76 protein-coding genes and 1 tRNA gene are annotated in these 86,977 nt (G+C 65.2%); 41 read left to right on the plus strand and 36 right to left on the minus strand.

Annotation, left to right across the window (positions count from 1 at the left end; genetic code table 11):
- From I6F17_RS32490 to I6F17_RS32515, 6 genes are all read left to right on the plus strand, one after another.
- On the plus strand, positions 1-725 hold a 725-nt coding region (locus I6F17_RS32490), incomplete at its 5' end, for a tetratricopeptide repeat protein (RefSeq protein WP_225190462.1).
- 147 nt (positions 726-872) lie between these two features.
- Positions 873-1,544, plus strand: a complete 672-nt coding sequence (locus I6F17_RS32495; RefSeq protein ID WP_225132170.1) for an OmpA family protein — start codon at positions 873-875, stop codon at positions 1,542-1,544.
- A gap of 158 nt (positions 1,545-1,702) precedes the next feature.
- Positions 1,703-2,632 carry an efflux RND transporter periplasmic adaptor subunit gene (locus I6F17_RS32500; RefSeq protein ID WP_036015974.1) on the plus strand — a complete coding sequence of 310 codons (930 nt, stop codon included), beginning with the start codon at positions 1,703-1,705 and terminating at the stop codon, positions 2,630-2,632.
- Complete coding sequence (locus tag I6F17_RS32505; RefSeq protein ID WP_225132171.1) at positions 2,632-5,778, plus strand: efflux RND transporter permease subunit; 3,147 nt, start codon at positions 2,632-2,634, stop codon at positions 5,776-5,778. Before I6F17_RS32500 ends, I6F17_RS32505 begins: the two co-directional genes overlap by 1 nt.
- Positions 5,779-5,839: 61 nt before the next feature.
- A complete protein-coding gene (locus tag I6F17_RS32510; RefSeq protein WP_225132172.1) occupies positions 5,840-6,079 on the plus strand; it encodes a DUF433 domain-containing protein in 240 nt (79 codons plus the stop codon).
- The gene (locus I6F17_RS32515) at positions 6,076-6,441 is read left to right on the plus strand and encodes a DUF5615 family PIN-like protein (RefSeq protein ID WP_225132173.1); all 366 of its coding nucleotides are present in this window, start codon (positions 6,076-6,078) and stop codon (positions 6,439-6,441) included. The genes I6F17_RS32510 and I6F17_RS32515 overlap by 4 nt, the downstream gene beginning before the upstream one ends.
- 2 nt (positions 6,442-6,443) lie before the next feature.
- Here I6F17_RS32515 and I6F17_RS32520 read toward each other — a convergent pair whose 3' ends face one another.
- On the minus strand, positions 6,444-7,118 hold the full coding sequence (locus tag I6F17_RS32520) for a Crp/Fnr family transcriptional regulator (RefSeq protein WP_036044931.1): 675 nt from the start codon (positions 7,116-7,118) through the stop codon (positions 6,444-6,446).
- A 250-nt stretch (positions 7,119-7,368) separates the two neighbouring features.
- On the opposite strand from I6F17_RS32520, the gene I6F17_RS32525 reads away from it, so the two are divergent.
- The 3 genes from I6F17_RS32525 (at position 7,369) to I6F17_RS32535 (ending at position 13,154) form a co-directional block, all read left to right on the plus strand.
- Entirely contained in the window at positions 7,369-9,429 is a 2,061-nt protein-coding gene (locus I6F17_RS32525; protein WP_225132174.1) for an AsmA family protein, read from the plus strand.
- 192 nt (positions 9,430-9,621) lie between these two features.
- Complete coding sequence (locus I6F17_RS32530; protein WP_225132175.1) at positions 9,622-12,069, plus strand: adenylate/guanylate cyclase domain-containing protein; 2,448 nt, start codon at positions 9,622-9,624, stop codon at positions 12,067-12,069.
- 218 nt (positions 12,070-12,287) lie between these two features.
- Positions 12,288-13,154: a hypothetical protein gene (locus I6F17_RS32535; RefSeq protein ID WP_225131133.1), complete on the plus strand. Its 867-nt coding sequence runs from the start codon at positions 12,288-12,290 to the stop codon at positions 13,152-13,154.
- Positions 13,155-13,297: 143 nt separating this feature from the next.
- On the opposite strand, the gene I6F17_RS32540 is transcribed toward I6F17_RS32535, so the two are convergent.
- The 3 genes from I6F17_RS32540 to I6F17_RS32550 form a co-directional block, all read right to left on the minus strand.
- Positions 13,298-13,534: an AbrB/MazE/SpoVT family DNA-binding domain-containing protein gene (locus tag I6F17_RS32540; protein WP_036015962.1), complete on the minus strand. Its 237-nt coding sequence runs from the start codon at positions 13,532-13,534 to the stop codon at positions 13,298-13,300.
- A 74-nt stretch (positions 13,535-13,608) separates the two neighbouring features.
- Positions 13,609-14,937, minus strand: coding sequence for a Spy/CpxP family protein refolding chaperone (locus tag I6F17_RS32545; RefSeq protein WP_225131132.1), 1,329 nt, complete (start codon positions 14,935-14,937; stop codon positions 13,609-13,611).
- Positions 14,938-15,116: 179 nt separating this feature from the next.
- Positions 15,117-16,217 carry a LysM peptidoglycan-binding domain-containing protein gene (locus I6F17_RS32550; protein ID WP_225131131.1) on the minus strand — a complete coding sequence of 367 codons (1,101 nt, stop codon included), beginning with the start codon at positions 16,215-16,217 and terminating at the stop codon, positions 15,117-15,119.
- Positions 16,218-16,397: 180 nt separating this feature from the next.
- Between I6F17_RS32550 and I6F17_RS32555 the strand changes: the two genes are divergently transcribed.
- The 3 genes from I6F17_RS32555 to I6F17_RS32565 all read left to right on the plus strand — a co-directional run bounded on the left by I6F17_RS32555 (position 16,398) and on the right by I6F17_RS32565 (position 23,650).
- On the plus strand, positions 16,398-17,090 hold the full coding sequence (locus tag I6F17_RS32555; protein WP_225131130.1) for a hypothetical protein: 693 nt from the start codon (positions 16,398-16,400) through the stop codon (positions 17,088-17,090).
- Positions 17,091-17,227: 137 nt separating this feature from the next.
- Complete coding sequence (locus tag I6F17_RS32560; protein ID WP_225131129.1) at positions 17,228-19,891, plus strand: EAL domain-containing protein; 2,664 nt, start codon at positions 17,228-17,230, stop codon at positions 19,889-19,891.
- 315 nt (positions 19,892-20,206) lie between these two features.
- Positions 20,207-23,650 (plus strand): AAA family ATPase, encoded by a 3,444-nt coding sequence (locus I6F17_RS32565; protein WP_225131128.1) that lies wholly within the window; start codon positions 20,207-20,209, stop codon positions 23,648-23,650.
- Between the two features lie 289 nt (positions 23,651-23,939).
- Here the strand turns inward: I6F17_RS32565 and I6F17_RS32570 are convergent, their stop codons facing one another.
- A complete protein-coding gene (locus I6F17_RS32570; protein WP_225131127.1) occupies positions 23,940-24,986 on the minus strand; it encodes a class I SAM-dependent methyltransferase in 1,047 nt (348 codons plus the stop codon).
- 136 nt (positions 24,987-25,122) lie between these two features.
- Between I6F17_RS32570 and I6F17_RS32575 the strand changes: the two genes are divergently transcribed.
- Both I6F17_RS32575 and I6F17_RS32580 read left to right on the plus strand, forming a co-directional pair.
- On the plus strand, positions 25,123-26,172 hold the full coding sequence (locus I6F17_RS32575; protein ID WP_225131126.1) for a helix-turn-helix domain-containing protein: 1,050 nt from the start codon (positions 25,123-25,125) through the stop codon (positions 26,170-26,172).
- Positions 26,173-26,369: 197 nt separating this feature from the next.
- Entirely contained in the window at positions 26,370-26,729 is a 360-nt protein-coding gene (locus I6F17_RS32580) for a hypothetical protein (RefSeq protein WP_225131125.1), read from the plus strand.
- Between the two features lie 31 nt (positions 26,730-26,760).
- Here I6F17_RS32580 and I6F17_RS37820 read toward each other — a convergent pair whose 3' ends face one another.
- Both I6F17_RS37820 and I6F17_RS32585 read right to left on the minus strand, forming a co-directional pair.
- Entirely contained in the window at positions 26,761-26,883 is a 123-nt protein-coding gene (locus I6F17_RS37820) for a hypothetical protein (RefSeq protein WP_256375387.1), read from the minus strand.
- A gap of 99 nt (positions 26,884-26,982) precedes the next feature.
- Positions 26,983-27,159 (minus strand): hypothetical protein, encoded by a 177-nt coding sequence (locus tag I6F17_RS32585; protein WP_225131122.1) that lies wholly within the window; start codon positions 27,157-27,159, stop codon positions 26,983-26,985.
- Positions 27,160-27,307: 148 nt separating this feature from the next.
- Here I6F17_RS32585 and I6F17_RS37825 point away from each other — a divergent pair, with 148 nt between their 5' ends.
- The 4 genes from I6F17_RS37825 (at position 27,308) to I6F17_RS32600 (ending at position 30,069) form a co-directional block, all read left to right on the plus strand.
- The gene (locus I6F17_RS37825) at positions 27,308-27,439 is read left to right on the plus strand and encodes a hypothetical protein (RefSeq protein ID WP_276573277.1); all 132 of its coding nucleotides are present in this window, start codon (positions 27,308-27,310) and stop codon (positions 27,437-27,439) included.
- A gap of 141 nt (positions 27,440-27,580) precedes the next feature.
- The gene (locus I6F17_RS32590) at positions 27,581-28,708 is read left to right on the plus strand and encodes a beta-propeller fold lactonase family protein (protein WP_225131137.1); all 1,128 of its coding nucleotides are present in this window, start codon (positions 27,581-27,583) and stop codon (positions 28,706-28,708) included.
- A gap of 68 nt (positions 28,709-28,776) precedes the next feature.
- Positions 28,777-28,947: a hypothetical protein gene (locus I6F17_RS32595; RefSeq protein WP_167361671.1), complete on the plus strand. Its 171-nt coding sequence runs from the start codon at positions 28,777-28,779 to the stop codon at positions 28,945-28,947.
- A gap of 228 nt (positions 28,948-29,175) precedes the next feature.
- The gene (locus tag I6F17_RS32600; protein WP_036015950.1) at positions 29,176-30,069 is read left to right on the plus strand and encodes an HlyD family efflux transporter periplasmic adaptor subunit; all 894 of its coding nucleotides are present in this window, start codon (positions 29,176-29,178) and stop codon (positions 30,067-30,069) included.
- Between the two features lie 200 nt (positions 30,070-30,269).
- On the opposite strand, the gene I6F17_RS32605 is transcribed toward I6F17_RS32600, so the two are convergent.
- A complete protein-coding gene (locus I6F17_RS32605; RefSeq protein WP_036015927.1) occupies positions 30,270-31,118 on the minus strand; it encodes a caspase family protein in 849 nt (282 codons plus the stop codon).
- A 418-nt stretch (positions 31,119-31,536) separates the two neighbouring features.
- Here I6F17_RS32605 and I6F17_RS32610 point away from each other — a divergent pair, with 418 nt between their 5' ends.
- The 3 genes from I6F17_RS32610 (at position 31,537) to I6F17_RS32620 (ending at position 35,496) form a co-directional block, all read left to right on the plus strand.
- A complete protein-coding gene (locus I6F17_RS32610) occupies positions 31,537-33,264 on the plus strand; it encodes a hypothetical protein (protein ID WP_225131120.1) in 1,728 nt (575 codons plus the stop codon).
- 216 nt (positions 33,265-33,480) lie between these two features.
- On the plus strand, positions 33,481-34,206 hold the full coding sequence (locus I6F17_RS32615; RefSeq protein WP_036015924.1) for a thermonuclease family protein: 726 nt from the start codon (positions 33,481-33,483) through the stop codon (positions 34,204-34,206).
- Positions 34,207-34,308: 102 nt separating this feature from the next.
- Positions 34,309-35,496, plus strand: a complete 1,188-nt coding sequence (locus tag I6F17_RS32620) for an aminotransferase class V-fold PLP-dependent enzyme (RefSeq protein WP_036015923.1) — start codon at positions 34,309-34,311, stop codon at positions 35,494-35,496.
- Positions 35,497-35,720: 224 nt separating this feature from the next.
- Here the strand turns inward: I6F17_RS32620 and I6F17_RS32625 are convergent, their stop codons facing one another.
- Entirely contained in the window at positions 35,721-36,827 is a 1,107-nt protein-coding gene (locus I6F17_RS32625; protein WP_225131118.1) for a hypothetical protein, read from the minus strand.
- On the minus strand, positions 36,827-38,263 hold the full coding sequence (locus I6F17_RS32630; protein WP_225131116.1) for an MBOAT family protein: 1,437 nt from the start codon (positions 38,261-38,263) through the stop codon (positions 36,827-36,829). Before I6F17_RS32630 ends, I6F17_RS32625 begins: the two co-directional genes overlap by 1 nt.
- A 312-nt stretch (positions 38,264-38,575) precedes the next feature.
- Between I6F17_RS32630 and I6F17_RS32635 the strand changes: the two genes are divergently transcribed.
- Entirely contained in the window at positions 38,576-40,681 is a 2,106-nt protein-coding gene (locus I6F17_RS32635) for a S9 family peptidase (protein WP_225131114.1), read from the plus strand.
- 303 nt (positions 40,682-40,984) lie between these two features.
- On the opposite strand, the gene I6F17_RS32640 is transcribed toward I6F17_RS32635, so the two are convergent.
- Positions 40,985-41,704 carry a ribonuclease activity regulator RraA gene (locus I6F17_RS32640; RefSeq protein ID WP_225131112.1) on the minus strand — a complete coding sequence of 240 codons (720 nt, stop codon included), beginning with the start codon at positions 41,702-41,704 and terminating at the stop codon, positions 40,985-40,987.
- Between the two features lie 144 nt (positions 41,705-41,848).
- The gene (gene araD, locus I6F17_RS32645) at positions 41,849-43,588 is read right to left on the minus strand and encodes an L-arabinonate dehydratase (protein ID WP_225131110.1); all 1,740 of its coding nucleotides are present in this window, start codon (positions 43,586-43,588) and stop codon (positions 41,849-41,851) included.
- 251 nt (positions 43,589-43,839) lie between these two features.
- Between araD and I6F17_RS32650 the strand changes: the two genes are divergently transcribed.
- A complete protein-coding gene (locus I6F17_RS32650) occupies positions 43,840-44,259 on the plus strand; it encodes a response regulator (protein ID WP_225131107.1) in 420 nt (139 codons plus the stop codon).
- Complete coding sequence (locus I6F17_RS32655; protein ID WP_225131105.1) at positions 44,237-47,842, plus strand: PAS domain S-box protein; 3,606 nt, start codon at positions 44,237-44,239, stop codon at positions 47,840-47,842. Before I6F17_RS32650 ends, I6F17_RS32655 begins: the two co-directional genes overlap by 23 nt.
- Positions 47,843-48,017: 175 nt before the next feature.
- Here the strand turns inward: I6F17_RS32655 and I6F17_RS32660 are convergent, their stop codons facing one another.
- On the minus strand, positions 48,018-48,653 hold the full coding sequence (locus I6F17_RS32660) for a response regulator (protein ID WP_026202588.1): 636 nt from the start codon (positions 48,651-48,653) through the stop codon (positions 48,018-48,020).
- 149 nt (positions 48,654-48,802) lie between these two features.
- Between I6F17_RS32660 and I6F17_RS32665 the strand changes: the two genes are divergently transcribed.
- Positions 48,803-49,105 (plus strand): hypothetical protein, encoded by a 303-nt coding sequence (locus I6F17_RS32665; RefSeq protein WP_225131103.1) that lies wholly within the window; start codon positions 48,803-48,805, stop codon positions 49,103-49,105.
- Between the two features lie 21 nt (positions 49,106-49,126).
- Here the strand turns inward: I6F17_RS32665 and I6F17_RS32670 are convergent, their stop codons facing one another.
- The 8 genes from I6F17_RS32670 to I6F17_RS32705 all read right to left on the minus strand — a co-directional run bounded on the left by I6F17_RS32670 (position 49,127) and on the right by I6F17_RS32705 (position 56,106).
- Entirely contained in the window at positions 49,127-49,630 is a 504-nt protein-coding gene (locus tag I6F17_RS32670) for a response regulator (protein WP_036044884.1), read from the minus strand.
- A 141-nt stretch (positions 49,631-49,771) separates the two neighbouring features.
- On the minus strand, positions 49,772-50,089 hold the full coding sequence (locus I6F17_RS32675) for a hypothetical protein (protein ID WP_036015908.1): 318 nt from the start codon (positions 50,087-50,089) through the stop codon (positions 49,772-49,774).
- A 2-nt stretch (positions 50,090-50,091) separates the two neighbouring features.
- On the minus strand, positions 50,092-50,973 hold the full coding sequence (locus I6F17_RS32680) for a protein-glutamate O-methyltransferase CheR (protein ID WP_225131101.1): 882 nt from the start codon (positions 50,971-50,973) through the stop codon (positions 50,092-50,094).
- Between the two features lie 60 nt (positions 50,974-51,033).
- A complete protein-coding gene (locus I6F17_RS32685; protein WP_018321619.1) occupies positions 51,034-51,420 on the minus strand; it encodes a response regulator in 387 nt (128 codons plus the stop codon).
- A 31-nt stretch (positions 51,421-51,451) separates the two neighbouring features.
- Entirely contained in the window at positions 51,452-51,925 is a 474-nt protein-coding gene (locus I6F17_RS32690; RefSeq protein ID WP_057030291.1) for a chemotaxis protein CheW, read from the minus strand.
- 32 nt (positions 51,926-51,957) lie between these two features.
- A complete protein-coding gene (locus tag I6F17_RS32695) occupies positions 51,958-54,765 on the minus strand; it encodes a hybrid sensor histidine kinase/response regulator (RefSeq protein WP_225131099.1) in 2,808 nt (935 codons plus the stop codon).
- A 404-nt stretch (positions 54,766-55,169) separates the two neighbouring features.
- On the minus strand, positions 55,170-55,637 hold the full coding sequence (locus I6F17_RS32700) for a response regulator (RefSeq protein WP_346657045.1): 468 nt from the start codon (positions 55,635-55,637) through the stop codon (positions 55,170-55,172).
- A 319-nt stretch (positions 55,638-55,956) separates the two neighbouring features.
- Complete coding sequence (locus tag I6F17_RS32705) at positions 55,957-56,106, minus strand: hypothetical protein (RefSeq protein WP_225131139.1); 150 nt, start codon at positions 56,104-56,106, stop codon at positions 55,957-55,959.
- 20 nt (positions 56,107-56,126) lie between these two features.
- Here I6F17_RS32705 and I6F17_RS32710 point away from each other — a divergent pair, with 20 nt between their 5' ends.
- The 4 genes from I6F17_RS32710 (at position 56,127) to I6F17_RS32725 (ending at position 58,477) form a co-directional block, all read left to right on the plus strand.
- Positions 56,127-56,795 (plus strand): Crp/Fnr family transcriptional regulator, encoded by a 669-nt coding sequence (locus tag I6F17_RS32710; protein WP_346657044.1) that lies wholly within the window; start codon positions 56,127-56,129, stop codon positions 56,793-56,795.
- A gap of 55 nt (positions 56,796-56,850) precedes the next feature.
- Positions 56,851-57,549: a Crp/Fnr family transcriptional regulator gene (locus I6F17_RS32715; RefSeq protein ID WP_192893380.1), complete on the plus strand. Its 699-nt coding sequence runs from the start codon at positions 56,851-56,853 to the stop codon at positions 57,547-57,549.
- Between the two features lie 153 nt (positions 57,550-57,702).
- On the plus strand, positions 57,703-58,077 hold the full coding sequence (locus I6F17_RS32720; RefSeq protein WP_225131097.1) for an Hpt domain-containing protein: 375 nt from the start codon (positions 57,703-57,705) through the stop codon (positions 58,075-58,077).
- Between the two features lie 151 nt (positions 58,078-58,228).
- Positions 58,229-58,477: a hypothetical protein gene (locus I6F17_RS32725; protein WP_036040573.1), complete on the plus strand. Its 249-nt coding sequence runs from the start codon at positions 58,229-58,231 to the stop codon at positions 58,475-58,477.
- 69 nt (positions 58,478-58,546) lie between these two features.
- Here I6F17_RS32725 and I6F17_RS32730 read toward each other — a convergent pair whose 3' ends face one another.
- Positions 58,547-59,167 (minus strand): helix-turn-helix transcriptional regulator, encoded by a 621-nt coding sequence (locus tag I6F17_RS32730; protein ID WP_225131096.1) that lies wholly within the window; start codon positions 59,165-59,167, stop codon positions 58,547-58,549.
- Positions 59,168-59,503: 336 nt separating this feature from the next.
- Between I6F17_RS32730 and I6F17_RS32735 the strand changes: the two genes are divergently transcribed.
- Both I6F17_RS32735 and I6F17_RS32740 read left to right on the plus strand, forming a co-directional pair.
- A complete protein-coding gene (locus tag I6F17_RS32735) occupies positions 59,504-60,667 on the plus strand; it encodes a hypothetical protein (protein WP_225131094.1) in 1,164 nt (387 codons plus the stop codon).
- A gap of 658 nt (positions 60,668-61,325) precedes the next feature.
- On the plus strand, positions 61,326-62,540 hold the full coding sequence (locus tag I6F17_RS32740) for an EAL domain-containing response regulator (protein WP_225131092.1): 1,215 nt from the start codon (positions 61,326-61,328) through the stop codon (positions 62,538-62,540).
- Positions 62,541-62,543: 3 nt separating this feature from the next.
- Here the strand turns inward: I6F17_RS32740 and I6F17_RS32745 are convergent, their stop codons facing one another.
- The 8 genes from I6F17_RS32745 to I6F17_RS32780 form a co-directional block, all read right to left on the minus strand.
- Positions 62,544-62,828, minus strand: coding sequence for a hypothetical protein (locus I6F17_RS32745; protein WP_225131091.1), 285 nt, complete (start codon positions 62,826-62,828; stop codon positions 62,544-62,546).
- Positions 62,829-62,914: 86 nt separating this feature from the next.
- Positions 62,915-63,775 carry a DMT family transporter gene (locus tag I6F17_RS32750; RefSeq protein WP_225131090.1) on the minus strand — a complete coding sequence of 287 codons (861 nt, stop codon included), beginning with the start codon at positions 63,773-63,775 and terminating at the stop codon, positions 62,915-62,917.
- Between the two features lie 428 nt (positions 63,776-64,203).
- On the minus strand, positions 64,204-65,343 hold the full coding sequence (locus tag I6F17_RS32755) for an FAD-dependent oxidoreductase (RefSeq protein ID WP_225132176.1): 1,140 nt from the start codon (positions 65,341-65,343) through the stop codon (positions 64,204-64,206).
- 105 nt (positions 65,344-65,448) lie between these two features.
- A complete protein-coding gene (locus tag I6F17_RS32760) occupies positions 65,449-66,438 on the minus strand; it encodes a site-specific DNA-methyltransferase (RefSeq protein WP_225132177.1) in 990 nt (329 codons plus the stop codon).
- Positions 66,439-66,935: 497 nt separating this feature from the next.
- Positions 66,936-67,553 (minus strand): GDYXXLXY domain-containing protein, encoded by a 618-nt coding sequence (locus I6F17_RS32765; RefSeq protein ID WP_225132185.1) that lies wholly within the window; start codon positions 67,551-67,553, stop codon positions 66,936-66,938.
- A 5-nt stretch (positions 67,554-67,558) separates the two neighbouring features.
- Positions 67,559-68,830, minus strand: a complete 1,272-nt coding sequence (locus tag I6F17_RS32770) for a DUF2157 domain-containing protein (protein WP_225132178.1) — start codon at positions 68,828-68,830, stop codon at positions 67,559-67,561.
- Between the two features lie 292 nt (positions 68,831-69,122).
- A complete protein-coding gene (locus I6F17_RS32775) occupies positions 69,123-69,638 on the minus strand; it encodes a nuclear transport factor 2 family protein (RefSeq protein ID WP_225132179.1) in 516 nt (171 codons plus the stop codon).
- 76 nt (positions 69,639-69,714) lie between these two features.
- Positions 69,715-70,776: an aldo/keto reductase gene (locus I6F17_RS32780; RefSeq protein WP_225132180.1), complete on the minus strand. Its 1,062-nt coding sequence runs from the start codon at positions 70,774-70,776 to the stop codon at positions 69,715-69,717.
- A gap of 93 nt (positions 70,777-70,869) precedes the next feature.
- Between I6F17_RS32780 and I6F17_RS32785 the strand changes: the two genes are divergently transcribed.
- Entirely contained in the window at positions 70,870-71,772 is a 903-nt protein-coding gene (locus tag I6F17_RS32785) for a LysR family transcriptional regulator (protein WP_225132181.1), read from the plus strand.
- Between the two features lie 32 nt (positions 71,773-71,804).
- Here the strand turns inward: I6F17_RS32785 and I6F17_RS32790 are convergent, their stop codons facing one another.
- Both I6F17_RS32790 and I6F17_RS32795 read right to left on the minus strand, forming a co-directional pair.
- Positions 71,805-72,785, minus strand: a complete 981-nt coding sequence (locus tag I6F17_RS32790) for a tripartite tricarboxylate transporter substrate binding protein (RefSeq protein WP_225132182.1) — start codon at positions 72,783-72,785, stop codon at positions 71,805-71,807.
- A 75-nt stretch (positions 72,786-72,860) separates the two neighbouring features.
- On the minus strand, positions 72,861-74,501 hold the full coding sequence (locus tag I6F17_RS32795; protein ID WP_225132183.1) for an FAD-dependent oxidoreductase: 1,641 nt from the start codon (positions 74,499-74,501) through the stop codon (positions 72,861-72,863).
- Between the two features lie 111 nt (positions 74,502-74,612).
- On the opposite strand from I6F17_RS32795, the gene I6F17_RS32800 reads away from it, so the two are divergent.
- Positions 74,613-75,593, plus strand: coding sequence for a LysR family transcriptional regulator (locus I6F17_RS32800; protein WP_225190463.1), 981 nt, complete (start codon positions 74,613-74,615; stop codon positions 75,591-75,593).
- Here the strand turns inward: I6F17_RS32800 and I6F17_RS32805 are convergent.
- Positions 75,561-75,650, minus strand: a tRNA-Ser gene (locus I6F17_RS32805). The genes I6F17_RS32800 and I6F17_RS32805 overlap by 33 nt on opposite strands.
- A 160-nt stretch (positions 75,651-75,810) precedes the next feature.
- Here I6F17_RS32805 and I6F17_RS32810 point away from each other — a divergent pair.
- Positions 75,811-76,674 carry an alpha/beta hydrolase gene (locus tag I6F17_RS32810; RefSeq protein ID WP_225132192.1) on the plus strand — a complete coding sequence of 288 codons (864 nt, stop codon included), beginning with the start codon at positions 75,811-75,813 and terminating at the stop codon, positions 76,672-76,674.
- 174 nt (positions 76,675-76,848) lie between these two features.
- Here the strand turns inward: I6F17_RS32810 and I6F17_RS32815 are convergent, their stop codons facing one another.
- Complete coding sequence (locus I6F17_RS32815; protein ID WP_225132191.1) at positions 76,849-77,976, minus strand: ROK family protein; 1,128 nt, start codon at positions 77,974-77,976, stop codon at positions 76,849-76,851.
- A 333-nt stretch (positions 77,977-78,309) separates the two neighbouring features.
- Between I6F17_RS32815 and rplU the strand changes: the two genes are divergently transcribed.
- The 3 genes from rplU (at position 78,310) to I6F17_RS32830 (ending at position 79,825) form a co-directional block, all read left to right on the plus strand.
- Positions 78,310-78,696 carry a 50S ribosomal protein L21 gene (gene rplU / locus I6F17_RS32820; RefSeq protein WP_036008712.1) on the plus strand — a complete coding sequence of 129 codons (387 nt, stop codon included), beginning with the start codon at positions 78,310-78,312 and terminating at the stop codon, positions 78,694-78,696.
- 103 nt (positions 78,697-78,799) lie between these two features.
- Positions 78,800-79,069 carry a 50S ribosomal protein L27 gene (gene rpmA, locus I6F17_RS32825; protein WP_025032812.1) on the plus strand — a complete coding sequence of 90 codons (270 nt, stop codon included), beginning with the start codon at positions 78,800-78,802 and terminating at the stop codon, positions 79,067-79,069.
- A gap of 162 nt (positions 79,070-79,231) precedes the next feature.
- A complete protein-coding gene (locus I6F17_RS32830; protein ID WP_225130783.1) occupies positions 79,232-79,825 on the plus strand; it encodes a GNAT family N-acetyltransferase in 594 nt (197 codons plus the stop codon).
- A 169-nt stretch (positions 79,826-79,994) separates the two neighbouring features.
- On the opposite strand, the gene I6F17_RS32835 is transcribed toward I6F17_RS32830, so the two are convergent.
- Positions 79,995-80,909: a DMT family transporter gene (locus tag I6F17_RS32835; RefSeq protein WP_036040646.1), complete on the minus strand. Its 915-nt coding sequence runs from the start codon at positions 80,907-80,909 to the stop codon at positions 79,995-79,997.
- 265 nt (positions 80,910-81,174) lie between these two features.
- Between I6F17_RS32835 and I6F17_RS32840 the strand changes: the two genes are divergently transcribed.
- From I6F17_RS32840 to I6F17_RS32850, 3 genes are all read left to right on the plus strand, one after another.
- Complete coding sequence (locus tag I6F17_RS32840; protein ID WP_225132190.1) at positions 81,175-81,657, plus strand: MaoC family dehydratase; 483 nt, start codon at positions 81,175-81,177, stop codon at positions 81,655-81,657.
- A gap of 85 nt (positions 81,658-81,742) precedes the next feature.
- Positions 81,743-82,783: a GTPase ObgE gene (obgE, locus tag I6F17_RS32845; RefSeq protein WP_225132189.1), complete on the plus strand. Its 1,041-nt coding sequence runs from the start codon at positions 81,743-81,745 to the stop codon at positions 82,781-82,783.
- A gap of 93 nt (positions 82,784-82,876) precedes the next feature.
- Positions 82,877-84,511, plus strand: coding sequence for an alkaline phosphatase family protein (locus tag I6F17_RS32850; protein WP_225132188.1), 1,635 nt, complete (start codon positions 82,877-82,879; stop codon positions 84,509-84,511).
- A gap of 160 nt (positions 84,512-84,671) precedes the next feature.
- Here I6F17_RS32850 and I6F17_RS32855 read toward each other — a convergent pair whose 3' ends face one another.
- Positions 84,672-85,637, minus strand: a complete 966-nt coding sequence (locus I6F17_RS32855) for a Bug family tripartite tricarboxylate transporter substrate binding protein (RefSeq protein ID WP_225132187.1) — start codon at positions 85,635-85,637, stop codon at positions 84,672-84,674.
- Between the two features lie 191 nt (positions 85,638-85,828).
- Between I6F17_RS32855 and proB the strand changes: the two genes are divergently transcribed.
- Complete coding sequence (proB, locus tag I6F17_RS32860) at positions 85,829-86,950, plus strand: glutamate 5-kinase (protein WP_036008728.1); 1,122 nt, start codon at positions 85,829-85,831, stop codon at positions 86,948-86,950.
- Positions 86,951-86,977: the final 27 nt, after the last annotated feature.

Here is an 86,977-nt window from a genome sequence, read left to right on the forward strand (position 1 = left end):
CTCCCGCACCGCCGACCCCACCACCGCCGCCGAAGCCGGCCGACAGCGCGGCTGCGGCTCCTGCGCCTCCGGCCCCTGCGGCTCCAGTCGCGGCACCGGCGCCGGCGCCTGCTCCCACCCCGAGGCCGCAGATCGAGGCCGCCCTGCCCCCGCCGCCACCGCCGGTGAAGCCGGTTGATCCCGTTCCGGCGCCGAGCACGGACGGTGGGCCGAGCGCTGCCGCCCTGGCTGACGATCCCACGATCAAGAGCCTGACCGCCAAGATTGCCGCCAACCCTGACGACGTGAACGCGCTGTACCGCCGCGGCCAGGTTTATGCCAGCAAGGGCGCCTACAGCCTCGCCATCAAGGATTTCGACGACACCCTCCGGATCAATTCGAAGGACGTCGAGGCCCTCAACAACCGCTGCTGGACCCGCACCGTGGTCGGCGACCTCCAGGCCGCGCTGAAGGATTGCAACGAGGCGCTGCGGCTGCGGCCGAACTTCGTCGATGCACTGGACAGCCGCGGGCTCGTCAATCTCAAGTCGGGCGCGGTGAAGAATGCGATCGCCGATTTCGACGCGGCCCTGAAGATCAACCCGCGCCTGACGTCCTCGCTCTACGGACGCGGCCTTGCCAAGCAACGCAACGGCTCGGCCCAGGAGGGGGCGCTGGACATCGCCAATGCCAAGGCGATGGATCCGAACATCGTTCAGGAATTCGCAAGCTACGGAGTGCGCTAGTATTTTTTTGAGTCGGGCCCCCGTCCAAGGCTCGAACCTTGAACAGCCCTGGGAAGACCAATGGGCGGATGCCGCAACAGGCTTTTTCGGGGGCGTGTTGCTTGAATTTTGAGAGCACGTGAGCTGGCTGCGCAGGAGGGACTGGGAATGAGATCGGCTGCAAATTGGCTTACCGCGATTCTGTCCATCGTCACGGTCGGCGCCGCGCTGTCGCTGCCGACCTCGGCTGCATATGCGGGCGATGACGGCAACAGCAAGAATGTCACCGAGGACGAGATCGTCCGCGCGCTGGCGCCGGCGCCGAAGAAGCCCTTGACGCGCGGCCTCTCGATCGGTCCGCAGACCGCCCCTGCACCGAGCGCGACCGACTCCAAGCTGATCCAGTCGGTGCGCGGCCGCTCGACGCGTTCGCTGTCGTCGACCGAGCGCGAGGAAATCGCCTTGGCCGCCAAGGACAAGCCGAACATCGATCTCGAGATTACGTTCGACTACAACTCCGCCAATATCAGCGCCAAGTCGCTGCCCTCGGTGCAGGCGCTGGGCCGCGCCTTGACCAGCCCGGACCTGAAGGGCTCGACCTTCGTGGTCGCCGGTCATACCGACGCCGCCGGCGGCGAGGCCTACAACCAGGACCTCTCGGAGCGTCGCGCCGATTCGATCAAGCGCTACCTGGTCGAGAAGTACAGCATCTCCGCGACCGATCTCGTCACCGTCGGCTACGGCAAGAGCAAGCTCAAGGACCCGAACCAGCCGCTGGCGGAGGCCAACCGGCGCGTGCAGGTCGTCAACATGGAAAACAAGACCACCGCATCGAAGTGAGCACGACGAATCCATTGCCAGTGACAAGTCGTGATGTCGTGTAAGGTCTCGTTTCCAAAGCGCGTCCCGCAGCCTTGCGGGACGCCGCTTCATGTCAGAAAAGCGCTCCGTTTGGGCCGCGCGCGGATGGCCGTGAGCCAGGTCAGGATGATCCGGCGATGAATTTGACTGAATATCTCAAGCCGGCCGGAACCGTGCTGTTCGTCGCCGCGCTCGGCATCGGCTATTATCTGTTCGAGCATCGCAAGCGTCCCGAGCCGAAGGAGACGCAAAGCGAGGCGCTCGTCATCGTGACGAAGTCGACCAATGCCTGCTTCTCCGATCTGGTGCGGGTGACCGGCTTCTTCGTGCCGCGCCGCGAGGCGGTGGTCGTTGCCGATCAGGAAGGATCCAGGGTCACCGACCTCCTGGTCACCGAGGGCACAATCGTCGCCGACAACCAGGAGCTGGCGCGCCTGACCGCGCCGCCGCAGATTCCGGGCCAGCCGCAGCGGCCCGGCCCGCAGGGCCCGATCTCGCTGAAAGCCCCCGCGCCGGGCCTTGTCACCGAAGTCCGCACCATCGTCGGCGCGCCGGCCTCGCCGCAGGCCGGTCCGATGTTCCGCATTGCCGTCAACAACGAGATCGAGCTCGACGCCCAGGTCCCGGCGGTGCACATGTCCAAGCTCACCTCCGGCGCCACCGTGCGGATCAGCCGCGACGATGCGCCCGACCTGATCGGGCGGGTCCGGCTGGTTGCACCCGAGATCGACCGCGCCACGCAACTCGGGCGGGTCCGCATCAGCGTCGCCAACAACCCCTCGCTCAAGGTCGGCGTGTTCGCTCGCGCCTCGATCGACGCCAAGCGAAGCTGCGGCGTCTCGATCCCGAAGACCGCGATCGATCACCTCACGGTGCAGGTCGTCAAGGGCAATGTCGTCGAGACACGCAAGGTGCGGGTCGGATTGTCGTCCGACAGCGCGACGGAAATCCTGGAAGGGCTGCAGGTCGGCGAAATCGTCGTGGCCGACGCCGGCTCTTCGCTCCATGACGGCGACCAGATCAAGACCATGTTCGCCGATGAACTCGATCGCACGCGGGTACGCTGATGGCTCTCAATATCTCGGCATGGTCGATCCGCAATCCGCTCCCGTCGGTCGTCTTCTCGATCATCCTGCTGGTCCTCGGCTGGGTGTCCTTCACCAAGCTCGCGATCACACGGCTGCCCTCGGCCGACATCCCCGTGATCTCGGTGGCGGTATCGCAGTTCGGCGCAGCGCCGGCCGAGCTCGAATCTCAGGTCACCAAGACGGTTGAAGACGCGGTCTCCGGCGTCGAGGGCGTCAGACACATCACATCGTCGATCACCGACGGCCTGTCGGTCACCACGATCCAGTTCGCGCTCGAGACCAACACGGACCGTGCGCTCAACGACGTCAAGGACGCGGTGACGCGCGTGCGCTCCAACCTGCCGCAGAACGTCACCGAGCCGCTGATCCAGCGCGTCGACGTCATCGGCCTGCCGATCGTGACCTATGCCGCGATCTCGCCCGGCAAGACGCCGGAGCAGCTCTCCTATTTCGTCGACGACGTGGTCAAGCGCGCGCTGCAAGGCGTGCGCGGCGTCGCCCAGGTCGAGCGCATCGGCGGCGTCGAGCGCGAGATCCTGGTCTCGCTGGATCCCGATCGCCTGCAGGCGATGGGCCTGACCGCGGTCAATGTCAGCCAGAGCCTGCGCGGCACCAATGTCGACGTCGCCGGCGGCCGCGCCGAGATCGGCAAGAACGACCAGGCGATCCGCACGCTCGCCGGCGCCAAGACGCTTGGCGATCTCGCCGGCACCATGATCCCGCTGTTCGGCGGCGGCGAGGTCCGGCTCGACGATCTCGGTACCGTCACCGACACCATCGCCGACCGCCGCACCTTCGCCCGCTTCAACGGCGAGCCGGTGGTCGCGCTCGGCATCAAACGCTCCAAGGGCGCCAGCGACGTGAAGGTGGCCGAGGCCGTGCAGAAGCGCATTGATGCGCTGAAAGCGGCCTATCCCGACGTCGACCTGAAGGTGATCGACACCTCGGTCGAATACACCAACGGCAATTACCACGCGGCGATCTCGACCCTGTTCGAAGGCGCGATCCTCGCCGTGATCATCGTGCTCTTGTTCCTGCGCGACCTGCGCGCCACCATCATCGCCGCGATCTCGCTGCCGCTGTCGATCTTCCCGGCATTCTGGGCGATGGACCTGCTCGGCTTCTCGCTGAACCTCGTCAGCTTCCTCGCCATCACGCTCTCGACCGGCATTCTTGTCGACGATGCCATCGTCGAGATCGAGAACATCGTCCGGCACATGAACATGGGCAAGTCGCCCTACCGGGCCGCGCTCGAGGCCGCCGACGAGATCGGCCTCGCCGTCATCGCGATCTCGCTGACCATCATCGCCATCTTCGCGCCTGCGAGCTTCATGTCGGGCATTGCCGGACAGTTCTTCAAGCAGTTCGGCATCACCGTCTCGGTGCAGGTGTTCTTCTCGCTGCTCGCCGCGCGCTTCGTCACGCCGGTGCTGGCCGCCTATTTCCTCAAGCACAGCACGCACGAGGAGCCACCGCCCGGTCCCATCCTGCGCTCCTATCATCGCATCGTTGCCTGGTCGGTGAAGCACTACTTCATCACGGTGCTGATAGGGCTCGGCGTCTTCGCCGCCTCGATCTGGAGCATCACGCTGCTACCGCAGGGCTTCCTGCCGGCCCAGGACAGCGCGCGATCGCTGCTTGCGCTCGAGCTGCCGCCGGGCACCCAGCTCGCCTACACCGAGAAGGTCACCGAGGACATCGTCGCGCGCCTGCGCAAGCGGCCCGAGGTCAAGAGCATCTTCGTCGATGGCGGCCGCGTCCCGCCGGGCACCCAGGAGGTGCGCCGCGCCGCCCTGATCATCAATTACACGCCCAAGGACAGCCGCGACATCACCCAGCGCGAGCTCGAATTCTCGATCAGCCAGGAGCTGGAGAACGTTCCCGATATCCGCTTCTGGTTCCTGGACGAGAACGGCCTGCGCGCGATCTCGCTGGTGGTGACCGGCGTCGATCCCAACATCGTCAACAACGTCGCGAGCGAGCTTGCGACGCAGATGAAGCGCATTCCGACCATCGCCAACGTCATCTCCGAAACTTCGCTGGAGCGCCCCGAACTGCGCATCGAGCCGCGCGCCGATCTCGCCGCGCGGCTCGGCGTCTCCACCGAAAGCCTGTCGCAGACCATCCGTGTCGCCACCATCGGCGACGTCGGACCGGCACTCGCCAAGTTCGACGTGGGCGACCGCCTGGTGCCGATCCGCGTGCAGCTCGAGGACGCCGCCCGCGGCGATCTGAAGACGCTGGAGCAGCTCCGCGTGCCGCTCGGCGAGCGCGGCGAGAAGGGCGGCGTGCCGCTTTCGGTCATCGCCGACGTCAAGCTCGACCAGGGTCCGACCAGCATCGGCCGCTACGATCGCGAACGGCAGGCGACCGTTGCCGCCGACCTCGTCGGCTCCGCCGCGCTCGGCGATGCCACCAGGAAGATCTACGACCTGCCGGTCATGAAGACCCTGCCGAAGGGCGTGAAGGTCTCGCCCTCGGGCGATGCCGAAAGCCTGAACGAATTGTCCGAGGGGTTCGCGACCGCCATCACGGCGGGGCTGATGATGGTCTATGCGGTGCTGGTGCTGCTGTTCGGCACCTTCCTGCAGCCGATCACCATCCTGTTCTCGCTGCCGCTCTCGATCGGCGGCGCCATCGCGGCCCTGCTCGTCACCGGCAAGCAGCTCACCACGCCAGTGTGGATCGGCATCCTGATGCTGATGGGCATCGTCACCAAGAACGCGATCATGCTGGTGGAATTCGCCATCGAGTCTATCAAGGCCGGCACGCCGCGCGAGGAGGCCATGATCGACGCCGGCATGAAGCGCGCCCGTCCGATCGTGATGACCACGATCGCGATGGCCGCGGGCATGATGCCGAGCGCCCTGGCCGTCGGCGCCGGCGGCGAATTCCGCTCGCCGATGGCGCTCGCGGTGATCGGCGGCCTGATCTTCTCGACCCTGCTGTCGCTGGTGTTCGTGCCCGCGATGTTCATGGTGATGGACGATTTCGGCGCCCTGATCTGGCGGTTCGCCAAGCGGCTGATCGTACACAGCGAGGATGCGGAGACGGACCATCATGGGGCTGCGCCGGCGGAAGCCAGGCCGGCGGTGACGAGCGTCGCACGGCCCGCGGCGGAGTAGGGTCAAGCGGCTCGCCGGGCGCGCACTGGCAAAAGGCGCGTGCAGACGCTATGTTGTCCTTATGACGTTTACGCGCATAACGATCGACCCCGCAGTCTGCACCGGCAAGCCCTGTATTCGCGGGCTGCGTTTCCCGGTTGCGCGGCTGCTCGGCCTGTTGGCCGCCGGCGAGACACGCGAAACTGTTTTGAACGATTACCCGTATCTCGAACGTGAAGATATTGATGAAGCGCTGCGATACGCGGCCTTCCTTGCCGAGGATGAGGCTGTCGAGCTGCATCCGACAGTCCCGGCGAAGTGAAATTCATCATCGACATGCCTCTCTCGCCGGTGCTGTCGCATTGGCTGACCGAAGTGGGGCATGACGCCGTTCACGCTTCCTCGATAGGTCTTTTTGCTGCCAGCGATGTTGAAATCATCGATTGCGCTCGCCAGGAGGGACGCACGGTCGTGACGGCAGACCTCGACTATCCTCGCCTCATTGCGACTGCAGGCAGCGACAGCCCAAGCCTCATTCTTTTCCGAGGCGGCGACTGGACCGAGGCGGGTGTCCGAACCAGGCTCGCGGAGGTTCTGTCTGCCCTGACCGAGGACGAGATTCGGGGCAGCATCATTACCATCGACCGCGATCGTGTCCGCCGACGTCGGCTTCCGATAGGTTGACCCTACTCGTTCCGCGCGATCGCGGTCAGCTTGGTCATGTTCCGCAGCAGGATCCGGCCGCGCTGGAGATCGAGGATCGCTTCCTTGCGCCAGGCCTGGAGCTGGCGGTTGACGCTTTCGCGGGCGGCGCCGACGAAGACGCCGAGCTGCTCCTGCGAGATGTGGACCTCGGAACCGAAATCGGCGGCGAGCGCGCAGAGCCGCCGCGCCAACCGCACCGGCAGCGGCTGCAGCATGGATTCTTCCATGCGCTCGCTCTGCCAGCGGATGCGCTGGCACAGCAGCGCGATGATCTTGATCGCGACCTTGGGCTCGCGCTCGAGGAAGCCGAGGAAGTCTTCGCGCCGCAGTACGAACAATTCGCTGGCCTCGCCCGCGGTCGCGTCCGCCGTCCGGTTCTGGCCGTCCAGCACCGCGACCTCGCCGAACAGGTCGCCCGGCCCCATGAAGTTCAGCGTCAGCCGGCTGCCGTCGGCGGCGCCGGTCTCGATGCGGACCTGGCCGCGGCGCACGCCGAACAGCGCATTGCCGGGATCGCCCTTCTGGAACAGCACCTCGCCGCTGGCCAAATGCTGAGTGTGGCAGAGATTGGACAGCCGCTGGAGCTCGTCTGCGCCGAGATCGGCGAACATCGGGTTCATCTTCAGGATGACCGCAAATTCGGCCTGCTTGCTCATGTCAATGTCCTCGTGAACGTCCTGGTCATCGTCTCTCGGCAAATCGTCTTGGCAAATCGCTTGAAACCATCAACTTCAGGATCGCGTAAAACCGCGCTGAAGAAGTGTGTCATAAGTCACATAACTTTGCAGCACCCCCTGACTATTTTTACGCGCTTGGAGCCGCTTCCCGTCCGGGGATAAACTCCGGGCGCAAAGGACGGGTGATCGGCCGGGTTCGGCGCGGATTGTCCGTCGCTGGAAAGTCGACATGAGAGCATTGAAATTCGTCGGCGGGGCTTTGGCCGCCGTCATCGTCGTGATAGCACTTCTGCTCGTGGTCGGGATCCCCTCGGGCTTTCTGACCTCGACGATCGCCTCGCGCCTCGAGAGTGCGACCGGCTATCGGCTGTCGATCGACGGCACCACCAAGATCAGCCTGTGGCCGACGCTGAACGTCACGCTGAACGACCTCACGCTTGCCGACCCCAAGGACCGCAGCGGCATCACGCGCCTGACGATCGACCGTGTGCAGGCCGACATGTCGCTCGCCAGCGTGTGGTCGGGCACGCCCGAGATCAGCGAGCTCGTCGTCACCCATCCCGTGCTCTACCAGCCGCTGCTGCGCGAGCGCCTGCCGAATGCAGCCGCCCCTTCGAAGCCGCTCGCGCTCGACACCAAAGGCGCCACCATCGACCGCATCAAGATCACCGACGGCGAGGTGGCATTCTCGCGCCTGCGCGACCGTGTCGAGGGCCGCATCAGCGCCATCAACGCCGACGCGACCCTGGACCGCGGCCGCAAGGTCAATATCACCGGCACCGCGCGCGTCGGCGATCACCCGACCAAGTTCGACATCAAGGCGGCCTCGCCGGCCGAACGACCGGCGTTTCAGGTGGATTTCGCCGTCGACATGCCCAGCGTGCTGAAATCCCAGCTCACCGGCCAGGCCGAGATGCGGCTGAGCGGCAATGTCGTGATGATCAACGGCGTGAACGGCAGGCTCGGCGACGGCGCCTTCAACGGCTGGGCTTCCGTCGACATCGCGAGCAAGCCGCTGGTCAAGGTCGATCTCGACTTCCAGCGGCTCGCCATGCCGCTGGCGAAATCGCCGGAAAGCGTGTCCGGGCAGCCCTGGAGCAACGTGCCGATCGACGTGGCCGGGCTCAATTACGTCGATGCGCAGGTGCGGATCTCCGCCAATGAGGCCGTGATCGGCGATGCGCGAATTGCGCCGCTGGCGCTCGACGCCAAGCTCGCCGGCGGCGTGCTGAAGGCCGGCACGGCCAATCTCGGCGCCTATGGCGGCCAGGTCTCGGGCGAGGTGATCCTGGACGCGACCACCGGCGCGCCGAGCTTTGCGATGCATTCCGACCTCGTCGGCGTGCGCGCGCTGCCGCTGCTCCAGAGCCTTGCGGAGTTCGATCGCATCGACGGCAAGCTGCAGGCAAAGCTCGCCCTGCGCAGCGCCGGCAACAGCCAGCGTGCGCTGATGGCGAACATGCAGGGCACGGCCTTCGTCAATTTCCAGGACGGCGCGATCCGCGGCATCAATGTCGCGCAGATGATCCGCTCGCTGACGACGAGCACGCTCTCCGGCTGGCAAGGAAGCCAGAACGGAAACCAGGACCCGAGCCAGGAGCAGAGCACGGATCTGTCGCAGCTCTCGGCGTCCTTCCGCATCGACAAGGGCCAGGCCGTGACGACCGATCTCAACCTGATCGGGCCGCTGGTGCGCGTCACCGGCGCCGGCACCATCGCGCTCGACACCAAGATGATGGGCTTTCGCGTCGAGCCCAAGCTCGTGATGACGACCGAAGGCCAGGGCCGCACCTCCGAGCCGGTCGGCTTCGGCATTCCCGTGATGATCCAGGGCTCCTGGTCGCAGCCGCGGATCTATCCCGACATGGCCGGCATGCTGGACAATCCCGACGCCGCCTATGCCAAGCTGCGCGAGATGGGCAAGGGCCTGTTCGGCCCCGAGGGCGCCGGACTCGGCAACATCCTCGGCAGCCTCGGTCTTGGCGGCACCGCCCTGCCGGGCGGCAATGCAACCGGCAATGCCAATCCGCAAGGCCAGCAACCGGGGCAGAACAATCTGCTCGGGGGCCCGCTCGGGGAAGCGATCGGCAATCTGATCCAGCAGGGTCTCTCCAGCGGCGCGGGGAGCGGCACTGGCACCGGTACCGGCCGCAGCCGCAGCCTGCCGGCAACGCCCTCCACGCCGGCGCCGCAGGCCTCGCCTGCGGCCCCCGCCCTGGAGGACCCGCCGGCCGCGCAGCAGGACAGTCAGCCAATGAACGACGTGCTGCGGCAGCTCTTCAACCGCTAAGCTCCCTCCTTCGAACAGATCGGGCTGCGACCATCGCCGCCCGTCCACCTGCCCAGGAGGCCACAGGGGGTAACCACACCGGCCGGTCCCCGGCCGCGCGACGGCCCTTCGGTCCAAATTGTGCTAAAACGGCTTGGAAGGGCCTGTACGGCCCATAGCGCGCAGCGTCAGTGGCGGCGCGAGAGGATCGGGATGGCAGGAGCGAACGACAAGACACGATCTCTGCGCGAGGGCCTGTTCGCCAAATACGTCGTCTCCCTCGTCGGCCTCGTCGTGTTCGTCCTTGCCGTCAACGGGGCGATGGAGACCTGGATCTCCTACCGCGCGACACGGACACAGCTGACCGACGGCCTGGAGGACAAGGCGCAGGCGGCCGCCCGGCGCATCGAGCAGGCGATTTCCGAGCTCGACCGCCAGATCAGCTGGGTGACGCGCGCGAGCCAGGACACGCTGGAGAAGCGCCGCGCCGACTATGCGTCGCTGCTGCATCAGGTTTCCGTCGTCAACCAGCTGTTCCAGCTCAACGGCGACGGCCGCGAGGTGCTGCGCGTCTCCAGGCAATCGACCACGACCGGCGGCAATGCCGACCTCTCCCGCGACGTGCGCTTCACCGACGCCGTCGCCCGCGGCGTCACCTACGCGCCGGCCTGGTTCGCCGACCGGACGCCGTTGATGTCGATCTCGGTGGCGCATTCCGGCTTCAATGCCGGCGTCACCGTGGCCGAGATCGACCTCGGTTTCCTCTCCGACTTCCTGTCCGACGCGCAAGTCGGCAAGGCCGCCTTCGCCTATGTCGTCGATCCGCGCGGCCGGGTGCTGGCGACGTCATCGAAAGGGCCCGAGATCGGCAAGGACCTCTCCAAACTGCCGCAGGTGGCGGCCGCGATCGCGCCCGGCCACGAAGCCGAGACGTCGGGCACCGACTTCAACGGCCATGCGGTGATGAGCGCCGCGAGCATCGTGCCGAAGCTCGGCTGGAGCGTGCTGTTCGAGCAACCGACCACGCAGGCCCTGATGCCGATCCGCGACCAGCTGGTGCGCATCGCGCTTCTGATCGGCATGGGCCTGATGGTCGCGATCCTCGCCGGCACGCTGCTCGCCCGCCGCATGATCATCCCGATCACGGCGCTGCGCGACGGTGCGCATAAGCTCGGCGAAGGCGATTTCAGCCACCGCATCGACGTGCACACCTCCGACGAGCTGGAAGACCTCGCCGGGCAGTTCAACCGCATGGCCGACCAGATCCAGGAGACCTATTCGAACCTGGAGAGCAAGGTCGAGGAGCGCACCCGCGATCTCGCGCAGTCGATCCACGAGCTCAAGGTGCTGGAGGAGGTCGGCCGCGCGGTGGCCTCCTCGCTCGATCTCAACGCGGTGCTTGCAACCATCGCCGCCCGCGCCATCGAGATCACCCGTGCCGACGCGGTGCTGATCTACGGCTTCGACGCCGAAGCGCGCCGCTTCAACCTGGTCGAGGCCAACGGCATCGACAAATCCGCCGAGGGCGCGCATGTCACCATCGCGCAAGGCGGCAACATCCTGAGCGATGCCGCCGACAGCGGCGCGCCGATCGCGCTGGCCGAGCTTGGCGATGCCGCCGAGCAGCCGCTGCGCGAGGCCGCGCTCGCGGCCGGCTTCAACTCGGTGCTGGTGGTGCCGCTGATCGACCAGCAGGGCACGCTCGGCTCGCTCGTGGTGCTGCGCCGCGCCACCGGGGCGTTCGCACCCAGCATCATCGGCCTGATGCGCACCTTCGCCAACCAGGCCGTGCTGGCAATGCGCAATGCGCAGCTGTTTACCGAGGTCGACCACAAGAGCCACGCGCTGGAGGCGGCGAACACGACCGTGCGCGCGCAAGCCGACAAGCTCCGCGAGCAGACCGAGCAGCTCAAGGACTGGAACAAGTCGCTGGAGGAGCGCGTCAGGACCCAGCTCGGCGAGATCGAGCGCATCCGCAAGCTCGAGCGTTTCCTGGCGCCGCAGGTGGCGCAGCTGATCGCCTCCTCCGACAGCCCCGAGGGGTTGCTCACCAGCCAACGCCGCGAGGTCACGGTGGTGTTCTGCGACCTGCGCGGCTTCACCGCGTTCACGGAAGCGACCGAGCCGGAAGAGGCGATGAACGTGCTGCGCGAATATCACGCCGCGCTTGGCCAGCTGATCTTCAAGTACGAGGGCACGCTCGACAAATATGCCGGCGACGGCGTGATGATCCTGTTCAACGCCCCGATCCAGTTCGAGGACCACACCAAGCGCGCGGTGAAGATGGCAGTGGAGATGCGCGACACGATCGGCCCCCTGACCGAGCGCTGGCGCAACCGCGGTCATAGTCTCGGCTTCGGCATCGGCGTCGCGCTCGGCTATGCCACGCTCGGCCAGGTCGGCTTCGAGCAGCGGCTGGAATATGCCGCGATCGGCAGCGTCACCAACCTCGCCTCCCGCCTCTGCAGCGAAGCCAAGCCCAACCAGATCGTGGTCAGCCGCCGCGTCTACGGCATGGTCGAGCCTTTCGTCGAAGCCCGCGCCCTCGACGATCTCCAGCTCAAGGGCTTCAATCACCCCGTGCTGGCGATGGAGATCCTGAGCTGGCGCGAGGAGGTGGAGAACGTGGTGGATGCGGCGGCGGTGCGGCGAAGGGGGTAGCCGCAAACAAAACTGCGAAAACAACCCCATGCACAGTAGGCAGGGGCTTTGGGATCAATGACTTACGGCAGGCCTCGGCCGCGTGCCGCGCAATTTGACACGTCGGGCAAAACACCGACAGATTGGCAGCATCCCAGCCCCCTCTCACGAACCACATCCCTCCTCCCCGCGACCAACCCTCGCCTCAACGGCGAGGCTGATTTCGTGGGAGACACCCCGTGACGCTTGCCCTGCCTTCGCGTGCCTATGATTTGCAGATGCTGGACCGGCCCGCGGATCGCGCGCGTGATCAGGGCTGGGTGTTTGGGCTGCCGCCGGGCATTGCATCCGAGCAATGGCCGCTCGATCCCGTCACCGGCTATCCCTTGATGCACGGCTTCACGCTAAAGCTGCCGGAGGATTACCGGGTGCATGGCGCGGACATCGTCGCGTTGTCGTTCTTCGCCACGGCGCCCGATCACAATGACGGCGGCGCGCCCGACGATCCCGAGATTCGCGAGGCGGTGCTGGCGCGGCCGTCGCATCCGCGGCTGTCGCGCATGACCGACATTCTCGACTACGCCTATGCCGCGCTGCTCTTGACGAAGGCCGAATATGACGGCGCGTTCGCCGCGCCGCCGGCGCCGCTTGCGCTGGCAACGGTGGAGCGGCCGCGCTGGCTCGATGTCGGCGGTGCCAGCGCCTTCTTCGAGGCCGCACCTAGCTACGCCAAGAAGATGTTTGCAGCCCCGCCGCGTGCCGATCTCAGCGAGACGCGCGCGGTCGCGCTGTCGCCGCGCGCTGATGATCCCAACGCCGGCAAGGACCCGCAGGATGAGCACGTGCGCGAAAATCCGCCGACCGGCTATCAGCCATATTACTACTATGTCGGCGGCAAGCCGGGCCGCGACAATTTCCGCCTGCACGACTGGGCCAAGGATCGCGCCCACAACCACCTCGGCGGCACCATGCGGCCCTGCCAGGCCGTGCCGGAGATGAGCCCGTTCTATATCGAGTTCGAGGAATATTTCGGCGGCTACAATTTCGGCGGCGGCAACGCGCAGCTCGACTTCAAGGACATGAAGTTCGACTGGGCGTGCGGGTGATCATGGAAGCCGCGCAAGGATCCGGACTTTGCGATGATGCGAGCGTTCACGGAGCCATGCCGAGGAACGGATTGACGATGGTGAGCCCGCCGATGCTGCGGCCGCGCTGAAGGTCCCAGAATCACCGCTGTCAAAGAACGCGATCACCGCTCGTTCGCCTCGTCCCGATCGAATTTGTAGCCGGCGGGCAAGGCCGCCCAATTGCGCGCCTCCATGTTCTCGATCGCACGCCGACGCTGCTCCGCCTTGGTCTCGATTTCGATCGCGCCTTTGCGAGTGGCCACGATATCGATTTCGTCGCCCTCCTTGAGGCCGAGTTCATCAACTAGCGCTTTGGGCAGGCGCACTGCGAGGCTGTTGCCCCATTTGGAAACCAGCACCAGCACCCTCCGTGATGTGCATCCCTATCTGCATATCATAGGGAGATATGATGGCATTCCAAGCTGGCGTCCCCTCACGCCCCTCGCTTTGGCCCGATCGCCTCGAATCCGGCCTTTTGCTCGTCGCTGAGATCGGCCTGGAAATCGTCGAGCGCGTCGGCGATGGCGCCGAGGGCTTGCAGCATGGTCTGCAGCCGCGTCTTCACGGCGGCGAGGCGGGCCTGCGGGGTTGCGGCCGGCTCGGTCGGGCAGGCGCTGAGCGTCTGCATGGTGCGGAGCGTGGTGTCCTGCAGCACCTCGAAGCGGGCGCGGGCGACCTCGTCGAGTTGGAGCGTGGTGGCGATGTCGGCGGCGGGCCATTGCTGCTGGAGCAGCTGCTCGTATTGGCGCTGGGCGTTCTCGTCGGAAACAGGATCGTAGTCCGCCTGGCAGGCCTTGGCCGCCTGCGCGTCCTTGGAAGCGTTCTTATCAGCGTTCTTGCTCGCGTTCTTGATATCGTTCTTGTCAGCGTTTTTGGACTGGTAGGACGCCAGCGCGGCGCGACGCTCATTGGCTAAGGCGTTGAGCCGGGCTTTCTGGTCGTCATTGAGCAGGCCGACGAATTTCGACAACGGCGCTTCCATGGTGTCGATGGCCTTGATCATGGCCTCGACACGCTCGCGCATCAGGCCGAGGCGCTCCGCCGCATTCCCTGGGGTTTGCGCCGGGCAGGCGGTGCGGATGGTGTCGCGCGCGGCATTCCAGGCGGATGAGAGCTCGTCGAGCGCGGTGCGCTGAGCTTCGTTCGGCTGCACGGCGCTCGCGATGCGCTCGACCGGCAGGCCGCCGGTGTCGCTGGCCTCGCACAGCGTCTCCGCGGTCGGGACCTTTCGCGCGCGACGGCCTTGCGGCACGGTGTAGGCGGCAAGCTCGGTGGCGGCATAGGGCGTGAACAGCGCGGCATAGATATCGCCGTAGCCGTAGAGCGAGAGACTGGTGGTGTCGCCGAAGATGATCGCATTGGTGAGATCGTCATGCGCGAACGGCCAGAACACCGGGCCGACCCAGCCATAGCTGCCATCGGGATGGCGCCACCAGCCCTGCGGGCGGCGGCCGCCTTGCCAGCCCGCCAGCGCAGCCTGCGCCGTGAGGGCCGCACGCATCACGTAAGGGTTCGACAGCTGGCTGCGGTCGGCCCCGCGCGGGTCCTGCGACCTCAGCGCCGCGGAGCGGTAGCGGCCGCCGCGCACCGCCATGCGGGAGTGGCGCAGGCGCGACAGGCCGATCACGTGGCCGACGGCGAAGCGCGCAACCCCGACCGGACCGCCGCGCAAGCCGAACTGCGCCTCGGCTCTGTCAGGCAGCAGCACTGCTGCAACCACCAGGATCGCGGCAGCCAGCGCCAATCCGATGCGTCCCGGCATGATCGTTGACCTGACGACCAATTTGGCCAGGTCTTGTTTGGCCACGACTTGTACGGCCACGTCTTGGCCCTCCCACCCGCGCCAAGTGCGCAATGCGTCGCATCACGAAGACGCGCGAGGGAACCGAATGTTCCAGAGAGACACAGGACAATGCGTCGCAACGCGCCGGCCGTGCCGTGTCACTCCGCCTTTTGCGGCATCACGAAGGTCTGGCCGGGATAGATCAGGTTGGGGTTTTGGATCTTGTCGCGGTTGGCGTTGAAGATCACGGCGTAGCGGGAACCGTCGCCGTAAGCGAGCCGGCTGAGCGCCCACAGGCTGTCGCCGCGGGCGATGATCCGGCTGCCGCCGGCCTCGGCCGGCGCGGCGGTGAGCGCCTCTGCCGGCGAGGCCGATGCGACCGCGGTGGCCGCCGGCGCATGCGCGAAGGCCTTGGGCTTCGGCGCGCCGATCAATTTTGACCGGGCCGCTTGCTTCTCAGGCACCGACGCCAGCCGCGGCGAGGCCGACGGCAGCGCGGCGACGACATCCGATTTGTCGTCGGGCTTCTCGGCCGGCTTGGCCTCCTGCTTCGCAACCGGCGGCGTGCGCGCGGGCGGCGGCGCCGCCGCGGCGATGGTGACCGGCATGGTCCGGCCGGATTCGGTGACCGTGCCGTCCGGCGCCTTGGCGCGGAGCGTCAGGTCATACGAGCCGGCCGGCAGAGGCGGCGGGGTCATCACGAATTGGCCCGAGGCGTCCGCGACCACGCTGTCGAGCGGCTTGCCATCGCGCAGCAGCTCGACCCTCGCACCCGGGCTGGCGCGGCCGGCAATCACCGCCGCCTCGCCGTGCTCGTCGACGCGGGCGACATCGAAACGGGGGCCGGCATCTGCAGCCGGCGCCGGCGGCTTGACCAGCACGAGGTCACCGAGCGCGGCCACCTGCTTCTGGGTCTCGGCCAGCGCGCCCGCCTTCGGCTCGGCGGCCGCCGCAGGCGGCGCGCTGCCGGCAAGCTTCGGCTGTTCCGGCTTCAGCTCTGGCTTGGACTCAGGCTCAAGCTTGGACGTGTCCGGCTTGGACTCGAGCTTGGGCTCGACTTTGGCTTCAAGCTTGGGCTCGACCTTGGCTTCGGTCTTGGGCTCGACCTTGGGCTCGACCTTGGCCTCCGGCTTGGCGGCGACGGTGACTTTCGTCCCGTCAGGCAGCAGGCGGCGCAGCTCGGTCGGGCCGATCACCAGCGCGGTGCCGACCAGCGCGAGCAGACAGAAGGCAATGAAGGCCTTGGAGGCGGTGATCATTTGAAAAGGACCTTGGGTGGCAAATCAGCCGAGGCCGGCAAGGTGCGCCGATTTGGCTGCCGCAGCAAGACTGTCGATAGGATTATGCTTCCGTCCAGGCGCGCGGGATGAACCGGCGCGACCACGCGGGTGTCCAAGTATCAAGGCCGCCTGGCGGCATTCTTCAAGGGAATTCCTCCCGTGACCGTATTCTCCCGTGCCGCGGGATCCCTAGCGGTTGCTCTGACGCTGGCCGCTGCACCCGCTTTGGCCGCCTCCGGCCCGCCGCCCGGCTTCACGCTTTCCGACGATGCCGATCTCGCCTTCACCTCGCCCGACGGCGCCACCAGGCTCGAGCAGTATATGAAGGAGGGCGAGGATTTCGACATCAAGTGGCAGGTCTGGGCGCGACGCGGCGGGGAGATGCGCGAGCTGAAGCCCGAGCAGGGTTATCCGGCCGGCTTCCGTTTCACGGCCGACTCGCGATGGCTGGTGCGGATCCAGAAGACGGGCTCGGGCGAGCAGGACCTCTTTCTCTATCATTTCGAGAACGGCGGCTTCGTCAACGCGACCAAGACGTCGCTCGGCGATCTGGCCTGGGCCTACTTCCGCAGCCGGCCCGACACTAAGAGCATGAAGCTCGACTATCACATCACGGCGAATCTGGTGAAGGGCACCGAAGATGCGTATCGCTGGCTCGGCGTAAGCTGGCCCAACAACCGCTATCTCCTGATCTCGCTGTCGGGCGAGATGGACAAGCCTCCGAAGAACGGCGCGGCGAAGAGCCTTGCGAATTGGAAATGCCGCTATGACCTCGCGACCGGCAAGTTCGATGTGCCGAAGATGTTCGCCAAGGGCAACGCGGCAGCCTTGAGGTGGGAAATCAGGCGGTGAGGTCCTGCGGTCTCGCCGCGGTCTCCTGTACGATGGAACCAACCCTCTGATTCCATTCCGATTCATATTTTCCTAACCGTCAATGGTAACTGGGTCTTGTCGGTTTTGCTGCATCTTGCATCCCACGGGAGGGCTGGATGGGCGCATCGATCCGATGGACCGCGCGAACGCGCGCGTTGCTCCGCCGTTGGCGCGGAGCGCCGCTGACGTGGCTGATCGCCGGCGGCTTCGTGCTGATGCTTGCGACCGCCATCGGCACCGCGCTCACGGTCGACCGTTTCCGGCAGAATGCCATCGAGAGCGGTCGCGACAGCCTTGAAAACGCCGTCCGCATGCTCGCCCGGCATTTCGACCGCCAGTTCGAGGACTTTGCGGTGCTGCAGAAGAGCATCATCGCCGAGCTCGAGAGCCACGGCATCCAGTCCGCCGAAATCTTCCGCAGCGAGATGGGCACGCTCGCCGTGCATGAGGTGCTGCGCGCGAAAGCCAGCGGCTGGTCCGACGTCGCCGGCGCCAATGTGTTCGATTCCAGGGGCGTGCTGATCAACTCGTCGCGGCAATGGCCGGTCGCCGATATCTCGATCGCCGATCGCGGCTATTTCAACCGTCTCAAGGACGATCCGGCCGCACAGGAGGAGGTGGAGGTCGTGCCCGGCCGGTTCGGCAACGGACCGGCGATCGTGTTCGCGCGGCGCATCTCCGGCCCGCACGGCGAATTCCTCGGGCTGGTCTCGCGCGCGATCACGCCCGAGCAGCTCGAATCCTTCTTCGCCTCGACCGGGCTCGGCGAGGATTCCTCGATCGCGATGCACCACCAGAACGGCCAGCTGCTCGCCCGCATTCCACACGTCGAAGCGATAATCGGGCAGAACTTCCGCACCGGCACGCCGGAGCAAATGGCGGTGTTCGAGCGCACCTTCGTCACCACCCAGCTCGCAAGCCCGATCGACGGCAAGGACCGCATCGTCGCCTCGCGCCTGCTCACCGGCGAGCCGCTGGTCGTGGTCGCGACCAAGTCGCTCGATGCGACGCTGGCGACCTGGCGCACACAGACGAAATTCTTCGTCACCATTGCCGCGCTGTCGATCGGCCTGTTGGTGCTCACGCTGTTTCTGATCTTCCGCCAGGTGACGCACCGGCTGTCGCTCGAGAAGCAGCGGCTCGACACCGCGATGAACACGATGACGCAGGGCTTGTTGATGTTCGATCAGGACGAGCGGCTGATCGTCTGCAACCGCCGCTACATCGAGATGTACGGGCTCTCGGCCGCCGTGGTGAAGCCCGGTGTCCACTTCCGCGACGTGATCCGGCACCGCCGGGACTCCGGCTCGTTCGAGGGCGACGTCGAGGCCTATTGCGACGACATCCTGAGCAATGTCGGCCGCACCAAGAGCGCGATCGTCGAAACCGCCGACGGCCGGCTGATCGAGATCAAGAACCAGCCGGCCGCTGCCGGCGGCTGGCTCGCCACCCATGACGACGTCACCGAGCGCATCCGCGCCGACGAGCGCATCGCCCATCTGGCGCATTACGATGCCCTCACCGATCTGCCCAACCGCGTGCTGCTGCGCGGACATCTGGAACGCCGCGTCGCCGAGCTCGCCCAGGGCAAGCCATTCGCGATCCTCTATATCGACGTCGACGAGTTCAAGGGCGTCAACGATTCGCTTGGACACGAGGTCGGCGACGAACTGCTGCGCCAGGTGGCGAACCGCCTGCGCGCCTGCGTCAGCGGCAACGACATGGTCGCGCGGCTGGGCGGCGACGAATTCGCCATCGTGAAGGCCGGCACCTCCGATCCGGCCGAGCTGACGGCACTGGCGGAAACCATCCTCAAGGCGTTGCGCGCGCCGGTGGATTGCAGGGGGCACGAGGTTCCGACCGATGCCAGCATCGGCATCGCCGTCGCGCCCGATCACGGCGACAATCTCGACGATCTGCTCAAGCGCGCCGATCTGGCGATGTATGCGGCGAAGTCGGAAGGCCGCCGCACCTTCCGCCTGTTCGTGGCCGAATACGACGCCAAGGCGCGGCAGCGCCGCCAGCTCGAGCTCGATCTGCGCCAGGCGCTCGCACGCGGCGAGTTCGAGGTGCACTACCAGCCGCTGGTCGACCTCACCGCCAATGTCGTCACCGGCTGCGAGGCCTTGCTGCGCTGGCGCCATCCCGAGCGCGGCATGGTTTCGCCGGCGGAGTTCATCCCGGTCGCCGAGGACATCGGCCTGATCGGCGAGATCGGCGAATGGGTGCTGAAGCAGGCCTGCCTCGAGGCCGCCTCGTGGCCCGGACGGATTCACATCGCGGTCAACGTGTCGCCGGTCCAGTTCCGCTCGCGCACGCTGGCGCTCAAGATCGCCGCCGCCCTCGCGGAGTCCGGGCTCGCGCCGGGCCGGCTCGAGCTCGAGATCACCGAGACGGTGCTGATCCGCGACGACGAGGAGGCGCTGGCGATCCTGCAGCAGCTGCGCGAGCTTGGCGTGCGCATCGCGCTCGACGATTTCGGCACCGGCTATTCCTCGCTCAGCTATCTGCACCGCTTCCCGTTCGACAAGATCAAGATCGACCGCAGCTTCATCAGCGACATCGGTCAGTCCGAGGATTCCTCGCCGATCGTGCAGGCCGTGGTGCACATGGCCGCAGCACGCCACATGGCGACCACCGCTGAAGGCGTCGAGACCGAAGCGCAAGCCGAGGTGCTGCGCCAGCTCGGATGCAGCCAGATGCAGGGCTGGCTGTTCAGCCCGGCGGTACCGGCGGCGAAGCTGAAGCAGCTGCTGGCGGCGCAGGCGGTCGCGGCCTAGCCGGCGACGCCACGTCTGGCCCGGATGTCCGCTTTCGAGGAAAGCGGCGCCGCTGAGTGTTTGGTTCGAGGTCGTGCGGCGATTTGACAATCAGCGACCGACAGCTATCAATTCATTGAATTCTGCGCACCTGGCTCGTCGAAAGGGTGAGCCGCCGATCCGCCTCATTTTCGAGACGCGGGCGAGAAACGCTCCAAATGCCGATGGTTTGCCTTCATTGGCCGCCGCAACGAAGAGTCGCATCGAGTCCCAATCCAAGCGCAAACCACAGGCATTTTGGAGCCGCTCAGCGCAATTTGAACCAGGGATTTCTGCATGCCGAATGATGAGTCGAGGACGGGGACGGAGCGTCTGAGACACTGGCTTGAAAGCGTTGGTCTCAGCCAATACACGGACCTCTTCGTCCGCCATCGCATCGATCTCGACATCCTGCCCCACCTGACCGAGTCGGATCTGGCACAGATTGGACTGCCGCTCGGAGACCGCAAGCGGCTTCAGCGTGCAACGGCGTCCCTTTCCGGAGTGGCCGCGCCAGCCGCGGGCCACACATTGCCCGCTACGGCAATCGTTGCGGAACGTCGCCAGCTCACCACGATGTTCTGCGACATGGTCGATTCCACCTCGCTCTCCGCACAGTTCGATCCCGAGGACGTGCGTGACATGATCGCGAGCTTTCGCGAAACCTGCGTGGGTGTGGTCAAACACTATGAAGGATTTGCCGCCCGCTTCGTCGGCGACGGCATCCTGGTCTATTTCGGCTACCCGAAAGCGCATGAGGACGATGCCGAGCGAGCGGTGCGGGCTGGTCTCGAGATCGTGCGGACATTGTCGACCGCGCCTGCGATCGAGCCGCTGGGTGCACTCAGCCATGCGCCCGCCGTCCGGATCGGCATCGCGACGGGACTGGTGGTCGTGGGCGACTTGGTCGGCCGGGGGACCGAGGAGCGCGATTCCGCGGTCGGCGAGACCGTCAATCTGGCGGCGCGATTGCAGGGCCTGGCGCCGCCGAACGGGGTGGTCATCTCGTCGTCGACGCAGTCGCTGTTGAAGGGAAAGTTCGACTATCGCAATCTCGGGGTCCATGCACTCAAGGGCATAGCCGGGAGAACACAGGCGTGGCATGTGGTTCGGCCATCGCGCGTGGAGACCCGCTTTGCCGCAGCCATCGGCTCCCGGCTGACGCCACTCGTCAATCGCGACGACGAGATCACGGTTCTGCTCGGCCGCTGGGAGCAGGCCAAGGCGGGCGACGGCCAGGTCGTGGTGCTGTTCGGGGAGCCGGGCATTGGCAAGTCGCGCATCGTCCAGGAAATCTTCGTGCGGATTGCGGGCGATCGGCACGGGCATGTCTCGTTCCAGTGTTCGCCCTACTACAGCTCGACGGCGTTCCATCCCTTCATCGAGCAGCTCAAATTTGCCCTGGGCCTCGACCGCGACGATGCCTCGGCCTCGTCTCTGTCGAGTCTCGAGCGGACTGTTGCGGCCGCGCATGGCGACATCGAGCAGGTGATGCCGCTCTTTGCGGCTCTGCTGTCGATCCCGACCGGAGGTCGCTATCCTCCGCTCGATCTGTCGCCGCAGCAGCAAAAGGACGCCATCGTCTCCGCCCTCATCAATCATCTCCTGGGCCTCGCGCACGATCAGCCGCTGGTGATCGCCTTCGAGGACGCCCATTGGATCGATCCGACATCCCGGGAGGTCATCGATCTGCTGGTGGAGCGGGTCCAGTACACGCCCATTCTCGCCGTCATCACCTGCCGTTCCGAATTCAAGCCGAGCTGGAGCGCTCACTCTCACATCACGACGCTGATGCTGAACAGGCTGAGCCGGCAGCAGCGGACGACCTTGGTCGAGCGGGTTGCCGGCAGCCGCAAAATGCCGAAGGAAGTCGTCGAGGACATCATCGTCAAGACCGACGGGGTGCCGCTGTTCGTCGAGGAGCTGACCAAAGCCGTTCTCGAAAGCGACCTTCTGACCGAGGAACGCGGAAACTATGTGCTCTCCGGTTCGTGGCGACCGCTGGCAATCCCGGCGACGCTGATGGATTCGCTGATGGCGCGTCTGGATCGGCTGGGCCCGTTCAAGAGGGTCGCACAGATCGGAGCCACCATCGGCCGGCAGTTCTCCTACGAGATGCTGAACGCTGTCGCCTCCGTACCAGCCGACCAGATCGAGTCGGCGCTCGATCGCCTGGAGGAGGCAGGGCTGATCGTCCGGCTGGGCCATCCGCCGGATGCGCTCTACTCGTTCAAGCACGTGATGATCCAGGATGCGGCGCATGCGAGCCTGTTGCGCAGCGAGAGGAGACGGCTCCACGCGCGGATCGCGTCGGTGCTGGCTCAGAACTATCCGGAAAAGACCGAGCGCGAGCCGGAGCTTCTCGCCTATCATCTGACCGAATCCGATCAAAGCCAGCCGGCTGCAGCTTCCTGGATCAAGGCCGGCAGGCACGCCGCAAGGTTGGGAGCCTATTTGGAAGCGATCGGCCATCTACGCCGTGGCCTAGCGGTCGTCCTCGGCAGTCCCGAGATGCCCGACCGCGATGAAATGGAGCTGGAGCTTCGCATTGCGCTGGGTAACGCGCTGATCGCTGCCAAAGGTTACGGCACACAGGAGGTGGAAGACAATTTTGCCCGAGGCCTCGAGCTCGGACGGCAGCTCGATGATGAAGACAAGGTGCTAGCGGCGATAAGAGGGCTTTGGATGCACCACTTCATTCGGGCTGACCTGACCAAGGCGCACGGTCTGAGTGCCGCACTCCTGAAATTCGCCAAACGGGAACGTCCGAGCGAGTTGCTGTCGAAGCAGACCCTGTACCTCGTGGAGGCCCGCAGGTCGATCGCGGCGACCATGCTTTACCGCGGGCGGTTTCTGGCGGCGCAACATCATCTTCGTCGCTCCATCCTACTCGATGATCCGGCTCTGCATCGCGATTCGGCGGAAAGGCTCCTCAATCCAGGCGTCATGTCGATGTCGTACCTCGGATACCTGCTATGGTTCCTGGGCCAGCCCGACACCGCGCGGCAGCACAGCGAGCAGGCGATTTCCGATGCCGAGCAAATGCGCCATCCTTTTACGCTGGCGTTCGCGCAAGTGTTTGGCGCATACCTTTGTCAGCATCTGCGCGACGTCACGGGCACCAGAGATTATGCCAGCCGCGCGATGACCATTTCATCGCAACACGGCTTTCTGCATTGGAAGCAACAGGCCACCATTCTGCATGGATGGGCGCTGACTGAGCTCGGGGACATGGATGCAGGTCTGAGCGAAATGCGCACGGGCGTCGAGGGTTATGAGGCGCAGAATTCCTGGCTCGCCAGTTGCTGGTTCAGATGCCTCCTCGCGCAAGGCTATGCGAGGGCCGGTCTGTCGGAAGCGGCCTTGCGCGCGCTCGATGGTGCCTTGACGGTCGCGAAGAGGACGGGCGATCACTTCTATCTGGCGGAGATCTACCGCCTGCAAGGGGAGTTCATCCGGGCCCATGCCGGACCAGCGGCCGACTCCGAGGAATTGTTCGTGCAGTCGCTGGAAGTCGCGCGCGGACAGAATGCCCGCTCGTGGGAGCTGCGGACAGCCGTCAGCCTGGCCCGCCTCTGGCGAGATTCCGACAAGCTTGAGCAGGCGGTGGACCTGCTTGTGCCTGTTGTCGGCAGGCTCCGTGAAGGGCTCGTCACGCCGGACGTGAAAGAAGCCATCGCGCTAGCAAACGAGCTCGATATGCTGTCATCCAGAGAACGTCCATGGATCGCGCGAATCTAGGACGAGACGCCGAAGCCTGCCAATCGCCGGCGTCCACTTCGCTCGAAATGCTCTAGCACGCCGCCATCATTCACGCCCCCGCCGTGACCGTCCAGAACGCGCGCCATCTGCGGCGGCCGAGCGCAGCCAGCCGCCTCCAGGACAGGCGGGACAGGCCGGCCACCAGCGAGGCACGGGCGAGAAGGAGGTGGGAGACGATGTCAATCACGGCCGTTCTCGCCTCTCGTCCGCAGCGTGCGGCTGGACCCCGATCGCGCTAGTGCGCCTCGCGCGAGGATGTGCGCGACCCTCATGGCCGCGCCTCCAGGATCATGTTGAAGGGCGACGCGGCGGCCTTGCCGATCTTGGAGAAGCCGCCCTGTCGCAACACCTGCGCGATACGCTTTTCGCCGGCCTGCGCCCCTAGTCCCAGACCGACGTCCTGGCTCAACGACGTCGGAAGGCAGATGTGGGTTGAGCCGGCGTAATAGACCCGCCCGACCGGATTGAGATTGTCAGCCAGGCTGTCCCCCGCCGCCGGTTCGACCAGCATCAACGTGCCGTCGTCCTTCATCGTTGAACGAATGTGACGGGCCGCGCCGACGGGATCGCCCATATCGTGCAGCGCATCGAACATCGTCACGAGATCGAAGCCAGATCCGGCGAAATCCTGCGCCTTGGCGACCTCGAATCGAAGATTGCGCACGCCGGCGATCTCGGCGCGTGCGCAATCGATCGAGGCCTCGTCGTAGTCGATGCCGGTGAAATCCGAGTTCGGGAATGCTTCGGCCATGAGCCTTGTCGAATAGCCGTGGCCACAGCCGACGTCCGCGACCTTGGCGCCCCGCTCCAGCTTCTCGACGACGCCGCCCAGCGCAGGCAGCCATTCGGCGATCAGATGCGCGCGATAGCCGGGCCGGAAGAAGCGGTCGACGCCGCAGGACATGCAATTGCAGTGATCACTCCAGCGCAGGCCCTTGCCGGTCTTGAACGCTTCGGCCAATCGCGGCTCGTCGTGATAGACCGCCGGCAGCAGGCTGAAGCCGCCAACCATCGCGACCGGACTGTTTTCATCCGCGAATACGGCCCTCTGCTCCGGTGTCATGCAGAACGTATCGTTCGTCGCGTCGTAGCTCACGAAGCTGGAGGCTGCCTGTGCGGACAGCCATTCACGAACGTAGCGTTCGTGAGTCCCGGTTCGGTCGGCTAGTTGGGCCGACGTCATCGGGCTTTCGGCCAGCGCGCGGAATAGTCCCAGTCGATCGCCGAGGATAACGAGCGCCGCATTCGAGGCGGCGCCGAGTTCGTTGACGACGATTCCAAGCAGCTGCTCGAGCTTTCTCTCATCCAGGTTCATGTCTCGCTCCTCAGGGCGCGGAGATGCGCCGTTGAGGTGCGACATACGGTGTCTGGACTCGCGGATGGAGAGGCAGAATAGTCAGTTTCGAGCCAATCGAGCCAGAGGCTGCAGAATGTCACGTGGACGTGTACGCGTGAGTATTCCCGTGTTCGCCGAATGCGATCCGTCGATCATTTACGGCGTATTCGACACATTGTGGGGCGCAGGACGCATATGGGACGGCGTCAAAGGCGGCACGCCGGACGGCTTGTTCGAGCCGCGGCTGGTCGGCGCCGAGCCCGGCCAGATCGCGCTGGTCACCGGCGTCAGCATCATGCCGCAGGACGTCGCCGATCACGTCGCATCGACCGATATCGTGTTCGTGCCGAACGTAATCGTCACTGCAAAGACCGGCACCGCCGGACTTGATCGCCGGCTCATCGCCTGGATCAGGAAGATGCACGAGGCAGGCGCGCAGATGTACGGGTCCTGCGGCGGATCGCTCGTGCTCGCCGAAGCCGGTTTGCTCAACGGCTGCGAGGCGACCACACACTGGGTTTACGAGCCGGTGTTTCGGAAGCATTTTCCGGAGGTCAAGCTCCGCATGGACCGCGTCCTGGTGCAGAACGGCCCCGGACACAATCTGGTCTGCGGAGGCGGCGCATCGTCCTGGCAGGATCTCGCGCTGCTGATCGTCGCGAAATACGGCGGCACGGAAGAGGCGATCCGTATCTCGAAGCTGTTTCTCTACCAGTGGCATCGCGAAGGACAATTGCCGTTCGCCTCGATGGTGCAGAACGTGGATCACGGCGACGGCGTGATCACGCGATGCCAGGATTACATCGCGCAGAATTACCAGCGCCAGGATCTCATTGCGGCGCTGGTGCATCACTCCGGATTGCCGAAGCGCTCATTCGATCGCCGCTTCCGCGCAGCGACCGGCTATTCGCCGCTCGCTTATGTGCAGACGCTGCGCATCGAGGAAGCCAAGCAACTGCTCGAGACGACGGAAACGGGTATCGAGGACATCTGCCGCGAGGTCGGCTACGAGGACGTGGCGTCCTTTCGTCGCTTGTTTCGAAAGCAGGCCGGCGTGTCACCGAAGGATTACCGGCGCAAGTTTCAGCTTCCCGACTACGTGACGGGATCGCGGCCCCCGACCTCCGACAAGCCGATGAGACCGCGGCGGGCTGCCGGGGGATAGCGGCTGCTCCGCCCGCCCGTCTTCTCGCTGCCTTCTGGTTGGAAAATAGGATCAAACCCCGCAGCTTGCGGTTGTCGCCTCGCTGAGACGGCCGGGAACTCCGGCCGACCGGCCCTGGTCAACATTGCATCACGCGCACCGCAGGCGGCTTTTCGCCGGCGCTGTGGCGCGCGCGTGCGTGAAACGAGCGAGGTGATATGGCGATCCCGGCGTTCAGAACGATCCCTCTCGTTGCGGTTGCGGCCCTGATCGGGCTCGCCGCGGAGGCCCGCGACGACGGGCGCTACGCGAACTCCCCGCTCAAGGGCTGGTTCGAGAGCCTGCAAAGCAAGGGCAGCGGCCCCTGTTGTGCCGACGCCGACGGCACGGCGCTCGACGACGTCGACTGGGAGACGCGGGATGGACATTACCGGGTGCGGCTCCTCGGCAACTGGATCGAGGTGCCCGACGACACCGTCATCACCGAGCCCAACCGCGCCGGGGGCACCATGGTCTGGCCCTATTACGTCAATGGCCGTCCCATGATCCGCTGCTTCATGCCGGGCAGCATGACCTGAACCCGGACGAATTCGGCAACGGTTGGCACTATCACATTTGCCGTCTGGCGGCCTGCACTTCGACGAATTCGGAGTCGGGGTGGCTGACAATGGTGGCGACCCAGATGCCGCTGATGATCAGCGACCATGCGGTGTTCCAACAGATCCAAAACACGAGCCAGCCTCCCTTTTCCCTCTCTCACGCCCCGAGCTAACGGCAGAGCGATGCCGCCGTTCCCGGCGCGGGGCCTGCCGCGAGGGCGGCGGCAAGGTACTATTTTGGTTTGGTCGGCGGCGCCGCCCGATCGGTTTGGCGGGTGTGGCGCTTTGCCACGACATCCGCATCGCGCTCGCCCTCGTGCGGGCGCGGCGGAAGTTTGGGCTGGCCGGCTTGACCGCCATGCTTGCCGCCCATGTCGGGCTTGCCTTCGAGATCGTTTGCGCGGGACATGTCGGTTCAATGCGTTCGCAGCGCATTGGTTCGCGACAGCATCGGCCGTTTTCGCCCTGTGAACGGCCTCATAGAACCGCCGCTCTTTGCAGTGCAGGATCGCTGACGCGGCCCTTGGCCTCGCGGCTTGCACCGATGGATTGGCCTGATGCGAAAACGACTCATCCTCTGGACCCTCATGACCTCCGCCCTGGTCGCGATCACCGTGTGGACCATGCTCGGGCCGCCGGACCAGCCGTCCGGATTGCATCTGCCCTCCCGAACCGTGGCAGTGCGCTGACCCGGCATCCCGCGACCGATGCGATTTCGGCATCGATCGATCCCCATTGGATTTTGGTGCGGCGTCGCTCCGCCCGCTATGCTCGCGGCAAAAACGATAATGCCGCGAGCCGGCTTTCAGGAGGAGCCCATGTCGAGACCGATGTCGAGACCGATCCGACGCATCGCATCGCGCGCGCCACGCGCTGCGATCGCCGCCGCCCTGTTCGCTTCGCTTACCCTCATTTCTGGAGTCCGTGCCGGTATGGCCGAAACCTTCGCCTATGTCGGCAATGCCGACAGCAACGACATCAGCGTGTTCAAGATGAGCGAGAGCGGCGAGATGACGCTCGTGCAGACGGCCGCCTTCAAGGGCGTCGAAAAGCCGGGCTCCTCGACACCGCTCGCGATCACGCCCGACCACCGTACGCTGATTGCCGGAATCCGCTCGCAGCCCACTCTCGCGGTGAGCTTTGCGATCGATCCCAGGACGGGCGAGCTCAGCCATCTCGGCAACGGACCGCTCGCGGACAGCATGGCCCATATCGCCATCGACCGCAGCGGCAAGTACCTGTTCAGCGCCTCCTATGGCGGCAACAAGGTCGCGCTGAATCCGCTGCTTGGCAACGGGGTTGCCGGCGAGCCCAAGCAGGTGATCCCGACCGGGCTGAACGCCCACGCGTTCCTGCCCTCGCCCGACAACCGCTTCGCATTCGCGACCAATCTCGGCTCCGATCAGGTGCTGGCCTTCGCATTCGATGCCACGACCGGCACGCTGACGCCGAACGACCCGCCGGGGCACAAGGTGCCGGAGAAATCGGGGCCGCGGCACTTCGTGTTTCATCCCGGCGGCAAGTTCGTCTATCTCCTCCACGAGCTGAACGGCGATGTCGCGGCCTTCACTTATGAAGCCAGGAGCGGCGCGTGGGACGAGATCCAGCGCACCACAGCGCTGCCGGAAGGGTTTTCGGGAAAACCTTGGGCGGCCGACATCCACATCACGCCGGACGGCCGCTTCCTCTACGCTTCCGAGCGCACCACCAGCACGCTCACCGCCTACAGGGTCGATGGCTCGAGCGGCAAGCTGACCACGATCGGCAGCGTGCCGACCGAGAAGCAACCGCGCGGCTTTCAGGTCGATCCCAGCGGCCGCTATCTCGCCGCGGTCGGCGAGCTCTCCGACAGCATGACGGTTCATGCCATCGACCAGGGCAGCGGCGCGCTGACCAAGCTGAAATCCTACCCCACCGGCAGGAAGCCGAACTGGGTCGAGTTCCTGAAACTGCCGTGAGGAGCCATCGCCGACCTACGTAAACATCCGTAATTTCGCGAGACCCGGCTTGGCGTCATATCTCGGTCATGGACCGGCAGATTGTCTTCAAATGCCCCCAGACGGGCCTGAACGTGCAGCATCGGCTTACCGACGAGCCGAGCGATCGCACGCACGTGTCGGTGTCGTGTCCGGCCTGCACGCGGCTGCATCTGATCGAGCGGGCCAGCGGCAAGCCGGTGGGTGAGCGGCGCCGCTGACGCCCGCCGCGCGCGACTCGAGCTCTTCGGAGCGAACCTGTTCTCCAATCCCGCGACTCATCAAAGACTTGCTTGTCAAAGACTTGCTTGTCAAAGACTTGCTTGCCGCGACTGCCGGCGGCGGCACGGCGTTCTGTTTCGGGACGACCCGGCCGTAGTGCGGGCGGCGGCCATCTGCTATCGATTGGAGGCATAGCCCAAGTGGAATTTACCCGATTGGAATTTCCGATGCGTCATTTGCCCCGCGCCGTTGTTCGAAACCTGTGCCCCGCAGCCGTCGCCGGCCTGCTCGTCCTCAGCCCCCATCCAGCCGGTGCCGCCGATGACGACGCGCCGAAGGGGCCGGCGGTCACGGTGCTGAAGGTCGCGAAATCCTGCTTCTCCGACGTCGTCGAAGCCACCGGCACGATCATCGCGCGTGAGGAAACCTCGGTGCGGCCCGAGCGGCCCGGCCTGAAGGTCACGGACGTGCTGGCGGAAGCCGGCGACACCACCACCGCCGGCCAGGTGCTGGCCCGGCTGGCGCTGCCCGAAGGCGGCACGCTTCAGGTCACCGCGCCCGTGGCGGGGGTGATCGCGACCTCGACCGCGCAGATCGGCAACTTCGCCTCGGCCAAGGGCGAGGCGCTGTTCACGATCGTGGCGCGCAGCGAGTACGACCTCGTCGGCCTCGTGGCCACCACCGATGTGCGCAAGCTCGCGGTCAATCAGCAGGCCACCGTGCGGATCCCAGGTGGCGGCGACATCAGCGGCAAGGTGCGCCGCATCGGACCGACCGTCGAGCCGAACATCCAGCAGGGCATGGTCTATATCGGCATCTCCTCGCAGAAGCGGCTGCTGCTGAATGGGAGCGGGCGCGCGCTGATCAAGACCGGGCAGAGCTGCAACGTGGCGGTGCCGCTGACCGCCGTGCAATATTCGTCCGCCGGCACCGTGGTGCAGGTGATCCGCCGCAACCGCGTCGAGACCAAGCGTGTCGAGGTCGGCTTGATGTCCGGCGGCAATATCGAGGTCCGCGACGGCCTCAGCGAGGGCGACGTCGTCGTCGCCCGCGCCGGTGCCTTGCTGCGCGAAGGCGATCCGGTGCGTCCCGTGATGGCGAGCGCGGAAGCGGCGAAGTAACAGCCACGATCGTCATTGCGAGGAGCTCTTGCGACGAAGCAATCCAGAGTCTTTCCGCGGAAAGATTCTGGATTGCTTCGCTGCGCTCGCAATGACGATGCAGGTACAGTGCGTCCAAAAAACTGGGCCCCGGCTCAGCGCCGCATCATTGCATGATGCGCCGCGTCCGGGGCACGAGACGTCGCAAGACCTAGGAAGAACTAACCGCCGGCTTCGCCGAAACGGACGTCTTCGAGCAGCGACGACGATACGGTCGGGACCTGGTCGCCTTCGCTGGCGCGGGAGATGGCGAGGCGGGTCTTGTTGAAGACGCTCTCGGCGCTGCCGGGCTTGCTGAGGTTGTTGAGGAACTCGCTGACCAGCACGCTGTGCTCGCCCTTGCCGTCGTCGACGACCTTGCCGGGCGAGGCGGAGGTGAGGATGAGCGCATTGTCGGACGCGCTGATCGGCGCGAGACCGTGGCTGTAGGAGCGGAAGCGGCGCTCGTAGGGATTGCGGCGGGAGGCGTCGACCACGACGAGCTTCGCCTTGGCGCCCTGTTCCTTCATCATCTCGAGCACGCCCTCGATCGACACGCCTTGGCGGCGGACATCCTTTTCCTTCCAGATCACGGCATCGACCGGCAGCATGTAGCTCTCGCGGCCGGCCTGCACGCCGTAGCCGCCGAAGAACAGCATGACGACGCTGTCGCGGGTGATCCGCGACTTCAGGCGGCTCACGGCGCGGACCATGTCGTCGCGGGTCGCATCTTCCACCATGTCGACGTCGAAGCCGTTCTTGCGCAGGGACGAGGACAGCGCTCGGGCGTCGTTGATCGACTGCGTCAGCGGCGCGCTGGCGTCGGGGTAATGTCCATTGCCGATGACGAGCGCCAGGCGCGAGCTCTGGCCGATCGAACCGGTGATCTGATCGGTCGAGACCGCCTTGGCGGCATCGATCGCACGCATGTTGAGAGCAGCATGGGCGCCGATCACCAGCGACACCGTGCCGATGAGGGCCGCGGCGAGGGCGATCGTACGTCTGGAAAGGTCGAGCTGCTTTAGATTCATCTCGCTTCGTTTCCTGTGCCAAAGACCTACCAAGCGCGCGCACACTGTTTGAGTAGCGCGATAGCGTCTTTAGGTTTGAGGGATTGGCCGGGGATGTGACCCCGAATTGCGCGCAATTTGCGGCGCCGCACCAAACAAACCCTTAACCGGATATAGGCCCTGGGGCAATAGATTGCTCAAAATTTGAACTAAGTGACTGAATATACTTGATAATTCTCCGATCCAAATTGCCGCATTTACGGCTTCCCCGTAGCCTTCCGGAGAGCGATCATGCAGCCTTCGTGCCGGCTTTTCCGTGACGTCCATCACATTTGTTTTTCCCGCGAATCCGGGTAGCCTTTTCAACGACTTGAAGGGGTGGCGCGCAGATACCAGCGTGCCTGATGTCCCCGAGCAAGGCCCCGCGACCAGGTATTTCATGAGCTTTCATTATTTTGCCGGCGCCGCCTGCCGGGCGCTGACGGCGCGGAAGGACGGCCCCTCGCTTTACGACGTCTGCGATCCCGTATTGTCTGATACGGCCAGCGGCGATCCGCATCTGGCCAAGTTCTACAAGACCGCGCTCGGCAATCCCGCGCTGCGGATCCTGCTCCGCCGCGCCGGCCTGCCAGAGCTGCGCGACGAGGGGACGCTGACGCGGCTGCGCGCGGCCCTCGCCCAGGCCCGCGACGAGGCCGAGCCCGACTGGGCGGCGGTCGGACAACCGATCGCCGATCTCGTCGACAGCATCGCGCTCGACCACCCCAAGCCGCCGCCGGTGCCGTTCACCGCCGCCATGCCCCAGAGCGCGCAGATCGACGGCGTGATCCGCGATTGCGCGCAGCATCTGCTCGGCTCGTACCGCCGCAACGGCTTCCTGCCGACCTACGCCGCCTTCAACCTGATCGGCGATCCTGATGTCCGCGGCCGCGAGCTGATCATGGCGCTCACGGGCCTCAACGCGCGCGGCTACAAGAATTCCTCGCTGCTGTTCAACCTCGCCCGCGTTTTCATCGCGCGCTCGCCCGCGCGCGCCGTGGTCAATCCGCCCTGGAAAGGCATTGCCGAGCCGATGTGGGAGCCGGTGCAGATCCGCCACCGCTCGGCCTATTACGACGCGTTCTTCATCGAGGCCCTGCTCAGCTTCGTCGAGACCGGGCTCGCCTCGCCGGCCGACAAGATCGCGGCGGAGCGCGCGATCGCCGACATGGTCGATTTCTGCGTCAACATCAGTCGCGAGGAGGTCGAGGGCATCGACGGCGCGCGCTTCAACGTCGTCACCGCACTGGCGCCGGCGCCGCATCCGCGCTTCTCCCGTTACTTCGCGCAGATCAAGCAGGACCTCGGCTTCGGCATCTACGTGCCGGATTGCGACACCACGGCCTGCTCGATCTCCGCGGCGACGCAGGCCGGCTGTACCGACGCCATCATCGACCAGCCGCTCCTGGACTTCTATGCGAGCTATCAGGTGCGCGCCGGCGTCAACGAACCGCGCGTGACCGTGCCGCTCAACGACAATATCGACTATGAGGGCGGGGTTGCGACCTGGATCGACAATCTTGAGGGCGAGCGCCCTTACGGCAACGATCTCGATCCGACGCTCAATCTCGACATTCTCGAAGTCAGCTTCCGCAACCTCGTGCGCTGGAAAGTGCTGGAGACGCCGTCGCGGCTTGCAACATTGCACCGGATCATCGGCTTTCAGAAGCGGCTGGCCGCCAGCGGCGCCTTCGCCAATCCGCGCTCGCACATCTATTATCTGCCGGAGCTCTACAGCGCCTATTTCGGCCGCTGCTATGCCGCCTTCCTGGCGCTGCCGCTGGCGGCGCAGGCCGCGATTGATCCCGCCGGCGATTTCGATTTCATCCGCCACCGCGTGCTGTCCTACGTCAAGGGCGAGCTGATGGCGGCCGAGATGAACGTGTTCGACGCCGCGCTGGCGCTGATCGCGCTCGGCCATCTCGGCGCCGACCCGCGCGCCTTCACACCGGCGCTGAACGTGATCGTCGCCGGGCTCGGTGAAGGCGGCCGCCGCGGCCCGTTCCGCGCCTATGAATGGAACAAGATGAAGACGCCGACGCGGATCCTGGTCGGTGGCCCGGAGGTGACCTCGGCGTTCGTGCTGATGGGGCTGGCGGTGGCGAAGCGGGCGATGGCGCGAGGGTGAGGGGTCTCGTAGGGTGGATTAGCGAAGCGTAATCCACCATCTGACCTCCGCGGATACGAACAGTGGTGGGTTACGCCTTCGGCTAACCCACCCTACGAGACCGTCGCAAAATGACAGGAAGTTGAAAGCCTATCTGTTCGGCATGCGCTGGCCGCGCGGCCAAAAGCCGACCACAATTGCGCCGTCTATCGAGATTTTCATCACAACTGGACGGGCATGTTGCGAAAGGTCCTGATTGCGCTGTCTTTGTTCGCCATCCCTTCGCTGGCGGATGCCGCCGAGATCACCGGCACGGCAAAGGTCCGCGCTGGCGATGCGGTGGTGATCGGCACCACGCGGATCCGGCTCGGCGGCATTGACGCGCCTGCAATCGACCAGCTCTGCCTCAACACCAAGTCCGAGCGCTGGACTTGCGGCGTCGCGGCCCGCGATGAGCTCGCCAGATACGCCGAGGGCAAGACTTGGGTCTGCCGCCCGAGATCGGTCGACCGGCGCGGCCGCACCGTGGCGCGCTGCGAGGTCGGCGGCGAGGACATCCAGAAATGGCTGGTGCGCAACGGCTGGGCGCTGGCCTACGCCCACATGTCCCGCGACTATGAAGCCGATGAAAAGGCCGCGCGGGAGGCCAAGGCAGGGATGTGGCAGGGCGCCTTCATCGCGCCGTGGGACTGGCGCGTCCGCAACAAGAAGACCGCGATCCTCGGCGCGACCAAGCCGCCTGACGGCGCGCACGCGGTGCTGCTCGCTTCGGCCTCGGGGCCGGTCGCGCCGTCGCCGGACTGCACCATCAAGGGCAACGTCAACAGCTCCGGGGAGTGCATCTTCCACCAGCCGACCAGCCGCTGGTACACGCAGATCAGGATGAAGATCAGCAAGGGCACCCGCTGGTTCTGCTCGGTCGAGGAGGCCGAAGCGGCCGGTTGCCGGGAGACGAAGCGATAACCCAGCCCTGCATTTTGCGCGCTTTTCTCGGGACGCGCCGGCACGTAAAAGCATGATTCAGCGACCCACCATCCTGTTCTCAGGCAATAAGGACCGACAGCAATGACCGTTCGCGCGGGCCGGGAGTTTCTGGCCATCCCCGGGCCCACCACGATGCCCGACGAGGTGCTGCGGGCGATGCACCGTCCGGCGATCGACATCTACTCCCAGGAGATGCTGGATCTCACCGAGAGCCTGCTCAGCGACATCTCCAAGCTGTTCGCGACCAAGGGCAAGTCCTACATCTACATCGCCAACGGTCACGGCGCCTGGGAAGCGGCGCTGAGCAACGTTCTGTCGCGCGGCGACAAGGTGCTGGTGCTGGAGAGCGGTCGGTTCGCGATCGGCTGGGGCAACGCGGCGGCGCTGATGGGCGCCGAGGTCGAGGTGCTCAAGGGCGATTGGCGCCGCGCGGTGCGGCCGCACGAGGTCGAGGAACGCCTGCGCCGCGACAAGGAGCACAGCATCAAGGCCGTCGTCGTGGTCCAGGTCGACACGGCCTCCGGCGTGCAGAACGACATCGAGGCGATCGGCAAGGCGATCAAGGCCAGCGGCCATCCCGCGCTCTACATGGTCGATACCGTCGCCTCGCTCGGCTGCATGCCGTTCGAGATGGACAAATGGGGCATCGACGTTGCGATGTCCGGCTCGCAGAAGGGCCTGATGACGCCGCCCGGCCTCGGCTTCGTCGCCGCCAATGCGCGCGCGCTCGAGGTGCACAAGAAGGCCAACATGTCGACGCCCTATTGGAGCTGGAGCGAGCGCGAGGGCACCGAGAATTATCGCAAATATGCCGGCACCGCGCCGGTGCATCTGCTGTTCGCGTTGCGCAAGGCGATCGACATGCTGCACGAGGAAGGCCTGGAGAACGCCTTCCGCCGCCACAGCCTGCTCGGCGAAGCCGCCCGCCGCGCGGTCTCGGTCTGGTCGGAAGGCCAGGTGCTCGGCTTCAACGTGGCCGAAGCCAGCGAGCGCTCCAACACCGTGACCACGGTGACGATGAGCAACGGCCACGATCCGGCGGTGCTGCAACGCTATTGCAAGGACAAGTGCGGCGTCGTGCTCGGCACCGGCATCGGCGATCTCTCCGGCCAAGCCTTCCGCATCGCCCATATGGGCCATGTCAATGCGCCGATGCTGCTCGGCACGCTCGGGGTGATTGAGGTCGGGCTGAACGCGCTGAAGATCCCGCACGGCAAGGGCGGGCTGGAGGCGGCGGTCGCGTATCTGGGCGAAGAGGTGGCGGTGTAAGTCACGCGCGCGCCTCTTCCTTCTCGCCTTGTGGGAGAAGGTGGCATAGGCGGCCTTCGGGCCGCCGTTCTTAAGAGAAACGCCGAAGCGAAGCTTCGGCTATGGCGCCGGATGAGGGGTTGTCTCCGCGATTTCTAACTGCCAAACGGTTTCGCGGAGAGATACCCCTCACCCGTCTCGCCGCTGCGGCGAGCCACCCTCTCCCACAAGGGGAGGGGGGAAGATCAGCGCTCGAGGCGATATGCCTCCACCTGCGCCTTCAGCTCATTCAGCGACGCGAGCGGCGCTTTCGGGTCGACGCGGTGCTCCCCGCTTGCCAGCCACTTCAGCACCATCGCGTCCACGACCGGCGAGTGGTGGATGACGTCGCTGTAATTGTTAAGATCGTGCGTGACCGCCGCGACCGCGCGGAAATCGTGCAGCCGGACGTTGGGCATTTGCGTCAGACGCCGCGCAATGTGCGCCGTGAGTGCGGTGACGATCTTCAATGTCTCCGGCGAGGCATCGCGCATCGCGACGAATTGCAGGATCGAATAGGGCGGGAAGTAGATGTCGAAGGTCACGTCAGGGTGGCGCGCGATCAGGCCGACGGCGTCCTGCTCGAAATGCCGGACCATGGCTTCGTAGCTGTAGCCTTCGCCGAGGAAGCGACGGCGCACGGGATCAGTGATGTAGGTGAAGGCGGCGAGCGTCTTTCTGGTGTTGTAGTCTCGCGCAACATCGAAATCCCGCGGCAGGGCGTAGATGTCGTCGATGTCTGACAACGCAAACTTGACCGGCAGATAAGGCGACGCCCGGGTCAGCAGCTCCCGCAGCAGCGGGACGGACCGCACCAGCGCGAACACCGATTCCTTCGCCATCGCCGCGCTGAACAGATAGGACGCGATGCCTTTCGTCGTCCGGCGGTAGAGATCGACGGACAAATAAGGATCGGCCTCGATGTCGGCGGCATCGATGTAGATGAAATCGTCCATTTCCCAGATCACGCGTCTTGCGCCGCGGTCGATCGCCTGCTCCAGCACGAAAGCCTGCTGGCGCGAATTGGAGCCGGTCATGGCCAGCTTGAGCGAGCGGACCCCGAGCATGCGATCGATGTCGCTCTGGCGGAAATGGATTGCGAGTGAGGTGCCCATGAAGGCGGTGTCGAACGGCTGGCTGCGGATCAGCCCGGCATTCTGCACGCGCGTGTCCTCCGAGTAGAAGGCCGGGACCAGGCGCGAGGGGCGGAACAGCTGCAGGGGATCGACGATGAAGGTGAGCGCCGCGGCGCCAAGCACGCAGGCCGCGCTCGCCAGCAGAAGACGCCTGAGATGGGTGAACGCGCTCTGCATCAGAATCGGAAATAGATGAATTCGCTGTGGCTCTGGATGCCCAGGAAGCCGAAGGCGAGCAGCAGCGAGGCCGCATAGAGCACCAACGGCCGCGTGCGCCCTGCCCGCAAGGCCTCGCCGACCTCGCGGTTGCCGTGGTCGTATTCCATCAGCGCTTGTGTGTTCGGCGCCAGCCACACCAGCGCCGCATAGATCGCGACTTGCACCAGGGCCGCGATCTCCTCGCGGCCGAGCACGAGGTTCGAAGGGGCAGCCATGGCGTGGAGCACCCGCAATGCCCAGGCGACGCTCTCGGCACGGAAGAACACCCAGGCGATGACGACGGCGAGGAAGGTCAGCACAGCGCCAAGCAGGCGGCCGGGACGCGCCAGCAGCGGCGGAACGTTCGGCACCAGCGCGTTGAACGCGTGATTGACGCAAAGATACGCGCCATGCAGCGCGCCCCAAATGACAAAAGTCCAGGCCGCGCCGTGCCAGAGCCCGCCGAGCAGCATCGTGATCAGCAGATTGACGTAACGGAGCACGCGGCCGCGGCGGTTGCCGCCGAGCGGGATGTAGAGATAGTCGCGCAGGAATTGCGACAGCGTCATGTGCCAGCGCCGCCAGAACTCGACGATGCTGGTGGCCTTGTAGGGCGAATTGAAATTGACGGGCAGGAAGATGCCGAACATCAGCGAGATGCCGATCGCCATGTCGGAATAGCCGGAGAAGTCGAAATAGAGCTGGAAGGTGTAGGCGAGCGCGCCAAGCCAGGCCTGGTCGAAGCTCGGCGAGCGCGCCTCGAAAGCGAGCGCGACCAGCGGCTGGATGCCGTCGGCAAGGCAGGTCTTCTTGAACAGGCCGATCGCGAAGATGATGACACCGCACAACATGAGATGCCCGTCCGGGCGCTTGGTCTCCTCGTGCTCGAATTGCGGGATCATGTCCTTGTGATGGAGGATTGGCCCCGCGATCAAATGCGGGAAGTAGGTCACGAACAGCGCGTAATGCGGCAGCGCGTAGGCCGCGACCTGGCCGCGATAAGCGTCGACCAGGAACGCGATCTGGGTGAAGGTGTAGAAGGAGATGCCGACCGGCAGCAGGATGTGGAGCGCGACATGCGTGCCGAGCAGCGCGTTGACGTTCTCGGCGACGAAGCCGGCATATTTGAAGATGCCGAGCATGAGGAGATCGCCGACGAGGCCGAGCGCGAGTGCGGCCTTTCGTTGCGGGTGCGTGAGCTCCGCCACGATGAGAAGATGGCCGACACCGTAGTTGAAGGCGATCGAGAGCAGCAGCAGAGCGACGAAATGCCAGCTGCCGATTGCGTAGAAGGTGATCGAAGCCAGCGCCAGCCAGACCACCGGAGCCAGATTGCTGCGCCGGCCAAGCCGGAAATAGCCGGCGAGCACGACCGGCAGGAACAGCAGGATGAAGGGATAGGAATTGAACAGCATCGGGCTGGACCGGCGGCGGGATATTGTCCCTCAAAGCACACAAGGAGCCGATCAACAACCCGGCAGCATAGGCGGTCGTGCTGGCAATCCGCGGAATCGGAACGATATAAGGTGGGACACGGCGAGCCGCTTTTTCTTCTCCCTCCCCCCGTTCTTACGGGGAGAGGGTCGGGGTGAGTGGCTCTCTCCACAGATGAGACCATAGCAAGACCTGTACCCCCTCACCCGGAATTTGCTGTCGCAAATTCCGACCTCTCCCCGCAGGCGGGGAGAGGTGAAGGAGGCCGCGACACGTATTTGAACGAGGACCGAGTGACAAAAGCCAAGACGCCTTCGAAGCCCCCCGTCGCCCCGCGCCGGCTGCATTCCTTCACGCGGCACGGCATCACCGTGACTGACGATTATGCCTGGCTGAAGGACGCGAACTGGCAGGAGGTGCTGCGCGATCCCGCCGTGCTCGATCCTGACATCCGCAAATATCTCGACGAGGAGAACGCCTACACCGAGAGCCTGCTCGGCCACACCTCGGGCCTGCAGAAGACGCTGGTGCGCGAGATGCGCGGGCGGATCAAGGAGGACGATTCCAGCGTCCCGTCACCGGATGGGCCGTTCGCCTATTTCCGCAGGTTTCGCGAGGGCGGGCAGCACGAGCTGTTCGGCCGCATGCCGCGCGACGGCGGCGACGGCCAGATCGTGCTCGATGGCGACGCGCTCGCCAAGGACCACAAATACTTCAAGTTCGGCGGCAGCCGGCACTCGTACGATCACAAGCTGCAGGCCTGGAGCGCGGACACCAAGGGCTCCGAATATTTTTCGATCCGCGTGCGCGACTGGGCGACGGGCAAGGATCTCGACGATCTCGTCGAGGAGACCGACGGCGGCGTGGTCTGGGCCGCGGACTGCAGGAGCTTCTTCTATGTGAAGCTCGACGACAATCACCGCCCCATGCAGGTGTGGCGGCACAAGCTCGGCACCAAGCAGGCCGACGACACGCTGGTCTATGAGGAGCAGGATGCCGGCTGGTTCACCCACCTGCATGAGAGCACCAGCGGCCGCTTCTGCGTCATCGCCGGCGGCGATCACGAGACTAGCGAGCAGCGGCTGATCGATCTCGCCAATCCCGAGGCGCCGCCGCGCCTCGTCGCTACGCGCGAGGAGGGTGTGCAATATTCGCTCGCCGATCGCGGCGACGAACTTTTCATCCTCACCAATGCCGACGACGCCATCGACTTCAAGATCGTCACCGCGCCGCTTAGCCAGCCCGAGCGCAAGAACTGGCGCGATCTAATTCCGTATCGGCCCGGCATCTACATCATCGACCTCGATCTCTATGCCGGCCATTTGGTGCGGCTGGAGCGCGCCAATGCGCTGCCCTCGGTCGTGATCCGCGACCTCGCTAGCGGGGAGGAGCATGCCATCGCCTTCGACGAGGCCGCCTATTCGCTCGATACGATGGGATCCTACGAGTTCGAGACGACGACACTGCGCTTTTCCTATTCGTCGATGACGACGCCGTCGGAAGTCTATGATTACGACATGGTCAAGCGCACGCGCGTCTTGCGCAAGCGGCAGGAGATTCCGTCCGGTCACGACCCGGCCGACTACGTCACGACGCGCATCATGGCGAAATCGCATGACGGCGCCGAGGTGCCGGTCTCGATCCTCTATCGCCGCGGGTTGAAGCTCGACGGCGCAGCGCCGCTGTTGCTCTACGGCTACGGCTCCTACGGCATGGCCATGCCGGCCTCGTTCAGCGCCAACCGCCTGTCGCTGGTCGACCGCGGCTTCGTCTATGCCATCGCCCATATCCGCGGCGGCGCCGACAAGGGCTGGGGCTGGTATCTCGACGGCAAGCGCGAGAAGAAGACGAATTCGTTCGACGATTTCGCGGCCAGCGCCCGGGCACTAATCGACGCGAAATACACCAGCGCCAAGCGCATCATCGGCCATGGCGGCTCGGCCGGCGGCATGCTGATGGGCGCGGTCGCCAACCGCGCCGGCGAATTGTTCGCCGGCATCGTCGCCGAGGTGCCGTTCGTCGACGTGCTCAACACCATGCTCGACGACACGCTGCCGCTGACGCCGCCGGAATGGCCGGAATGGGGCAACCCGATCGAGAGCGAGAAGGATTTCCGCACCATCCTGTCGTACTCGCCTTACGACAACGTCGCGGCAAAGGACTATCCGGCGATCCTGGCGATGGGCGGGCTTACTGATCCCCGGGTCACTTACTGGGAGCCCGCCAAATGGATCGCGCGCCTGCGCGCCACCATGCGTGGGGGCGGCCCGGTCCTGCTCCGCACCAACATGGGCGCCGGCCACGGCGGCGCCTCGGGCCGCTTCGACCGGCTCGACGAAGTTGCGATCGTGTATGCGTTCGCGCTGTGGGCGGCGGGGATGGCGGAGGCCGGAGTGTAGCACAGCCAGACCTGGAGCAACATCATCCGGTGTCGTCCCCGCGAAGGCGGGGACCCATACCGCGTGATGTATCGGTGAGACGCAGGTGATAGTATCGGCGGAGACTTCTTAACTCCAAGTCTTCGCCAAACGTCTCCCTGTGGTTATGGATCCCGGATCAGCGCTCCGCTTCGTTTCACTTGTCCGGGATGACATCGAGTATGAGGCGCGAGATACCTCACGCCACGCCGTGTGCCTCGGCGCGGAGCGCATAGCCCGAATGGCTGCGAGCCATGTACAAGCGGTGGTTCTTGGGGCCGCCGCTTACCTCCCGTTCCTCTGCCGCCATTCCGCAAAATCGGTCAGCGTTTGCGGGTCCGTCGCCGGATAGAGACCGAAGATGCCACGGCCCTTGCCGACTTCCTCGGTGACGAAATCTTCGAACGCGGTCATCTCGAAGGTTTCGTTGGCGATCTCATCTGCCAAATGCGCGGGGATCACGATGACGCCGTCGGCATCGCCGAGGATGACGTCGCCGGGAAACACCGGCGCATCGCCGCAGCCGATGGGCACGTTGATCTCGATCGCCTGATGCAGCGTCAGATTGGTCGGCGCCGAGGGACGATGGTGGAAGGCGGGAAAGCCGAGCCTGGCGATCTCGGCGGAGTCGCGAAAGCCGCCGTCGGTGACGACGCCGGCGACGCCGCGCTTCATCAGCCGCGTCACCAGGATCGCGCCGGCCGAAGCCGCGCGCGCATCCTTGCGGCTGTCCATCACCAGCACGGCGCCCGGCGGGCAATCCTCGACCGCCTTGCGCTGCGGATGGGAGCGGTCCCTGAACACGTCGATAGTGTTGAGGTCCTCGCGCGCCGGCATGTAGCGCAGCGTGAAGGCCTCGCCGACCATGGCCGGCTGATCCGGGCTCAAGGGACGGACATCCTGGATCATCTGGATGCGCAGACCGCGCTTGAACAGCGCGGTGGCGACGGTGGCGGTGGAGACGGATTTGAGTTTTGTGCGGGTGGCTTCGGTGAGTTTGGTCATGTCATGCTCTCTCTCGTTCGTCATTCCGGGGCGCGCCACTTGGCGCGAGCCCGGAATCCATACTCCCTATCGTGGTTATGGATTCTCAGGTGCGCAATTGCGCACCATAGCCCATCGCTTCGCGATGTCCCGGAATGACAGGTGCTAGTAGATCGACGGCTCGCCGATCGGCGCGCCGAAATCTGTCTCGAGGAAGTCGAAGTCGCAGCCGTCATTGGCCTGCTTGATGTGCTTGGTGAACATCCAGCCATAGCCGCGCTCGAAGCGGCGCGCGGGTTGCTTCCAGGCAGCGCGGCGTTTTGCGAGCTCGGTTTCGCCGACATCGAGATTGATGGTGCGCGCAGCGACATCGAGCGTGATGCGGTCGCCGTTCTGCACCAGCGCCAGCGGGCCGCCGATATAGGATTCCGGCGAGACGTGCAGGATGCAGGCGCCGTAGCTGGTGCCGCTCATGCGCGCATCGGAGATGCGCACCATGTCGCGCACGCCCTGCTTCACGAGCTTGGTCGGGATCGGCAGCATGCCCCATTCCGGCATGCCCGGCCCGCCCTGCGGCCCCGCATTGCGCAGGATGAGGATGTGATCCTCCGTGACGTCGAGATCGGGATCGTCGACCGCCTTCTTCATCGAGGGATAGTCGTCGAACACCAGCGCGGGGCCGGTATGCTTGAGAAAGCGCGGCGCGCAGGCGGAGGGTTTTATGACGCAGCCGTCGGGCGCGAGATTGCCCTTGAGCACGGCGAGCGCGCCCTCCTTGTAGATGGGATTGTCGATGCCGCGGATCACGTCGGCATTGTAGACCTCGGCCCCCTCGATGTTCTCAGCCACCGTCTTGCCTGTGACCGTGACGCAATCGAGATGCAGATGCGGCTTGATCTGGCTCATCAGCGCCGGCAGGCCGCCGGCGTAGAAGAAGTCCTCCATCAGGTACGCATCGCCGCTCGGGCGGACGTTGGCGATGACGGGCACCTTGCGGCTGGCCGTCTCGAAATCGTCGAGTCCGATATCCTGGCCGGCGCGGCGGGCCTGCGCGATCAGATGGATGATGGCGTTGGTGGAGCAGCCCATCGCCATCGCGACCGCAATCGCATTCTCGAACGCTTTGCGGGTCTGGATCACCTTGGGCGTCAGATCCTCCCACACCATCTCGACGATGCGGCGGCCGCATTCGCTGGCCATGCGGATATGATTGGCGTCCGCGGCGGGGATCGAGGAAGCGCCCGGCAGCGTCATGCCGATCGCTTCCGCAATGGCGGTCATGGTCGAGGCGGTGCCCATGGTCATGCAGGTGCCGTAGCTGCGGGCGATGCCGGCCTCGATGTCGAGCCAGTCCTTGTCGGAGATCTTTCCGGCGCGGCGCTCGTCCCAATATTTCCAGCCGTCGGAGCCGGAACCCAGCGTCTTGCCCTTCCAATTGCCGCGCAGCATCGGGCCTGCCGGCAGATAGATCGCCGGAATGTTCATCGAGGTTGCTCCCAGGAGCAGCGCCGGCGTGGTCTTGTCGCAGCCGCCCATCAGCACCACGCCGTCGACGGGATGGCTGCGGAGCAGCTCCTCGGCGTCCATCGCCAGCAGGTTGCGGTAGAGCATGGTGGTGGGCTTGAGCAGCGATTCCGACAGCGACAGCGCCGGCAGCTCCAGCGGCAGGCCCCCCGCCATCAGGATGCCGCGCTTGACGTCCTCGACGCGCGACTTGAAGTGCATGTGACAGGGCTGCGCGTCCGACCAGGTGTTGAGGATCGCAATGATCGGGCGGTCCTTCCACTCCTCCGGCGCGTAACCCATCTGCATGGCGCGGGAGCGATGGCCGAACGAGCGCAGATCGTCGGGCGCGAACCAGCGCGCGCTGCGGAGCTGGTCGGGCGTCTTCTTCCTGTTGGTCATCTCTTTCCTTGTCCGTCCGGAGGATTCCCTGCTCTTCTCACAGGCCATCCATCCCGGGCAAGGCGCTGGGCGGGCGGGAGGCGGGCCTCTGCTATGCACTCAGGCGTGCATAGCGGCAGTGCAGCGCAACACAGCGGCAGCTCCGGCCGAAGTGCTTGCCGGCAGACAAGAATCCGCGCAACAATTTCGAGTTGATTGGCTTGATTTGCGGTTGGTGGGACTAACCCCGCCGACTCCGGAGGATTTCAGACGTGGCCAACATCCTGATCGTGGATGACGATCCGGCCGTCCAGTTCACCATCCGGCTGCTGGTGGAACGGGCGGGTCATCACGTGACGGTCGCCGGGGATGGCCGCAAGGGGCTGGCGCTGTTCGAGGCCAGCGGGTTCGACCTGCTGTTTCTCGACATCTTCATGCCCGGTATGGACGGACTGGAGACGATGCGTCACATTCGGATGCTGGCCCCGGCCGTTCCGATCGTCGTCATCTCCGGCCGTTCGATCACGCCGGATGCCCATGCGGAGCCGGACTTCCTGAAGATGGCGACCAAGCTCGGCGCCGTGGCCAGCCTGCAAAAGCCGTTCCGGCCCGATGCACTGCTTGCCGTGGTCGCAGATTGCCTGAAGGCCGACGCGCCAGAGGGGTCCGATGTCCGCTCCGGCCGCCGATGACAAGAACGCCTCTGCTGCAAGCAAGAAATGGCGCAGCGATGCGGCAGGTCCGGCGAAATTCCCCATGCGAGCAGCAACGACGCTGGCCACGCGGCTGGCCATCGCAATGATCCTGCTGGTTGCGGTCACCGTGGCCGCGGTCGGATGGCTGGGCTATCGCAACACCACACAGGCCGTCATTCCACGGGTGCTGGAGCGGGTCGAAGCCCAATCGCGCCTGCTCGCAACCAATCTAGAATCCTACGTTGCCGGCGTGCGCGGCGATCTGGTCGGCTATCGCGCCGCAGCGGCAATCAACGGCCTGATCCGCGCTCATGGCGGCGGCGGGATCGATCCTGTGGACGGCGTCTCGGAGCAGACCTGGCGCGAGCGTATCGCGGCCCGGCTTGCGGCCGAGATCGACGCCAAACCCATCTACGGGCAGTTCAGGATCATTGGCGTCGAGAACGACCAGCGCGAACTGGTCCACGTCGATCGTTCGGGTCCCAACGGAGCAGCCCGGATCGCTCCGGACAGCGAACTGGAGCGCAAGAGTGGCCGCGCCTACTTCCAGGAAACCATACGGCTCGGGCCCGGCGAGATCTATGTGTCTCCCATCGAGCTCGCGACCCGTCAGGGGGGAACGACGGCGCCTCACGCGCCGACTTTGCGCGTGGCGATGCCGCTGTTCACGGCCGACGACAAGCCGTTCGGCATCATCGTGGCCAATATCGACATGCGCCCGGCACTCGAGCGGGTCCGCGCGACGACAACCTCGGGCGGAGAGATCTACGTCGTGAATGCGCGCGGCGACTATCTCGTCCATCCCGACCGGACGCGGGAGTTCGGGTCATCGCGGGGCCATCCGACCGATTGGCGCAACGACCTTCCGTTCTTGTCAGAACTGGCCGGCACGTCGGACGTGGCCACGCGGGTCACAACCGACGAGGCGGGCCGGACGAGCGGCGCGGCATTCGTGCCGTTATCGCTTGCGGGCAAGGAATGGGTCGCCATCGTCGCGACTGTTCCCCCGTCCGTGTTCGGCCGCGTGCCGGCCGCCATTCAAAAAACGTCCCTGCTCGTCGGCTTGCTGGCTGTTCTCGCCGCGGCTGCGCTCGCGGTGCTGCTGGCGCGTTCGTTGACCCGCCCGATCGGGCGTCTGACGGAGGCGGTGCAGGCCATCGGCAGCGGGCGTCCCGCGGAGATCCCCGTCGATGCTAGCGGCGAGACCGGCGTGCTGGCCCGGGCCTTTGCGCGAATGGTGGAGGAGATGCGCGCGAAAACGGCCGCGCTCGAACGCGAGATCGAGGAACATCGCCGCACCGAGGCCGCGCGAAGCCACCACGCGGCGCGCGAGAACCTGTTCAGCGCCGCGGTGGAATCGTCCGACGATGCCATCGTCATGCAGACGCTCGATGCCATCATCACCGGCTGGAATCCGGCCGCCGAACGCCTTTACGGCTATACGGCGGAGGAAGCGATCGGCAAGCCCACCTCGATCATTGTCCCGATCGACCGCCGCGAGCAGGGCAAGGACTATCTGCGGCGGATCGCGCGAGGCGAGCCGATTGAACGCTTCGAGACCGTCCGCCTGCGCAAGGACGGCACGCCGGTCGAGATTTCGCTCGGCCTGTCGCCGATCAAGGGACCGTCGGGCGAGATCATCGGCGCGTCCGGAAGCGCGCGCAGCCTGACCGAGGCGCGGCGTGCGGAGCGGGCGCTGCAGCACCAGCTCGAGGAGCGGCGGCAGATCTTCGAGACGTCGCAGGACCTGATCATGATCATGGACGCGCGGGGCCATGTCGCGCAGATCAGCCCGAGCAGCGAGACCATTCTCGGCTATCGGCCGAACGAGATGATCGGCCGCAGCGGCGCCGACTTCATTCATCCCGATCATCTGGATCAGTCCCGTGCCGAGATGCGGGCGATGCGCCGCGGCGAGCGCGTCAAGCTGGCCGACACCCGCTGCTTCCACAAGAACGGGCACGAGGTCTGGCTGTCCTGGCTCGGCAGCTGGTCCGAGCCTGCCAAGCGCTTCTTCTTCGTCGGGCGCGACATGACGGAAGCGCGGCTCGCGCAGGAATCGCTGCGCGAGAGCGAGCGGCTCGCCCGCAACATCGTCGAGACCTCGCTCGACGCCTTCGTCCAGACCGACGAGACCGGAAGCATCCTGAACTGGAATTCGCAGGCCGAGCAGCTGTTCGGCTGGCGCCGCGACGAGGTGCTCGGCAAGAGCACGATCGACCTCATCGTCGCCGAGAGCGAGCGCGAGAGGGTCCGAGCCGGCCTGAAACGCTTCCTCGAAGACGAGGGTGGCCGGACGCTGAACCGCCGCCGCGAGCTGATGTGCCGCCGCCGCGACGGCAAGGAATTCAAGGCCGAGTTGAGCGTCACCGCGCTGAAGCGGCGCGAGGGCCTGCTGTTCAACGTCTTCTACCGCGACCTCACCGACAAGATCGCCGCCGAGGAGCGCATCCGTCATGCCGAGAAGATGGAGGCCGTCGGCCAGCTGACCGGCGGCGTGGCGCATGACTTCAACAACATTCTCACCGTCATCACCGGGACCATCGAGATTCTCGCGGAGGCGGTCGCCAAGGAGCCGCAGCTCGCGGCAATCACCAAGATGATCGACGAGGCCGCCGCGCGCGGCGCCGACCTGACCCAGCACCTGCTCGCCTTCGCACGCAAGCAGCCGCTCCAGCCGCGCGAGATCGACATCAACTCGCTGATCGTCGACACCGCGAAATTGTTGCGTCCGACGCTCGGCGAGCAGATCCAGATCGAATCGGTGTTCGAGGACGAGAATTGCGTCGCCATCGTCGATCCCAACCAGCTCACCACCGCGATCCTCAACCTCGCGCTCAATGCGCGCGACGCCATGCCCGGCGGCGGCAAGCTGATCGTGGAGACCGGCGCCGCCTATCTCGACGAGGTCTATGCCAGCGCCAGCGACGTGCCGCCGGGGCACTACGTGCTGATCGCCGTGAGCGACACCGGCACCGGAATCCCTGCGCACATGCTGCCCCGGGTGTTCGATCCCTTCTTCACCTCGAAGGGACCCGGCAAGGGCACCGGACTCGGGCTTTCGATGGTCTACGGCTTCATCAAGCAGTCCGCAGGTCACATCAAGATCTACAGCGAGGAGGGGCACGGCACCACGATCAAGATGTATCTGCCGCCCGGCAAGACGCCGACGGCGGTCGGCGAGGGCGTGACGCCGGCGACGATCGAGGGCGGACACGAGACGATCCTGGTGGTCGAGGACGACCGGCTGGTGCGCGACTACGTCCTGGCGCAGCTGCATTCGCTGGGTTACGTCACGTTGCAGGCCGCGAACGCCGCGGAGGCGCTCGCGATCGTCGCGGCCGGCAAGCCGTTCGACCTTCTGTTCACCGACGTCATCATGCCCGGCAAGATGAACGGACGGCAGCTCGCGGACGAACTGATGAAGACGCGCCTGGATCTCAAGGTGGTCTACACGTCAGGCTATACCGAGAACGCGATCATCCATCACGGTCGGCTGGATTCCGGCGTGGTGTTGCTGGCCAAGCCCTATCGCAAATCGGATCTGGCGCGGATCATCCGCAAGGCGTTGAGCGGGTGAAGGCCCGTAGCCCGGATGGAGCGCAGCGCAATCCGGGAACAATCGTGCGGCGCGCGAAATCCCGGATTACGCTTGCGCTCCATCCGGGCTACGAAACCGTCGGTGAGGAGAGATGGACCCGGCTCAGCAACGCATCATTGCATGATGCGCTGCTGAGCCGTGGCACGAGACCATGTTACGACGCGCGCTGGGCTGCGGTCATCACGATGCGGATCAGGTCGGCGGCATTGCGCGCGCCGAGCTTCTTCATGATGTTGGCACGGTGGTCCTCGATGGTGCGCGGACTGATGCCGAGCGTGCGGCCAGCCTCCTTGTTGGAGGCGCCGGAGGCGAACTGCTCCAACACCTCGCGCTCCCTGCGCGTCAGCGGCTCGCGGCCGGGGAAATGCAACGAGCCGAATTTCGGCGACGCGTTCTCCGCCTGCCTGCGTGCATAGGCACCGATCGCCTCGTCGAGACGGCCGACGATCTCGCTGCCGCGGAACGGCTTCTCGATGAAGTCGAGCGCGCCGCTCTTGATTGCGCCCACCGCCATCGCGATATCGCCCTGCCCGGAGATCATGAAGATCGGAGCCGGATAGTCCTCGCCGTGCAGCTCCTTCAGGATGTCGAGACCCGACTTCCCGGGAATATTCACGTCGAGCAGGATTGCAGCCGGCGTGCGGTTTCGCGCCACGGAAAGCAGCGCTGCACCGTCCGCAAAACAGATCACCTCATAGCCCGCCGCCTTCAACACCATCGACAAGGTGTCGCGAACGGCAGGGTCGTCATCGACCACGAAGATTTCACCGCGAGAGCTTTGTTCGGCCATGTGCCACATCCGGTTGGCATGAAGGACTCGCGTCCGCGCCAATCGTTATGGCGCTCGGCGCGGATTCGGCCCACCCGTATTTGTACGGGACATGGACTTAACGCACAAGTAGCGGCATGGCGCCTATTTGCGGTGGACGGAGAATATCCATGCTAAATTTAGCCGACACGCCGCTTCCCGTCGCAACGTCCGAAGTCGAGAGCCGTGAACTGATTGCGGCGGACCTTCGTTTGCTGATCGCACAGATCGAGACCAGCATGCGCCGGATCGCCGCAGCCATGGATCAAGAACACGGCAGCGATCCGGAAGGTTCCGCAGATATCGTCTTGCTCGACGACGTCACGCCCCGCTACGCCAGCGCAAGCGCGGCCCTCAATGCCTGCCGGGCGGGCCTCAGCCACGCCCTGCAATGTCTGTCGGAATCCGGCAACGCAGCGGGCGGCCGCATCTGACCGCATGGCGGCTCCGCAAGCTCAAGCGCGGTGCCGTTCCACGATCGCGTCGGTGGCGACACCACCCCAGGTGTGAATCGCCGGCAGGCCCATCGCGGTCTTGCCGAGGTTGGCGAGGCTGATGCGCAGCGCCGCGAGATCCAGCGGCTTCGGCAGGCTCTGGAGCTCGATCCCGACGGAACGGGCGAAGCTGCGGGCGGCACTGCGGCGCTTGCCGTCCATGCCGCTGATGACGATCACGGAGCCTGCAAACTTCGCGCTCGCCATCTCGCGCAGCACGTCGACGCCGTCGCCATCCTCCAGCACGAGATCCAGCGTCACGCAGTCGAAGCGCGCGGCGCGCAGCTTCTCGATCGCGTCCGCCACCGATGGCGCCACAGTGACCTCGTGGCCCGCCTGCTTGGCCGCGACCGTGATCAGGCGGCGCTGCGTGGCGTCGTCATCGACCACCAGGAGCTGAAGTGCACGCCGCTCGGAGCCGTCGGGCAGGTTTGACGAGATCGGGGAAAGAGAACTTCTGGGCATTACCGGATCCTGAGATTGAGAGCGTCAATGGATACACGGCTCGCGCTTAAGCCGCGTAAAGCTGCCGCGGGCAATTGACTCGGAAACGTTCAGCAAATGTGAAGCAAAGTGCCGGAAAGCGCAGCGGCGGCGGCGGCGAGATCAGGCCGCGGCGTCGTGGCCGCCGGCCGCACCGCGCTTCTTCCGGTTCTTGCCGCGCAGGAACTGGATGTCCATTTCGGCGCCGTTGACACGGACCAGCTCGCAGCGACGATAGGCAAGACCCGTGGACGACAGCAGCAGGAAGAACTCCTTCAGGTTCAAGCCCTGGATCGAGCCTTCCACCGTGAGAACCGCGTCGGTGTCGGAGATCGCGTTGAGCTTGCAGTCGCGCCGCCAGGTGCCGTCGATGGCCATGATGCAGACATCATAGCCGCGGCTGAAGGTCACACGCTCCGCGCCCTTGCCATCCTCGGCCATGATTATCGTCCCGCCGCCACCACCGCCATGCGCGGCGCCGCACCGGCGAGAACCGGCTTGGCCGCTGCCGCGCGCGGATCGTTCGGCTTGTAGAGGCCGCGCCGCTCCGGAATCGGCCGGAACGTGTCGGTCAGTCCAACCACGGTCTCGGCGGCGCCGAGCACCAGGAAGCCGTCGGGCTCGATCTGGCGCGCCAGGCGGTTGAAGATGTTGATCTTGGTGTCCTGATCGAAATAGATCAGCACGTTGCGGCAGAAGATGACGTCGAAGGTGCCGAGCTGGGGGAAATCGTGCAGCAGGTTGAGCTGGCGGTGCTGGATCATCGCCCGCAATTCGGGATTGATCTGCCAGGTCTCGCCGGTCTGCCTGAAATATTTCACCAGCATCTGGATCGGCAGGCCGCGCTGCACCTCGAACTGGCTGTAGACGCCGGCCTTGGCCTTCTCCAGCACCTCTTGCGACAGGTCGGTCGCGATGATCTCGACGCGCCAGCCGGTGAGGGCCGCGCCCATCTCCTTCAGGCACATCGCCAGCGAATAGGGCTCCTGCCCGGTCGAGCCGGCGGCACACCAGATGCGCACGCTGCGCTTGGCCGCACGCGCCTTGATGATCTCCGGCATGATGTGGTCGCGGAAATGATCGAACGGGACCTTGTCGCGGAAGAAGAAGGTCTCGTTGGTGGTCATGGCCTCGACCACGTCGGTGATCAGCTGGCGCGAACCGCCTTGCAGCTTCTGCACGAGCTCGGCGATGCCGGACAGCCCCGCCTTGCGGGCGAGCGGCAGCAGGCGGCTTTCAATCAGATATTGCTTGTCTGCGGACAGGTCGAGACCGGAATTATCCTTCAGGAACTTACGCAGATACTCATACTCGGTCGGGGTCACGGATGGCCTCTCGAATCTGTACTGGAAAACTCCGGCCCAAATACTTTAGGCCGGACATACTCAGACCATGGCTTGTCCGACCGGGATCAAACCAACTTCAGCGAACTTGTCGGCGATGATGTCTTTGTCGAAGGGCTTCATGATGTACTCGTTGGCGCCGCCGCTGAGCGCCTGAGCGATATGAGCCACGTTGTTCTCAGTGGTGCAGAACACCACCTTCGGCTGGTCGCCGCCGGGCAAGCGGCGCATGTGACCCATGAACTCGAAGCCGTCCATGACCGGCATGTTCCAGTCGAGCAGCACCGCATCGGGCAGCTGCCGCTGGCAGATCTCGAGCGCCTTCGAGCCGTCCTCGGCCTCGGTGACCTCGAACTCCAGACCTTCCAGAATCCGGCGCGCGATCTTGCGCACCACGCTGGAATCATCGACCACCAAACACGTCTTCATTTCGGTTCTCCGGCTTCGATGTTTCGTTGGCTCAGGCGGCCATTTGCGTCTTGGTTTCGAGCTCGAGGACGCGGTCGACGTCGAGGACGACCATGAGCTGGCCGTCGAGGCGGTGGACGCCACCGGCGAGCTTGGCCATGCGCGGGTCGAGGTTGACGGGGTTTTCTTCCTTGCCGTCCTCGGGCAGGCGCAGCACCTCGCCGATCTGGTCGATCAGGAGGCCATAGGATTCGCCGCGCAGGTCGACGCCGACCGCCATCGCGGTCTTGCCGTCCTCGTCCTTGGGCAGGCCGAGGCGCGAGCGCATGTCGACCACGGTGACGATGCGGCCGCGCAGGTTCAGCACGCCCGCGATCTCGCGCGAGGCCAGCGGCACGCGGGTGACGCGCTCGGGCATGAACACGTCCTGGACGCGGGAGATCGGCAGGCCGAACAGCTGGCCGCCGATCATCGCGGTGACGTACTCGACCATGGCGCCTTCAGCGGACTGGGTCTTCTTGCTCATTTCAGTGTCTCCTGGTCCATGCCGCTCAAGGTTTAAGCCGCGGCCGCCCGGCTCAGCTCGGAGGCGCCGGCGGCGCCCGCGGTCTGCTCCTTCAGCGCCGCGATCAGGCCGGGACGGTCGAACTTGGCGACGTAATCGTGGAAGCCGGCCTGACGGCCGCGCTCGATCGCCGCCGGCGACACCAGCGCCGAGAGGCCGATGATCGGCGTCGCGGCGAGGTTGTTGTCCGAGCGGACGACTTCCGCGAACTCGAACCCGTTCATGTCGGGCATCTCGATGTCGGTCAGGATCACGTCGAAGCTTTGGGCGCGCAGTGCCGCCAAGCCTTCCTGCGCGGTCGGCGCGGTGCGGACGCGGTAGCCGGCGGCCTTCAGCACCGGCGCCAGCATGTTGCGGAAGAAGGCCGAGTCGTCGACCAGCAGCACCGACTGCGAATGCAGCGACGGCTTCATCTCCTTGCGGGTGAACCAGTCGGCGAACGCCATCGGCAGGAAGTGGCCGACGTCGATCACCTCGGTGGCCTGGCCCTTGATCACGGCCGAGCCGAGAATGCCGGAGGAGGCGCCGCCGACCTCGATGTTGAGCCGTTCCTCAACGATGTCGATGATCTCGTCGACGACGAGGCCCATGGAGCGGCCGTCGTCGGCGAACACCAGGATCGGCTGGGCGCCCTGGGAAGCAATGGTGACGCCTTCCATGGCCACCAGCGGCATCAGCTGCTCGCGGTACTGCACCATGTAGCGGCCGTTCGAGAACTCGATCTTGTCGGCGGGCAGCTCTTCCAGGCGCGTGACGAGGCCGAGCGGAACCGCCTTGGGCTGCGACGAGCCGGCGCGGAACACCAGCAGCGAGGTGGTCTGCTCGCCACTTCCGATGTGATGGCCGGCGGCTTCGTCGCCCATGCCATGGGCCGAGGAGCCGGCGGCGCCGAGCGCTTTGGCGATGCCGTTGGGATCGATGATCATGATGACCGCGCCATCGCCCAGAATGGTGTTGCCGGAGAACATGTCGATGTGACGCAGTTTTGTCGACATCGGCTTGACCACGATTTCTTCGGTGTGGAACACGCCATCGACGACGATGCCGAACGTCTGGCTGCCGACTTGCGTCACCACGATGAAGCCGTTCTCGGGATCGGAGGCCGCGCCGTCGTCGATCTTCAGGAGCTTCTTCAGATGGATCAGCGGCAGCAGCTTGTTGCGCAACCTGAGCACCGCGGTGTCCTTGATGCGCTCGATGCGGTGCTCGGAGTTGGCGCGGGCGCGGACCAATTCCACCACCGAGAGCTGCGGGATCGCAAAGCGGTCGCCGGCGGCTTCGACGATCAGCGCCGAGACGATGGCGAGCGTCAGCGGGATCTTGATGGTGACGGAGCTTCCTTCGCCGGCCACGCTCTTGATGTCGATGGTGCCGCCGATCTGGTCGATATTGGTGCGGACCACGTCCATGCCGACGCCGCGGCCCGAGACCGAGGTGATGGCGGCGGCAGTGGAGAAGCCCGGCGCGAAGATGAACTTGTGGATCTGGGCTTCGCTCATCTTCTCGAGCTCGGCCTCGGTGACGAGACCGGACGAGAGCGCCTTGGCCTTGATCTTCTCGGTGTTGAGGCCGCGGCCGTTGTCGGCGATGCAGATGATGATGTGGCCGCCCTCGTGATAGGCGGACAGGCGAATGGTGCCCTGCTCGCCCTTGCCGCTGGCGAGGCGCTCGGCGGGGGTCTCCAGGCCGTGATCGGCGGAGTTGCGCACCATGTGGGTGAGCGGGTCCTTGATCAGATCGAGCACCTGGCGGTCGAGCTCGGTGTCGGCGCCGTGCATCTCGAGCTCGATCTGCTTGCCGAGTTCGGATGAGAGATCGCGGACAATGCGGGGCAGCTTCTGCCAGGCATTGCCGATCGGCTGCATGCGCGTCTTCATGACGCCTTCCTGCAGCTCGGCGGTGACGTTGGAGAGGCGCTGCAGCGGCACCTTGAACTCGGTGTCCTCGTTGCGGCGGGAGATCTCCAAGAGCTGGTTGCGGGTCAGGACCAGCTCGGAGACCATGGTCATCAGGTGCTCCAGCGTATCCACGTTGACGCGGATCGACTGGTTGGCGATGCGGTCGCCCTCGCCCGCCATCTCGTCGGCCATCGACTTCTTCGGCGCGGCCTTCTCCTTGGCGGGCTTTGCGGCTTCCTTCGCCACGGGCGCTTCAGCAGCTGGCGCGGGCTCGGCCTTTGCCTCAGCCTGAGCAACGGGCACCGGCGCTTCGATCGCGGTCTCGCGGAAGGCGCGCTCGAGCTCGTCGAGCGAAACCTCGCCCGGACGCAGCGGACGCTCCAGGGTCTGATCGACCAGCGTGCCCATGGTCATCTCCTTGGCGGGGGCGGCTGCCGGGGCTTCCGGCACCAGCGGCGGCGCATCGGCAACGGGAGGAGCAGTGCCGGCAGTCGGCATCGGCTGCGCCGAGCCGGACATCGCCGCCATGCCCTGCTCGACCATCGCTTCCAACTTGTCGATGAGATCGCGGTCGTTCCCCTCGGGCTCGGCCTCGGTCGCCTCCAGGCCAGCCAAAATCTCCTTGATGCGGTCGATCGAGGACAGGATCACCGTCACCGCCTCGGCAGTCACAGGCATGCCGTCGCGGAATTTGCCCATCAGGGTCTCGCCGGCATGGGCCAGCGCTTCCAGCCGCGGCAGGCCGAGGAAGCCGCAGGTGCCCTTGATGGTGTGGACCAGGCGGAAGATGTTATCCAGGATCTTGGCGTTGTTCGGCTCCTGCTCGAACTTCACCAGCTGATTGTCCACGGTGTCCAGGCTCTCGCTGGTCTCCGTCAGAAACTCCCGCAACAGATCATCCATGAGCTACGCCTTACTGACCCGGGCCGCAAACGCGACGTCCGAGCCACCCTTGGCACGGACGGACGCCCTATTTTGGATCGTTAGACATCCCCTTTCACAGTCCCGTTAATTTCATCCTCCGTGCTACTACGGATTTTGAAGAGAAGTTTGCGGTTCTGCCGCGTGTTGCAGCGCTTTTCGGCAAAACCATCCCCGCGCCGCAACGGCGGGAGCCGCGCGGTGAACGAGCCACTAATCGCGCGACGCGGCGTGCGAGAAAGTCCTACTCGTGAAGAACGATAGAGGCGGTCGAGGCAAGCCGGCCGCGCCCTCGTCGCGCGAGTGCTTGGGCGTTGCCGGATCTAGGCGGTCCACGCTCGAGGTAAACGAAGCGTTACCCCGCGGGGAAAGCGGCTCGTGTCGCGCTAACCGAGCTGCACGGCCGTGGCAATGTCGGAGCGGGGGCGAGGCTCTGCCAGGCAATCGTTGATGGCGGCGAGCAGCGCGTGCGGCGTGAACGGCTTGCGCAGACAGCGCGCGGCGCCGAGCTCCAGCGCCATCCGCAGGAAGTCCGGCGCGGGCGAGTCCAAATTCGCGAAGGCGTAGCCGGACATCGCGATCAGCGGAATGACCGGAGCCCGCTCGTGGAAAATCCGGATCGATTCGAACCCGCGCATGTGCGGCATGAAGATGTCGATGATCATCAGATCTAGGGCGCGCAGTCCGGCTTCACCACCCTCGGCGATCGTCACCCGAAAATTGTTGCGCTGGAGGTAAACCTCGATGGCCATGCACACCATCGGGGCATCGTCGACGACGAGAATATGGCGCAGATCGTCTCGCCCCAATTGGGCTTCCCGTTTCGGCGATTCGACGATTGAACCGTGCGGCACGCCTTTTCTCCTTTGCTACGATGAGAGATGAACGTCGTTTGCGGAAGCGGACGAGGCGACGCGAGCCGGCCCGATGGCCAGCGCGGATGCAATGCCTTCCAGCTCCTGAGGCCCTTGCCGCTTATTCCCGCGTGCGTGTTGCAGGGCGGCCGCCTTGTCAGCGAATCAGTGTGCGCCTCTTAATTCCGCCGCAAATGAAACAGGCTGTCTGCCCTCTAACGGGTATATGGACGATGCCACAACCTTTAGATTAGTATTTGCGCGCCGTGCAACTGAGTGACGAAGGCCGCCGCGCCCGGCGTCCATCGAACCCGCCGGATTAACCTGCATGACCGTGAGCGGCCGCCCGCCCAACCAGCTGCTGCAACGGCTCGATGCCGCGGATTTCGATCTGCTGCGTCCGCACCTCGCGACGGTTGAAATGGTCAGCAAATCTGTCATGGGCGAGATCGGCACTGCACCGAGACATGTCTACCTCCCGCATGGTGGATGCGTTTCGATCAGGGTGAGCCGTCCGAAGGACAGACGATCGGACTTGCGATGCTGGGCCGCGATAGCGTCGTGGGGGCCGGTGCGGCCCTTGCCGACGGCATCTCGCCGATGGACGCGGTTGTGCTGTTCCCAGGAGCTGCTTCCGTGATCGAATTCGGGGTTTTCCGCGCGGTCGCGACCGCAAGCGCACGCCTTCGCAAGCTGATGGTCCGCCACGAGCAGGTCATGCTCGCGCATGTGCAGCAATCGCTGCTCTGCAATACGCTGCATCCGGTCGAGGCGCGGCTCGCGCGTTGGCTGCTCCGCGCCCACGACCTGTCCGACGGCCAAATCCTGCCGCTGACCCAGGAGGCGCTGGCGCAGATGATCGGCGTCCGCCGCAACGCGATCTCGCTGGTCGCGCATGCGCTGCAGCGCGCCGGCATCATTCGCTACAGCCGCGGCCAGATCGAGATCATCGATCCCAAGGACGTCCTGCGGCTGCTATTCGGCGGTGAAGGCCCATCACCTGCGCCTGATGGGAGTCGTGGCGTGACGGGAGCACGATGCGATCTCTGTGTTCCGACCTGCACGCAGCGTCGATGCATCGCCAGGGCCGGACAACTTGTCTCAATTGCCAATGTATCCCGCCGCGAGGATGATGGAACTTACCCGCGCACCGCGTGAGTGCAGACGTGAGATTCCCAGGTGCAAGGGTACGGAGGAGGCAGCTTTGGAAAGCATGGCGCGTCCGTCCAACGGTTTCCTGTCCGCACTGTCGGCAGACGATTATGAGTTGATCCGCCCGCACCTGCGAACTGTGGATCTGCCCCACGGGGCGGTGCTGGTCGAGACCGGCGAGACGCTCATGCGCGCCTATTTTCCTCACCGCGGCGTCATCTCGCTGGTGGTTGAACTGGCCAAAGGCGAGCATGTGCAAGTCGCCATGATCGGCCGTGGCAGCCTGCTCGGAACGCTCGCCATCGAGGGTGATGCGTGTGCGTTGAACACCGCCATCGTGCTGGTTCCCGGCGCCGCCTCGGTGGTGGATCTGGATCGCCTGCGCATGGCTGCCGATCAGAGCAGCGCCCTGCGCACGCAGCTTGCGCGTCACGGGCTGGCGGTCTACGCCCAGGTGCAGCAAACCGCGGGCTGCAACGCCGCCCATCCGGTGGAGTCGCGGCTGTCGCGCTGCCTGCTGCACACTCATGACATGTCGGGCGAGTCGCGTCTGCTGCTGACTCAGGAGACCATGGCTCAGATGATCGGGGCCCGCCGCAACAGCGTGTCGCTGGTCGCCAACTCCCTGCAGCAGGCCAATTTCATCCACTACAGCCGCGGACACATCCAGATCACCAACCTGGACGGGCTGCGCCAGACGGCGTGCGAATGCTACGCCGCCGTGAAGGCCCAGTACGACCGGCTGCTCGGCCCGCCCTGAACGCCGCGGTCGCTTGGTAAACCGCGGGCTAATGCCGGCCTGCAAACACCAGCCATCCTGCTACCAGAACTGAAATTCGAAGGCCGTACACACGCGACATGCCTCGCGCGGCGGCGTGCCGCGCGACACGAACCGGATCAGGGCAGGCAAGACATGTTTGACGTCACCGTCGGGCTTGCGAACGCGATCGATGCCGAACCCGCGCGCGAGCCGCGCGCGTACGAAGCGCTGGTGCGCGAGATCGGCGAGGACGGCGCCGGTGAAGTGCGCGACGTGTTCTGGAGCGAGACCTGCGCGCGCCTGCAATCGTTCCGAACGCTCTCGCCTGCGCAGCACCACGCCAGGATCGCGCGCGAAGCACATTCGTTGAAGAGCGCGGCCGGAACGTTCGGCTATCTCAGGCTGGCAGCGCTGGCGCTCCGGCTGGAGAAAACCGCGGAAAGCCTCGGCGAGACCGAATTCCGCGCGCTCCTGGACCAGATGGATGCGGCCTACGCCGCCGCGCATGCGCAGGAGCCGCAAGGCTAGCTCGCGTGGGATGCGCGCTCGTCGCGCTGCTTCGCGTGAAAACGCTCCGGACTACTCGCGCGTGCATTCCCGCCGTACTTCTACGGTTTGCGATTTTCACAGATGGCTAATCATAGCTGGCGATAGTCCCGGAAAACCAGGAGGGTTTTCCATGTTCACCTACGAGACCGCAGACCAGAAGGAGGTTCGTCGCTTCCGGATCGCACAGTTCAACGGCCGGATGGCGACGGTGAAGGCCGGCGAGTCGACCGTGACCGGTTTCGTGCGCTCGGTGCTGGAGCAGGAATCGAGCATGCCCCCCCGCTGGACCATCACGATCATTCCGAGCGCGCCGAAGGAAGAGATCAAGCCGCTGCGTCCCGCCTCGCGCGCACGTCCGTTCGCCGAAGACTATTTCTGAGCGCCACGGATCTCCAAATTTTCGAGATAGGAGTCGGGTCTCGCCCGACGGCGGGCGACGGGCCCGGCCTCAGTCGATCGAATGCAGCAGCGCCGCACGGACGAGGTCCGCGGTGTTGCGCGCACCGAGCTTGCGCATCGCCTCGGCGCGATGGCTCTCGAAAGTGCGCGGACTGATCTGCATGCGAAGCGCACCCTGCTTGTTCGAGTAGCCTTCGCTGATCAGCCTCAGCACCTCGCGCTCGCGCCTGGTCAGCCGCTTCTGGCCCGACGGGCCGATCAGATCGGCGCTCGGCAGCCGCTGCACGCGGGCGGCCTTCGATTCTGCCTCTTCGGACGGGCTCGGCAAGCCGCCCTTGGAGCCGCCCTTGGGCGGGCCGGCGAGCTGCTTGACCAGGCCGCAAACGCGCTCGGTCTGGGCCAGCGCGTTCTCCACCACCCGCTGCAAATAGGCGCGATCGCCGGTCGCGGGGACGAGCTGATCGCTGTGGTGCTTGATCTCGCCCATATAGAGCAGCAGCGCGGTCAGGGGGCCATTGAGCTCGCGGGCGATGGCAGCCGCCATTTCGTCGGCCGCATTGGCACGCAAGGCGCTCAGGCGGGCGAAATCGGGCTCTTCAGCTGAAGCAGCGCTGCTCTCGTGCCATGCCGACGGCCGCGAATCGGTGGCCGTATCATTCTGTGACCCCATGTCACTCGTTTAGCGGAACCGGGGCGGGTCTGTGATTAACTTTTTGCTCCGTATGACTACGGTGATTTAGACGGTTTTACGCTGAAATGGCGACTTCGGCACAATTTGTGCTTGCGCGGCGCCGCACGCGACCATGCAGCGGTTGAGTTTTCTGCCGAAATCGTGGGGTGAGAACGGGAAAAGCGCCTCGGCGAACGCTTTGCTCCGACATCCACCCCCCGGATTTTACGGATTAATTAACGGCGACTTGCTTCTCTAGGGAGGTTGAGAGCGCGCAAATGCCTCCACGCATTGGGCCCGCAAGCCCGCGGGCCACGCTGCGAAAGATTGCGTGCCATGGACGAGATCGACCGGCTATCGGAATTTCTGCAGAGGCTGACGCCGCTGTCGCGCAGCTGTCTGCTCAGCGAGCTCGAACGGCTCGAGCTGTGCGGCATCGACATGCCGGGTTCGGCCGACATCCAGGCCCGCTTGCGCGCCGAATTCCGCAAGGACGGATCGACCCAGGCGCGCGCGACCAGCCCGTCGCGCTATTTCTTCGCGCCGCTCGAGCTGCTGCTGATCGACGGCGCGCCCGAGCATGCCAACATGGGGCGGATCTCGCGCAATACCCTCACCCCGATCTGGGAATGGATCTGCCGCGACCTTCTGCCCACCATGGCGCGCGACTACATCAAGGCGATCGGCGACCAGGTCGCGGCCAACAACCCGAAGGAAGTCCAGAAGATCGCCTCGACCTTCCAGACCAAGGTCGTCAAGGTCCTCGAGAGCACCCTCGCCTCGCCCGAGAGCGCCGAAGCTGCGCGGGCCAAGCTTGCGCAATACACGGCCTCGCGCACCGCCTTCGACGACGTCTTGAAGATGCTGCAGGTGTTGCGTTGCGGTGATGCGCTGCCGAAGTTCAACGAGAAGCTGCCCGAGAGGATCGCGAAGCTCGACGACAGCCAGGTCGCCCAGATCACTCTACAGCTCGACGCCTTCAAGAAGGCGCATCCCCAGGCGCTTCCCTTCGCGCTGGCGCTGGTGGCGCGCTGCCTGAGGACGTCCTGGCAATTGGTGCGGCTTGCCACCAAGCCCGCGGCGAGCAAGGCCGCCGCGGACGTTGCCGCCACGCCCTATGCCTGCGTCGTTCACATGGTGCTCGACCGGCTCGACGACAAGCGTCTCGCGCTTCGTGTCGCGCTTCGCAACAATCGGGTGCTGATCGCCCGCGACCTGCTCGCGGACATCTACGATACCGAATACGCGCTCAAGGTCCGCATCGACGGCATCGAGCAGTGCGAATGGGGCGTCCGCCTCCAGCAATTGATGGATGCAATCGCGGCGCTGGTAACGGCGGAGGTCAGCCGCTTTCCCGACAATGTCGGCCACATTCTCGGCTCGCGGCGGCTGCGCAGCCACGATACGCTCGGCGGCAAGCTGTCCTATCTGGCCTGGAAGGGACGAGACGCGATGCAGGACGGCGCGGCGGCGTTCCGCAAATTGATCGGGCAAACCTAAAGCGTTTGAGCATGATCTTTCCGGAAAACCGCTGCACACTTTTCCGGATCATGCTCTAGACCCGGTTCGGCCGCGAAAAACCGTGTGCCGCGCGGCTAGCGCGGCAGGCACAGGAAGCGATCCATGAATCGCCCTGACAGCACGAACCTGAACCACCAATACATCATTCGCCGCATCGACATAGCTGTAATCCTCGACAGCCCTCCACCGGCTCGGGGGACCTTTAGCGCGAGCGCGGCAACGCGCGTGTGATGTGCTTCACATTCTCGGCCGCCGGCGCGGACCCGTTGTCGCATGACCGTCACGAGCGAAAGGCGGCGGTGCGCGCATCGCGGGAAGACGCAAGCGTGAAAGTCGGCGCCGATTCACCTTGCGCCGGCTTCATCGCCGCCTCGAAGCAACCCGCGCGAGTGCATCGTTCGATGCCGCCGACCGGCAAGTCGCGCCGGTTTGCGTGCGGAGACATTTCACCTGCAACAACCGGCGCTGCGCGTGTGGTGCTGGGGTATGCGAATTCATTTCGAAGATTCTGTCGACAAATTAGCTCGAATTGCAGGGCTTAACGTTACTCAGATAATTCAAGAACGATGTGAAGCTCTCCTTATTTGAACCCACGCTCCGCGTTTAAGAAACCGTCACGGAACGGGAGTGGTGTACGATGAACGATGGGATGATTGAACTCGTCGGACGAAGGCCTGTGACCTTCGGACGGCGAAAGGTGACGCCGCGCGCCTGCGTGGCCGACAGCAAGCGTCACTTGCGCGCGTTCCTCAGCGAGATCCTCGAGGATCTCGGCTTCGTCACCTGCGAATGCGCCAGCGCCGAGGAGCTGAAGACGGTGCTCGCCACCGAATTACCCGACCTGATCCTGCTCGGCATCGCCGCCGACGGCATCGAGCCGGGACGATTCCTCGAAATCCTGGTGCGTGAGGCATTTGCCGGCAAGGTTCTCGCCGTCGGCGCCCGCGATTCGATCATCGTCAAAGCCGTGCGGCAGGTCGGCGACGAATATGGCCTTGCCATGCTGCCGCCGCTGACCACGCCCTTTGCCGCGGAGACGCTACGCGAGCGCGTTGCGATGCTGCTGCCGGAGGAGCCGGCGCCGAGCCCGGCCGTGCATGTCGGCGAGGCCTTGCATGCCGGCTGGCTCGAGCTCTGGTACCAGCCCAAGATCGACGCGCGCACGCTGGTCCGCAACGGCGCCGAGGCCTTGGTGCGGATGCGGCATCCGACCTGGGGCGTGGTGCCGCCGGCCTATTTCATCCCGGAGCCGCACGATCCGCATTTCCGCGAGCTGTCGGAGTTCGTGATCGATCGCGCCGTGCAGGACTGGCACTATCTGCTCGAGCAGCAAAGTCCGGTCGACCTGTCGATCAATCTTCCCGCCGCCTATCTCAGGGAGCCGCAGGCGGTGCGCGATCTCTGCCGCCGCGTGCCGACGCATCCGGCCTTCGGCGGGCTGACGGTCGAGATCGACAGCGAGGAGGCGATCCGCGAGCTCGATCTGCTGGCCGAGGTCGCGCGCGAGGTCGGCCTGCACAATATCGGCCTGTCGATCGACAATCTCGGCGCCAACTGGCCTCAGCTGATGGAGCTGGACAAGATTCCCTTCGTCAAGCTGAAGGCCGACCGGCAATTCGTCACCGGCAGCGGCGGCGATCGGCTGAAGCGCACGGTGTGCCGTCACATCGTCGAGCTGGCGCAGACCTTCGGCGCGGGCGCGGTGGCGCAAGGGGTCGAGAGCCGCGCCGACCTCATCGCGGCGAGCGAGATCGGCTTCGACGTCGTGCAGGGCTTTCTGTTCGGCAAGCCGATGCCGCTGAAGAAGTTCGCGAAGGCCGCGCTGACGCGAACGGTGATGGGGCAGCAGTGAGGCCTAGCGGCAGACCCAGACGCCGTTGACCAGCACGCGGACGCAGGCTGGCGCCACGACGGCGGCTCCTGCGGCTGCTGCACCGACGGCCGCGCCACCGACCACGGCACGACGCGTCGTTCGACGTGCGACGCCCGCAACGCTCGCCGGGGTCGCCGGCCGGCCGACGCGGGCTTCCGCGCTCTGGATCGAGAGTGAAAGACCGTCCTGTGCCGACCACTGCACCGAGCCCAAGGCTGCGCAGACAACAACGGCGCCGGCTAACCACAATTTCGTTCGCTGTCGCATCACGTCCTCCCTCGCTTGTCATGCATTAAAGGCAGGCACCGCGCCGGGACAGGCATTGATCTAGATCAAGGTTTGGCGTCGCCGCCTCACGCAAACCGCCGCGCGAAGAAGACGCAGGCGACCACGACTGCCGTCGCGGCGATCATGCTGCCTGCGACCGGCTCGCCGAGCAGAAGGCCGGCGAGCGCCAGGCCAAAGAACGGCTGCAGCTGCTGGAGCTGGCCGACGCGGGCAATGCCGCCGATGGCGAGCCCGCGGTACCAGAAGATGAAGCCGACGAACATGCTGAAGACGGAGACATAGGCGAGCCCGATCCAGGCGGGCACACCGATGCCGCTCCAGGCCGGCGGCCAAGTCAGCACGGCGAGCACCAGCATCAAGGGCAGCGCGAGCAGCAACGCCCAGGAGATCACCTGCCAGCCGCCGAGGCGGCGCGACAGCGCGGCGCCCTCGGCATAGCCGAGGCCGCACAGCACGATCGCGGCGACCATCAGGAGATCGCCTTCGAGCGAGGCCGAGCCGTCACCGGAGAGCGCGAAGCCGGCCACCGTGGCGCTGCCGAGACCCGCGAACAGCCAGAACAGCGGCCGCGGCCGCTCGCCGCCGCGCAGCACGCCGAAGATCGCGGTCGACAGCGGCAGCAGGCCGATGAAGACGATGGACCGCGCGGACGTGATGTGCTGGAGCGCGAGCGCCGTCAGCAGGGGAAAGCCGACCACGACGCCGATGGCGACAATGGTGAGCGAGGCGAGATCACGGCGCTGCGGCCGCGCCTGCCGGAGCAGGCCGAGCACCACAGCCCCGATCAGCGCCGCGATGACCGCGCGCGCCGACGTCAGGAACAGCGCCGAGAAACCGCCGACCGCCACCCGCGTCGCCGGCAGCGAGCCGCTGAAGATGATGACGCCGAGAAGCCCGTTGCCCCAGCCGCTGGCCGAAGAGTGCATGTTGGTCTCGCTTGGGTAGGGGCGGCTGGCCCGGTGCCGTGGCGGTTGAACGTGTCGCGTGATGGCATGGAACAACAAAAGTTCGAAAACAACCCCATGCACAGTAGACGGGGGTTGCAAGATCAATGGGTTAGGTGGGAAGGGGGATTGGGTTTGGGTCGGGTGGGATTTTAGGGGCCGAAAAGTCGGGGGATCGTGGTTTGTCGCAGCTGTTCGGCGCAACGGTGCGAGCCGACGAGATTGGCTGCGCGCGGTGTCGCCCATTCCGAATGACGTCTCCTGTCATTTGCTTCGTCGGGCAAAACAGGAGCATAGTGGCATCCTCGCAAGAGGTCGGACAGGCAGGGCTTTGGCCCGGGTCTCGTCAAGGCGTTAGCCGCCGGACGGTGCGCGTTTTATGCACTGTCACCGCAACATCCAGCATCCGCTCAGGCGAATTGAGAATAGCGCGAAAGCTGAAAGAAGGATTCTGCCTGGTAGGACGGATCGGTGGCAAGGCGAGCAAGCCTTTGCCCGATGGCGGGCGCGAACTTCGCGCCATGGCCTGAGCACGCGGAGCAGACGATCAGGCGGGACTCCGGCCAGCGATCGATGATGAATTCCTCGCCCGCGTCTAGCCGGCGGTCGGCGGGCGCGGTGTTGGTGTAGAGGCAGACGTCGCGATCGATGATGGGCCCGGCCGCACCCGGGACGAGGGCGGCCAACGCGTCGCCGATCGGGCGGAGTTCGGCATCGCTGGCCTGCGGGCCCCAGTCGTCGGGGCCGACCACGGGCCCGTGGTTGTGAGGCGCAGCTTTGACGCCGCGCTGTTCGAAGTCCGGAAAGCCGTAGACGGTGTCATCAGGACCTCGGTCGAGAATGAAGATCGGGAAACGACCGAGCGCCACGCTGTCGGGGCTGGCAGGCGCGAACCAGCCGACCGCCTGTCGGGTCACGTTCAGCAGCGCGGCGAGTTGCGGGAGTGCGCGACCGAGCCATGGGCCAAGCGCCAGAATAGCGCGCTCGGCGAAGAACTCTTCGGTCGCCGTGCGGATCGACACGCCGTCCTGGCGCGGCGAAAAGCTCGCGCGTTCCGGGATCACGCGGTCGCGAGCGCGTGCGCGCATCAGTGTCATGACGACCTCGGTGCGCAGGATCGCGCCACCGTCCTGCACGACGACGTCCCAGTCGCCGGGCAGGCTAAAGGCTGGAAATTCCTTGTTCGCTTGAGCCGCGGTCAACATCGGATCCGCCCGCCCTTTCGCGATCGCGGCCGCGCGCGAGGACGCCACCATGGCGGAGCCGGGGCGGCCGGCCTCCAGAACAGGGGTTTCCGTCAGAACCGTTTGACCGCTTTCGGTCTGCAGCCGGATCCAGCCGGCATGAGCCTCGTCGCTCAAGCTGGTGTAGTTGGGGTTTTCGAAATTGAAGCGACGGAAAATGCGACATGACCCATGTGACGAGCCTCGATCCGAACCTGCTGCGACAGGGTCGAAGCCGAGCGCATCGACGCCGGCATCCAGCAATGCGCTTAGCGCTGCTCCGCCCATGAGCCCCAGACCCAACACGGCGACTTCGCATTTTCGCATGAAGACCTCGCGAGCGATGCTACGACGCGGCGATCATCCTGGTGATGTCGCGGGTTTGCAAGGTCTACGGGGGGGATTACGGACGGCACCGACAACGCCGTAAGCTTAGAATACTCGCTCCGCGAGCTTCCGGCCATCGACTGGCCAAGGCGTGCCACGATATACATTGCCAGCGGTGTCGGTACAAATGGGCGTTAGATGTACCTTCTTCACCCGCATTTCGAGTAAAGCGTTGCCAATGGCAGCATGACTCACCATCAGGAAAGCCGTCTCTCCATCACAAAGCGTCGCTGGGAGTGTCGTGTTCGGCGTCCCAGGAAACTCGTCCGCGGCTAAGGAAAGGCGATCACCTTTTGGCAGCTCGAAGGCAATTGTTTTGATCGCTACTGGACGCTGACCTGCACCTAACGCGTCCAATCGTTGATAAGCGATATCGATGTACTCTTGTACAACATCGCAGCCGTATGCATTTCGACCATTCTTGACCGCAGCTACAGCTGTTGATCCGACTCCCAAGTAGGGATCGAGAACCGAGTCGCCCTTATCTGTCAGCCCGAGTACCAGCCGCTCAACCAAGCCGACCGGGAACTGGCATGGATGCTCGGTCTTCTCGACATGGTTAGATTTCACATTCGGAATATCCCACACATCGCTGGGATTCTTGCCAAGGGGATTACTCGAAACCTTGCCCTTATTCGGCCCCTTAAAATGCTTCTTCAGTGGGTACTTGGACGGAACTCGAATGGGATCAAGGTTGAATGTGTAGTCGTCTGATTTGGTGAACCACAAAATGGTTTCGTGGCGCCCAGAAAGTCGCTTCTGACAATGTAACCCGTGACCGAATGTCCAAACAATTCTGTTTCTGAGTTTCAGGCCATGATCTTTGAACTTAGGATAGAGAAGGATATCGAGAGGAAAGACCTCGCCATCCTCAATACCATTTCCGACTTGCCAGCAGATCGACCCACGCGGATGGAGCAGGCGAACTGCCTCCGCGATAGTCGCCGCCTGTTGCTCGATGTAGAGCTCATTTGTCGTCCGCTTCTCATACGCCTTACCGATGTTGTACGGCGGTGACGTGATGATCAGGTGCATGCTCTCGTTTGGAAGCTTACGCATAAACGTAAGATTGTCTGCACACTCGACAGCTATCTCGGGACTGCCCCTAGGGCGGAGCGGAATGACGTTTGTTGCTCGTGCGGCATTTGAACTTTGCACGGTCTAAGCCCCCCATTAGGAGCCGAATCGGCCCCATCGTAACTTCCCTGCTTAGCCCACCTCGTAGTGGGGCTCTACTCGCTCAGACGAAGGTCAACAGTCATCTGGAAGACGGTCGCCATGCGGACGGCCACTCCCTCGGCTGTGCGCGCACGAATTTCGCCGCCTGAAGCAAACGTAAGCCACACTTACTCTACGGGGAATTTTTTGGAACCACAACTTATGGCGGAGAGGAGGGATTCGGACCCGATAGGCTAGCACCTATGCCGCATTTCGCGCGCGGTACTTCAAAGAAGTTTTGTAACATCAATAGGTTGCGTGGGAACCAAAACTTGAGCGGCCTTGTTTGACTCGGGTACCCCTAAAACCATCCCCTAATACAGCGGCTCCTCATACACCTTCTCCCCATCCAGCAGCAGCCGCTTGATCGCGGCGCGGCCGGAGGGCAGCACGGCGGCGACGATGCGCAGCTTCTGCTGGTTGCGGGCGTCCTCGAGCTTCTTGCCCTCGCCTTCGGGCACGAAATAGCTTTCGAGGCCATATTTGATCGGCAGGTTGTCGCAGAACCTTCGCCGGTCGTCGCCGCAGGACCCGCCGTAATTGCCGACGCGGCCGCGGATCAGCACTTCGGGCGCGGTGACCGTAACAGGCTCGGCATGCACCGAGACCGCCTGATAGACGCCGTCCGCCCTGGGCGCGAGCTTGACGAACACGGTTGGATGGCGCGCGTCGGCTACCTTGCCGGCGAGCGCGCCGGCCGGCACTTGCGAGATGTCGTAACGGAGCACGACATAATCGCCGCGCAGGAGATCGCGGGGATCGACCGGCTGCGTCTGCAGGGTGACCTCGACGCCGTTACGCAGGATCTGGATGCGGTCGGCGACCATCAGGACCAGCAGCGCGCACTGGATCAGGATGGCGACGCCGAACAGCATGGCTTTCGGGATGCGCCGCCAGAATGCGGCCAAGGATGCTACCACGGGTGCGATCATCCCGTTCATCGCGCGGCCCTCGGCAGCATGCGATTGAGCGCGGTGGCAAAGGCGACGGCCGCGACGCCCGCCACTGCCAAGAAGGCCGAGCGGCGCAGCAGCGATCCCTTCACCGCCCAGGTGATGCCGGCGATGACCCCGGCCATCCCGAGCCAGCCGGCGACGATGCGCGGGCGCACGTCATCGAGCATGCCGGAGACCACGAGACACAGCATGGCCGAGAGCAGCGCGGCATAGGCGAGCCAGGATTCGCCGGCCATGGAGGCCGGCCAGACCGGCGCCGCGAGCAGGACCAGGGCGATCGCAGCGGCTGCAAGCAGTTCTCCCGCGCGCCTGGTGATCGCAGCCGAGGCCAGCGCGAGGATCACGCCGGCATTTCCGCACGCGATGGCCCAAAGCGGCTGGCCCGCAATGGACCCTTCGCGAAAGCGGACGAGATCGTCGACCGTCGTCACCTCCAGGAACGCGGCGATGGCCAGTGAAAATGCGCCGTAAATCGACAGGACAGTGCCGAGCCGGAGCGCGCGCGGCGACGGCGCGGCTGCGATCGCGAGCCCGGCGCCGAACAGCAGGGCCGCACCGCTCGCGAGCACGAAGGACGGCTGCGTGCCCTCGAATTCGAAGCGGAGCGAGGTCGCGATCCACCACGGCAGCAGCGCCAGCGCGACGAGATGAGCCGCGACGCGCGAATTCCAGGCGAAGGCGAGTGCGGCGGCGATGAGCCAGACCGAGACGTACGGAAGATGCAGCACGTCGGACGCGTCGGTGATCCGCATGCAGGTCCAGATCGAGGCGGCGACGAGGCCGACCGCGAGCGCGCCGCGCGAGCCGGTCAGAAGCGCCGCGGCAAACGCGCCGATCGACCACAACAGCATGCCGCCGGCGAAGTCGTCGCCGAGGTGGTACATCTGACCGACCAGCGCGATGCCGGCGCCGAAGATGATGGCACTGACGCTGGCACAGAGATCGGCGAGAATTGTGCGCTCTCTCGCCGCGAACCAGGCGCCGAGACCGCCGGCGATCACCATGCCGGCCAGCAGGATCGCGAACCGCGCCAGGCGCGCGATCTCGGTCCAGTGCGCCGCGACGAAGGCGAGGAACGCGGCGGCAATCAGCAGGCCGCCGACGATGGCGACGACCACGGCGATGTTGATGCCGGCCGGAAGCGGCGGCAGCGCGCTGCGGATCGCGACGGCCGCCGCCGGCGCAATCACGCCGTCGGCCTCCCATCGCGCAAGATCGGCTTCGAGGCGCTGCCGGTAGGTTTTGTCGAACATCGTCCCTAAGATCACCTGGCGCCCGCCGGATGGCGGGACCTTGCTAGGTCGGATCGTACGGGCGATGGGTTCAAGCTCCTGCTCGCGGTGGGGCTTTCGCATATGGCTCTTGGCGCGAGCTGAGCGCGCGCCTCGTCCTTCGAGACGGCGCTTACGCGCCTCCTCAGGATGAGGCTCAGCGGCATCGGAGCCCGCTGAAACCAGTGCCACGCACGCGGTCCTCATCCTGAGGGCCCGCCAACGGCGGGCGTCTCGAAGGATGGCCACAAGCGATATCACTCTTATGTGCGGCCTATTGTGCCGGCAGAGGAATGCGCCGGAGGACGTCGTCATAGGGTGCGAGGTCGAGATAGGCCGTCACCTCCGCCGCCTTGCCGTCCTGCATGAGCAGGATCCACGCGTAAGAGTTCGCGTAGGGCTTGCCGTCGCGCGCCACGCCGCTGCCTTCCCAATGCGCGATGACGTGATCACCATCGGCGAAGATCCTCACGGCAGTCGGACGGACCGGTGTCGACAACCGGTTCGCGAACGGGCGGACCGCGCGATCAACGAACACATCGCGCCCTCTGAACTCGCCGGCGCTTGGACCGGATCCCCTGATGCGCCACACCACGTTGTCGTGCAGCAGGTCATTGAAGAAGGTGGTGCCTCCCGCCGCCCAGCGATCGAACGCATCGGTGACGATGCGCTTGTTGTCGTCCTGCACGGAATTGGCCTGTCCGCAGGGTGCGGCCGTCGTCAGGGTGGAAGCGGTGACGATGACCGCGTAGACGCACGACGCAAGCGCGCGATTGAGCATGGTTGCCATTGGTGTCTCCCTTTCTGGTGCAAGATGCCGTCTGCCCCGAAGTGATGCACGCAGGTCGGTCGCGTTGTTGCTAGACCTACCCGCGCCGCGCGACGCTGGCGCCGCCAAAGATGAGTTGCTCCACCATCGGGCGGCGCACGAAACGGCCTGGAAAAATGGGATCGGGCGCGGTCGCCTGGTCGAGGCGCGCCATCTGCTCGGGAGACAGCGAGATCCCGACCGCGCCGAAATTGTCTTCTGCCTGCTCCAGCGTGCGGGCCCCGATCACCGGCGCGGTGACCGCTGGCTTGGCCAGCGTCCATGCGATCGCCACCTGCGAGGACGTTGCGCCGAGCTCCCAGGCGATGGCTCGCACCGTCTCGGCCGCATCCAGCGACCGCTCGTTGAGAAGGCCTGATGACGCGATGATCGAGGCGCGTGTCGTGCCGACGGCGCGCTCCTGCGAATCCCTGAGATCGGCGCGGCTGTACTTGCCGGTGAGCACGCCGCCGCCGAGGGGCGACCAGGGCAGCACGCCGAGGCCAAGGCTCGCCGCGAGCGGAATGAGCTCATGTTCGACCGTGCGCTCCACCAGATTGTATTCGATCTGCAGCGCAACGAAGGGCGACCAGCCGCGCAGATCTGCGATCGTCTGCAGCTGCGCAATGCGCCAGGCCGGCGTGTTGCAGATGCCGACATACTGGACCTTGCCGCTGCGGACGAGATCGTCCAGGCCGCGCATCACCTCGTCGGGCTGCGTCGTCGCATCCCAGGCGTGCAGGTAGAGCAGGTCGATGCGATCGGTCTCGAGCTGCCGCAGGCTCTGCTCCACCGAACGAATCATATTGAGCCGGTGGTTGCCGCCGGAATTGGGATTGCCGGGATCGCGGGCCATGGTGAATTTGGTTGCGAGCACGACGCGATCGCGCTTGCCGCGGGCGAACTCGCCGACCAGGCGCTCGGACGCGCCATTGGTGTAGTTCACCGCCGTGTCGATGAAATTGCCGCCGCGGTCGACATAGAGATCGAAGATCCGCCGGGCCTCGCCGGGATCGGCGCCCCATCCCCACTCGGTCCCGAAGGTCATCGTGCCCAGGGCAAGGGGAGATACGCGCAGGCCGGAACGGCCAAGCAGGCGGTATTGATCGAGCGACGTCATCGGAGCCTCCTTCGTGTGGCTTCCGAGATAGTCCCCGGCGAGGGGTGGGAGAAGTTGGCCAATGATGACCGGGGTGGTAAGCATGGCTAACCAATGACCACGGACCTGAACCTCGTCGCCGTTTTCATCGCGGTCGCGGAAGCCAAGAGCTTCCGTGGCGCCGCCGAGCGGCTCGGGGTGACCCGATCCGCCGTGAGCCAGGCCATCAGGCGCATGGAAGACCAGCTGGGCGTGGCGCTCGTGCAGCGAACGACGCGCAGCGTCAGTCTCACCGAAGCCGGCCTGCGCTTGCACGCGCGCGTGGCACCGGCGCTCGCCGAAGTCGAGCAGGCGATCAACGGCGCCCGCGACCGTGACGCGCAGCCGACGGGGCAGCTGCGTCTCGCCGTCTCGTCGATCGCCGAGCGATTCATTCGCGGTCCATTGCTGGCCGAATTCGCGCAGGCCAATCCCGGCGTGCAGGTCGACGTCACCGTGACCGATGAGGAATTCGACATCGTGGCCGAGGGCTTTGATGCCGGCGTCCGGCTCGGCGAAGTGATCGAGCAGGACATGATCGCCGTGCCGGTTTCGGGCGACCAGCGCCAGCTGGTCGTGGCCGCTCCCGCCTATCTGGAGCGGTTCGGCGCGCCCTCGCACCCGCGCGAGCTGTCGCAGCATTGCTGCATCGGGTGGCGGCCGGCGCCGCACGTCGCGCCCTACCGCTGGGAATTTGCGGAAGGGGGCCGCGAGTTCGACGTCGCGGTGGAGCCGAGGATCACGACCAACGACATGTGGGTCATGGTGCGGACCGCCTGCGCGGGCGGCGGCCTGACCTTCGGCATGGAAGAGACGTTCAAGCCGTATATCGAGCGCGGAGAACTGGTGCCCCTGCTGGAGGAATACTGCCCGTTCTTCCCCGGCTTCTTCCTCTACTTTCCGGATCGGCGGAATCTTCCGCCGAAGCTGCGCGCGCTGGTCGATCACGTGCGTTATCGGGGAAGCGGAAAACGCTAAAGCGGAATGGCTTTAGATCGAATCGATTTGCTCTAGTTTGCCTTGATGCCGGCCTCGCTGATCAGCTTGCCCCATTTCGCGCTTTCGTCCTGAATGAAGCGGCCGAACTGCTCGGGCGAGGTCGGCGCAGGCTCCGCGCCGAGGGTGCGGATCTTCTCCGCCACGGCAGGGTCCTTCAGCGCCTTGGCGAAGGCCTCGTTCAGCCGGGCGATGACGTCCGCAGGCGTGCCGGCGGGAGCAACGAGCCCGAACCAGCCGACAGATTCGAAACCGGCAAGGCCGCTCTCGGCCAGCGTCGGCACGTCGGGCAGGGACGCAAGGCGGCGCGCCGAGGACACGCCGATCGCGTTGAGCTTACCGTCGAGGATCAATTGTCGCGATGCCGGAATATCCAGCACCGCGAACGGGACATGGCCTGCGAGAACATCGACCGCCGCCGGCGCCGTCCCGCGATACGGGACCAGTTCCATCGCGATCCCGCTTCTCTGCGTGAACAGCGCGGCAGTCAAATGCATCGCGGTCGAGTTGCCGCCATGCCCGATCGAGAGCCCACCCGGCTTCGCCTTGGCGAGCGCGATGGTCTCCGCAGGTGTGCGCGCCGGAATATTCGCGGACGCGACCAGCACAAAGGGAATTTCCGCGAGCAAGGTGATGGGCGCGAGATCCTTCAGCGCGAACGGCATCGCGGCATTGAGGTGCGGATTCACCGTGAGCGCACCTGCCGGCGCCACCCCCAGCGTGTAGCCGTCGGGTTTTGCCTGTGCGACCGCGGCCATGCCGATGTTGCCGCCGGCGCCGGCGCGGTTCTCGATCACCAGGCTCTGCTTGAGCTCGGCGGTGACCAGCGGCTCGAGCGCGCGGATGACCGTGTCGGCGCTGCCGCCGGGCGGGAAGGTCACGATGATCTTGATCAATTGCTCGGGATAGGCGGCTCGGGCCGCCGCCACCGGCAACAGTGCGAAAGCGGCGGCCGTCAGCGCGGCCAGGATGCGGCGTCTTGCAACGTGAAACACGGTCTCCTCCATGTATTCTGTTTTTGAAACTCGGCTTGGCGAGCTACGTCGCCAGGCCGTCCGCTCGATGTCGTCCTACGCCGCAGCGCCAGTGATACGGGCCAGCAGGCCCTGCGCGTTCTCCGGCGCCGACTGCCCGCGCCAGGCGATGTGCTGGTCGGGCCGCGCCAGCACGAGCTTCTCGGCATAGGCGCCGTTCGCCTCCTCCGGCGCGACGTCGACCAGCGCGAGCGGCACGCCGCGCGCCTTTGCGGCGTCCTGCAGCCGCGTCACATCGATTGCCGGATCGAACCGCAGCAATGTGTAGCCGGGGCCGAAGGCGTCGTAGAGCGAGCGTCCGTCGCGCAAGAACAAATGCGGCGCGCGGGCGCCCGGCACGGTGGATGGCGTGAAGCTGCCCATCGCGTAAGGCGGCGGCGTCTCGCCGTCATAGGCGATGATCGGCGAGGCGTCGTAATAGTAGCCGAAGTTGAGGCCGGCGCAGCAATATTGCTGCACGTTGAGATCGTAGGCCGCTTTCGCCAGCGCCGCGCGCGCCGCCTGGCCGCGCGGCGTGTCATCCTCGATCTCGGCGGACACGCCGCCGCGCTGCGCCATCATCTTCATCGCATGGTCCATCGCAAAGCGCGACACCTGCTCGGTGATGGGCTGGCGCTCCGCCTCATAGGCATCGAGGATCGCAGCCGGCGCCCAGCCGTTCAGATGCGCCGCCAATTGCCAGCAGAGGTCGACGGCATCCGCGATGCCCGCGTTCATGCCGTAGCCGGCATAGGGCATCCACAGATGCGCGGCGTCGCCGCAGATGAAGACCCTGCGGTCGCGGAAGCGGTCGGCCACCAGGCGCCGTCCGACCCAATCCTCCTTGCTGAGCACGCGGTATTCGAAGCGCTCGTCGACGCCGAGAATGGCACGGATGGCCCAGTCGCGATCGACCGAGTCGAACTCGGGCTCGTCCGGCTTCAGATGATTGTGGATCAGCCAGCGGTCGTGACCGTCAATGGCAACAACGGTGCCGGAGCGGCGCGGATTGAGCGAGAGCACCATCCAGGCCGGCTTGTGCGCCCCCATCAGCTCTTTCAGCTGCGGCGCTTCGATGAAGGTCGACTGCACGCGCTGGATCACCGGCGTGCCGGACAGGCTGGCACCGATTGCTTTTCTGACGAGGGATCGGCTGCCGTCGCAGCCGATCACGAAGCTGGCTTCGATGCGGAGCGAATGTCCGCTGTCGAGATCGCGCGCCAGCGCGACGACATGGTCGTCGTGCTGCTCGATGTCGGTGATTTCCGTGCGCGCCAGGATCTTGATGCGTGATTGCGCAGCGGCATGGCTGAACAGGATCGGCTCGAGATAGACCTGGTTGATCCGGTGCGGCGGCTCGGGCGTCGGCCACCAGGTGTCGGGGCCACCGGTCGCGCTATAGCGGCGCGCACGGGAGGGAATGTCGATGCGGCAAAGCTCGATCCCGGTCGCCGTGGTCCGATAGGAGCAATCGTTGGGAAAGTCCGCAGGGAGCCCCGCATCGCGCAAGCGGCCGGCGACGCCGAGCCGTCGAAAAATCTCCATCGAGCGCGCCGACACGTGATTGCACTTGACGCTGGGCGGATCGCCGGCGTGGCGGATTTCCGCGACGACGACATCGATGCCGCGCGAAGCGATATCCATCGCCGCGGTCAATCCGACGGGCCCGGCCCCCACCACCAGCACTTGTGCTCTCATGCTCGCTCCAATCCTTGCCGCGGATTCTTTCCGTCCGCACAGCATGCATTTTATTGCAGGTCCGTTTATGCGATAAGTCGGAAAGAACTCATCAATTCATGAGCTTTCCAGATGAATGTCACATTGCGCCAGTTGCGGGTCTTTACCGGCGTGTATCGGACGCGCAGCATCACGCGGGCCGCCCGCGAGCTCGGCATCACGCAATCGGCGGCGAGCCTGTTGATCCAGCAGCTCGAGGCCCAGCTCGGCGTCAAGCTGTTCGACCGCTCCACGCGCTCGGTGCAGCCGACGCTGGCCGCCGACGAGGCGTTCGCCGCCGCCGAGCGCATGCTGAGCGATGCGCAAGGCCTGTCGCGCCGCATGCGTGATCTCGCGCAGGCCCGCGCCGGCCGGGTCGTGTTTCTCGCCTCGGCCGGCACGGCATCGGCGCTGCTGCCGCCGGTGCTGGCGAAATTCCGCACTGGCCATCCCGACATCGAGATCGACATGCGCGATGTCGCCGCCGACGATCTCGTGCCACGGCTGAGCACGACCGATGCCGAGTTCGCGATCGGCAGCGTCGAGGGCGAATTCGCGGACATGACGATCGAGACACTAACAAGCGGCCGCCTGAGCGCGATCGGCCGTCGCACCGCGGACTTCGCCGCGCGGCGTTCCCTGACCTGGGACGAGCTGGTGCAACTGCCGACCATCGCGATGCGCAGCGAGACACGCATCCGCATGCAGATCGATCAGGCCCTGAGCGCGCAGGGCAAGCGCCTCGATCCGACTTATGAAGTGACCCTGATCAACACCGCGCTCGCCATGACGGCGCAGGGCCTCGGCCTCGCCATCCTTCCCGCGACGATGCTGCCGCCCGACCAGTTCCCGACACTGATCGCAACACCGCTGGTGCGCCCCGCCCTCACCCGGCCCGTGTCGCTGCTGCAGTGCCAGGGCCGGACGTTGTCGCCCGCGGCGCAGGCCTTCGTGGCGACGGCGCGGGCGGTGCTGGCGGGCCGAACGCACCGGCATCAGGCTGATTTTGCGGAGCTATTTGAGAGGGGGGGGTCGCTGAGCTGGCGGAGAGGGAGGGATTCGAACCCCCGATAGGCTTGCACCTATGCCGCATTTCGAGTGCGGTGCATTCAACCACTCTGCCACCTCTCCTGAAGGCGCCATATTAGGAGCTGGGCCCCTGTGGTTGGGGGCGTTAATAGGCGAGGATGGCGGGCCAGACAAGGCGCGAAAGAGCAAAATCCGCTGCCTGATTCAGCCCTTGTCGTCCCGCCTGTCGTCCCCTTGGCCTTTCAAGCGATGAGGAACCGCCATGGAGCACCTGACTGTCACGGCCAATGGCGCCGATTTCCACCTGGTCCGCGCCGGACAGGGAAAACCGCTGCTTTTGCTGCATGGTTGGCCCGAATTCTGGCTCACCTGGGAGCCGGTGATATCGAGGCTTTCGGACCGCTTCACGCTGATCGCGCCCGATTTGCGCGGCTTCGGCGACAGCGACAAGCCGGATGGCCCTTACGGGCCGGACGGCCACGCCGCCGATATGCTAGCGCTGATGGACCGGCTCGGCATCGAGCGATTCGGCGTCGTCGGCCACGATGTCGGCGGCGCTGTCATGCAGCCGCTGGCCCGGCAGGCGCCCGAGCGGCTCGCGGGACTCTTCTTCTTCGATTTCGTCTATCCCGGGATCGGGCCGCGCATGGCCGCGCCCGATAGGCTCAACCACATCTGGTACCAGTCCTTTCACCAGATGGAGATGGCGCCACAGCTCATCGGTGCGAGCCGGGAGAGCTGCCGGCTCTACATCAGCCATTTCCTCAAAGGCTGGGCGCACCGGACAAATGCCTTCGACGACGTGCTGGACGCCTTCACGGACAATTTCCTGAAAGCCGGCAACCTCGCCGGCGGCTTTGCGCATTACCGCGCCTCGCATGCCGGGCGCGTGGCGATGATGAAGGGCGAAGCGCCGCCACTTCCGCCGATCGCGGTGCCGACCTGCGTGCGCTGGGCCGAGCACGATCCGCTGTTTCCCTTTGGCTGGACCGACCGGCTGTCCGAGACCTTCAGCGATCTCGACCTCGAGATGTTTCCCGGCGTCGGCCACTTCCCGCATCGGGAAAATCCGGATCGCGCGGCACGCGAGATCGCCGCGTTCTTTGCGCGCATCGGCTGGAGCTGAGGAGAAAAACGGGGTGGGACCGCCAGACGCGGTAAACACTGGCGGTCCCGTGCCGCTTATTGAAATACTGGCCGTGAAGGGCGGCTTCGCCGGCCGAGTGGAAGCGACGATTCGACCCTAGCGTGCGACGGGAGGTCCGCAACGCAATCCGGTCCTTAACCTAACCGGTCAAGGTTACTCCTTGTCCGCTTTACCTTTTTTCTTCCCGTTCTCCGTGGAATCCCGGTCCTTGCCGTTGCCTTCCTTGCGGCGATTGGTGAAGCGCGCATTGCCAAGTCCGGTGCCGATGGTGAGCACGCCCCAGCGGTCAACGTCCTGCATGAACGGTACTTCCGAGAGCCCCTGCACCACGCCGTCATTGTGCATCAGGATCGCGGTGTCGTGCTCGCCAATAGCGGGGATGCCCTCGATCAGGCTCGCCGGCAGGTTGAACTTGCTGCTCTCCCAATTGCCCGGCAGATTCTGCGCGCCCTTCTCGATCGAGCCGTCCGGGTTGATCACACCGGGACAGGCGATGCCGATGAACGGCGCGAGCTTGTAGCCTTCGTTCTCGGCTTCCGTGATCAGCCCTTTCAGCATCTTGGTCAGCCGCTTCACCGCGCCTTCGCGCGTCGGCTCGTCGTCGGCGTGACGCCACAGCTCCGCATGCACCACCTTGGCCTTGGACAGATCCTTGGCTTTCTTCCAGCCGGTTTCCACCACGCCGCAGCGGATGTTGGTGCCGCCGATGTCGACGGCGAGAATGCTGTCATGGGCCTCGAAGATCCAGGACGGCGCCAGGTGCAGCGCGCCGATCAGGCCGGCCTCGTCAGGATGATGGCGGATCGGCTGCAGGTCGATCTTGAAGCCCTCGGATTTCAGGATGATCTCGGCGCGCGCGATCACGAGCTCGCCGAGCCGGGAATCGCGAAAGCCGCCGCCGACGACGATGCGCTCGGTCTTGGCCCAGGCCTTGGTCTTGAGGAATCGGCGCGTGACATAAGCGAGCTCCTGGGAGAAATCCTCGATCGCGCTGTGCACCACGGCCGAGGCCTCGGTGTCGTCGCCGATCAGGATGGCGTCCAGCGTCTTCTTGTTGATCTCCTCGGTCGACACCTTGCCGAACGGGTCCTCTCCCGTCTTGCGCAGCGGCTTGCGCCAGCGCTCGAGCACCTCCCGGAACGCGCCCTTGCTGGCGCGGTCGCCGAGAAAGCCGTCCTCGTCCTTGATCTCGATGTTGAAGCTGTCGACATCGACCGACGGCAGCCGTTCGGCGCCATGCTGGGCGATGCCCGTTGTTTTGACCAGTTCGTCTGTTGCCATGAGAGCCCTTGCCCCGCTTGCTTGTTCCGGCCGGGACAACTGCGGGGGAACCCGTTTGTTGCAAAGCCCACCCGAGATTCGGCTGCGCGCTTTCAGCGCGGCCAAAGCCTTCAAATCCGGGCGGTTTTCGCCCAGTTTTCCTTGACTTGCGGCTGTTGGCCGCTATAAGTCCCACAGCCGGCGCGGGGCGTTTCTCGCGCCGCTTGTTTTTGCGTGGGTTTTCAACGGGATAAAACCCGCCCGCACAAAACGCAATACACCCATAGCGACTGACAAAAAGCCGACCCGGACGCTTCCCGTCCAGAGGCCGGGATTGAACACGGAGAAAGAACGATGTTCGCAGTCATCAAAACCGGCGGCAAGCAATACCGCGTCGTGCCGGATGATGTTCTCGAAGTAGGCAAGATCGAAGGCGAAGTCGGCTCGATCGTGCAGCTGAATGAAGTGCTCGTGGTCGGCGGCGACACGCCGGTGCTGGGCGTCCCGACGGTCGCAGGCGCGTCCGTCGCGGTCGAGGTGCTCGACCACAAGCGCGGACCCAAGGTCATCGCGTTCAAGAAGCGCCGCCGCAAGAACTCGCGCCGCAAGCGCGGCTATCGCGACGAGATCACCGTGCTGCGCATCAGCGAGATTCTGACGGACGGCGCCAAGCCCACCAAGGGCCCGCGTCCGAAGAAGGAAAAGGTGACGAAGGAGCCGGCAGCGGAAGCCGCCGAGTAACGCAAAACCGATCACGCCAATTCACGAATTGATGCGTGCGACGTTTTGAAATGATTCCGTCAAGGAATTGACCTAGAACTACGCAGGATTTCGGAGACGAGCCATGGCTCACAAAAAAGCAGGCGGTTCATCGCGCAACGGTCGCGATTCCAAGGGCAAGCGCCTCGGTATCAAGGCGTTCGGCGGCGAGATCGTCACGCCCGGCAACATCATTGCGCGTCAGCGCGGCACGACCTGGCACCCCGGCCTCAATGTCGGCATGGGTACGGACCACACTCTGTTCGCCAAGATCGAGGGCCGCGTTGCGTTCCAAGCCAAAGCCAACGGCCGCACCTTCGTATCGGTGCTCCCGCTTGCCGAGGCTGCTGAATAGACGGTGGACAAAAACGGAGTCCGCCGGTCCCGACTGAACCGGCGGAGTCCTAGAGATCGCAAGAGATCGAAGGCTCCAAGGGGAGGCGGGAAACCGGCCTCCCCTTTTCTTTGCTCACTTTGTTCTTTGCACTTTGACTTAGTGACTTTCACGGAGCCGGACATGTTGCAGGATTTCTCGAGCGTGACCTTGGCCGAGGCGAGACCCAGCGTCGTCGCCACCGAGCGGCTGACCTTGCGGCGGCCGACGCTGGCCGACGTCAGGACCATCGCCCGGCTCGCCAACGACCGCCGCGTCGCCGAGAACACGCGCCGCCTGCCGCATCCCTATTCGCAGGACGACGCCGCCGAATTCATCCGCGCCACCGCCGAGCTCGGAGCTGAGACCGTGTTCCTGATCGAGCACGACAGCGGGCCGGTCGGCATGGTCGGCATCGATTGCTCCAAGCCCGGCAATGCCGAGCTCGGCTACTGGCTCGGCGTCGAGCATTGGGGCCGGGGCTTTGCCACCGAGGCGGCGCGCGGCGCGATCGATTTCTTCTTCGAGGAGTTCGAGGACGAGCATCTCTACGCCGGCGCGCGCGTCACCAATCCGGCCTCGCGTAAGGTGCTGGAGAAGTGCGGCTTCCAGTGGAGCGGCGTGCAGCTGCACCGCTTCCTGGCGCTGGGCTCCTCGACGCCCGTCGACTGCTTCCGCCTCTCGCGCGGGGTGTGGGCCTCGTTGAAGAGCTGGAGCAGTGCAAGACGGGTGCGGTAGGGCATCGCTGCATTCACAACTGTCATCCCGGGGCGCGGCGAAGCCGCGAGCCCGGGATCCATAATCCCAGGCCGCAGTGTATGGCCAAGCTCCCACTCCGAGTCTTCGCAAAACGACTTCCTGTGGGTATGGGTCCCGGGCTCGCGCTACGCGCGCCCCGGGACGACGGCTACGCCGGCGGATTCACTTCGTCGCCGGGACGTCCGAGATCCCGCTCCCGCAGATAGATGTAGAACCCGGCGCCGATGATGATTGCGGCGCCGACGAGTGTTGCGATGGATGGGACATCGCCGAACACGACGAAGCCGAAGATCACCGCCCAGACGATCATCGAATATTGATAGGGCACGACGACGCTGGCCGGCGCCAGCTTGAGCGAACGGTTGACGCAGAACAGCGCAGTGACCGAAACGCATCCGGCGAGCGCGAAGATCACGAGGCTGCCGGGCGTCGGCGGCACCCAGTTGAACGCCGACAGCACCGCGCCCAGCGAAAACGTGCCGACGAATTGCGAGGACGCCATCACGATGTCGGGCGTCTTGCGCAGGCTGCGCGTGATCAGCATCAGGGTTGCAAAGGAGAGGCTGCCGCCGAGCGCGATCAACGCCGGCAGGCTGACGGTCTGCGCCGAGGGCCGCAGCGCGATCAAGACGCCGCAGAAGCCGATCAGGATCGCGGTCCAGCGCCGCCAGCCGACCTTCTCGCCCAGAAAGATCGCCGACATCGCGGTGACGAAGATCGGGCCGGCGAGGTAATAGGTGATGACGTCGGCGAGCGGCAGATAGACGGTTGCGAGAAAGAAGGCCGCGACTTCCAGCGTCGACAGCACGACGCGAACCAGCTGCAGCCTCGGCCGCTCCAGATGCAGAAACTGGTGACGCTGCTTCCAGATCAGCGGCGACAGCAGGAGTAGTGCCGCGCAGGCGCGCAGGAACAGCAGCTGCCCCACCGAATAGGTCCCGACCAGGAACTTGCCCATGGCATCGCCGAACGAGAACATGAAGATCGACAGCACCATGAGGCCGATGCCAGCGAGGCGCGCGGAGCGATCGTCATAGGCGGAGAGATTCTTGAACAGGGGCATGGGATCGGACTGCAAGGGGTCGTCATTGCGAGCGCAGCGAAGCAATCCAGAATCTTTCCGCGGCGGCCGTCTGGATTGCTTCGCTGCGCTCGCAATGACGGGGAGAGAGCATCAGGAATCGGCGAATAGAGTCGCTTGCGGTCGTTTTAATGACGTGAGCCGCCGGGACAAGCCCACAACGCCGAATTGAACGGATTGTCGCACTCTTCGCATCGCGGTAGCGATACAGGCCACATCGACGAGAGAGCCAAAAAAGAGCTAACCCATGACCGACTTCGATCCCACCCGGCATCGCATGATCCCGACGCAACGCTGGTTTGAGGATTTCGTCGTCGGCGAACGCTTCGTGCTGCCGAGCCGCACCCAGACCTCGGCAGTGTTCGCCGCATTCCAGACCGCGAGCGGCGACACCCATCCCGTGCATTACGACGTAGAATATTGCCGCGCCCGCGGCATGCCGCATCTGCTCGCCCACGGCTTCCAGACCTTGATCAACACCGCGCCCGGCGCCGGCCTGTTTCCTTTCATGGTCGAGGACTCCCTGGTCGGCTTCCTCGAGCAGTCGAGCCGGTTCCTCAAGCCGGTGTTCGCCGACGACACCATCTACCCGGCGCTCGAGGTCACGGAGCTCGTGCCGGGGCGCAGCACAGGCGTGGTGACGCTTCGCAGCACCGTGTTCAACCAGCGCAAGGAGCTGGTGCTGGAGGGCCTGCAGAAATTCCTGATCCGGCGCCGGCCGGCCGGTTAAGCAAGCGCCGCAATTCGCGGAATTTCGGCCGATTTGCGGACCAATCCGGGTTGCCGCAGGGGGCCGGCTGGCCTACCTATGACCCATGAAATTCCTCGACGAAGCAAAGGTCTATATCCGCTCCGGTGACGGCGGGAACGGCTGCGTGGCGTTCCGCCGCGAGAAGTTCATCGAGTTCGGCGGTCCCTCCGGCGGCAATGGCGGCCGCGGCGGCAATGTCATCATCGAGGTCGCCGACGGCCTCAACACGCTGATCGACTACCGCTACCAGCAGCACTTCAAGGCCCAGAAGGGCGAGAACGGTTCGGGCTCGGACCGCCACGGCGCCAATGGCAAGAACATCGTGCTGAAGGTGCCGGTCGGCACGCAGATCTTCGACGAGGATCGCGAGACCTTGATCCACGACTTCACCAAGGTCGGCGAAAAGTTCGTGCTAGCCGAAGGCGGCAATGGTGGCTTCGGCAATGCGCATTTCAAATCGTCGACCAACCGCGCCCCGCGCAACGCCAATCCCGGCCAGCCCGGAGAGGAGCGCTGGATCTGGCTGCGGCTGAAACTCATTGCCGACGCCGGCCTCGTCGGCATGCCCAACGCCGGCAAGTCGACCTTCCTCTCCAAGGTCAGCGCGGCGCGGCCGAAGATCGCCGACTATCCCTTCACCACGCTGCATCCGCAGCTCGGCGTCGTGAATGCCGACGGCCGCGAATTCGTGCTCGCCGACATTCCCGGCCTGATCGAGGGCGCGCATGAAGGCACCGGTCTCGGCGACCGCTTCCTCGGCCATGTCGAGCGCTGCCGCGTGCTCTTGCATCTGGTCGACGCCACCTGCGAGCACGCCGGCAAGGCCTACAAGACCGTGCGCAAGGAGCTCGACGCCTATGGCGGCCAGCTCACCGACAAGATCGAGATCGTCGCGCTGAACAAGATCGACGCGGTCGAGCCGGACGAGCTGAAGAAGCAGAAGGACCGTCTCAAGCGCGCCGCGAAGAAGACGCCGCTGCTGCTGTCGGGCGCCACCGGCCAGGGCGTCAAAGAGGCGTTGCGCGCGCTGGCCGATGTGATCGGCGAAAGCCCGGTCTCCGCCAAGGCCAAGAGCGCGGCCGAAGCGGAGCCGTGGTCGGCCTGATGGGTCGACGCTCTCTCGACACCTCTCCCCACGGGGAGAGGTTGTCATCGCGGCTCCGATAGCGCAGCATTAAAGAAACAGCAGGGGCAAGGGATGGCGCGCGCGAAGAACGTTCTCTGGATCATGTGCGACCAGCTTCGCTACGATTATCTCGGCTGCACCGGCCATCCCACGCTGAAGACGCCCAACATCGACGCCATGGCGAGGCGCGGCGTGCTGTTCACGAAGGCGTATGTGCAATCGCCGATCTGCGGCCCGTCGCGGATGTCGTTCTACACCGGGCGCTACATGCGCTCGCACGGCTCGCACTGGAACGGCTGGCCGCTGCGCGTCGGCGAGCCCACGCTCGGCGATCACCTCAACAAGATCGGCGTGCGCAACGTGCTGGTCGGCAAGACCCACATGGCGCCTGACATCGAAGGCATGAAGGCGCTCGGCATCCCGCCGGAATCGATGATCGGCGTGCATGTCGCCGAATGCGGCTTCGAGCCTTATGAGCGCGACGACGGCCTGCATCCGACCGGACGGCCGCGGCCGAAATACGACGAATATCTGCGAAAGCACGGTTTTGAAGCCACCAATCCCTGGGAGCACTGGGCCAATTCCGGCGCTGCTGACGACGGCTCGCTGCACAACGGCTGGCTGCTGGTGCACGCCGACAAGGCCGCGCGCGTGCCCGAAGAGCATTCCGAGACGCCCTACATGACGCGGCGCGCGATGGACTTCATCAGCGAGGCGGAAACGGACGGCCGCCCCTGGTGTTTGCATCTGTCCTACATCAAGCCGCACTGGCCCTACATCGCGCCGGAGCCCTATGCCAGCATGTATTCGACGGATGACATGATCCCGGTGATCCGCTCGGAGCGCGAGCGGCAGAATCCGCATCCGGTGTTCGGCGCCTACATGGACATGCGCTATTCCCGCAACATGGCGCGCGATGATGCACGCGAGAAGGTGATCCCGACTTATATGGGCCTGATCACCCAGATCGACGATCAGATGGGCGTGCTGATGAAGTTTTTAGGTGAGCGCGGCCTGCTGGACACCACCATGATCGTGTTCACCTCCGATCATGGCGACTATCTCGGCGATCATTGGATGGGCGAGAAGGACCTGTTCCACGAGCAATCGGCAAAGATCCCGCTGATCATCATCGATCCTTCGCGGGAAGCCGACGCCACGCGCGGCACACGCAGCGACGCGCTGGTCGAGGGAATCGATCTCGCGCCGACCTTCGTCGATTATTTCGGCGGCAAGGTGCCGGGCCACATTCTCGAAGGACGTTCGCTGCTGCCGCTGCTGCGCGGGCGCACGCCATCAGATTGGCGCAAGGTGGCGTTCTCCGAATACGACTATGCCATGCAGGACGTACGGCTGAAGCTGAACCAGCCGATCGAGCGCTGCCGCCTGTTCATGGTGTTCGACGGGCGCTGGAAATACATCCACGCCTCCGGCTTCCGCCCGATGCTGTACGACCTCGAAACCGATCCGGACGAATATCTGGATCGCGGCGACGATCCGGAATGCGCCGGCATCATCGCGCGGCTCCAGGCCGAGCTGTTCGACTGGGCGCTGCATCCGAACGATCATATCACCACACCACGCGAGAAGATCGCCGCCTATGCGGATAGTCAGCTCCAGGTGAAGGGTGGCATCCTGATCGGCATCTGGGACGAGAAAGAGCTCGCGGCGATCAAGGACGGCATCGCCCAGCGCGCGAAGATGTGAAGCAGCCTCTCCCCGCTTGCGGGGAGAGGCCGGAATTTGCGAGAGCAAATTCCGGATGAGGGGGACCCTCCGCGAGTTCAATTGCCAGCGCTTTCGCGGAGACAGCCCCTCACCCCAACCCTCTCCCCGTAAGAACGGGGAGAGGGAGAAGAGGCAGCCTTCAATTCGTGATCTTGTAGCCCGTCGCCTTCACGATCGGCTGCCACAGCGCGGTGTTCGCGGCGAGCTCCTTGGATAGCGCGTCCGCATTGCTGCCGATCGGAATCAGCCCGATCGCCGTCAACTTCTCCTTCACCTCCGGCTTGGCAAGCGCCGCGCTCGCCGCCGCCCCGAGCTTGCTCGCGAACTCCGGCGGGCTGCCGGCGGGAAGCCACATGCCGTACCAGGCGTCGGCAACGAGATCGATGCCGCTCTCCTTGAGCGTCGGAACGTCAGGTGCGAATGGCGAGCGCTCGGCACTCGAGACCGCTATGATCTTCACGCCCTTGGCGCGATGCTGCGGCAGCGCGTCCGCCAGTGTCGTGATCCCGAACGAGATATGGCCGCCGACGAGATCGTTAAGGATCGGCGCGCTGCCGCGATAGGGCACGCGGGTCAGGGGAATACCGAGATCCTTCTCGAGCTTGGAGCCGGTGAAATGCGGAATGGTGCCGTTGCTCGGCACTCCGAACGAGGTCTTGTCCGGATGCGATTTCAGCCACGCTACGAACGCTTTGAAATCGGCAGCATCGATGCCCGGGCCGATCACCAGCGCAAACTCGAAGCGCGCCAGCAGCGACACCGGCATGAAATCCTTGGCCGTGTCGAAGCTCGGCGTCGCCTCCACCATTGGCAGCAGATACATGGTCGGCCCTGTCGTCACCAGCACCATGCTGCCGTCGGGGCTCGCGCCTTTCACCGCCTTGATGCCGATCAGGCCGTCGCCGCCGGTGCGGTTCTCGACCACAACGGTCCGCTGCAGCAGCGGCGCCATCTCCTGCGCGATCAGCCGGCATAGCGTGTCGCCGCCGGCGCCGGCTGCGAACGGGAAGATGATTTTCGTCAGCCCCGCCTGCGCTTGCGCCCCACCCGCCTGCGTCAGCAGCGGCAGGCCGAGGCATCCGGCCATGAATTTGCGGCGATCCATTCGTTTCCTCTTTCGGCCCGTTTATCGTTGATCGCCATTAGAGCCAGACGGACGGCTGACACAAGGCCGACATGCGTCGTTTACCATCCCGGCTGCCTTGCGCCGGTCACCGTCCTGCTGCAAAAGCAGGGCTCATCGGCGCCGCCTGTCGCTCCGCCGTCATTCGCATCCAGCGCCAGCACACAAGAGACATGGCCAGCCCCGAACTCAGCCAATTCCGCCGCATCGTCGTCAAGGTCGGCTCAGCGCTGCTGGTGGATTCCGACAGGGGCGAGGTGCGTGCGTCCTGGCTGGCTGCACTGGCCGACGACATGGCCAAGCTGCACAAGGAAGGGCGCGACGTCCTCGTGGTGTCCTCCGGCTCGATCGCACTCGGCCGCAGCCGGCTGAAATTGCCGCGCGGCCCGCTGAAGCTGGAAGAGAGCCAGGCCGCGGCCGCCGTCGGTCAGATCGCGCTGGCGCGAATCTGGTCGGAGGTGCTTGGCGCCCACGGTATCGGCGCCGGCCAGATCCTCGTGACGCTGCAGGACACCGAGGAGCGCCGCCGCTATCTCAACGCGCGCTCCACCATCGGCAAGCTGCTGGAATGGCGCGCGATACCCGTGATCAACGAGAACGACACGGTGGCGACCACCGAGATCCGCTACGGCGACAACGATCGCCTCGCCGCGCGCGTCGCGACCATGGCGAGCGCCGACCTGCTGGTGCTGCTCTCAGATATCGACGGGCTCTACGATGCCCCGCCGAAGAACAATCCGAACGCAAAACTCATTCCCGTCGTCGACAGCATCTCCTCGGAGATCGAGGCCGTGGCCGGCGATGCCGAGTCCGAGCTGTCGCGTGGCGGCATGCGCACCAAGGTCGAGGCCGCCAAGATCGCGACGACCGGAGGCACGCATATGCTGATCGCCTCCGGCAAGATCGAGCATCCCTTGCAGGCGATCGCCGATGGCGGCCGCTGCACCTGGTTCCTGACGCCGGCCAATCCCATCACCTCGCGAAAGCGCTGGATCGCAGGCACGCTGGAGCCGAAGGGCACGCTGACCATTGACGCCGGCGCGGTGACCGCGCTACGGGCCGGGGCCAGCCTGCTGCCGGCCGGCGTGAACAAGGTCGAGGGCCAGTTCGCCCGCGGCGATGCCGTGATCGTGCGCGGCCCCGACGGCAGCGAGGTCGGCCGCGGCCTGATCGCCTATGACGCCGATGATGCCGAGCGGATCAAGGGCCGCTCCTCCCCAGATGTGATGACCATCCTCGGCATCAGCGGCCGCGCGGAGATGATCCACCGGGACGATCTGGTGGTGGGCGGGTAAGGGCCCCGCCCCGCCCGCCGCTGGGAG

The organism is Bradyrhizobium sp. NBAIM18, assembly GCF_020193825.1.
Lineage (GTDB): Bacteria > Pseudomonadota > Alphaproteobacteria > Rhizobiales > Xanthobacteraceae > Bradyrhizobium > Bradyrhizobium yuanmingense.

Coding starts and splice junctions, on each gene's coding strand:
- I6F17_RS32495 (WP_225132170.1), top strand. CDS start 873: ATGAGATCGGCTGCAAATTGGCTTACCGCGATTCTGTCCATCGTCACG.
- I6F17_RS32500 (WP_036015974.1), top strand. CDS start 1,703: ATGAATTTGACTGAATATCTCAAGCCGGCCGGAACCGTGCTGTTCGTC.
- I6F17_RS32505 (WP_225132171.1), top strand. CDS start 2,632: ATGGCTCTCAATATCTCGGCATGGTCGATCCGCAATCCGCTCCCGTCG.
- I6F17_RS32510 (WP_225132172.1), top strand. CDS start 5,840: ATGACGTTTACGCGCATAACGATCGACCCCGCAGTCTGCACCGGCAAG.
- I6F17_RS32520 (WP_036044931.1), bottom strand. CDS start 7,118: ATGAGCAAGCAGGCCGAATTTGCGGTCATCCTGAAGATGAACCCGATG.
- I6F17_RS32525 (WP_225132174.1), top strand. CDS start 7,369: ATGAGAGCATTGAAATTCGTCGGCGGGGCTTTGGCCGCCGTCATCGTC.
- I6F17_RS32530 (WP_225132175.1), top strand. CDS start 9,622: ATGGCAGGAGCGAACGACAAGACACGATCTCTGCGCGAGGGCCTGTTC.
- I6F17_RS32545 (WP_225131132.1), bottom strand. CDS start 14,937: ATGCCGGGACGCATCGGATTGGCGCTGGCTGCCGCGATCCTGGTGGTT.
- I6F17_RS32550 (WP_225131131.1), bottom strand. CDS start 16,217: ATGATCACCGCCTCCAAGGCCTTCATTGCCTTCTGTCTGCTCGCGCTG.
- I6F17_RS32560 (WP_225131129.1), top strand. CDS start 17,228: ATGGGCGCATCGATCCGATGGACCGCGCGAACGCGCGCGTTGCTCCGC.
- I6F17_RS32565 (WP_225131128.1), top strand. CDS start 20,207: ATGCCGAATGATGAGTCGAGGACGGGGACGGAGCGTCTGAGACACTGG.
- I6F17_RS32570 (WP_225131127.1), bottom strand. CDS start 24,986: ATGAACCTGGATGAGAGAAAGCTCGAGCAGCTGCTTGGAATCGTCGTC.
- I6F17_RS32580 (WP_225131125.1), top strand. CDS start 26,370: ATGGCGATCCCGGCGTTCAGAACGATCCCTCTCGTTGCGGTTGCGGCC.
- I6F17_RS32585 (WP_225131122.1), bottom strand. CDS start 27,159: ATGTCCCGCGCAAACGATCTCGAAGGCAAGCCCGACATGGGCGGCAAG.
- I6F17_RS37825 (WP_276573277.1), top strand. CDS start 27,308: ATGCGAAAACGACTCATCCTCTGGACCCTCATGACCTCCGCCCTGGTC.
- I6F17_RS32590 (WP_225131137.1), top strand. CDS start 27,581: ATGTCGAGACCGATCCGACGCATCGCATCGCGCGCGCCACGCGCTGCG.
- I6F17_RS32595 (WP_167361671.1), top strand. CDS start 28,777: ATGGACCGGCAGATTGTCTTCAAATGCCCCCAGACGGGCCTGAACGTG.
- I6F17_RS32600 (WP_036015950.1), top strand. CDS start 29,176: ATGCGTCATTTGCCCCGCGCCGTTGTTCGAAACCTGTGCCCCGCAGCC.
- I6F17_RS32605 (WP_036015927.1), bottom strand. CDS start 31,118: ATGAATCTAAAGCAGCTCGACCTTTCCAGACGTACGATCGCCCTCGCC.
- I6F17_RS32610 (WP_225131120.1), top strand. CDS start 31,537: ATGAGCTTTCATTATTTTGCCGGCGCCGCCTGCCGGGCGCTGACGGCG.
- I6F17_RS32615 (WP_036015924.1), top strand. CDS start 33,481: ATGTTGCGAAAGGTCCTGATTGCGCTGTCTTTGTTCGCCATCCCTTCG.
- I6F17_RS32620 (WP_036015923.1), top strand. CDS start 34,309: ATGACCGTTCGCGCGGGCCGGGAGTTTCTGGCCATCCCCGGGCCCACC.
- I6F17_RS32625 (WP_225131118.1), bottom strand. CDS start 36,827: ATGCAGAGCGCGTTCACCCATCTCAGGCGTCTTCTGCTGGCGAGCGCG.
- I6F17_RS32630 (WP_225131116.1), bottom strand. CDS start 38,263: ATGCTGTTCAATTCCTATCCCTTCATCCTGCTGTTCCTGCCGGTCGTG.
- I6F17_RS32640 (WP_225131112.1), bottom strand. CDS start 41,704: ATGACCAAACTCACCGAAGCCACCCGCACAAAACTCAAATCCGTCTCC.
- araD (WP_225131110.1), bottom strand. CDS start 43,588: ATGACCAACAGGAAGAAGACGCCCGACCAGCTCCGCAGCGCGCGCTGG.
- I6F17_RS32655 (WP_225131105.1), top strand. CDS start 44,237: ATGTCCGCTCCGGCCGCCGATGACAAGAACGCCTCTGCTGCAAGCAAG.
- I6F17_RS32660 (WP_026202588.1), bottom strand. CDS start 48,653: ATGGCCGAACAAAGCTCTCGCGGTGAAATCTTCGTGGTCGATGACGAC.
- I6F17_RS32665 (WP_225131103.1), top strand. CDS start 48,803: ATGCTAAATTTAGCCGACACGCCGCTTCCCGTCGCAACGTCCGAAGTC.
- I6F17_RS32670 (WP_036044884.1), bottom strand. CDS start 49,630: ATGCCCAGAAGTTCTCTTTCCCCGATCTCGTCAAACCTGCCCGACGGC.
- I6F17_RS32675 (WP_036015908.1), bottom strand. CDS start 50,089: ATGGCCGAGGATGGCAAGGGCGCGGAGCGTGTGACCTTCAGCCGCGGC.
- I6F17_RS32685 (WP_018321619.1), bottom strand. CDS start 51,420: ATGAAGACGTGTTTGGTGGTCGATGATTCCAGCGTGGTGCGCAAGATC.
- I6F17_RS32690 (WP_057030291.1), bottom strand. CDS start 51,925: ATGAGCAAGAAGACCCAGTCCGCTGAAGGCGCCATGGTCGAGTACGTC.
- I6F17_RS32695 (WP_225131099.1), bottom strand. CDS start 54,765: ATGGATGATCTGTTGCGGGAGTTTCTGACGGAGACCAGCGAGAGCCTG.
- I6F17_RS32705 (WP_225131139.1), bottom strand. CDS start 56,106: ATGTCTCGGTGCAGTGCCGATCTCGCCCATGACAGATTTGCTGACCAT.
- I6F17_RS32710 (WP_346657044.1), top strand. CDS start 56,127: ATGCGTTTCGATCAGGGTGAGCCGTCCGAAGGACAGACGATCGGACTT.
- I6F17_RS32715 (WP_192893380.1), top strand. CDS start 56,851: ATGGCGCGTCCGTCCAACGGTTTCCTGTCCGCACTGTCGGCAGACGAT.
- I6F17_RS32720 (WP_225131097.1), top strand. CDS start 57,703: ATGTTTGACGTCACCGTCGGGCTTGCGAACGCGATCGATGCCGAACCC.
- I6F17_RS32725 (WP_036040573.1), top strand. CDS start 58,229: ATGTTCACCTACGAGACCGCAGACCAGAAGGAGGTTCGTCGCTTCCGG.
- I6F17_RS32730 (WP_225131096.1), bottom strand. CDS start 59,167: ATGGGGTCACAGAATGATACGGCCACCGATTCGCGGCCGTCGGCATGG.
- I6F17_RS32735 (WP_225131094.1), top strand. CDS start 59,504: ATGGACGAGATCGACCGGCTATCGGAATTTCTGCAGAGGCTGACGCCG.
- I6F17_RS32740 (WP_225131092.1), top strand. CDS start 61,326: ATGAACGATGGGATGATTGAACTCGTCGGACGAAGGCCTGTGACCTTC.
- I6F17_RS32745 (WP_225131091.1), bottom strand. CDS start 62,828: ATGCGACAGCGAACGAAATTGTGGTTAGCCGGCGCCGTTGTTGTCTGC.
- I6F17_RS32750 (WP_225131090.1), bottom strand. CDS start 63,775: ATGCACTCTTCGGCCAGCGGCTGGGGCAACGGGCTTCTCGGCGTCATC.
- I6F17_RS32755 (WP_225132176.1), bottom strand. CDS start 65,343: ATGCGAAAATGCGAAGTCGCCGTGTTGGGTCTGGGGCTCATGGGCGGA.
- I6F17_RS32760 (WP_225132177.1), bottom strand. CDS start 66,438: ATGCACCTGATCATCACGTCACCGCCGTACAACATCGGTAAGGCGTAT.
- I6F17_RS32765 (WP_225132185.1), bottom strand. CDS start 67,553: ATGATCGCACCCGTGGTAGCATCCTTGGCCGCATTCTGGCGGCGCATC.
- I6F17_RS32770 (WP_225132178.1), bottom strand. CDS start 68,830: ATGTTCGACAAAACCTACCGGCAGCGCCTCGAAGCCGATCTTGCGCGA.
- I6F17_RS32775 (WP_225132179.1), bottom strand. CDS start 69,638: ATGGCAACCATGCTCAATCGCGCGCTTGCGTCGTGCGTCTACGCGGTC.
- I6F17_RS32780 (WP_225132180.1), bottom strand. CDS start 70,776: ATGACGTCGCTCGATCAATACCGCCTGCTTGGCCGTTCCGGCCTGCGC.
- I6F17_RS32785 (WP_225132181.1), top strand. CDS start 70,870: ATGACCACGGACCTGAACCTCGTCGCCGTTTTCATCGCGGTCGCGGAA.
- I6F17_RS32795 (WP_225132183.1), bottom strand. CDS start 74,501: ATGAGAGCACAAGTGCTGGTGGTGGGGGCCGGGCCCGTCGGATTGACC.
- I6F17_RS32800 (WP_225190463.1), top strand. CDS start 74,613: ATGAATGTCACATTGCGCCAGTTGCGGGTCTTTACCGGCGTGTATCGG.
- I6F17_RS32810 (WP_225132192.1), top strand. CDS start 75,811: ATGGAGCACCTGACTGTCACGGCCAATGGCGCCGATTTCCACCTGGTC.
- I6F17_RS32815 (WP_225132191.1), bottom strand. CDS start 77,976: ATGGCAACAGACGAACTGGTCAAAACAACGGGCATCGCCCAGCATGGC.
- rplU (WP_036008712.1), top strand. CDS start 78,310: ATGTTCGCAGTCATCAAAACCGGCGGCAAGCAATACCGCGTCGTGCCG.
- rpmA (WP_025032812.1), top strand. CDS start 78,800: ATGGCTCACAAAAAAGCAGGCGGTTCATCGCGCAACGGTCGCGATTCC.
- I6F17_RS32830 (WP_225130783.1), top strand. CDS start 79,232: ATGTTGCAGGATTTCTCGAGCGTGACCTTGGCCGAGGCGAGACCCAGC.
- I6F17_RS32835 (WP_036040646.1), bottom strand. CDS start 80,909: ATGCCCCTGTTCAAGAATCTCTCCGCCTATGACGATCGCTCCGCGCGC.
- I6F17_RS32840 (WP_225132190.1), top strand. CDS start 81,175: ATGACCGACTTCGATCCCACCCGGCATCGCATGATCCCGACGCAACGC.
- obgE (WP_225132189.1), top strand. CDS start 81,743: ATGAAATTCCTCGACGAAGCAAAGGTCTATATCCGCTCCGGTGACGGC.
- I6F17_RS32850 (WP_225132188.1), top strand. CDS start 82,877: ATGGCGCGCGCGAAGAACGTTCTCTGGATCATGTGCGACCAGCTTCGC.
- I6F17_RS32855 (WP_225132187.1), bottom strand. CDS start 85,637: ATGGATCGCCGCAAATTCATGGCCGGATGCCTCGGCCTGCCGCTGCTG.
- proB (WP_036008728.1), top strand. CDS start 85,829: ATGGCCAGCCCCGAACTCAGCCAATTCCGCCGCATCGTCGTCAAGGTC.